The organism is Rosettibacter firmus, from assembly GCF_036860695.1.
Lineage (GTDB): Bacteria > Bacteroidota > Ignavibacteria > Ignavibacteriales > Melioribacteraceae > Rosettibacter > Rosettibacter firmus.
Map to the genome: position 1 here is coordinate 1 of NZ_JAYKGJ010000005.1, position 115,343 is coordinate 115,343.

Here is a 115,343-nt window from a genome sequence, read left to right on the forward strand (position 1 = left end):
AACACTTTTGGTAGTGGGAAGTTCTATCTTTCTGTTTCATTCACAAAGAACACTACAATTAAGAACTATCCAAATTGTGTATACTACTTGGATGGCAACGTTTGGGTAATAGGCGGAGCCACATTAACGATCGAAAGTGGGGTGCAGGTCAACCTGGGAAATTACAACTTCCATGTTGGTTACTGGAGTAGTGAATCTGGTGTCTTACAAGCTAATGGAGTCACGTTTACTGGGAGTGGTAACGGGATCCTTCAGTTCGAATACACTGCCACCGGGCAATTAATATACTGTGAATTTGCCTATCAACTGAAAGTGAATGCGCGTCAGCAAGCAAATGTTGTTATAAATCAATCAAATTTTGGAGTAATGTGCTCTGTGGAGAATACATCATCTATCGTCTTGAATGCAAAGAATAATTATTGGGGAGATCCCAGTGGGCCAAAACATTCAACAAATCCAAACGGCCAAGGTGCGAGGGTCAGTGATAAGGTAGACTTTATACCTTTTAAAACTTCACTTATACCTACTATACTTTATTGGCCAGTAACAGAGACATACACGGTAACTCAGGACTACGGTGCCTACAACGAGATTGGCAATTCCAAGTACCACACTGGAATTGATTTAGTTACAAGCAATCGATTGGTTGTTGCAACATTTTCTGGTACGGTTCATAGCATTAAGAACAACACGGATGGTTGGGGGAATGCAATAATTATAAATCACGGGGAAGGCATTTACAGTCTGTATGCCCACCTAGCCAGTTTTGCCCAGAATTTCTCCATTGGGCAATTAATCACGGTTGGGCAACTGATTGGAACGATGGGCAGTACAGGTAACGTAACGGGAGTACATCTCCACTTTGAAGTAAAAACGGATGGTTCGTGGGGTAATGGTTACACAGATGATATTCCGGATGGTTATGGATATAAAGATCCACGATTATATATCTTGCCTTTCTTTGAGGCTGATATTTCTCCGGTTGTTGTACGGGTTACATCAAATGATACTCTTGATGTGAGATCGGGTCCTTCCCCCGAGTACGCTCTTTTGACTAGACTAATTCCGAATCAACGATATGTAGCTTACAAAGCAAACAGCAATTGGTACAAAATCTATTTACCAAATGCAAGTGGACCCATCTCAGGTTGGTCGATTAGTACATCGTCACTTACTGAGGAACCTACTGCACGTTATTTGCAAATAATAAATACAGGCGGTACTGGTCTCTTTGTCAGAACAGAAGCAGGAACGAATTTTCCACCAGTAAAGACAAAGAACGGATTTACAAATCTCAAAGTCTGGGATGATCAACGTTTTCCAATCATTGACCAAACTACTGTGGGTGGTGTAACATGGTACAAGATAGATTTACCAACTTTGGCCAGTCAATCTCAAGGGTGGATTAGCGGTGACTTTGTAACTGGAATTGTCAATTCTGATCAAACTATCCCCGAATATTTTTTGCTTCGCCAGAATTATCCTAATCCATTTAATCTTTCAACCACTATATCATTTGATCTACCATCGAAATCTTTTGTATCATTAAAGGTTTTTGATGTTTTAGGAAAAGAGGTTTCTAATCTTGTTTCTGAAGAGCTGCCTGCTGGAACATATTCACGACAATGGAATGCGGTAGGTTTAGCAAGTGGAATATATTTCTACCGTTTGCAAGCTGGTTCATTTATAGAAACAAAGAAATTAATATTAATGAAATAAAATTTAGCTCTGCTTAAGTCCTGCGTGCATAAATTTTTTAAAATATCTGTGGATATTGAGTAAAGATTAATTGGAAATAGATGAAATTAATCTTTTTTATAGTCTAACCACATTTGGGGTAGGTATGAAAAGAAAAATATTATCAACGATTTTTTTCATTCTTTTAGCAATTAATCTTTCATTTTCTCAAATACAGAATCCCGAGTGGGTTAATTTTACTGCAAATAAAGATATTAGAGCACTATTAATTGAAGGTAATTACGTCTGGGTTGGGACAACTGGAGGTTTAGTTAAGGTAAATATGCTTACAGGTGAGAAAGTTAATTATAATAAAATAAACTCACGTCTGCCAGATAATTATGTTAATGCAATAGCCATAGATTCACATGGTAACAAATGGATTGGGACATGGGGAGGAGGCTTAGCAAAGTTTGATGGAGTAAACTGGACTGTTTATAACGCATCAAATTCAGATCTGCCAGCTAATCGGGTTTATGCTATAGCCATAGATTCACAGGGGAACAAATGGATTGGGACTTGGGGAGAAGGCTTAGCAAAGTTTGATGGAGTAAACTGGACTGTTTATAACGCATCAAATTCAGGTCTGCCATATGATTATGTTTATGCTATAGCCATAGATTTACAGGGGAACAAATGGATTGGGACTTGGGGAGGAGGTTTAACAAAGTTTGATGGAGTAAACTGGACTGTTTATAACACATCAAATTCAGGTCTGCCAGATAATGATGTTTTTGCAATAGCCATAGATTCACAAGGGAACAAATGGATTGGGACATATGGAGGCTTAGCAAAGTTTGATGGTGTAAACTGGATTGTTTATAAAACATGGAATTCAGGTCTGCCATCTAATCGGGTCAGTGCAATAGCCATAGATTCAGAGGGGAACAAATGGATTGGGACATATAGAGGCTTAGCAAAGTTTGATGGAACAAATTGGACTGTTTATAACACATCAAATTCAGATTTGCCAGATAATAGTGTTTATGCAATAACTATCGATTCACAAGGGAACAAATGGATTGGGACATATGGAGGCTTAGCAAAGTTTGATGGAACAAATTGGACTGTTTACAGCTCATCAAATTCAGGTCTACCAGATGATGAGGTTCTTGCAATAGCCATAGATTCAGAGGGGAACAAATGGATTGGGACAGAGTATGGAGGCTTAGCAAAGTTTGATGGAGTAAATTGGACTGTTTATGACGAATGGAATTCAGGTTTGCCATCTAATTATGTTAATGCAATAGCCATAGATTCAGAGGGGAACAAATGGATTGGGACATATGGAGGCTTAGCAAAGTTTGATGGTGTAAACTGGATTGTTTATAAAACATGGAATTCAGGTCTGCCAGATGATGTTGTTAATGCAATAGCCATAGATTCACAAGGGAACAAATGGATTGGGACTTGGGGTGGAGGCTTAGCAAAGTTTGATGGAGTAAACTGGACTGTTTATAACACATTAAATTCAGGTCTGCCAGATAATGATGTTAATGCAATAGTCATAGATTCGCAGGGGGACAAATGGATTGGGACAGATGGTGGAGGCTTAGCAGTGTATCGTGAGGGTGGAGTAATACTTGATGTTAATGAGAAAGAAGAAAATACTATGCCTAAGAAATTTTCACTATATCAAAATTATCCTAATCCATTTAATTCAAGTACAATAATTGAGTTTGAACTCGCAGATATTTCTAATGTTAAACTTGAGTTATATGATGTATTGGGGAGAAAGTTAAGAACAATTATTTCAAATGAACTTCAAGCTGGAAGACACCAGTTTAGATTTGATGCTGCTGATTTACCAAGTGGAATTTACTTTTATGTTTTATCAACTAATAAATTTATTGAATCAAAAAAGATGATGCTAATTAAATAATGAACAACAAATCATTTTTTTTATTATAAAACTCAATTGTATTTTAGCCTGATAATCACTTCAAACTTACGAAGTTAGTGAATTTTATAAATTAACTTATTTTTACTGCATATTATTAATAAAAAATTAAAGTTAGAAAATTTTTAGTACTTTGTTATTATAAGTATTATTAAGAAAAGCTTATTATAATAACTAGTTTTTGATTTATCTTTAGTTACATAACCTCATTACAGCAATCTTTTTTCTAAAATTTATAACAAGCCTGATTTAATAGCTGAATGTTTTTTAACAGCTCTTTTATTAGTAGCATTACATATCTAGTATGTTTTTCTAATTTGCATGTTTGAGGAATCCTGTGTATAAATTTTAGTAACTATCCCTGTTGGATTGATGACCTGTCCTGTTATTGTAAACTTATTCTATTAGATGACTTTTATATACTGTTAATTAACACGAAGTGTTTTATTGCTCTTATTTTAATAGCTATTTTAGTTTTCCATCAGGTGAGAATTTGTTTTTAATTATCTCGTTTAGCTATTTAAGTAATGCTTTTATTATTTTTATTTTGGCTCTGAAATTTTGATTAAAGTGGGGTAATATTTCTTAAGAATCTATAAATTAAATACAAAGAATGTTTAAAATACATTTTGAGAATATTTTGTTATCTAATTAGGAATATTACAGAATAAATTATCTTCATAATTATTAAATAAAAATATTCACTTAAATTAGTAATAGCTTTTTTTAAAAAAATTTATTGCCAATATTAAATACAATTAAACTCATTTCAAATAAAATCATTTATAGTTATTTTTATTATGTAATAAGATTGGTTCAACATGAAATATTTTGATCCTGTAACACAAGACCCGATTTATGTAAATAATCGATATTCCTCTTCGATGAGACCAGTAGTTTTTGAAAGCAATGGTTGTAAAGTGTTAGGGACTTTGCTTCTTGCTTCTGGCGAAGAATTACATCCTGTTATAATTCTATTACATGGATTTCCTGGAAATGAAACTAACATGGACTTAGCTCATGTATTTAGAAGGCAGGGATTTAATGTTCTGATTTTTCACTATCGCGGTTGCTGGGGTAGCGAAGGTGATTATTCATGGAAAAATTTAATAGAAGATTTGGATGCAGCAATAAAATTTTTGAGAACAGATGAATCAAAAGATTTATACAGAATAGATAGCAAGAAAATTATACTTATTGGTTATAGCATGGGTGGTTTTGCTGCAATGTATTATTCAGTATTCCATAAAGAGATAAAAAATGTTGCATCAATTGCTGGATTTAATCCAGGAGCTTTTGGTGAAATTTTGGAATTGAGTAAAGAAATTTATGAACATAGTTTAGATAAAATTAATTTTGCAACACAACTTGTTAAAAATACTACAGCAGAAAAATTACTGAATGAATTAATAGAATATAAAAATGAATGGAACTTATTAAATTATGTTAGCAAGTTATCACAAAAAAATCTTTTACTAATTGCTGCCGAATATGATTCAACAGCTCCACTTGAAATTCACCATATTCCATTAGTTGCAGCACTTAGTCTTATTAATGCTGAAAATTTTGTTCAATATGTTCTTGGTTGTGGTCATTCATTTATTGATAAAAGAATTGAACTTGCTAGAATAATTTCAAACTGGTTATCAAGAGTAGAGTTTTAAATGGAAAAGAAAAAAAATTTATGCGATATGCCTGCTGAAGAGTTTAAAGATGCAGGTTTTAAATTAATTGAATGGTCAGCAAATTATCTTAACAATATTGAAAAACTTCCTGTTCTGCCTGATATTAAACCTGGTGATATAAAACTAAAATTGCCAACTGAACCACCAGAAAATGGAGAAAAGTTTGATGAAATTATTTCTGATATCGATAAAATAATTTTACCAGGTATTACTCACTGGCAACATCCAAATTTTATGGCTTATTTTGCTTCAACTGCAAGTGGTCCGGGAATTCTGGCAGATATTGTTAGTTCAACTTTTAATTCGAATGGAATGGTCTGGAAATCTTCACCTGCATTAACAGAACTTGAACAAACTGTACTTGAATGGTATCGCAAAATTTTAAATCTTTCAGAAGAATTCAAAGGTATAATTTACGATACTGCTTCAGTAAGTTCATTACATGGAATTGCAGCTGCACGTGAAAATCTTAATCTTAATATAAGAAATAAAGGAATGACAGGAATACCTAAACTTAGACTTTATTGTTCGGAACAAGCACATTCTTCAATTGATAAAGCTGCAATTACACTGGGAATTGGTTTAGAAGGAATTAAAAAAATTCCAGTAGATTCTGATTTTCAATTAATTCCAGCCGAACTTGAAAAAGCAATTGAAGATGATATAAAAAATGGAATTCTTCCTTTTTGCGTAGTAGCTACGATTGGTACAACATCTACAACAAGTGTAGATCCAGTGGACAAAATCGCAGAGATTTGTAAAAAATATAATTTATGGTTACATGTTGATGCAGCTTATGCTGGAGTTACAGCCATGCTTCCAGAAATGAAAGATTATTTTATAGGAATAAATGAAGCAGATTCTATTGTTACTAATCCGCACAAATGGCTTTTTGTCCCGATTGACTTAAGTGTATTTTATACAAAAAAACCTGAAGTATTAAAACGAGCTTTTTCACTTGTACCTGAATATTTGAAAACAAACGAAGATTCACTGGTCGATAATTTAATGGATTATGGAATTCAACTTGGAAGAAGATTTCGTGCATTGAAGTTATGGTTTGTTATTAGATATTTTGGAGTAAATGGATTAAAAGAAAGAATTAGAGAACATATTCGTTTAGCAAAACTATTTGCAAGCTGGATTGATGAACATCCAATGTTCGAAAGACTTGCCCCAACTCATTTTAGCACTGTTTGTTTTAGAGCTAAGATTGATGGAATGAACGAAGATTCCTTAAATAATCTAAATGAAAAATTAATTAATGAGATTAATTCAACTGGAAAACTTTTTTTAACTCACACTAAACTTAATAATAAGTTTACTTTAAGACTTGTTGTATCTGGAATAAGACAGGAAGAAAGGCATGTAAAACAAGCATGGGATTTGATTAATAAGAAATTGCATGAATTAATTAATTTGAAGTAATTTTAAAACACAATATTTTTGTATAAGATAAATTCAAGAGGGCATTCATTGAAAAATGTTTTTTTGTTTCTACTAAGTTTATCATCTCTTCAAGCTCAGATAAATTTAGATAGTTTACTGAGAGTAAATCCATCACTGCCAGAAACATCTCAAGTCGATATTCTAATAAATAATTGTTGGTTAATGAGAAATAAAAATCCGCAACTGGCTAAAAAGTACGGCGAAGAAGCAATATCTAAGGCTAAGAAATCAAATAAAAAAAATTTACAGGCAAAAGCGATGAATATACTTGGTGTGGTTTATCGTAATCTCGGTGAACATGAAAAAGCATTAGATCTTTTTAATGATGCACTCAATATTGCTATAGAAACAAAAGATTCAATTCAAATGGCTTATTCATATAATAATGTTGGAGGTATATATCGACTACAGGGAAATAATTCACTTGCACTCGAGTATGTTTATAGAGGTCTTGAGATATTTGAAAAATTTAATCACGCAGAAGGGAAAGCATTTTGTTCTATAAATATTGGTTTGATTTATAAAAATCAAGAAAACTTTGATCAAGCACTTGAACATTTTATGAATGTTTTGCAATTGAGAAGAAAAACTAAAGATGAACCAGGAATTGCTTTGACATTAATTTTAATTGGTGAAACATATATTGCTAAAGAAGATATTAATAATGCACTTAAATTTTATTTACTGGCAGAAGCAAAATATAAAAAACTCAATGATCTTAGAGGACTTGCATCTGCATGGGGAGGAATTGGTAAAGTATATGAGTTAAAAGGTGAGTATGAAAAAGCAATAAATTATCATACACGAGCATTAAATTACTCGAGAGAATTGAATTATTTAGATGGTCAGGTAATGAATCTTAATAGACTTGCTATAATTCATGCAAAATTAAATAAATTAAAAGAAGCAGAAGAATTTTTAAAACAAGCTAAAAGTCTGGCAAAATACTTAAGTGCAGCCTACCTGGTTCTGGATTGCTATAATCAATGGATCAATTATTATGAAATTATTAATGATTATAAAAACGCATTTTATTATAGTAAAAAAATTGACACAGTGAAAGATTCATTAATTAGTAAACAAAATGTTTCTGTAATAAAAACTATGGAATCAATATATAAAGCTGAAAAATCTGAGAGAGAAAAAGCAATATTACAAAAAGATAAAGAGTTAGCAGAAAAACAACGAGATTATTTTATTCTAATTACACTTTTAATTCTTTTGATAGCAGTTATTACATATAGTCGTTACATTACAAAGAAAATTGCAAACGAAAAATTGAAGAAACTTAATTTGATGAAAGATACTCTTTTTAGAATTATAGCTCACGATTTAAGAAATCCTTTTAGTATAATGTTTGGTTATATAAATTTACTAAAAGATAATTATGACACATTAAACGATGAAGAAAAATTAACCTTCATAACAAACATGGGAAAAGCTGCTAAGCAAAATCTTCACTTGCTGGAAAATTTATTATTGTGGTCACGTTTGCAGACTGGCAAACTTGAAGTAAATATGAGAGTATTAGATTTATATGAAATAATTATTGAAAACTTTTTAGCACTGAGCGAATTAGCAAAAGATAAAAATATAAATCTCGAAACCTCAATCAATGATGAACTGAAAGTGAAAGCAGATGAAAACATGCTCAATTTTATATTAAAAAACTTAATTCATAATGGGATTAAATATACTCATAAAGGAGGCAAGGTCTATGTAAGTGCAGAGAAGATGGATAAGTTTGTAAAAATAAATATTGAAGATAATGGTACAGGATTAGATGAGTTAACAAAGAGTAAACTTTTTGAATATGATTTAAATAAAAGAAAAAATGGTACAGAAGGAGAAGGAGGTTCTGGACTGGGATTAATAATTTGTAAAGAGTTTATAGAAAAGCTTGGTGGAAATTTGTATGTGTTTAGTGAGCTTAATAAGGGAACAAAATTTTCATTTACATTACCATCTGCAAATTGAATTCTATAGCATCAAATAATAATACTTAATTTTCTGAAATATCATTTGTTTAAGAAATTATATAATTAATTACTGGTTCAAGAGAGCCAATACAACGAAATTGTTTTATAAAGTTTGCAACAAAGAAAAAATTATTATCACTATTTAATAAAGTAGCTACATCTATTAAAATATTTTTCCCTTAAGTATACTTCTAAATTATTAAGTTTTTTGTCTTGTAAAAAAAACAATATTGCTATTTAAACGTTCCCTTAAATATCTCTTCTAAAGTTGATTTAGTTGAGTTGTGACAATTATGAACTATTAATTTGATGGTTTATTTAATTTTCTTTTAAGTAATGACTTTAAAAATTGCATATAAGAAAATTTGTTTTCTAAACGAGTCGGCGAATGATCAATAATTTCTTTTGCTGGTTTATTTAATCAAAGCATTGTTAATATTAGCTGATTCTTTCCTTTGTGTTTGATTTTTTCTTTCATCTTTTACAGGAAAAAATTCAATCTATCCATAGGTTTGAATTTTCTTGAGTTATTTTCCTTAAATGAAATAGTTCAACTATTTCCAGTATCTTATCAGGATATATTAAATATTTTCACCTGCTTCGAATATGTAACCTAAACTTCTTATACTTTTTATATAAACGGGATTTGAAGGATCATCTTCAAAATATTTTCTTAATCTTGATATGAATATATCAACTGTTCTTGTTTCAGCTTCTGGATTCATATTCCAGACATTCTCTAATAATTCTTTCCTGCTAATTATTCTTCCTTTATTCTCTATAAGATATTTTAGAAGTATGGCTTCAAAGTATGTAAGATTAAATTCAGATTTCCCTTTTCTGAATCTCAGAGTGTCAAAATTAATTTCACAATCACCAAATTTGTAAACAGGATTTTGTTTAATTGATTTTATGTACCAGTTTTTTCTTTTGAGCATTCCTTTAATTCTCAATAACAATTCCTGCAGATGAAATGGCTTTGTAATGTAATCATCTGCACCAATTTCGAGACCTTTAACTTTATCATCAACAGTAGTGCGAGCTGTTAGCATTAAAATCGGAATCTGAGGATCTTTTTCTCTTACCTTAGCTGCAACTTCAAAACCATTTTGGTATGGAAGCATAATATCGAGAATGATTAAATCGTAATTGCCTTTATTGAATTTTTCGATTGCCTGTGTTCCGTCTTTAGCCCAATCGATTATGTAACCTTCTTCCGATAAATTATATTCAAGACCTGTTGCAAGGCTTTCTTCATCTTCAACTAAAAGGATTCTGGCATTAAAAATATTTTCTTCACTCATAGTTTCTTACTTTTTGTTGTTCTCTTTATTATAGGAAGTTCAATTATAAAAGTTGTACCTTTACCTTTGCCTTCACTTTTTACGGAAATTTTTCCTTTATGATTTCTTATAATTTCTTTAACCAGGTAAAGACCAAGTCCAGTGCCTTTTACATTAGGTATGTCTTTATCGTAAATTCTGTAAAACTTCTGAAAAATATTTTTTTGCTCGTTAGGTGGAATCCCGATTCCGTAATCTTTGAAATATATTTCAACTTTATTAAAAAATGTATTAACTGACACAATTATTTTTGGTTCACCTGTAGTGTATTTGATAGAGTTATCAATAAGATTATCAAATACCATTTTAAAGGCATTAACATCAATAAAAATTTTTGCTGAGTTAATACATTGGAAGTTAATAGCGTTATCCTTCAATCTGAATTGTTCTGCTGATTCTTTTATTAGACGATCAAGTATTTCACATGAATCATATACTTCAAAGTTTGCTTTATTTTTTCTGCTCTCAAGAGCAGATATTTCAAGTATAGTACTTATAAGTTTTTGCAATCTTGCTGTATCTCTTAACATCTGATCAATGAATTCTTTTTGCTTTTCTGCAGGAACATTTCGGGAATTCAGAGTTTCAAGATAAAGTTGAATTGAAGATAATGGGGATTTTAATTCGTGAGTTATGTTAGCAATAAAATTATCATATAGTCTTGTTAAATTTATCTGCACATTTAAATGTCTGAAAATCAGAACCATACTAAATGACAAACCAACAAGTAAAACTATTCCACCAACAAAAGGAAAAACGTTGGGGGTATTAATTACAATTTGAGGAGATACCTTTTCTCCAACCTTTTCAAATATCAGATAGTTTGATATATACCAGTAGATCCACAATCCAAGAAGTGCAAGCCAAACAATTTGTGCAAGAATAAAAATAGCAAGGTCATGAGCAAGCGAATTTCTTTTACGCATTTTTAAATAATTAAAATTTCTTTACGCATAATATCAATTATCTTAAAATCAAGTTCAATCTAAAACCAAATTTATTTACAGTTCTTTTACATTACTATATTAATATTTTTTACAAATTTTAGTAACAAATATATGAGAATAAAAAATGAAAGTTCTTTTAGTCTATCCCGAAACTCCGGCAACATACTGGAGTTTCAAAGATGCATTGAAGTTTATATCAAAGAAAGCTGCAGAACCACCGCTTGGTTTAATTACTGTAGCTGCAATGCTTCCAAGTGAATGGGAAAAAAAATTGATTGATATGAATGTGAGTAAACTTCAAGATGAAGATTTACTCTGGGCAGATTATGTTTTTATAAGCGGAATGAATGTACATCTAAATTCATTTAGAGAAATTGTAAGGCGGTGTAATAAACTTGGAATCAAAGTGGTTGCTGGAGGACCACTTGCTACTACTCAGTATAGTGATTTACTCGGAGTTGATCACTTTGTTCTGAATGAAGCAGAAATCACTTTACCAAAGTTTTTAGAGGATTTAAAGAAAGGAACTGCCAAACAAGTTTATTGTACTGATGAATTTCCAGATATTAGTATAACTCCAGTTCCATTGTTTGAATTACTTGATATGAAAAAGTATGCATCGATGAGTGTGCAGTATTCACGTGGCTGTCCTTATGATTGCGAATTTTGTAGCATTACCATGCTTAATGGTAGAAAACCAAGAACAAAATCACCTGAGCAATTTATCAAAGAATTAAATCGCTTGTGCGAACTTGGGTATAAAGGATCAATATCCGTTGTTGATGATAATTTTATTGGAAATAAAAGAAAACTAAAAGATGAATTTCTTCCGGCATTGATTCAATGGTCAAAAGAACATAATTATATTTTTAATTTCATAACTGAAGTTTCTGTTAATCTTGCTGATGACGATGAGTTAATGAATATGATGATTGAAGCTGGTTTTAGTAGTGTTTTTGTTGGTATTGAAACTCCGAACAGCGATAGTCTTGCTGAATGTGGAAAAACTCAAAACCTTAGAAGAAATCTTGTTGATTCTGTTAAAAAATTGCAACGGGCTGGATTTGTAGTTTCTGGGGGTTTTATTGTTGGTTTTGATAATGATACTGAAAAAGTGTTTGATGAACAGATTCAATTCATTCAACAGAGTGGAATTACTAACGCAATGGTTGGGTTGCTTAATGCACCAACTGGAACAAAACTTTATAAAAGAATGAAAGCTGAAGGAAGACTTATTGATATGTTCTCTGGAAATAATATGGATGCTTCAATCAATTTTGTCCCTAAAATGAATTATAAAACACTTATTCGTGGTTATAGTAATCTCCTTCATACAATTTATTCTCAGAAAGAATATTTCAGAAGATTGAATGAATTTCTTAAAGAATACCGAGTTCCTAAATGGCAGACAAGTAAAATTTCTTTACGCGAAATTAAGGCATTCTTTAGATTAATATGGATACTTGGAATTGTTGAGAAAGGGAAAAAATATTTCTGGAAACTTCTATTCCTGACATTATTCAAATATCCTAAAAAATTTACTACAGCAATGACTCTTGCAGTTTATGGATATCATTTTAGAAGAGTAATTAGAGCAGTATAATATTTTATGCAGATTGATTACATAATCTTGACTTCAAATAAAGGTATTTCTAAATGATTTGTAACAATCTGGTTGTTATTATCATCTGCAGGCATTTTTTTTACTCACTTAAAAATTGTTATAAAGAAAATATTTAAGCCAGAACCGAACATATTCTCTTCTAACGTAAGTCCATTTGGTCAAACCTATTCCGTATCGTTCGTTATAAATATTCTTCAATCATTTTTCTTAAGTGAAATTGTTCAGCTATTTCCAGCATTATTTTCTATTTATTACAGGATTGATTTTAAAATTTTTATAATATACTTCTTAAGGTCTTTCTCTCATGCAGAAGAATCTTTGTCTCTATCTTATCTACTTTTTCTCTCTTACATTTTCATTTTTAAATGACTTACTTACGAACTGTATATCCTGAGATAAGAGCCACTTGAAATCTTTTATTAGTACTTTCTTACTTCCAGATCGTTTTCTTATATTTGTGTTTAAAAATTCTTGGAGGTGTAAAATCGCAAAGTCAAATAATGATGTAGTAGATAAAATTGTATCGCTTGCCAAGCGAAGGGGATTTGTTTTTCAATCAAGTGAAATTTATGGTGGTTTGAATGGTTGCTGGGATTATGGTCCACTGGGGGTAGAATTATTGCGTAATATAAAAGAAGAGTGGTGGAAAGCAATGACTTATCGTGATGATATTGAAGGTTTGGATGCAGCTATTCTAATGCATCCACGTGTCTGGGAAGCAAGCGGTCATGTCGAAAATTTTACTGATCCAATGATTGATTGCAAACAATGTAAATCCAGATTTCGTCTCGATACTTTAACCGAGATGATTTCTGATAAGAATAAAGAAAAAGCAATTAAGGAACTCGATATCAATCTGTTTAATCAGGAAGGTTCAATAGACGACAAATTTACTTCTATATTAGAAAATCAAAATCTTGCTCCTAAATTGCTGGAATTAATTAATTGTCCACAATGCGGAAATAAAGGTACATTTACACAACCAAGAAAATTTAATTTAATGTTCAAAACTTTTTTGGGTCCCGTAGAAGATGAAAGTAATGTAATTTATTTACGACCAGAAACAGCTCAAGGAATCTATGTAAACTTTTTAAATGTGGCTAATTCAAGTAGACAGAAACTTCCATTTGGCATTGCTCAAATTGGTAAAGCTTTCCGCAATGAAATTAATACAAAAAATTTTCTTTTTAGAACTCGCGAATTTGAACAAATGGAAATGCAATATTTTGTTAAACCAGGCACCGATAAAAAATATTTTGATGAATGGAAAGAAATAAGAATCGAATGGTATAAATCACTTGGAATGACACCATCAAAACTACGCTTTCACGATCATCCCAAAGATAAATTAGCCCACTACGCAAAAGAAGCTACTGATATTGAATATGAATTTCCATTTGGCTGGGGAGAAATTGAAGGTATTCATAATAGAACTGATTATGATTTAAGTCGTCATCAGGAATATTCTGGTAAGTCACAACTTTATTTTGATGATGAAACAAAAGAAAAATATATTCCATATATCATTGAAACTTCAGCAGGAGCCAGTCGTTCTTTTATGGCATTTTTAATTGATGCTTACTATGAAGAAGAAGTTAATGGTGAGTTAAGGAGTGTTTTAAGATTTCATCCTAAGTTAGCTCCAATTAAAGCTGCTATTTTTCCACTTGTTAATAAAGATGGAATGCCAGAAGTTGCATTAAAAATTGAATCTCAATTAAGACCACACTTAAAAATATTTTATGATGATAAAGGTGCAATAGGTCGTCGTTATCGAAGAATGGACGAAGCTGGTACGCCATTCTGCATTACTGTTGATACTCAAACTTTGCAAGACGAAACAGTTACTGTTCGCGATAGAGATTCAATGAATCAAGTGCGTGTTTCTATTAGTAATTTATTGAATTATCTTCTCGAAAAATTAAGATAGACAACAAGAGCATAAACAAATTTACAAGTTTACTTCGGTTTTTGTTTATGCTCTTAATTTTATAAAATAAATACTTTACATTGATACTTCGAAGGGCATGAATTAATTTTAATAAATCCTAAAACAAAATTTCCTTTAATGCAACTAAATAATGTCACAAATTAAAGGAGTTAGATGAATGAAAAACAAATTGCTGTTTATTTTTCTATTTGCAAGTTTTATAATTACTTCAGCTCAATATAGAAAAATCCAGTTTGTTCAATATAAATTGGATAATGGGCTGAATGTTATTTTACATCAGGATAATTCCACTCCAATTGTTGTAGTTTCAGTTTTATATCATGTTGGAAGTAAAAATGAAGATCCCGAAAGAACTGGCTTTGCACATTTCTTTGAACATCTAATGTTCGAAGGCTCTCCAAATATTCCAAGAGGAGAATATTTTAAAATAATTGAAGCTGCTGGTGGAGAATTAAATGCAAATACATCTTTTGATCGAACATTTTATTATGAAATTCTTCCATCAAATCAATTGGAACTTGGTTTGTATATGGAATCAGAAAGAATGCTTCATCTAAAGATTGACAGCATAGGTGTGGAAACACAAAGGAAAGTTGTAAAAGAAGAGAGAAAACAACGCTACGAAAATCAACCTTATGGTTCATTGATTGAAAAATTATTTAGTAATGCTTACAAAGTTCATCCTTATCGATGGACTCCAATTGGTCAGGTACAATATATCGATCAAGCTAAATTAGAAGAATTTATTGCTTTCTACAAAAAATATTATGTACCACAAAATGCAACTTTAAGTATAGCAGGTGATATTGATATTGAAAAGACTAAAGAATTAGTTCAAAAATATTTTGGAGAAATACCACCTGGAAATGAAGAAATTGTTCGTCCAAAAATTGTTGAACCAGAAAAAACTGAAGAAGTAAGAGAGATTATTTACGATAATGTTCAACTTCCACTGGTTGTTTTTGGATATCATATGCCAGCGCAGGGGACTCCAGATTATTATGCATTGAGTATGTTAACAACATTATTATCTGGTGGCGAAAGTTCCAGATTACAAAAGGAAGTTAAAGATAAACAGCAAAAAGCATTAGCAATTGCTTCAATACCAATACCTATGGAAGATCCAGGATTATTTATTGTTTATGGATTGGCAAATGTTGGCGTTACAGCAGAAGATTTAGAAGCTTCTATTCAAAAAGAAATAGACAAAGTTAAAAATGAATTAATAAGTGAATATGAATTCAAAAAAATAAGAAATCAAATCGAAAGTGATTTTGTTAGAAGTAATTCAACAATGCGTGGAATAGCTGAAAGTTTAGCTAATTATTTTGTTTATTATGGTGATGCAAATTTAATTAATACTGAAATTCAAAGATATATGAAAGTAACACGAGAAGATATTAAAAGAGTTGCCAATAAATACTTACGAAATGAAAATAGAGTAGTTCTTTATTACTTACCAAAATCACTCGAAAAAAAATGAACAATGTCAAATCAATTTTGTAGGGCAAAATGAATTAAAGGAGTTTTAAAAATGGTAAAAAAATTACTTCTAATTATATCCTTAGTATTTATTTTCACATCATTAAATGCACAGGTTGATAGATCAAAAAGACCTCAAGCAGGTCCAGCCCCGGAAGTAAAAATTGGCGAATATGAATCTTTCGAACTCCCTAATGGATTGAAAGTTTTTGTAGTTGAAAATCATAAGTTACCGAGAGTGACTTTTAATTTATATATCGATATAGATCCAATACTGGAAGGAGAAAATGTAGGTTATGTTTCTGCTGCTGGTGAATTGTTAAAAACAGGTACTAAAACAAGAACAAAAGATCAAATTGATGAAGAAATAGATTTTATTGGTGCAGAACTTTCTACTTCTGCTAATGGCATTACTGCATCGGGATTAGAAAAACATAAAGAAAAAATTCTTGAGATAATGGCAGATATTGCTTTAAATGCAAATTTCAAACAGGAAGAACTTGATAAAATAAAAAAACAAATGCTTTCGGCAATTGCTGTATCTAAAGATGAACCAAATTCAATTGCAAGAAGAGTTAGTTCTGTTTTGATGTTCGGAAAAAATCATCCATATGGAGAACCAGAAACAGAAGAGTCTATTAATTCAATTACACTCGAAATGTGTAAGGAATATTATCAAACTTATTTTAGACCAAATGTGGCTTATCTTGCTGTTGTAGGTGATATAACAAAAGAAAAAGCAAAATCTTTAATTCAAAAATATTTTGGGAAATGGGAGAAAAAAGAAGTTCCCAAAAAAACATACGATACTCCAAAACCACCATTAATTAATAAAGTATGTTTAGTAGATAGACCTAATTCAGTTCAATCGGTAATTGCAATTTGTTATCCTGTAGAATTAAAAGTTGGGAGTGAAGATGAGATAAAAGCTTCTGTAACAAATCTTATACTTGGAGGTAGTGCTACTGGCAGATTGTTTATGAATCTTCGTGAAGCAAAAGGTTACACATACGGATCATATTCACAACTAAAATCTGATCCTTTAATTGGAAATTTTATTGCATTTGCTCAGGTGAGAAATAGTGTTACTGATAGCTCAATAACAGAAATTTTAAAAGAAATGAAAAGAATCAGAAATGAAAAAATTTCTCAAGAAGAACTTGATAAAGCAAAAAATTATTTAGCAGGTGAATTTATAAGGAGTCTGGAAAATCCAGCTACTATTGCTCAATTTGCAATAAACACAGCAAGATTTAATCTTCCCAAAGACTATTATAGAAATTATTTAAAAAATCTTGCAGCTGTTACAGTAGATGATGTAATGGAGATGGCAAAAAAATATATACTACCTTCTAATTCTTATTTACTTGTAGTTGGAAATGGTGCTGAGATATCAGAAAAATTGAAGAATTTTAGTATTACCGGGAAAATTGAATATTACGATGTATTCGGGAATTTGTATGATCCATCACAAAAAAAATTACCAGCTGGTTTAACCGTAGATCAAGTATTAAACAAATATATTGATGTTATTGGCGGGAAAGAAAAAATAAATAGTATTAAAGATAGAACAATTAAATTATCAGGCTCAACTCAAGGTATGAATATTACTGTTACCATTTCTCAAAAATATCCTGATAAGTTATTGCAGGTAATAGATGCTGGAGTTTTTCAACAAAAGACTGTTTTTGATGGTGAGAAAGGAAAAGTTGAAGTAATGGGACAGGTGCAGGATCTAAATAATGAACAAATTGAAAATTTGAAAGGACAGGCAATTGATGCAGTGCTTGATTATTCAAAATATGGAATAAAACCTGAACTCGTTGCTATTGAAACTATTAATGGGAAGGATGCTTATAAGGTGACTCTAACATCATCATCAGGAAATAAAACAATTCAGTATTATGATGTTGAAAGTGGATATTTAATTAGAATAGTCAGTAATGTTACAACTCCTCAAGGGACCTTTACTCAAACAATGGATATGAGTGATTATCGAGAAGTCAATGGAATAAAATATCCATTCAAGTATATTCAAAGTTTTGGACCACAATCAATTGAATTAACAGTTTTATCTGTTGAAATGAATACAGGATTACCTGATTCACTGTTCGAAGTTAAATAAAATTATTTTGTGGCCATTTCAATATTACTTTTGAAATGGCCTCTTTTTATTTTTGTAATTGATTTTTTAGAAAGTTTAAAATGAAAAATTATTCAGTAATAGTATTCGATCTGGGAAATGTACTAATCCCTTTTGATTATGGAAGAATCATTAATAAACTAAATTCAATTGAAGATGGACTTGGATTTAAGTTTGCCAATCTTTATAAAGAACATTATGAATTCCACAGAAATTTTGAGCGTGGATTAGTATCACGTGAAGAATTCTTAAATACAATGCTTGACTGGACAGATCATAAAATTAATCCTGATGAATTTTGTAAAATTTATTCAGATATTTTTTCGTTGAACGAAAATGTAATTTCTTTGATACCTGTATTAAAAAAGAATTATACTGTACTGCTACTTTCAAACACAAATGAAATTCATGAAGAATATGGATATAGGCATTACGAGTTTTTAAAGTATTTTGATAAAATCTTTCTTTCCTATAAAGTTGGTGCAGTTAAACCAGAAGAAAAAATTTATAAAGCAGTTGAAACTTTTTCTCAAAAACCTTCTTCAGAACATTTATTTATTGATGACATCCCTGATTATGTAGAAGGTGCAAAAAAATGTGGCTGGGATGGAATTGTTTTTCAAAACTATGAACAATTAGTAAATGATTTGAAATTAAGAAATATTATTCTTGATGGAATTAACTAAGCCAGTTTTTCCATATTTCAGGTTTATATCCCACTGTAACTTCTTTACCACAGCGAACAATTGGAGTTTTTAATAGCAATGAATCATTTAATAATTCTTCTTCAATATTAAAGACCATAAATTGCAGATTTCTTTTTTTAAATTGCTTCCCTTCTCTGTCAATTAATTCTTCGAGTGGGATTTTTACTTTTATATTCTCAAGTTCTCCTTTTGTTAATCCTTTTTCGTTCAAATCTCTAAAATGGTATTTAATTCCTCTTTCCTTAAAAAATCTTTCTGCTTTTCGTGTGTCATTGCAGCTTTTAGTTCCGATTATCTGGATATTTAATTGATTCATAATTTCTCCAATAAAATTGTATACCAAAATTCATAATCATATTTTTGAATACAAAAATAAAAATTATTAATTGGGTTTATTATGCATTTATTAAAAAAAATTATTTATATAATCATTGCAGGAATTATAGCTATGAGTTGTACTAAAAAAGAAGAAATAAAAGATGATTTCAAATATGTAACTGAACAATTTGCAGACTTAAGAATTCAGAGATATAAAGTTGAAGGTTTTGAAAATCTTACTCTTCAGCAGAAAAAATTAGTTTATTATCTATATCAGGCAGCACTATATGGAAGAGATATAATCTGGGATCAAAATTATAAACATAATTTGTTAATCAGAAAAACACTGGAAACTATTGTAAGAACTTATAATGGTGATAGAACAAATTTAGAGTTTGCAAAATTTTTAGAGTATACAAAACGTGTCTGGTTTTCAAATGGGATTCATCATCATTACTCGAATAAAAAATTTCTGCCAGAATTTTCGAAGGAGTATTTTGTTCACTTAATTAATAATTCTAATAAAGATGAACTTCCATTAGATAAGAATGAAACAGTAGAAGACTTAATTAGAAAATTAGAACCAATTTTATTTGATCCCACAGTTGATGCAATAAAAGTAAATCAAGATTCTAAATTTGATTTGATAAAAACATCAGCTGTAAATTTTTATGAGAACTTAAGTCAAAAAGAAGTTGAAGATTATTATAAAAAAATTATTGATCCAAAAGATATGCATCCAGTTTCTTATGGATTGAATTCAAAATTAATTAAACAAAATGGACGTATTTATGAACGCATCTGGAAATTAAATGGAATGTATGATGCTGCTATTCAAAAAATTATTTACTGGCTTAAAAAAGCTGTTGAAGTAGCTGAAAATGAACAACAGAAAAAAGCACTTAGTTTATTGATTGAATACTATGAAACTGGTGATTTAAAAAAGTGGGATGAATATAATATAGAATGGGTAAAAGATACTTCATCTGTAGTTGATGTTATTAATGGATTTATTGAAACTTATAATGATCCATTGGGATACAGAGCATCTTTTGAATCTGTAGTGTCTTTTAAGGATTTCGAAGCTACAAAAAGAATTCAAGCTATAAGTGAAAATGCACAATGGTTTGAAGATAATTCACCAATAATGACAGAGCATAAAAAAGAAAATGTTAAAGGAATATCTGCAAAAGTAATAACAGTTGTTGTTGAATCTGGCGATGCATCTCCTTCAACTCCGATTGGAATTAATTTACCAAATGCAGAATGGATAAGAAAAGAACATGGTTCAAAATCTGTAAATTTAGGTAATATAGTTCACTCGTATAATAAAGCAATGGAAAATAGTGGATTGATAGAAGAATTTGCTTATTCACAGGAAGAAATAGAACGTGCTAAAAAATATGGTGCACTTGCAAGCGATTTACATACAGATATGCATGAAGTTATTGGTCACGCATCTGGGAAATTAAAACCAGGTGTTGGTCAACCAAATGAAACATTAAAAAATTATGCATCAACACTTGAAGAAGCTCGTGCTGATTTAGTGGCTCTATATTTTATTATGGACAAAAAATTAGTAGATATTGGTGTAATGCCTTCACTTGAAGTTGGAAAAGCTGAATATGATTCATATATAAGAAATGGATTAATAGTTCAACTTGCAAGGATTAAACCTGGAGAAAATTTAGAAGAAGCTCATATGAGAAATAGGCAATTGATTTCAAAATGGGCTTATGAAAAAGGTTTATCGGATAATGTAATTGAGAAGAAAATTAGAGATGGAAAAACATTTTTTGTAATAAATGATTATGAGAAGCTGAGAAAATTATTTGGAGAACTGCTACGTGAAATTCAGAGAATTAAATCAGAAGGTGATTATGAAGCAGGAAAAAATCTTGTAGAAAAATATGGAGTAAAAGTCGATACTGAATTACATAAAGAAGTGCTTGAAAGATATAAAAAATTAAATATCGCACCTTATGCAGGTTTTATAAATCCAAAATTAACTCCAGTATTTAAGGATGGAGAAATAATAGATGTGCAGATTGAATATCCTGAAGATTTTACAGAACAAATGCTCTATTATGCAAAAGAATATTCAGTTTTACCTGTAAATAACTGAACGATTTTGTATTCTTAGATGTGAATAAACTAAAATTATATACTAAACAAATTTACGTGTTACTACTATTTTGTACTTATTAGTTTATGAAAATGTAAATCATGTTATTACACTAATTAATGTTGTTCCTTTACTTGCTTAAGGATAATTAATGATATCTGTATTAATAAAAGTTATTATCTAAAATTATAAGAATATATCTTCAATGGATTTATATCCAGAATGATAACTCGAAAGAAAAGAATAGATTTGCCAGAAATTTTTAATAATCTTGCTTGAACTCTTTAAGTATTTTAATAACTCGTTTTAATAATACAAGAATAATTATTATAATAATTGAAAGTACAATCCATTTAGTCATTTCTAAATGATTGCTTTTTTTATTGTAATTCTAAAACAATATCACTAAAAATATTGTGAGATTAATCATAGTAAATATAATATTTCAAAATATTTGGACTATAAAACTTCCATAAATAGAAATTCATAAGGGTATAATTTTTGCTGTTCACCTTGGTTTGTAAAATAATTTGTTTATAAAATTTTTTTTGATATTAATTAATAAAAAGTTATATTAATAGTGGCTAATGAGGGTTATATTCAAGTTTCGAGTTCCCTTAATTTAAATTACCTGCTAATTGATGCAGGCAAATAGATATGAAATGTATGCTAAAAAGGGTACTGATTATTTTACTTTTCCTGATATCTTCTGTTCTGGGCTCTAATAATCTTAAATTACAAATTACCAATTCTCTTGTTGAAAAAGGATTTGAAAATGTTTCTGTAACAATTAATTCTACCGATGTAGTAATAACTTTAGAAAATAGAAAATACCGTTATAATGTTGATGCTCTAACTGAGATTATGAAAGAGATATTAGAATTCAAGGAAGTAAAAATGATAACAATAGTTTTTTTAAAAAATCAGATACCTGTTGTATCCATTAAATATGATAATAATGATTTTAAAAATGTTATAACAGATGAACAAAAGATGAGAACCTTAAAAGAGAAAGTTATAATATCTTACAATGTAAGTGAAAACATGAGTGAAGTTAGCTATAGTAATAGTTCTAATAACAAATTTGATATTATCATTAATCCAGGATTTAAAGGACAATTTGGTGATTATGATAATCCTGTAAGAGCTCAGGTTAATATTATACCTGAAATAAGAACTTCTTTCTGGCAAGGGATGGATTTAGTAGCTCAATTATTAATACCTGTATATAATGAATTTCAAGGTGAGGAATCAATTCATCCAGGCATAATCTCATTTAATCAGAATTTTAGATTAAAGGAAAATTATTTCATTTCATCTTCTATTGGTTATTTTACTGAAAATAGATATGGATTTGATATATCAGCAGCAAAAATATTTTTTAATGGTGATCTGATTGCAGGATTTAATTTAGGTTATACAGGTTATCTTTCATTTATAAGTAACAAAATCTTTTATTCTGATTTATACTTATGGACAACTAATTTTAGTGTAGAATATAGAATTAATAAATATGATTTAACGTTAGGTATATTAGCTGGAAAGTTTTTATATGGTGATAATAGCATAAGATTGAATATTAATAGAGAATTTGGAGAAGTTGAAATAGGTTTTTTCATTGTTCATTCAGATAGAGGGAAATCAAATGGGGGTTTAAATTTTTCTATACCATTATTTCCTTCAACGTATGCACGTCCTTCTACAGTAAGATTAAGAACAGCAGAATCATTTAGATGGGAATATAAAGTGAAAGGAGAACTGGAATCGTTGATCGGTATAACTTATTACACAGGGAATACTTTTTTTAGAACACTAAAAAAGTACAATCCGAATTTAATTCTGAATAAAATAAGTAAATAAATTTTATTCTATAACATTTAAGGAGTATAGTATGTTAACAAAAAACAAACACTTATTAAATTATCTTGTAATAACAATGATAATTCTTTTTGGTACGATATTTATAAGTTGTGAAAGTACCAAAACTGCTCCAATTCTTCCCCCACCTCCTACGGAGGTTCAACCACCAGCACCCTTAATTCTCAATGGTTATGTAAGAGATGCAGTGAGTTTAGCATCTATACAGTCAGCCACTGTTATAATAGCTAATGAAGCTGGTGACATTTTAACAACTCTGGCTACAGATGCAAGCGGAAAATATGCATATGATATCTCGAATATCCCTGCAGCAAAATTGAATATTGGAATATCAGCTGCATCATACACTTCAAAAAAAGTTGTAGCATTAATCGATAGGTCAAATTATACTGCTTCAGTCCCGGTTGCTTATCTTACAAGAATAACCGGAACTACCCAGACGGTTGTAGCATCAAGTGGTGGACAAGTTACTAATTCTTCTTTAGAATCCGTAGGCGGTTTACCTGTAACTTTACAAATTCCACCTAATGCACTCTCTGAAAACAAAGCTATTACTGTTGCTTCATTAACAGTTAATAATACGTTATCATTACCACCGACTACAAATAAGGTAATAACTTCAGCTGCTAATTTTGAACCTACAGGATTAACATTTACTCAACCAGTAACAGTTTCATTTCCACTTCCATATACAACAACAGCTGGTAGAGAGTTAACTTTGTATAGACTTAATCCCATTACATTGGTATGGGAAAATAGAGGTACTGCTATAGTTGATGCTAATGGAAAATCAGCTTCAGCTCAAATAACAGGTTTTTCTACATGGTCTATAGGTGATAATGGAACTTTTACTCAAACAGGTTTTAGTGATACACAACCCGATGCATCAGAGCAGATTGTCCCTAATGGTCAAACTGTTCAACATTCTTATACTCCAATTATAAATATTACTCAAAAAACAGGTGATTTAAGTGATGCCTGGATTAGAAATGTTATAGGTAACATTGATTTATTTTCTGCATATGACTTAAGATTTAATACACAGGGATTAGTACAACCTGTTACAATTTCTTACAATGCATTCCCACAACCAGCTTTACCAACGGAATATCAAAAAGATATTAATAATGATGGTAAAATGGATCATTATAATCCTAATGCACCAAACGAAGTAGGAACATGGAATTGGTCTGCTGTAGTTCAGAGATTTATTGTAACTGTTTCTGGAAGTATCAATGTCGGAGGCAATTCGGCCAATGTTACTGTTGGTTTTAAAGTGTATAAGAAAATTAGAGATGTATGGACATGGGTTAAAAAGCATGATCAGGGCGTAGGAGGTTGATAAATCTATAATTGATATTGATAGTAAGTAGTAAGGTAGTATTTAATTAAACACAATAACTCTTGTTAATAATAGATTAATAATTTTAGGTATAGAAGAATTAATCATTATAAGTTTTATTGATGATAGAAGGAAGAATTTAAAATAAAGTTAACCTTATTTGCGAGCTTCAGCTTTAGAAGAAAATTCTTTGAAAAAGACTAAATCCCAGGGGATACCAGATTTAGTAGATTTGGTTTGACCGGAATTATGTTCGGCAAGACGACGAGAAAGGTCGTTAGTCGAGCCGACATAAAACTTGTTTTTTGATTTACTGAAAATAATGTAAGTAAAAAAAGTACTCATAGTCGGGGTGGAGAGATTTGAACTCTCGACCTCTTCGTCCCGAACGAAGCGCGCTAACCGGGCTGCGCTACACCCCGATCTACTTGTACAAAAATATTGTTTTTGATTTAGATATAAAAATAATTTAATAACTTAAAAGGGGGCAGTATGAAGAAATTTTTTTTAATTTTATTGATAATTAATGTAATAGTATCTCCAATATACGCACAGCTCGCAAAAAATAGCTGGCTGGCAAGTGCAGGTTTAACTTATCCTCGTTTTGTGAATGTTAATGTTACAATATCAAATACAAACTATGGTGGATTTCTATCTCTCCAGAGAAACTTTACAGAACATGTTGGATTAAGACTGACAGGTTCCTATTTACATTTTGAAGGTGAATGGGGTACCCCTGCAACAACATCAGAAACAAATTCTTTAAGCGGAAATTTAGATTTTATATTTTATCTTGTGCCTTGTGAATCTGTATCTCCATTTTTATTTGCTGGTGCTGGAGTTGATTATAGAATGCTCACAAATAAAGCTACCCCAACAATTGATGATAATGCTATAGCTGGACAATTTAATGCTGGATTTGGTTTGGAATGGGAATTAACCTCTAATTTAAGGTTACTTACAGAAGCTGCATATCATCTTGTTTCTAATTCCGAATTTGACGGTGCACTGGGTATAGGCGAAGTTAATGCTAAAGATTCTTACATGGCAATAAAGCTGGGTGTATCATATTATTTCGCAAAAGGAGAACCTTCTAAGTATTGTCAATTATATTCTGGCTTAGCAGCAGAAAAGATTTCTCAAGTCGACTATGAAAGAATTGAAGAAATTATTAAAAGATATATCCCACGAGAAGTTGTTAAAGAAGTAGTAGTTGAAAAACCTGTTAGTGTCGAAAAAGCTAAAGCAGAGAAATGGGTACTGGTAGGTGTTAATTTTGAATTTAATAGTGCTAAAATTACACCTGAATCATATCCAATTCTTTATGATGCAGCTAAAACATTGCTTCAGTATCCTGACCTGAAAGTAGAAATTCAAGGTTATACTGATAACATTGGCTCAGAAGAGTATAATAAAAAATTATCTCAAAGAAGAGCTGATGCTGTAAAAAATTATCTGGTTTCAAAAGGAATTAATCCTGCAAGATTGAAAGCAGTAGGTTATGGAGAATCAAATCCGATTGGAGATAACAATACTGCTAATGGTAGAGCTATGAATAGAAGGATTGAATTTAAAATTCAGTAATAAGTTAAATTAAAATGCCTCTTTACTTTAAAGAGGCATTCTTATAAGTTTGTTTTTAAAATTATCCTTTAATTTTATCCAGTGAGATAAAAAGGAATGCAAAATATTAAAATTAACCAACAATAAAACCTCGGCGACCTTTGGTCAACGAGGATTTTTTTTATATAGATGAGGTATTAATTATGGATACAAAAGATATCAAAGCTAAGATAATTGATGAAGAAGGATTAAATAGAACAATAACTCGTCTTACTCATGAAATACTTGAGAGAAATAAAGGTTCAAAGAATATAGTTTTAATAGGAATGCGGACTCGTGGAGAATTTATTGCTCAAAGAATTAAAGCGAAGATTAAAGAAATTGAAAATTACGAACCAAGTTTTGGTGTACTCGATGTAACTCTTTATCGAGATGATTTTAGAACTCGATTAAAACAGCCTGAAGTATCTGTAACTAATATTACTTTTGATATTAATGAAAAAGATGTAATATTAATAGATGATGTACTTTACACAGGCAGAACAGTTCGTGCTGCAATGGATGCTTTAATGGATCTTGGAAGACCCAGTACAATTCAGCTTTGTGTTCTGGTAGATAGAGGTCATCGAGAACTTCCAATAAAAGCAGATTTTGTTGGTAAAAATATTCCAACTTCAATTGATGAAGAAGTTCGTGTTCGATTAAAAGAAATTGATGGTGAAGATTCAATTTATTTAGTAAATGTTCCTAAAAATTAAGAGAGAGGAAAATGGCACTATCAAGCAGGCATTTATTGGGCTTATATGGAGTACCCAAAGAAGATATCCAATTAATTTTAGATACTGCAACAACCTTCCGAGAAGTATTAGAGAGACCAATCAAAAAAGTACCAACATTACAGGGAAAAACAATTGTAAATTTATTTTATGAAAATTCAACAAGAACAAGAATTTCATTCGAACTTGCACAGAAAAGATTATCAGCCGATACTATTAATTTTTCTACATCAACAAGTAGTACAAAAAAAGGAGAGACATTTAAAGATACAGTTCGAAACATTGAAGCAATGAAAGTTGATATGATTGTTGTTCGACATCAATCAGCTGGAGTACCACATTTCTTAACAAGAATTACTAAAGCAAATATAATAAATGCTGGAGATGGACTTCATGAACATCCAACACAGGCACTTCTTGATATGTATTCAATAAGAGAAAAATTTGGAACATTAAAAGGCTTGAACATTTGTATAGTTGGAGATATTGCACATAGTAGAGTTGCAATGTCAAATATTTTTGGACTTAAAACTATGGGAGCGAATGTATCTGTCTGTGGTCCATCAACTATGATACCTATGGGAATAGAATCTCTGGGAGTTAAAGTTTTAAACGATATCGATAAAGCAATTGCAAATAATGATGTTCTGAACGTTTTAAGAATTCAACTTGAACGAGATGCTGGTAGAAGAATTCCAACTACAAGAGAGTATCACAATTACTTTGGAATTACTACAGAGAGAATCGAAAGAAACAATAAAAATATTGTAATACTTCATCCTGGTCCAATTAATCGAGGTGTTGAAATATCATCCGAAGTTGCTGATGGACCTTATCAAATAATTTTAGATCAGGTTACAAATGGTGTTGCTATAAGAATGGCAGTTCTTTATTTACTTGGTACAATGGTAAATTAAAAGGTGAAAAATGAAAATTATTCTAAAACAGGTTATACTTTTTAATCCATATCAAAAATTAAATGAAAAAAATGATTTATTAATTGAAGATGGCATAATAAAAAAAATTGGTGGTTTGACAGACGAAGAATGGAAATCATCAAAAATTTTTGACTTTGAAAATAAATATTGTGTGCCAGGTTTATTTGATATGCATGTACATTTAAGAGAACCTGGAAGAGAAGATGAAGAAACAATTGAAACAGGTTGTAATGCTGCTGCAGCTGGCGGTTTTACAGAAATTGCTTGTATGCCTAATACTAATCCATGCATCGAAAATGCAGAAGTTGTAAGATTTATAAAGGATAAAGCACAACATCATCTCGTTGAAGTTTATCCAATAGGAGCAGCAACTGTTGAAAGAAAGGGAGAAGCTTTATCTCCAATGTATGAACTATTTGAAGCTGGAGCTGTTGCTTTTTCTGATGATGGGAATGCAATTAAAAATGCTGGAATATTAAGACATGCACTTGAATACTCAAAAATGTTTGATGCACCAATTATTGAACATTGTGAAGATGAATCGTTATCAAATGGGGCAATGAATGAAGGAGTTGTTTCTACTATTCTTGGATTACCAGCTATTCCTAACATTGCAGAAGATTTAATTGTTATTCGAGATATTTTAATGGCTGAATTTACTGGAGCTAAAGTTCATATTGCACATGTTAGTTCTAAAAATGCTGTTGAATTTATAAGACAGGCAAAGAAAAAAAATATAAAAGTAACTGCTGAAGTTACACCACATCATTTTACATTGACAGATGAATCTCTTAAAACATATGATACAAATTTTAAAATGAGTCCGCCACTTCGTACACAAGAAGATATTGATGCTATTATTGAAGGTCTTAAAGATGGTACAATTGATTGCATTGCAAGTGACCACGCTCCACATTCAATTGAAGAAAAAGAGATGGAATTTATATTTGCTCCTAATGGTATCATTGGACTTGAAACTCAACTTGGCTTAGCATTAAGTGAACTTGTACATAAAAAGCATTTGTCTTTTTCACAATTAATTGAAAAACTATCTATAAATCCCAGAAAGATTTTAAACTTACCAGTTCCACTTATCAAAACAGGAGAAAAAGCTAATCTCACTATTATTGATCCAGATTTGATATGGACTGTTGATGTTTCGAAGTTCAAGTCAAAATCTAAAAACTCACCTTTTGATAAACGTTTATTGACAGGGAAATCATTAGCAGTAATTAATAAAGGCAAAATGTTTTTCGAAGATAAATTCTTTGATATTTAGTTATTAATTCTGAAATATTAATCACAGTTGTATAAGAGAAGATACAGTAAGAATTTCTCTGTAAAGAATTTTTATGAAATTTCAAATAAATACTGGCATACTGATTGCTTAAAAATCTCCAAATTAATTTATGGAGATTAAATAATGAAAAAGTGGATCTATTTTAATATTGTTAGCTTATTATTAATTGTCTCTTGTGATGATATTCGTTTTGATGATGTCCCACCATCACCACCTACAAACATTAGAACAATCACTGGTGATGAAAGAGTTGATATATACTGGGATCACAGTCCAGAAAGCGATGTTGCTGGTTATAATGTATACTATAGTTATTCTTATGATGGAAGATATACTTTGATAGGTAGTACAGACGATAATTATTTTGTTGACACAGGTTGCGAGAACGGAGTAACATATTATTATGCAGTAACAGCATATGATTACAATAATAATGAAAGTGAACTTAGCAGAGATGTAGTTTATGATACTCCACGTCCCGAAGGCTTTAACCAGGCAGTATTTGATTATCATGTTTCTCCTAACAATTCTGGTTACGATTTTAGTAATTATCAAGTTGTTGCATATAATGACGAAAGTGCAGATTTTTTCTTTGAATATTATGATGGTAAATATTATATAACTGTCTGGGAAGATACAGATATTCAGGATATGGGATTAACTAATGATATTTATGATATAAGTTATGCTCCTGTTAATGGATGGGTTTCAATTAAACCTGGTGAAAACATAAAATATACAGAAGCTATTGTTGGACATACTTATGTTATATGGACATGGGATAATCACTATGCTAAGATACGAATTAAAAATATTACAAGAGAAAGAATGGTTTTTGATTGGGCATATCAGTTAGCAGAAGGAAACAGGGAATTAAAAAGAAACGCAACTAAATTTGATAGAAATAATATGCCTAAATCAATTTCACGCAATTAATGAACTATTAATATCAAATTATGAAAAGCATATTCCATCAGGGATATGCTTTTTTATTTCTTTTAATTTATTTTGTAAGTGATAATTAATGTGAAAAATATTCTAATTAATAAATTGAATAAAATTGTGAATAATGTTTTAATGATAATATTCGCATTCTTTTTTCTTAATTGTAATGTAAGTTATTCTCAGGATATAAAAATTAATGATGTAAGCAAGATATTTATTCATTTCGAAGATGGTTTGAATAACAATGCTATCGATAAATTTTCATCTTATTTTGCTGAGAAAAGTTTTATTAGTCTAAAAAATGGGAACTCGGGTTATTACAGTGCAAATCAATCTTACTATGTTATTAAAGATTTTTTGAGCATTTATAAACCAATTTCATTTAAATTAACTAACATTGTTACAGATTCCACTAATCCATTTGCATCAGGAGTTCTAAAATTTAATAATAATGGAATTAAAGGCACAGCAATTGTCTTTATATCGTTGCAATTAATCAGGAATCAATGGAAAATATCTCAAATTACTATTAATTAAGTTCCTATTAGCGTGATTATCATTAGTTCAAAAACAAAGAAAATTATTTTCTATTTATGTATTGTTCTCCTGGTGTTATCAGGATTTTTATCTCCTGTAGTTGTGAATTATTGTAGAAATAATTGGAAATCATTAATAGATTCACAAATTGAGAGTGATGAAAAAGCAATTAAAGAAAATTTCAAAAAGAAGATAAAGTTCTTATTTAGTGAATCGAGAAATATTAAAAATGATGTTCGGAGAAAGATTAACAAACTTCCTTTTGAACAATTATCTGAAATATTAAAAAACTATAAAACTTTAATTCAGATTTATGATAATCAAAAAAATATAATTTATTGGGATTCAAGGAATTATCTTAATCAAGAAATATATTTAAACCAGAATAATCTCAACAGGATATTTTTTTTCGATGATGATTTAAATGTTTATTTAACCACTATTGATACAATTACAACTCCAAATATTTTTTATGTTTCTGTTAATTTACCTATCGAAAAAAAATACAAATTAAGTAACAAAGATAAATTCGTAAGCTGGTCTGAGTTTCTTTCTAAATCTTTGAATACGAGTGTTGAAGTAAATTACACTTATGCTAAATTAATTAGAAATGGTAAATTTCATTCAACAGAGTTGATTAATAATAAAAGTGAAGTAATAGGAGAAGTTTTATTTGAAAAACCTTCTGTAGATTTCTTATTGAGCGATGTAATAAAAGTGATAAGAACCTTACAGTTATTTTTATTTTTACTGATATTTCTATACTTGATTAATCTCGTTATCTCATTCGTAAGAAAATCGCAGAAAAATTATGTTAAGTTTATTTGCTATTCTCTTATTGTTCTATCATTAAGAATTCTTTTATTCATTTTTAATTTTCCTTCATCATATATAAGAAACTCATTAACAGATGCATCAAACTTCTCATCGAAATTTGCATTTGGAATTGTAAAATCTCCGCTTGAATTCACTCTAACAATTATTACTTTATTCATAATAATTTCTACTGGATTTAAATATTTTATCAAATGGTATAATGAAGGGAAAACTCGAAATAATAATTGGGTAATCTTTATAGGTCTCATTCTTATTAATTACTTTTTAATTTTGTTGCTATGGCGGGGAATGGGGGCATCAATACGAAGTGTAATTTTTGATTCAACAATTCGTTATTTCAAAGAATTTAAATTAATTCCAGAAGCACCTGCTCTACTTATGGATTTCAACATTCTGATGTTTGGAATCTCGTTATTAATTTTTTCGATAATGTTACTGCTTGTTTTGTTTTATTATATTCCAGTAAAAAACAATAAGAACAAATTTTTCAAAGCATTGATAATTTTATTTTTCTGTTTGCAAATATTCGGTTTAGTATTTGATACATTACAAAAAAATCCACAAGGCACGCCAATAATTAGAGTAATATTTTTAAGTACTATTTTTTTATTAGCTTATGTTTTTAATAAGGAAAATTTCAAAAGCATCACTAAATATGTTTATATATCATTCGGGGCATCAATTGTAACAGTAAGTCTTTTAACTTATTATAATTCTGAAATTGAAAGAGAATCTCTTAAAACAACTGCATATGATTTAACTCGTGCTAATCAAAATATTTATCAGTTTATAGTTTACCAGACATTATACGATATTCAAAATAATAATAGTTTGAAAGATGCTTTTCTCGATAACAAAAATTTTTATTCCAGTGCATTTTTAGTCTGGTCAAAAAGTATGCTTTACAAAGAATCAATTCCATCTGCAATAGCTTTTTACAATGCTGAGAAAAAACAAGTAGGAACATTTTCTTCTTCAATAATAGATTTTGGAATTAACGAGAATTTAGAAGAGATAGATGTTAATGAAGATGATATTGTTATAAAAATAATTCCAAATATTTACGGAGATGATTTTTTAATCAAAGGAATAGTAGCAATTAAAAATAATAATAAAATTCTGGGCTATGCATTGATTTATGCTCTATATGAAGAAATTAATTTTAGATTTTTAAATGTTCCAAAATATTTTTTGGCTGAACAACAGGGAATATCATCTGCTATAGATTATGAAAGAGTAAAGATATTTTATTTCAATGATAAAGAATTAGTAAAATCATATGGAGCTTTATCACTTTCTAAAAACGATATTAAAACATTTATAAATGCATCTTTTAATAATACTAATGAAGCATGGTTAAATATTTCATTGAGCGATGAGAAATTTCTTTTTTATATTCTAAAATTAAATGATGATTCTTCTAAAATATTAGCAGTTGGTAAAGCCGAAAAAAGTTTTACATGGAATCTTTCGGATTTCTTCAAAGTCTTTTTTGTTCACTCGATCATAATTTTATTTACACTTATTCTAATTTCATTATGGAATTATAAAGAGTTGCTGAAGTTTTTACAAAGTTATCGAACAAAAATTGCAGTTGCTTTTTTATTTATAGCAATAATACCACTGATAATATTTGCTTTGTACATAAAAAATATTACTGAAGAAAATGCAAGAGAATTTAGAATAGAAGAATTATCAAAATATACTGAACAACTTAAAAATTATCTTAGTGTTTATGAAAATAGTACTATAAAAGATAGTAACTTAATTTTCTTAAAAGCATCGAAAGATCTGGGAATTGAGTTTTCTGTATTTGATAACAAGTATCTTAATTTTAGCACAGAACAAAATTTATATAAGGCAAATTTATTACCAGTAATTGTTCCTTTTAATGTTTATAACAATCTTATTTTGAAGGGATATGATAAAGCATATTTTATTAATGAACTTGAAAACAATCCTTATACTTCAGTTTATTTTAAAATTATTTTTAATGGGAAAAATTATTTAATTGAAGTTAATGATCTTTTAAACAAAATAAGAGTCTCAGTTACAGATAAGGATGTTAATGTATTCATGTTTGGTATAATTTCTCTTGCTGTTATTTTAATAATAATAGTTAGTACTTTACTGGCAAATCAAATTTATTTACCTGTAAAAAAACTTACACATGCAACTCGTTCAGTTGGAAGTGGTGATTTAACAGTAGAAATTAAAGGGAATTATACTGGAGAAATACTGGAGCTTACGGAAGGTTTTAATAAAATGGTTGAGCAGTTAAGGAAAAGTCAATTTGAAATGGTTAAGCTTGAAAGAGAAGCAGCATGGAGAGAAATGGCAAAACAGGTTGCTCACGAAATTAAAAATCCTTTAACACCGATGAAATTATCTGTACAACAATTAATAATAGCTTATAAAGATAAATCTCCTAAGTTTGGAGAAATATTTGATAAAGTTACTGCTACAATAATTAATCAAATTGAAGTATTAAAAAATATAGCAACTGAATTTTCTAATTTTGCAAGAATGCCTAAGTTAAATGTTAATAAAGTTAATCTTGGTAAAATTATAAATGAAACTATAAACTTATTTACAGATGAAAAGTTGTCTATAAAATTAATTTCAGAAAAAGAATTTGTAGTTAATGCAGACGAAGAACATTTGAATAGAACATTTATTAATCTCATTCGTAATTCGATTCAGGCAGAAGCAAAAAATATTTTGATAATAGTTAAAGAAGAACAAAATTATTGTGCTGTAAGAATTTCAGATGATGGTACTGGAATTCCTGAAGAATTTATAGAAAAAGTATTTGAAGAAAATTTTACTACAAAAAAACATGGAATGGGTCTGGGTTTAAGTATGACAAAGAAATTTCTTAACAGTATTGGTGGCACAATAGAAATTGAAAATACATCAGAAAAAGGGACAACATTTTTAATTAAAATTCCATTGGCAGAATAATGCTTACTCAGTATCAAAAAGAAGCTCTCGATTTTAATACACATATTTTATTATCTGCAAATGCTGGCTCTGGCAAGACATTTGTCCTTGCTAAAAGATTTGTAAATATTTTACTGAATGAAAATGTTGAATTAGAAAATCTTGTAGCAATAACTTTTACAGATAAAGCTGCTGGTGAATTAAACAAAAGAATTGCTCTTGAGATTGAAGAACGACTTTTAAATGAAACTGATGCCAACCTAAAAAGAAGATTAGAAAACATAAGAAGACAGCTTGTATTTGCCAATATCTCCACAATCCATTCTTTTTGTGTGAATGTTCTAAGAGAATTTGCTCCTGAAGCTGGAATTGATGCCAATTTTAATCCTGTTGATCAATTAACCGCAGATGAAATATTAGATCAATCCATAAATGAATCGATGAATAAACTCATTATTGATACTGCTTATGAAAAAAAATTAAAGTATCTGATACGATTTTTTGGCTCTCGTAGAATTCTGGAACGACATATTAAAAATGCTATTGGGTCAAGAAAAATTATTGAGCAAAATCTTAAAGAGATTTATTCTAAATCAGAACAGGAAATTGCTGAGTATTTTAAAAACCGTTTTGATGATTTGTTTAATTCTTTGTATAACGAAAGGATTAATAATGTTATAAAAATTATTCAAGTCATAAATAATTTTGTTCTTGATAATAACAAGAATAGCCAAACTGCCATTTCAATATTAGAGATATTGAAGGATTATTCAGATTCTCTTCCACTTAATCAAAAAATGAATATTATAAAATCGTTGGATAAAATATTATTAACTAATAATGATAGAACTGTTAGGACTCAAGGATATCTTAGGAAAAATAGAGAGTACTTCATTGATGAAATTAAAATTGTTGAAGAATTTTTTTCTGAGATTAAATATTTCTATGAACTCGATAAAATAGATGAGTTGCATTTAGAATTAGCTCACTTTGGAAAATGGTTTCTGGATGTTTATGATTATATCCTTAATGTTTATACTGAAAAAAAACACCAGAGAAGTTATGTCGATTTTGAAGATATTCTATTATTGACACAAAAAATTTTAGAACTTGATGAAGTTAAGGAATATTTAAGGGCGAAGTACAAATACATTATGATTGATGAATATCAGGATACAAATGAACTGCAATACAAAATCTTTATGCCAATTCTGGATTATTTGAAACAGGGAAATCTTTTTGTTGTAGGTGACGAAAAGCAAAGTATATATATGTTTAGAGATGCTGAACTTGAAATATTTAATAAAACAAAAGTTGATATTAAAGAAAGCGTGCCAGAAGGGAAATTACTGAATCTTCCCCATAGTTTTAGAATGGCTCCACAAATAGTTCTTTTTACAAATACACTTTTTTCAAAATTATTTTCTAATCCTTCCACAATCTATAATGATGTTGAATATAGTGAATTAATATGTACTAAAAATGAAAGTGAAGAAGGAGCTGTTGAAATATTATTTGCTGACGAAAATGGAATTTCTGAAGCCGAAATGGTTACTAATAAAATAATTGAAATTACATCGGGAGAAAATAAAAAAGTAGATTTAAGTGATATTGGAATATTGTGTAGAAAGAGAGATTTTTTTGAAGAACTTGAAAAAGAGTTTGTTAAAAAGAAAATTCCTTATATAATAATTGGTGGCAAAGGATTCTATCAAAATCAAATTGTTTATGATGTTTATAATTATATCACTTTCCTGCTTAACTTAAATGACGATGCTGCATTAATAGGAATATTACGATCTCCTTTCTATACAATTTCTGATAGAGAACTTTTTGCTATCTCACTTGAAAATGGAAATTCTTTTTTTGATAAATTAATTCAAAAGTCTAATGAAGAAGAGAAATACAAAAAAATAGTAGATACATTATTAAAACATCAAAAGTTAACAATAAGTACAGAACCATATTTCTTAATTAGACAAATTCTACTTGATACAAATTACTGGTCTATTATAGCAGCAAAAAGAAATTCAGAACAGGATGTTGCAAATCTTGAAAAGTTAATATCACTTGCAAGAGATTATTCAAGAAAGAGTTTCAAAAATCTTTATGATTTTGTGATTGCATTGAAAAATTCGATTAAAACTATTGAAGATGAAAGTCAAGCTCAAATTTTTAAAGATAAAGATGCAGTTAAATTATTGACAATTCATCAAGCAAAAGGTCTCGAATTCAAAGTAGTATTTTTATATGGATGTAATAATTATGCAAAGGAAGATACGGTTAAAACTAAAAGCTTGAATGTAGATAAAAATTTTGGTTTGCTTGTAAAAGTCCCACTAAATAAAAATATCTTTGGTGGATTTCATACACCACCAATAGTTTCGCTTTACAATCATATTAATTATAAAAAGAATATAGCAGAAATTAAGAGACTTCTATATGTTGCTGTTACAAGAGCTAAAAATTATCTTTATATAAGTTTATCGCACAAAAATTTTAAACCACAGCGAGATTCCTTTTTCTATTTCATCGATGAAGCTTTAAAACCAGATTACACAGTTGACTCAATTGATTTGCAAGGGAAAATCAAATATATGAAGCAGGAGAGTGATAACTATATTTTTTATGATAAAGACTATCATTTGGAAATTCCATTAATTAAAGAAGTAAAATCTGTTGAAATAAATAATCAAAAGGATGATGAAATTGAAGAGCCAAAAGAATTAATTATTGAAAAAATATCTGATAGACCAAAAGGTGAAATCTTTTCTGCAACCAAAATATCAATTTTTAATCAATGTCCCTGGAAGTATGAACTTATTTATGAACTTGGCTATACAACTATTTATGATATAATAAAGAAGTATTACAATGTTTATGAATTTAATTTTAAGGAAGAAGAAGAATTACAATATCATTCCGATGTGAAAGGTAGAGTAATTCATTCGGTATTAAAAGAAAATCCCGAAATTGAAAATCTTGAAGAGTTAATAGAAAGATATTTAAAAGAAGAATCGATTAATGATGAAAATGCGGTTAGTTTATTAAAACAAAAAATCTATAGCGAGCTCGAAAGATTTTGTTCATCAGAACTTTATAAAAATTTATTGCAGACTAAATCGAAAAACGAAATAGAAATATATTGTAAAGAAGGAGAACACTACTTATTTGGTATTATCGATAAATTAATTTTTGAAAATGACAAAATCATTATTGTTGATTATAAAACTGATAATATCAATGATAACCAGATAGAAGAAAGAGCAAATGAATATTTTATACAATTACAATTCTATGCTTATATTTTAAGTAAGTATTATAAAGAGTATAATTCGTTCTTAACAAGAATTATCTTTACAAAATATCCAGCTAATGTTATCGAAAAAGAAATTACAAGAAACGAATTAAGTTCTTTTAGCAAAGAATTGAATGATATTATAAGTAAAATTATTAATAATGAATTTAATCACAACTTAAATCATTGTAGCAAATGCAATTTTGCTTTAGATGGAGGCAAATGCGTAAAACAAATAGCTCGGAATTATTAATAATACATTTAATAACATTTGTTATTACTGTTTTTGTAATAAGCTCGTGTACTATCTGTAATTTCCCGCTTTATGAATATCCACCGAACTGGAAAGATATTTCTAAAAGAGATAGTGTAATAAATTTGTATTCAAAGTATTTAAAAGGGAAAAAAATATTTTTAGATCCTGGACACGGTGGCGAAGATAGAAAAAATAGAAGCAAGAATGGTGAAATAATTGAAGCAGATGTAAATTTAAAAGTGGCATTATATTTAAGAGAATATCTTGAAAAAGCTGGTGTAACAGTATTTATGTCTCGAGAAGAAGATAAAACTGTACCACTCTTACTAAGATCTGAATTAGCAAATAATTCTAATGCAGATTTATTTATAAGTATTCATCATAATGCACCTGCGAAATGGGAAGATGATTATACAAATTATACTTCTACTTATTATCACGCTAAAGAAGATGATTATGAATATGAACCATCTGAAAGAGATATTGCTCGATATATTCAACGAGATCTTTCTTATGTGATGGGTAATCCTGGTGGATTGGGTTCTTTTGATGGAACTTATTCTGATTACGACATTTATCCTGGAGAAGGATTTTCTGTTTTAAGAAGAACAAAAATTCCTGCTGTACTTGTTGAATGTGCATTTCATACAAGTAGACTCGAAATACTTAGATTGAATGATGAAACATTTAATCAGATTCAAGCCTGGGGTATTTTTTGTGGTATTGCTAAATATTATAGAGCAGGAATTCCTGTAATAGAAATAATAAATGATAGTTTGAAATATGAGAATAATTATTTAAAGATATGTTTTCAGTTGAAAGATTCTTACGGTATAAATCAAAAAGCTATAAAAGTATATTTTGATAAGAATGAAATAAGTTATTCATTTGATAAGCAAACAAATATTGTTTCTACTAAAATAGAAATTTCAGATGATGGAGAGCATCTTATTAGAGTTATATGTGCCAATAAAAATGGAAACCATTCATTGCCTTATCATAAAAAGATTGTAATAAACAAAAATGAAATAAAAATTTTTGATGCAGAATAATTATGAACTTATAAACTTAATAGGAGTTTAATATGAAAATTTATTCAAAGAATGATCTTAATAATTACTTTTTATCCTTAACCTATGATGATATCAGCTTGATACCAACACAAATTTCTAATGTAAAGACCAGAGCAAGCATAAATACAAAATCAAGATTTCTTGATTTAGAATTATCATTACCTATTATTTCAAGTCCAATGGATACAGTAACAGGTATTGAAATGGCAAAGGAATTATCAAATCTGGGTTGTCTTGGTATAGTAAATCGATTTGATTCATCATTAAACGAAATATTTAATAACAATAATGTTATAAATGGAATAAAAGCTGTTTCAATAAATTTAAATGCTGATGATAGATTAATTGAAAAGATTGCAGAAAATAATTTGATTATTTGTATTGATACAGCAAATGCAAGTAATGCATTTGTGCTTAAAAAGTGTGAAGAAATTAAGAAAAAATATAATGTGAAAGTAATTGTAGGGAATATTGCTTCTGGTTCTACATTAAAAGATATATCAAATGCAGGAGCTGATGCAGTTCGTATTGGAATTGGTGGTGGTAGTGTTTGTACAACATCAATTCAAACTGGAATTGGAATAGGTCAGATTTCTTCTATACTCGATGTTTATTTTACAAGAGAAGAACAAAAAATAAAAATTGAATTAATTGCAGATGGTGGTATAAAAAGTCCTGGTGATATTACAAAAGCATTGGCTTGTGGTGCAGATGCTGTTATGCTTGGTAGAATGCTTGCAGGCACAAAAGAAACACCTGGTGAAATAATTAAATACAATGATCAATTATGGAAAAAATATAGAGGTTCGGCATCTTTTGGTGTAAAGATGAAAAATGAATTTATAGAAGGAGAAGAAACATTAATTCCATACAAGGGTTCTGTAAGAAATGTAATTAATGCAATATCCGATGGTTTAAGAAGTGCAATGAGTTATTTGAATTGTAACAGCATTGATGAACTTAAGAAAATCGATTCTTTTGCAGTACTCAGTACAAGTTCGTACATTGAAAGATTGCCAAGAAAGTAGTTTTCTATAAATTATATTCCTTTTTTGAATTTATAATTTAATCTAAGTGAATTAGTAACAACAGATACAGAACTTAAAGACATTGCTAAAGCTGCAAACATTGGATTTAATGCTCCGATAGCAGCTAAAGGTATTAAAACTATATTGTAAATAAATGCCCAGAATAAATTTTGTTTTATAGTTTTTATTGTTAATCTCGAAAGTTTTATAAGTTTTACAATGTTAATTAAATTGCCTTTTAATAAAGTAATATCTGCTGTTTCGATGGCGATATCTGTGCCTGTTCCAATTGCAATTCCAACATCAGCTTGAGCTAATGCTGGTGCATCATTAATTCCATCACCAATCATTGCAACAATATTTTTATTTGATTGATATTGCTTAACAATCTCAGCTTTTTCATTAGGTAAAATTCTTCCTTTATATTCTTTTATACCAGCTTTTTTTGCTATTATTTCAGCTGTTTTTTCGCTGTCTCCAGTTATCATTACTGTACGTATATTCATTTCATTTAATTTAGAAATTGCTTCAATTGAACTACTTTTTAAATTATCTTCAATAACTATAAATCCAGTTAATTTTCTGTCAATAGCAATGCATACTACTGTTTTACCATCTTCGTGAAGTTTTTCATATTCATTTAATAAATGATCTATTTCAACAGAATGTTCTTTCATTAGATTTAAGTTTCCAATTAAAATTGATTTATTATTTACTACACCAGAAACTCCAAAACCAGAATGATTTGAAAAACTATCAGGAGAATTAAAATTAATATTAAGCGTTTTTGCTTTTTCTACAATTGATTTTGCTAAGGGATGTTCAGATTTAGATTCAAGCGATGCAGCGTACGAAAGCAATTCATTCTGGTTTATATCATAAGAATAAATTCCAGTAACAACAGGTTTTCCTTCGGTAAGAGTGCCAGTTTTATCGAAGATTACCGTAGATATTTTATGTGCTAATTCTATTGCTTCGCTATTCTTAAATAAAATTCCATTTGTAGCTCCTAAACCAGTTCCAACAATTATAGCTGTCGGTGTAGCTAAACCAAGTGCACATGGACAGGCAATAATTAACACTGTAACAAAATTTATCAATGCAGTAATAAAGGAAGAATTAGTGGGTATAACCAACCAGCCCAAAAAAGTAATAAGTGCTATTAAAATTACTACAGGTACAAAAATACTTGCAATTCTATCTGCTAATTTTTGAATTTGTGGTTTTGTTGATTGAGCATTTTGTACAAAATTTATTATTTGACCTAATATGGATTTATCACCTATTTGTGTAACTTTGAAATTAAATGTACCATTAATGTTTATTGTTCCACCAATTACCTTAGAATTTATTTCTTTATCTACAGGGATACTTTCACCAGTAATCATTGATTCATCTACTGTAGAAAAGCCCCAGGTAACAATTCCATCAGCAGGAATTTTTTCTCCTGGTCGTATTACAACAATATCACCAATTTGTAATTCTGATGTTGGTATTTGTATCTGTTCATTGTTTTTAATTACAGTAGTATATCTGGGTTTAAGCTCGATTAATTTTTTTATAGCTTCATTAGTTTTTCTTTTTGATTTATGCTCTAATAGTTTTCCCATTAATATCAGGGTTATGATTACTGCTGTGGTATCAAAATAAACATGATTTTGATTTGTACTTGCTAAAATTTCAGGGAAAAGAGTTATAGCTGCACTATAGATGTATGCACTTCCAGTTCCAATTGCAACTAAAGAATTCATATCTGCAGTAAAATGCTTTAGGTTTTTCCAGAATATGCTGAAAAATCTTTTTCCCGAAATGAATAAAATTGGGGTTGTTAGTATTAATAATATCTTTTTTGTTTGTTCATAATTTAATGGGAAATACTCATTAAAAAATTGGGAATCTATTAGCATGTTTATAATAAAAATAGGAATGGTAAGAAGTAGAGCAAAAGTAAATTCTTTTTTTAAAGTAATGTAATACTCATCTTTTTCATCAATTTTGATTTCTGACTTTTCTTTATTTTCTTCTTCATACTTAAGTATGTAGCCATATTCTTTTAAGGCATCAGAAATTAAAGATAAATTTAAAGCCTGATTTTCTGTTTCGAGTCTAACACGTTCGGTTGCAAGATTAACACTAACATTTTTAATATCATCGAATTGACTGATAATTTTTTCTACTCGTGTAACGCAACTTGCACACGTCATTCCTTCAATTTTTAAATCATAAGTTTTCACTGTTACTCCTTATGTACTTTATAACCTGCTTCTTCAATTGCTTTTTCTATTTCTTCGAATTTTATTTTTGATTCGTCGAAAGTAATAGTTGCAGTACCAATTTCAACTTTATGTTTTTCTATACCTATTTTTGTCAAAGCTTTTTCAATTGCCATTATGCAATGTTTACAACTCATACCATCAATTTTTATTTCTGTGGTTGTCATAGATTCTCCTATTTTTGTTGATGAAATATATATTAGCCTGATGAATTTTATTTATATATAATTTTGAAAATATTACAAAATTTTTGGATTTATAAGGATATAACCTTATCTATAGGTTTTCTTAAATTTAGAAGATTTTTTTTGAATTCGCTTGCAGAAAATCCCGTTACTTTTTTGAATTGGCTTGAAAGATGTTGAACACTTTTATAACCTAATTTGTAAGCAATTTCGCTTAGTGTTAGCTCATCATATTTTAATAATTCTTTTGCTCTTTCAATTTTTTGTAATATTATAAATTGCTCTATTGTGATACTCTCTAAAGAAGAAAAAATATAGCTTAAATAATTATAGTCCATACCTATTTTTTCTTCGATCAAACTTGAGAAATTTTTGTTTGATGTTAATAATTCATCATTCTGATAAATTATTGATATCACAGTGTTTTTAATTTTTTCAACAATTTTTGCTTTTCTATTTTCTAAAATTTCAAAGCCGTTTGCTTCGAGTGCTTTTTTAATTTCATTAAGCTTTTTCTGATCAATTGGCTTTGTTAATTCTACTTCGCCAAGTGTTATATTTTTAATTTCAATTCCTGCTTTTTCTAATTCTTCTTTTACAACTTTAATACATCTGTTGCAAACCATATTTTTTATATAAAGAATATTTGTTTTGTTCTTTGATTCCATAATATATTACAAAAATTAATTTCTTATTTTGAAATAGAATTAATAAGTCTAATAATATTACTGCGTAAGTAAATTTAAACATTTTAATTTACGTTTGCTTATAAACAAAACAATATTGCAATGAATTCATTTTAGATTGGATGGTAGATAGAATAATAGTAGAATGGTAAGGATAGACGTATTAATTATTTACATAATAAAATTGATTTAATGTTAATGAGAAACAGGCAAAACTTTAATACTTACTAATCTATTATTGTTTGATTCGTCGTAATAGTTGAGTAAATTGTATTTGTGAATATCTGTACTGGTTTTTAATTCTGTTCTATTATTGTTTTGATTAAAATTATTTTTCTTAAATTGAGGATGGTTGTTCATTATCTGAATTCTTGGTTTAGAAGCTTTAGTTTTATAATATGTAGTATTATTGTTAACTTTTTTATTAAATGATTGATTTGAATGATTTTGCTGATAGTTTTCTGAATAATTTGCAACTACTGGAATGGGTTCTGGTTTATAATGTACAATTACTTTCTCGGTATTATGATTAATAATTCTTTGTGGCATATATAGATTGTTGAGTTTTTTCTTCTCTTCTTCTATTACAGGATTTTTTTCAGCTTTAATTTTGTATGAAATATATGATATAATAATTACTATCATCATTATGCTGAAAAATAATATTAAACTTGTATATATAATTGGTAGTAGTGTCATTTTTTTAACCTTTATAATTTTTTACTTTATAGGACAAAACCTGTACCAATTAAAATGTTTGTTTTTATAAGTATTTAAGAGCATTCAAGTGTAGTACTTATCTAATAATTAGAAAGTGTTTTATAGTGAAACATTTATGGTAAACTTATAATCCAGTCTAAAATTGGATATAATTTTAAGATTTGATATTTTTTCAACTGTAATTTACATTTTAATTGAGGATATATTATGACAAAAGCAGATATTGTTGATCGAGTAGCTCTGGGAACAGGACTTACAAAGTTAGAGACTGAAGCTATTATCGAAGGATTTTTAAATACTGTGATTGAATATCTCAAAGAAGGGAAAGGAATAGAAATTAGAGGATTTGGAAGTTTTAAGGTGAAAAAGAAAAAAGCAAGATATGCAAGAAATCCCAGAACAGGCGAAACAGTTTTCGTAGAGGAACATTATGTTCCAGTCTTTAAATTTTCAAAAGATTTCAAAAATGCTGTTAATAATGGGATGAAAGAAAAAAATTTACAAAATAATACGTGATAGGTATGAGTAAACTAATAGAATGTACTGGTTGTGGAGAATTACTTGAACCGAATTTTAATTTCTGTCCATATTGTGGTACAAAAATTAAAAAAGAAAACACCAGAGTTAGTTCTTCAAGCAAAAAAGAATTTAAAAGCAACAAACAGGTAAAAGAATTTTCAGGCACAAAACTATTTACTGTGGTTGCTGTGCTATTAATATTCGGTTTAGTATTAATTTTTTCTTCTGGTATATTTGATAAACCAAAAGTAAGTGTTAATCCAAATACTTTACCAAATGATGAAATACATAGAGGAATTAATTTAGAAAATATTCAACAAATAAATAGTTTAGAAGAAGAATTAAAAGCAAATCCATCTGATAAATCAAAGTTATTGACATTAGCTCATTTGTTGAATGATTCGGGTTTCAAAGAAAAAGCGATAGAAAGATATAAAGAATATCTTAAGATTGATCCTAAAAGTCCTGATGTGTTAGTTGATATGGGAGTATGTTATTATGATTTGGGTAATTATGAAGAAGCATTAAAATATATGAAAGATGCTTTGAAATACGAACCAAAACATCAGATAGCTCATTTAAACATTGGAGTTGTTTTAATGGCTACTGGTAAAAAAAATGATGCAAAAGAATGGTGGAAAAAAGCTTTTGAAATAAATCCGAATAATGAGATTGGAAAAAGAGCACAAGAATTAATTAATTCACATTAAAAAGGAGAGAAATATGCCTTGCGGTAGAAAAAGAAAACGCCATAAAATGGCAACACACAAGCGTAAAAAACGCTTACGTAAGAACAGACATAAAAAGAAATTAAGATAATCTAAAGCCATCTTAGCTCAGCTGGTAGAGCAGCGCATTCGTAATGCGCGGGTCGGGGGTTCGAGTCCCCCAGATGGCTCAATATTTTTCCAACCTATTAATTCCCACATATTTTATTATCATCTAAAAATTATCTCCATTAAATATTAATTGTGTTTTTTTATTGTACATCTTCAGCTTATGATTTTAATAACATTGACGAAAGTTTTTTAAAAAAATTCTTGACAATCCGTAATAAAAACAGTTATTTTGCAGTCAAGTGGGAAAAAATGTTTAATTGTGGGGAAATGTAGAGGTAATATTTATGTTCATGGGAAGTTTTAGATATTCAATTGATTCAAAAGGTAGAATTAGTATTCCTTTTAGGTTTCGTAAATATATTAATCCAGAAGCTGATGGTACTTTTATAATGACAAGAGGATTATATCAAAATATAGATGTATATCCACTTGATTACTGGAAATCGGAAGTAATGGTTAGAATAGATCAACTTGATGATTACATACCAGAAGAAGCAACATTTAAGAGAATGTTATTCGAACTTTCGGCTGAAGATAAATTAGATTCTCAATCTCGCTTATTAATCCCGAAGAATCTTCTTGAATTTGCTGGTATAGAAAAGGAAGTTTTTATTTTAGGTCAGAATAAAAAATTTGAAATCTGGAATCCTGATATTTACGAAGAATTTAAAAAAGGAATTAATGTTCCATATGCTGAAATTTCAAAAAATATTATGCAACAAAAAAAGAAATGAATTATCATATTCCTGTTCTCCTGAAGGAGAGCATAGATTTACTGGTAACAAAAAAAGAAGGAATTTATTTTGAAGGCACAGCAGGTTTTGGTGGACATACAGAGGGAATTCTTAATAGTCTTAACAAAGAAGGAAAATTAATTGCTACAGATAAAGATGAGAATGCATTTAAGTATTGTAAGGAACGATTTCAGAACGATAAAAGATTTTCTATTTATAATACGACTTTTTTGAATATAGATATTATTTCAAAAATCGAGTTCATTGAAAAATTTGATGGCATCTTTTTAGATCTGGGGGTATCTTCTTATCAGCTCGATAGTCCCGATGCAGGTTTTACTTTTAGAGAAGATGCGCCCCTTGATCTTAGGATGAACAAAAATGAAAAAATAACTGCAGCAGATATATTAAATAATTTTTCTGAAGAAGAAATAGCAGATATTTTATTTAATTATGGTGAAGAAAGAAGAGCTAAATATATAGCTAAAAAAATTGTTGAAGAAAGAAGTAAGAAAAAATTCGAAACATCATTTCAACTCAGAAACATAATCGAAAAGATTGTACCACCTAATTATTTATCAAAAACTTTATCAAGAGTTTTTCAGGCATTGAGAATTTATGTAAATAATGAACTGGAAGAATTAAAAGCATTCCTTGATAAAGCAGTTAGTCTTTTAAATAAGAATGGTAGGATTGTGGTTATTTCTTATCATTCACTGGAAGATAGAATTGTTAAAGAAAAATTCAAATACGAAACACTGAAATGCGTTTGTCCAAGTGGAACTCCAATTTGTATATGTGGAAAAATACAGAGATTGAAATTGATTAATAATAAACCAATTGTTCCATCTGAAGAAGAGATAAGTAAAAATAAAAGAGCAAGAAGTGCAAAACTAAGAGCAGCAGAAAGAATTTAATTAATATGAAAGTAAGTTCACTAAAAAATTTTATTGTTATTGTTTTTATTATAGCTTGTTTTCTTTTTATCCACGTAGCAACAGTATCCGAAATTAGAAAATTGAAAAGAGAGAAAATAAATAAAATAGAACAGTTAAATGAAAGACAAAGTAGAATTGAACTAAAAATGGTTGAACAACAAAAGTTAATCTCAGAAGAAAGAATAGTAAAAATTGCTAAAGATTCACTGGGTATGATTCTACCATCAGATAATTTAGAAACAATAAAAATATCGAAAGAACAAATAAAAAGAATTGAGAAATTAGTAAAAGAAAAATATGATTAATTATCGAGCACTGATAATACTTGGATTTTCTTTTTTATTCTTTATTGCTTTATTGATAAGATTATATTCAATTCAAATAATTAATAATGAGTATTATTTATTGAAAGCTCAAGCTCAACAGATTAAGCCACGAATAGTAAAAGCAGAAAGAGGAATGATAAAAGATAGAAATGGAGAAATTCTTTGTTTTACACGCGATTTTTTTTCTTTTTATGTGGATACAAGAATGATGAACTCTAATAGAGTGGATACAATTGCTAAAGAATTTTCGAGAGTTTTTAGAAAGAGTGAAAGTTATTATAAAAAAATTATAGAAAATGGAATAAGAAATATTTGTATAGAAAAAAAAGTACCAGTTGAAAAAGCTTTACACTTGAAAAAACTTATTGTAGATGGATTCTTTTATGAGGAGGATTTTTCAAGAGTATATCCTTATGGTAAGTTAGCATCACATGTGCTTGGTTATGTTGATAGAGAATTTAAAGGTGTTTCAGGTTTAGAGAAAGTATTTGATAAAAAATTAGCTGGCATTGATGGTAATTTTGTTTTTCAAAGAGATGTACTTGGAAGAATAGTCTCTATTGATGAAAAAAAATCTAAAGCACCAAAACCAGGAAATAACTTGATACTAACAATTAATAAGACATATCAAAGTATTCTTGAAGATGAATTATCTAAAGGTCTACAAAAATATGAAGGAGAATCGGCTGTTGGTATTATAATGAATCCTAATACAGGAGAAATTTTAGCACTTGCTAATATTCCAGATTATGATCCAAATAATTATAAAGATTATCCAATTGATGCAATGAGAAATCGAGCAATTACAGATACTTATGAACCAGGGTCAACTATTAAGTCAATTGTATTTTCAATTTTATTTGACTTAAATCTTGTTAAAGAAAATGAAATTATTAATACCGAAAACGGAAAATATATTTTCAGAAATATTCGAATTTCTGATTCTCATCCTTATACAAGTTTAACTGTAAAAGAAATACTTGAACAATCAAGTAATATTGGCATGACTAAATTATCAACTAAAATTCCAGATGAAATTTTTTATAAATATTTAAGAGATTTTGGTTTTGGTAATTATACATCTATCGAATTACCTGGTGAAGCCGAAGGTACATTAAAAAGACCTATTAATTTTACTCCATATACAAAAGCATTTATGTCTTTTGGATACGAATTTTCTGTAACTCCATTACAAATAATTACCGCCTATTCAGCTTTAATAAATGGTGGAAAATTACTTAAACCATATATTGTAAAAGCAATAACTGATGAAAAAGATAGCTTGATTGAAGAATATAAACCACAAGTAATAAGAAATGTTATTCGTAAAGAGACTTCTGATTTAATGAGAAATTTACTTGTTGGTGTCGTTGAAAATGGGACAGGAAAAGAAGCACAACTCGATAATGTTTTAGTTGGAGGTAAGACAGGAACTTCACAAAAATTAGTTGATGGTAGTTATACTAGTAGTAAACATAACTCATCTTTTGTTGGATTTTTTCCAGCTGATAATCCCCAATTAATTTGTTTGATATTGGTTAATGCACCAAAAGTCGGGAAATATGGAGGTCTGGTTGCAGCTCCTATTTTTAAAAATGTTGCACAGAGAATTCTCGATGCTGATTTAAGTTTGGCGCCTTTGAGAAAAAAAATAAACAGAAAAAATATTTTAATAGATCGATTAATAACAAAAACTAATTCAGAAAATTATGATACAAAAAGTTTCATGAATATTTCTGAGAGTAAAACCAAACACAAGGAAAAAAGAAGAATTTTAATTGAAAATAAAAATGTTATGCCGAATTTAATTAATCATTCGTTACGAGATGCAATAGCTATCTTAAATGAACTTGGAGTTAAATACAAAATTACAGGTATTGGAAAAATTGTTTCTCAAAGCATTGAACCAGGAACTCCCATTAATCATAATTCAATTTGTTACTTACAATGTGCTATAAATAAAAAAGTAAATGTAATTAAATCTAATTGAAGGAATAAAATTGAAACTTAGCGAATTATTAAATCATGTAAGAGTAATTCAAGTAGTTGGTAATGCAGAATTAAAAGAGATAGAAGATATAACACATAACTCTAATTCTGTTAAAAAGAATTCGCTATTCTTTGCAATTGAAGGTTTTAAAACAGATGGACATAAATATATACCAGATGCAATTAATAATGGTGCTGCTGCAGTTGTGCTATCAAATGTAAATGCTGTCCCCGATGAATTATTTACTCATTCAAATTGCGTAAAAATTGTTGTTGAAGATACAAGAAAATCTTTAGCAGAGTTTTCAAATATCTTTTATGGAAGACCATCGGAAAAATTGACTTTAATTGGTATTACAGGAACAAAAGGAAAAACAACAACAGCTTTTTTTGTCAAAAATGTCTTTGAAACTGCTGGATTTAAATCTGGACTTATAGGAACAATTGCTAATTATATTGGAAGCAAAGAAATTAAAACAATGTTAACTACACCTCAATCGAATGAAATTAATTCATTATTATCCCAGATGATTGCCGAAGGTTGTTCTCATTGTGTTATGGAAGTTTCTTCCCATGCTCTTCATTTACATCGTGTTGATAAACTTAGTTTTAATTATGGGATCTTTACGAATATAACTTCTGATCATATGGACTATCATAAAACTTTTGATCATTACCTTAATTCCAAGAAGATATTGTTTGATATGTTGCCATCCGATGGTTATGCAATTGTTAATACTGATGATCCTAATATTGGAGAGTTGTTAAAAGATTGCAAAGCAAAAAAAGTAACTTATGGATTATCCTCTAATTCAGATTTTAAAATAAAAGATATTGAATATACACTTGAAGGCACAAGCTTTTCTATTGAATATAATAGGAAAGTATATAAACTGGAAACGAAACTCGTTGGACATTTTAATGCTTTTAATGCATCTGCTGCTTTTATTACTGGTGTGCTAAGTGGTCTTGATATTGAAAAAGTTATTTATGGAATCAAAACTACACCACAGGTACCAGGAAGATTTGAAGTGATTTCTAAGAATAATAAAAAAGTAATCATTGATTATTCACATACAGCAGATTCTCTTAAACAAGCTTTAATTGCTATACATCATATTGTTAAAGACGAAAGACCAATTTATACAGTATTTGGATGTGGTGGTGATAGAGATAGAACAAAGAGACCTGTAATGGGAAAAATTGCATCCGAAATGAGTAAAAAAGTTTATGTAACCTCAGATAATCCAAGAACAGAAGACCCGAATAAAATTATAGAACAAATTTTAAGTGGAATTAAACAAAATAATTATTGTGCTATTGAAAATAGAGAAGAAGCAATTCGCACTGCAATTTTTGATAGCGAAGATAATGCTGTTATCTTAATTGCTGGTAAAGGACACGAAAATTACCAGGAGATTAATGGCGTAAGAAAACATTTTTCAGATAAAGAAATTGCAACTAAATACTTAGAAGAATGGGCAAAATAAAAATTACATTGGAAGATTTATTTAATCTTACAGGTTCAGTTATTTATAATCCCGATAATTATGAACCTCTATCTATTGTTGAAATAGATTCAAGAAAGGTAAATAGTCCCTGTTTATTTTTTGCAATTAAAGGTGAAAAATTTGATGGTCACAATTTTATAGACGAAGCAATAAAAAAAGGTGCTAAAGCAGTAGTAATTAATAAAAATAAATTAAGAAAGTTTAATTCGCTGGATATTCCTTTTATTACAGTGCCAGATACAATTAAAGCTTATGGCGAGCTTGCAAATAAGTGGAGAAATAAACTAAACGCAAAAGTAATTTCAATTACTGGTAGTAATGGGAAGACAACAACAAAAGAAATGACTGCAACATTGCTCGAAGAAAAATTTAGTGTTGTAAAATCAGAAGCAAATAATAATAATCATATTGGAGTACCTCTTACAATTTTTAGTGCAGATGAAAAATGTGAAATGCTTGTACTGGAACATGGAACTAATCACATTGGTGAAATTCCTTACTCTGCAAAAATTGCTCAACCCGATTATGCTTTGATTACAAATATTGGAGATTCTCACATTGAATTCTTAAAAAATCGAGAAGAAGTTTATAAAGAAAAATCTGCTTTATTTGATGAAGCAAATCAAAAAGGAGGTTTTATTTTTATTAATCTGGATGATCCTTTTATTAAAAAGAATAAAAATAAATACACGAATGTTGTTACTTATGGTTTTAATAAAAAAGCCGATGTAAGAGGAAAAATTTTAAAGTACGATGATCTGGGAAGAGTTAATATGCTTATTGAACATGATAATAACAGTTTTGATATTACTCTACCTGTATATGGACAATCAAATGCAAAAAATTTTTTAGCAGCTGTATCAATAGCATTAAAGGCTGGATTGTCTGAAGAAGATATTATTAATGCATCAAAAAAATTAAAGCCAGTTCATGGAAGACTCGAAGTAAAAGAATTAAATGAAATAATTTTGATTGATGATACATATAATGCAAGTCCCGCTTCAGTAAATGCAGCTTATGATTTTTTGAAAAAAATTAAAAGATATAAAAAGAAGATTATAATCCTTGGAGATATGTTTGAACTTGGTAAACAAGCACCAAAATTTCATCGAGAACTTGCTAATGGGATTGAACAAAATAAAAATTTAATGGTGCTCACTATAGGAAATTTAATGAAGCATCTTTATAAAGAATTAAAAAAGAAAAAAATAAAAGCAATTCATTTTGAAACTCGTGAATCTTTGAAACTTTATCTTCAATATGAGGAAATCGAAAATTCTGTAATTTTAATCAAAGGTTCGCGAGGAATGAAAATGGAAGAATTTGTAAACATAATCGAAAAAAGGTTTGAATAATGTTTTACTATCTATTCAACTATATTAACGAAACATTCAATCCACCAGGATTTGATGTATTCAGATTCTTATCTTTTAGATCTGCACTTGCTGCTATTACAGCACTTATAATATCATTCATATTCGGTCCTAAAATAATTTCTAAGTTAAAAGAGAAACAGATAGATCAACCTATTAGAGACGATGGACCAGAAACACATAAGAAGAAAGCTGGTACTCCAACAATGGGAGGAATTATAATTTTAATTTCAATAATAATTCCAGTATTAATGTGGAGTAATTTGAAAAGTGTCTACATTCTTCTTGTATTATTTGCTACTGTTTTTTTAGGTGCTATTGGATTTCTTGATGATTACTTAAAAGTTATTAAAAAACTTCCTACAGGTTTAATAGCCAGATATAAATTGATGGGACAAATTTTTGTGGGTTTAATTATCGGTAGTGCTGTTTATTTTTTACCAGAGTTTTCACAATACAATACACAGACCACGTTACCATTTTTTAAAAATCTAAACTGGGATTTTTCTTATTTATACATTCCATGGGTTATATTTATTATAACAGCTACATCAAATGCAGTAAATTTAACTGATGGCCTGGATGGACTTGCAATTGGTACAATGATTATTGTAATGCTTGCTCTGGCTATAATTGTTTATGTAACTGGAAATGTAATCTATGCAGATTATTTGAATATTATTTACTTGTCTGGTAGCGGCGAACTTACAGTTTTCATTGCTGCATTGATTGGTGCTGGCTTGGGATTTCTCTGGTTTAACTTCTATCCTGCAGAAGTTTTTATGGGCGACACAGGTTCACTTTCATTAGGGGGTGCTTTTGGTGTAATTATGATTATTGTTAAAAAAGATTTGCTAATTCCAATACTTGGAGGAATCTATTTCATCGAAACTCTATCAGTTATTATTCAAAGATTATACTTTAAATACACAAAGAAAAAATATGGTGAGGGAAGAAGAGTATTTAAGATGGCACCAATTCATCATCATTTTGAGCAATTAAATTGGGCAGAACCAAAAATTGTAATTAGATTTTATATAGTAACAATAATTCTGGCAATTTTAAGTTTAACTTCATTTAAGATAAGATGATTGATATAAGAAATAAAAAAATAACAATATTGGGTGCAGTCAGAAGTGGCATTGGAGCTGCACGACTTGCAAAAAAATTAGGTGCAATTCCTTTTGTAAGTGATTGTGCTTCTAAGGATAGTTTATCTAAATCAATTGAAATATTCGAAAAAGAAGGGATCGATTTTGAATATGGTAAACATTCAGATAAAGTTTATGATTGTGATTTTATTGTTACAAGTCCAGGTATTCCATCAAATTCTGCTGTAATACTAAATGCTTTAAAAAGAGGTATAAAAATTATTAGTGAAGTTGAATTTGCTTCCTGGTTTTGTAAAGGAACTATTATTTCAATTACTGGAACAAATGGGAAAACAACAACTACTTCTTTAATGAATTACACATTGAGTGAATGTGGATTAAAATCATATCCAGCTGGAAATATTGGTAATGCATTTTCTGAATTAGTACTGGATGTAAAAGAAAATGAATTTGTATCACTTGAAACTTCCAGTTTTCAACTTGACTTTGTTGATAAATTTAAACCGAAGTTTGCGATGATTTTAAATATTACTCCCGATCATCTTGATCGATATAATAATAATTTTAATGAGTACATTGATTCTAAATTTTTAATAACAAAAAATCAAAATGAAGACGACTTTTTTATTTACAATGCAGATGATATCACAATCAACACAAAATTAGAAAAAGTATCTGCTCATAAAATTGGGTTTTCTACAAAGAAAGAATTAAATGTTGGAACTTATTATAAAGATGGTAAAATGTTTTTTGCATGGTATGGAAAACAAGAAGAGATATGCAAAGCTTCAGATTTATTTATTAAAGGCGAACATAATATTGCTAATGCACTTGCAGTTTTATCAGTGGCTAAAATTTTAAATCTTCCAAATAAAAAAATAAGAAGTGCTTTTACTTCATTTAAAGGAGTAGAACATAGAATTGAATTTGTAAGAGAAATTAATGGTGTTGAATATTATAACGATTCAAAAGCTACAAATGTTGATTCTGTTTGGTATGCTTTGAGAAGTTTTGATAAACCAATTTATTTGATTCTTGGTGGAAAAGATAAAGGAAATAATTATGATCAGATAAAAGACTTAGTAGTAAGCAAAGTAAAAAAGATTTATGCTATTGGTTCTTCTGCAAATAAAATTTATGAGTATTTCAAAGATTATGTTCCAACAGAATATAAACAGACTATTGAAGATTGTGTGGAATCTGCAAGGAAAGAAGCAGAATCAGGTTCAGTTGTTCTTCTATCTCCAGCCTGTGCAAGTTTTGATATGTTTGATAATTACGAACATCGTGGTAAAGTATTTAAAACAGCAGTGAATAAATTAAAATGATGAAGTTAATGATAAAATTGGTGATTGTTATTGTCATTGCTTTAATGCTTTTAGGAGCAATAATGGTATTTACTGCAAGCGGTACATATAGCTTAAATAAGTTCAATAATTTTTATTTCTTATTTAAGTCTCATCTCTGGAAAGTAATATTTGCAAACATATTAATTTTTGTCTTTGCAACAATACCTTATGATTATTATAGAAAATTGAGTAAATGGTTAATGATAGGAACTATTATCGTTTTGATTCTTACATTATTTGTTGCTACTAAAACCAAAGGAGCAGGTAGATGGATTAACGTTTTTGGATTATTCAATTTTCAACCTTCTGAAATCGCAAAGATTTTATTAATAATTCATTTATCAGCTTTAATAGAAAGGAAAAAACATTTAATAAAAGATTTCAAGAAAGGTTTTTTGTATGCATTAATCTGGATAGGTGCTACAGTTGGACTTATTATTATCCAACCTCATGTTAGTGCTTCAGTAATTATGATTATTACATCATTTGCAATTTTATATGTAGGTGGTGCTCAGCTTAAACATATCCTTGGAGTATTCTCAGTTATTGGTACTCTTTTTATTCCTGTGATTTTATTATTTAGTCACGCAAGAGAGAGGATGACTGATTACATAAATAGTTTATTAACAGGTAATGATATAAATATTCAGGTGGTTCAAGCTAAGATTGCATTGGGAAGTGGAGGATTCAAAGGACTGGGCTTAGGTAATAGTCGTCAAAGTGATTTGTTTTTACCTGAATCTTATGGAGATTTTATCTTTTCTGTAATAGGAGAAGAAACTGGTTTTATAGGGACATTTTTAATATTGTTTTCATATCTAATCTTGTTTTTAGCTTGTCTTGTTATAGCAAAAAAATCACAGGATAAATTTGGTCAACTTTTAGTGTTTGGATTAAGTTTTCATATTCTTATTAATGCCTTTATTAATGTTGGAGTTGTAACTGGTTTACTTCCAACAACTGGTATTCCTCTTCCATTTATAAGTTTTGGAGGAACATCAATTATATTACTTGCAATATCAATTGGTATTATATTGAATGTTGCACAACAATCTTTAAGAACAGAAGAATTAAAATTGGCACAGGTAGGATGAAAACAATTTATCGTTTCATATTTGCTGGTGGTGGAACAGGTGGTCATTTGTATCCAGCTCTGGCTGTTGCTCAGAAAGTTCGTCAATTAAAACCAGAGGCAGAAATTTTATTTGTAGGAACTAAAAATAAGATTGAAGCTAAAGTTGTTCCTCAATCTAATTTCAACTTTAAAACAATTTTAATCAGTGGATTTTCAAGAAAATTTAATTTTAATAATCTTTTGTTTCCATTTAAACTCACTGCAGGATTAATTCAGTCGTTAATCATAAATATGAATTTCAAACCTCGTGTTGCGATAGGAACAGGTGCTTATGTATCGGGGCCTGTAATCTGGGCAGCTTCTGTTCTTGGAGCGAAAATTATACTTCTTGAGCAAAATTCATATCCTGGAATTACAAACAGATTGCTCGAAAAAAAAGCTGATGAAATTCATTTAACATATGAAGAATCAAAAAAATATTTCAGATATAAAGAAAAATTATTTGTTACTGGAAATCCTGTAAGAGTTGAATTAAAATTGATAAATAAAGAAGAGGCTTTAAAAAGATTTTCGCTACAAACTACTAAAAAGACTTTACTGGTACTTGGAGGAAGTCTTGGTGCAAAATCAATTAATAATGCTGTTGCTTATGCGATAGATGAATTGGTAAAAAATGATATTCAAATTTTGTGGCAAACAGGTAAGTTGTACTTTGATGAATATAAAAAATATGAGAGAAACGAAGTAAGAATTTTGCCATTTATAGATGATATGCAGGCTGCTTATAGTGCATGTGATTTGGTTTTGGCAAGAGCAGGAGCAACAACAATTGCAGAAGTTTCTTTTCTGGGATTGCCTGTGATTTTTGTACCATCAACAAATGTTGCAGCAAATCATCAGATTTTAAATGCAAAAGTATTGGTTGAAAATAATGCTGCTCTGATGATCGAAGATAATAACTTGCAGAATGAATTCTTAGATAAAATTATAGAATTAATTAATAATGAAGATAAATTAAATAGCTTAAGAAGTAACATAAAAAAGTTTTCAAAACCAGATGCAGCTGATGTTATTGCAGAAAGAATTATAAAACTGGCGGAAAAATTCTGAAGAATTTTTAGTGTATTAAAAAAGTAAAGGAAATTTATTTTATGATGACAAGAACAATTAAAAATATTCATTTTGTTGGAATTGGTGGTATTGGAATGAGTGGTATTGCAGAAATACTTTTAAATCAAGGTTTTAAAATTACAGGTTCAGATTTACATAAAACAGAAATTACAAAGCGACTTGAAGATCTTGGAATTAAAATTTATGAAGGTCATTCACCAGAAAATTTGGGAAATGCAGATTTAGTTGTTTATTCATCAGCTGTAACACTGGATAATCCTGAAGTTAAAGCTGCAATAGAAAGAAAAATTCCTGTGATTAAAAGAGCTGAAATGCTTGCTGAATGTATGCGAATGAAGTATGGAATTGGTATTGCAGGTACACATGGAAAGACAACTACAACTTCGATGGTAGGTTTAGTTTTAACAGAAGCTGGAATTGATCCAACTATAATTGTTGGGGGAAGACTTTACAGTCTTGGAGGTACTAATGCAAGATTAGGAAAAGGTGATTTTATTGTTGTCGAAGCTGATGAATTTGATAGAACATTCTTAAAACTAACACCTGTAATTGCAGCTATAACAACACTCGAAAGAGAACATCTTGATACATATAAAGATCTTGATGATTTAAAATCAGCATTTACTGAATTCGCAAATAAAGTTCCTTTCTTTGGATTTGTAGTTTTATGCCTAGACGAACCAGCATTACAGGATATAATTCCATTAATTAATAAAAAGATTTTTACTTATGGACTTTCTCCACAGGCTGATATTAGAGCTATTGATATTACTCATGAGAAAAATTTTTCTAAGTATACAGTGGTTTATAAAGGGGAAGTTTTAGGTGAAATTAAATTAAATGTGCCTGGAATTCATAATGTAAAAAATTCTCTTGTGGCTGTTACAATTGCAAAAGAGATGGGAGTGGAATTCTCTATTATTAAAAAAGCTCTTGAATCATTTACTGGTGTATATCGCCGATTCGAAAAAAAATACGATGAAGATGTTATGGTTGTTGATGATTATGCACATCATCCTACAGAAATAGATGTAACGTTAGATGGAATTCGTCGTGGATGGAATAGAAGATTAGTTGCAGTTTTTCAACCACATCTTTATTCAAGAACAAGAGATTTTTATGCAGAATTTGGTCGATCATTTTTGAACTCGGATGTTTTTATATGTACAGATGTTTATCCAGCACGAGAAGCTCCTATTGAAGGTGTAAGCGGAGAATTAATTGCTAATGCAGCAAAAAATTATGGTCATAAAAAAGTTTATTATGAACCAGATAAAACAAAGATTCCAGAACTTTTAAAAGAAATTTATAAAGAAAATGATATAATCATTACAATGGGTGCAGGTGATATCTGGAAATATGGAGAACAATTTGTAGAATTTCTTAAATCAAGAAAAAAGAATAACAAATAAAATGATTGGTAGAGTATTGAGTATATTATTACTTGTTATATTATCTGGATTAATATTTTACATAGGAATTACATATAACAACAATAACATTATAATTAATACAATAACTATAAATGGTAATTATCATCTTACAAAAGAAGATTATATGAATTTTGCAAACTTAATTGATAAGACAGGTTATAAATATTTATCACTGCAAATAATAAAAGATAGAATAGAAAAACATCCATATGTTGATAAAGCAGATGTAAGATATGAAGGAAGCGGTAAAGTGACTATAAAAATTTATGAGAAAACTTTTGAAGCTATTCTTCTTGATAATCAAAAACAATATCTGGTAACAGACAAATTAGAAATACTTCCATTTCTTTCAGGTACAAAGAATGTTGATTATCCAATTATTTCAAATATATATAAAAAAGATTCCATCAAGGTTATGACTTTTTATAAACAAAATTATGATTTGCTTACTGCATCAAAAATTTTAAGCGGAATTAAATTCATTAGCGAAGAGTTGTATGGTGAATTATCATTAATCGATATGAATTATGGTAATGATGTGATGATTTATGTTTCTTTATATGATTATCCAGTTATAATTGGAAGAGGCAACGAAATTAAAAAAATTGTTTACTTATATAATTTATGGAATTACTTAAAGGGCAAAGAAATAAATAACTTTATGAATTATGTAGACCTTAGATATAATGGTCATATTTATTTAGGTATTCAAGATAGTTTATTTGTAGGAGAACAGAAATTATGAAAAAAAATATTATTGCAGGACTTGATTTAGGAACAACAAAAGTTTGTGCAGTTATAGCAGAGCAAGCAGAAAATAGTATTAATATACTTGGATTTGGTGTAGCACCATCAGAAGGATTAAATCGCGGTCTTGTTGCAAATATTTCAAAAACCGCAGAAGCTATTAATCAAGCAATGAATGTAGCTTCCAATAGAGCAGGTATTAGTATTAAAGAATTAAATGTTGGAGTTGCTGGCGAACATATTACAAGCTTGCGTCATAGAAATTATGTAACAATTAATAATCCAGACCATGAAATAACAAGAGAAGATCTTGAGAGACTTGAATCTGATGTTAAAACAATAAGAATTCCATCGGATAGACAAATACTTCATATTATTCCAGAAGAATATTTTGTTGATTATCAAGGTGGTATTGATGATCCCATTGGTTTATGTGGTTCACGTCTCGAAGCTGTAAATCATGTTGTTCTTGCATCAATTCCTGCAATGGAAAATATTAGAAAATCTGTTGAACGTGCTGGATATTCTGTTAAAAATTATATCCTTCAACCAATAGCATCTTCAATATCTGTACTTGAAGAAAATGAAAAAGATCTCGGTGTACTTCTTATTGATATTGGTGGTGGTACAACTGATCTTGCAATTTTTCATCGTAAAGCAATTAAACATACAAAAGTTATTGGTGTGGCTGGTAATCAGGTAACAAATGACATACGAGAGACTCTTGGAATTGTAACTGCAGATGCAGAAAAAATTAAGAAAGAATATGGTTATGCAATTGAAAGTGCAATTATAAAAGATGAAGATATTTACTTAAAAGGTGTTGGTGCAAGAGGCAATATCAAAATTCCTATTTCATTGTTAACTCAAATTATTAGTGTTAGAATGAGAGAGCTATTTACTTTAATAGATAATGAACTTAGAGTTTCTGGTTTTAAAAATAAAATTAAAGCTGGTGTGGTTTTAACTGGTGGAGGTTCTCTATTGAGAGGTTGTGTTGAACTTGCTGAAGATGTCTTTGGATTACCTGCGAGAATTGGTGTACCACTGGAATTAGGTGAAGGTTTATCTCATGAAATTGAAAGTCCAGAATTTGCAACTGTAGCTGGATTGGTAAAAGGACTTCCTGGAATGATGCAGGAAGAAAGTAAAGTTGAAGTAAAGAAACTAAAGAAAGAAAAAAAGTTTAAGCCAGGAAAATATTTTAAAAAGATTCAAGAATTCTTTGAAAATTTATAAATGTACCACAACAAGGAGGTATTATGACAGAATACAATAAGCACAAATTGAGATTTGTCACTCTCGATAGAGAAGAAACTCAAAAGCTTTCTGCCGTATTGAAAGTTGTTGGAGTAGGTGGCGGAGGCTGTAATGCTATTGATAGTATGATACATCGAGGATTAAGTGGAGTTGAATTTATAGCTGTTAATACAGATGCTCAGGCACTGGCAAAATCTATTGCACCAGTTAAAGTCCAGATTGGTGCAAACATAACTCGAGGTCTGGGAACAGGAGCTATTCCAAATATTGGTAAGAAAGCAGCAGAGGAAGACCGCGATAAATTAACACGAATTCTTGATGGTAGCGATATGGTTTTTGTTACCTGTGGTATGGGTGGGGGAACAGGAACTGGTGCTGCACCAATTGTTGCTTCAATAGCTAAGAGTCTGGGAGCTCTTGTAGTTGGTATTGTTACAAAACCATTCTCCTGGGAAGGAAAACAAAGAATGAAAAATGCAGAGGAAGGGATAAAAGAATTAAAACAGTATGTAGATAGTTTAATTGTAGTCCCTAACAGTCGGATTTTGAGTATTATTGATTCGGCGACAGCTGCAGTAGCAGCTTTCGATAAACCAAACGAAATTCTATACGAAGCAACAAGAGGTATAGCTGATATTATTACAATGACGGGAGTAATCAATGTAGATTTTGCAGATGTAAGAACAGTCATGAAAGAAAGTGGTCAGGCACTTATGGGATGTGGTATTGCAAGTGGAGAAAACCGTGCTGTAGAAGCAGCTCAAAAAGCAATATCATCACCTTTGCTCGAAGGTGTTTCAATAAAAGGTGCAAAAAATATCCTTCTTAATGTATCTGGTTCTTCCAATATGACCATGCAGGAAGTTGAAGCTGGTAACAATATTATATTCGAAGCTGCAGGTGAAGAAGCTAATGTAATATTTGGAGCAGTGATAAAAGAAGAATTAAATGACTACATTTCTTATACAGTTATAGCAACTGGCTTTGGCTCTAATGGTCAATCAAGTAGTTTGAATAATTTGAAGCAAGATCAAGAAAATAAAAATGCAACGAAAAAATCATTTGGTGGTATAGGTGGATTTACGAGAAGTAAAAATGAAATAGAAAATACAGATGATTTAAATATTCCTACTATTCTTCGTATGAGAGGAAAAGATCCAGAACTTTTTCCAGATGATAATATAACAACAGGTTTTAAAGCAAATTCTGGTTCATTAAATCAAGATGAGGATCTAAATCCCAGAAAGAAAAAAGATGATAATGATGAAGAAGACAGCTCTTCATTTTTAAGAAAAATTATGGACTAACAGTTTCAGGCTGATGTTGATTTTCCCTTGTTGTGGTAACGAGTGACAAACTTTGAAAATCAACTCAGCCTTTTTATTATCTACACTAAACCTGATAATTCAGAAAATCTTTTAAAATAAAAATAATATGTTAATCCAGTTTTTAAATTTTCGTTTTACTTAAAGAATTGCTAATTTGAAAAAGAAAAAAAAGAATGATAAACCATGAAGAAATATTTTTTATTAATAACATTAATTCTTTGCTTTAATAAAATAAATGCACAGGAAGAAGATATAGGTTGGGTTTCACGCTTTGGTATTGCTGTTGGGTTTAATCCAGCTTATGTATTTCCAGATTTGAGTGATATTAATACGCAGATAAAAAAAATGGGAATTGATGAGTTAAGTAATTCAGGTCTTATTTTGTGGGGTGGAAGTGGTTATGCTTACATTATGATGATTGAAGATTTTAGAATTGGAGCAATTGGATTAAGTGGTTCGACTTCGACAAGTGGAACAGTTGGTGAATTCGAAAAAGAAGTTAAATATAATTTTGGTCTTGGTGGATTAACTTTTGAATATACTCTACCTTTTATAAAAAATGTTGCAGTTTCTTTAGGTGCAATAGTTGGTTATGGTTCTTCTTCAATTGAAATTTATCAATCAAGCTCAGATTATTCATGGGAAAATGTCTGGTCTAAAGTTAATGATGGTATTGTTATGACACGAGATGTGAGTGATATTCTAAAACAATCATATTTATTATTTACACCAACAATTAATTGCGATATTCCACTTACACGATTTTTTTCATTTAGAATTGGAGGCGGATACAATTTAACATTTAATAGAAGTTGGAAAGTTAACAACAATAAAAGTATATCAGGAATGCCTTCGGGCTTAAACTCAAACTCATTTTTTATACAAACAGGAATTTATTTTGGCTTCTTTGCATACTGATATGAAAAATGTACTTATAACTGGCGGAGCTGGTTTTATTGGTAGTAACTTCATTAATTATATTTTATCCCGCAAAGATGACTGGCAAATTGTTAATTTGGATAAATTAACATACGCTGGTAATCTTGAAAATTTAAAATCTGTTGAAAGAAATAAAAACTATCACTTCTTTAAAGGTGATATTACCAATCGTGAACTTATTGATTATCTATTCAAAAAATATTCTATAAAATATGTTATTAATTTTGCTGCTGAATCGCATGTAGATAGAAGCATTCTTGGTTCTGAAATTTTTTATAGAACAAATGTTATTGGAACTAATGTATTACTCGAAGCATCGAGAAGATATAACATCGAAAAATTTATTCAGATCTCTACAGATGAAGTTTATGGTAGTTTAAGCGAAGAAGGATATTTTACAGAAGAAACTCCGCTCTCTCCTAATAGTCCATATTCATCAAGTAAAGCTGCAGCAGATTTAATGGCTCTTGCATTTCATCATACTTATAATTTGCCAGTAGTTATTACGAGATGCTCGAATAACTATGGACCTTATCAATTCCCAGAGAAATTAATTCCTCTTATGATTATTAATTGCTTGAATAATAAAAAACTTCCAGTATATGGTGATGGGCTGAATGTTCGAGACTGGATTTATGTAATTGATCACTGCAAAGCTATTGAATTAGTTTTTGAAAAAGGAAAAGCTGGTGAAGTCTATAATATAGGTGCAAGCTGTGAAATGAAAAATATTGATATCGTAAAATTGATTTTAAAAAAGTTAAACAAATCAGATGACCTGATTGAATTTGTAAAAGATAGACCGGGGCATGATCGTCGTTATGCAATTGATTCTACAAAAATTCAGAATGAGCTGGGCTGGAAGCCAGAGTTTAATTTTGAATCTGCATTAGATTATACGATTGAATGGTATATAAAAAATAAAGACTGGTGGGAAAGAATAATTTCAGGAGAATATCTTAACTACTATAAAAAGCAATACGGAGATTTGTAGAATTTTTACACATCTCATCATACTTACAAGTAATATATTTGTTATCGCTACAAAAAAATTATAATTTTAGAATTAATGTTATAATAATTAATTAACTCAGAATAATCTAAAGATGAAAATGAGATTCATAAAATTTTTTATTTATTTCTTTGTGTATCTAATAAGTTATAATTTGTTTGCTCAGGATATTGAACAAACAACTTCAAAAACTCTTCAAACATCTGTAATGCAACCAATTACTGTTACTGTTGGGGGAAATTTTGTAGTAACTGGTTCATTTACAGCTTTTAGAACACAGAGATTAGATCATTTCATAACCAGTTTATATAACCAAGCTCAAGAAATATCATTAGGAGCTGTAAATAAACCTGAAATTATAAAACAAATAAAAAAAGAATTACAAAAATATCCATTAAGAGATATTTTACTTAAGCGAGCAGATGGGACACAAATAAAAATTGATTTACTTAAGTTCAGACTCACAGGAGATTTTAAATATAATCCATATCTAATGAATGATGATGTTATAATATTTCCATCATATGATGAAAAGAAAAATATAGTTGAAATATCTGGAGCTGTTAATAAACCAACACAATTTCAATTTGTAGAAGGTGATAAACTTTCTGATGCAATTTTATTTGCTGGTGGAATTAATAAAGCATATGATAATGTCACAGAAGCTGAAATATCAAGAATAAAAGAGAATGGCAAAGCAGAAGAAATAATTCGCGTAAAAATTAGTGATGATGTACCTTTACAAAGAGGTGATAGAATTACAATACTTTTTAATGAAAATAATAAAACCATCTTTAAGGTTTTAGTACTTGGAGAAGTAAATAGACCAGGATATGTTTATATCACAAAGAATAATACAACAATTAGAGAAGTAATAGAGAAAGCAGGAGGTTTTACATACGATGCAGATTTAAAAAGAGCTGAGATATTAAAAGGAACAGATGAATCCCAAATAATGAAAATGAAAGCAATAAGAGATGCTTACGAAGCCGATACATCATTTACTACTTTACCTTTAGTTCTTAAAACTGTTGACGAACTAAAAAGTGAAGAAATAAAAATGTTACGTAGTGCAAATGTTACTACTGAAGAATTTCAATATTCTTTTGTATATGATAATTCATTAAGATTTATTGAAAACAAGAGTATTATCGATTTTACAAAAATATTTTCAGATTCTGCTAAGGATGGAAATTATATAGTAAATGATGGTGATATAATAATTATTCCTAAAAAACAGAATTTAGTTTATGTATTTGGTCAGGTTGTTAATCCAGGTTTTTATTTATATGATTCTACAAAAACATGGAAAGATTATATTAATGAAGCTGGCGGCGTTACACAGACTGCAAAAAATGGTAAACAAACTCAAATTATAAAAGGGACAAATAGAACATGGTTTAATGCAGAAGATACAATAAAAATAGAACCAGGTGATTTTATTTATGTTCCGAAAGATTTACCTCGAGATCTTTCGTATTATATTCAAAACATAGGAGCTGTATCGGGAATTGTTACAGCTTTAATTTCTATTACATTTTTAATAATTCAAGCAACAAAATAGAAAATAATTATGGATCAAAAACAAGAAACTTATGTTGGCAGAACATTTATAGAGTTTTTAACTGTTGTTATTAAGTATAGGTGGTTTTTATTCTGGTTTGTGTTTACAATAACAGCTGGAGCAACTTTATACGCGCTTTTAGCGCCTAAATGGTATAAAGCAACTGCTTCTGTTTTCCCAGCAGAAAAAACAGATTTACTATCAACACTTTCTGGATTATCAAGTTTAGCTAAAGGATTTTCTGCAAGTAAAGGATTAGCAGCTTTGACTGGTGCAAACACTGAAGCAGATAGATATATTGCTATTTTAAAAAGTGCAACAATTACAGATGACGTAATTAAGAAATTTGATTTACGTAAAGAATATGAAATGGAAGATGATTACTATGAAAAGGTTGTTAAAAAATGGCAATCAAATTTAGAATTAGAAATCCAGGATGAAGGAAATTTAACAATTACTGTTTATGATAAGAATCCACAAAAAGCTGCTGATATTGCTAATTATCTTGTTGAAAGACTAAATGAAATCAATACAAAACTAAGTGTGACCAATGCGAAGGCTAATAGAGAATTTGTTGAAAAGAGATATTTACAAAACATAGCTGATATAAATAATCTTGAAAGTGCAATGAAACAATTTCAGGAAAAATATGGAGTAATAGCAATCCCAGAACAAATAGAAGCAACAGTAAAATCTATGTCAAGCATATACTTGGATTTATATAAAAAAGAAATAGAATTTAATGTAATGCAACAAACTTATGGAAAAGATCATCCACTTGTTGCAAATACTAAAATAGAAATGAATGAATTGAGGAAAAAAATTAATCAACTTAATGCAGGTACAGATATATCTCAAAAGGATGTTAAATTACTTATTCCATTTAAAGAAGCTCCTCAATTAGCAAATGAATATTTAAAGATTTATCGTAATCTGGAAATTCAATATAAGATTCTTGAATTTATACAGCCATTATATGAACAGGCAAAAGTAGAAGAAGCAAGGAATACCCCATCTGTTATAGTACTGGATAAAGCAGGACCAGCTGAAAGAAAGGCAAAACCAAAAATTTCAATTTATGCTAGCATTGCATTCATTATTTCATTATTCCTAGGTCTTGTAATTGTTTTTACATTAGAACTTTTGAATAGATTAAAGGTTGCAGATAATAGTAAGTACAACTTCATCGTAAATGAATTTAAAAAAGATCTTAAGAAGTTCAGTAAGAAATAGTTTAAAATCCCTCTTAATTAAGAACTTGATTGTAATTTATGACCGTAATCAAAAAGTTAAGGAATAATTCTTTCCTATCATTTTTATCAATTCTTTCAAGGCTTATTCCTAATTTTTTAATCTTTTTATTTGTAGCTAGAATTTATCGTCCGTACGAATTTGGAATGTTCTCGTATGCACATACTTTATCTAATACATTTCTTCTTATTGCTGATTTTGGTTTTGATGTGTTACTTACTACTGAAATTGCCAAAAACAAAAATCGTGTTTCTGAAATTGTCTCTGAATATTTAATATCGAAAATTGTATTTGTTATTGTTGCAATAATCTCAATGTCTACGTTTATATTTTTGAAAAGTGATAGTATAAGTGAAATTATACTTGGCTTTGTGTTTTTAATTTATATGGTATTCAATTCATTTTCGAACTTTATGATTTCAATAATTAAGGGACTCGAGAAATTTCATTATGAAACTACGATTTCAGTGATAATGAACCTTTCTTTGTTGTTACTTTCTTTTATTTTTATTTATACAACTAAAAATATTTTTTTAGTTGGATTGGCTTATGGAATATCAAGATTATTTGCAATTATATCGAGTAAAAAATTTATAAGAAAAGAAGTTGCTATAAAATTTGTAAAATTCAATAAGAATGATTTTATAGTAGCCATAAAAAAAAATATTGTATTTGGAAGTTTAGTTATATTAAATAATTTACTTTATCAGCTTGATACTTTATTTCTTGGAGTATTAAAAGACAATTATAATGTTGGGATTTATCAATCTGTTAAAAATTTGATGTTTATTCCTTTTATAATTCCGGGAATAATATACAATTCATTTTTACCTACAATGTCAAGGTTGTTTAAAGAAAATAATTACGAATGGTTTTCATCAACAAAGTTATTTTTCAAACTTACAATAATTTTAAGTATGATTATTTCTGTTATCAGCTTTTCTTATCCAGAAGAAATAATTCACTTTTTTTATAGCAATAAAAATTATAACGAATCAATAATTGTTCTTAAAGTTGCTGCTTTTGTGATGTTTCTAAGAATAATTTCAGATTTTTTTGGAGTAATGTTAATTACAACTGAAAAATTTAAAAAACATATTTTCACTTCATCTTTGGGAATTTTAATAAGTATAATTTTATTTTACGTATTGATACCAAAATACAATGCACTTGGAACAATGTTATCTTATTTGATAATGATAATTGTTGTACTGATTATGTTTATTAAACCAAATTATAATATCTTTCTAAAAAAAATACTTGACGCAAGATTTCTATTTGTTGTACTTTATTATTTGACGATTATATTATTATTCAATTTTCATAAAATGGATTTTGTTATAGGCATTACATTCATATTAATTTCATTTTCACTGATTTTAATGTTTATTTTTTATGATAAAGTTGAATTTAATTTATTCAAAAGAAATATATTGTTTTTAGGAAAAAGTAAATGAGTGTGGTATCTATAATATGTTTTGTATTATTTTTTCTGATCTTATTGTTAGCAAGAAAAAAAGATTTCTTTTCTCCAGCTAAAGTATTTACATTAGTTTGGTTTTTAGCAATTGGCTTAACTGATTTAAAACTTAGTCGATTACAAATAACTTGGAGTGGATTAGCATGGTTTTCTCTCCTTCTGGCAGTATTTTCATTTTTATTGGGTGTTTATATTGTATATGTTTTATTTTTTAACAAAAATATATTAAAAATTAATGATGTGAGATTAATATTTACAAAATCAGAAATTAATGAAAATTTATTATACATAATAATTATTACGCTTTTTATTTTTTATTCCATATCATACATTATTACTTATCTAATTAGAGGTTTCGTTCCCATATTTACTAGAATGCCAGAAATAGCAAGAACAAAATGGGGCATTTTTGGGATTGGTTCTTTTGTTTATACCATACCTGCTATATTGTACTTATCATTAATACATGTTTTCATTTCAAAAACTAATATTATGAGAAAGTTTATTATATTCTCAATAATGCTAATTTCATTTATTACTTATGTTTTTCTTTTGAATCGATTTTATTTATTACTGCCAATTGCTCTATTTGTAATTTTACTTTATTACAAAACTAACCGACTGCGTCCAAGAAATATTTTAATTGTTCTTATAATTTTTTCAATAATCTTTTTTGAAATTTCGAATTTAAGATTAAGCCGATATGCAATTAACATTCTTTATTATTTAAGTGAAATGAAGTTTGGAAAAGAATATGCAATTTTAACAGAACCTTATATGTATATATCAATGAACTTAGAGAATTTTGCAAATGCTATTGGTAAGTTAGATTTTCATACTTATGGTTATTTTGTTTTTGACTTTTTATTGAAACCAATTGGTTTGAAGGATTTAATTTCTGAATATGTTCATATAGAAGAATTTCCACACATTATAAATCGTGCTTACAACACATATACAATGTTTTTTATTTATTATCGTGATTTTGGTTTTGTTGGACTTTTTGTCATCCCTTTGTTATTTGGAGCTTTAGTTTCATACATATACTATAAAATGCGATTGAATCCAACAATTTATAACATTTCGTTTTATGGAATGTTAATTTTTGTTGTAGCTTTTTCTTTCTTTGTACCAATTCTTCATTGGATTCATTATGTCTTTAATTTAATACTAATTTATATAACGACTTATTTCATAACCAATAAGAAATTTATTATAAAGGGGGATAATTGAACGTATTACATATTCATGAATTTGACATTGGAGGTGGAGCCGAAACAGTATTTAATATTACTAGAAAAAATATTTTTATTGAAAACAATTATTCAGGTTTCATAAGTAAAAATAATTTAAATAAATCCGATATTGATTTTAAATCTTACGAAAAATATAACTTTATGCTTAAACCATTTTTATATGTATTTTCAATTAATAATTTTATTAAATTAAATAAATTTTTAAGAAATAATAACATTGATATAATTCATATACATGGATTTATTGGGTCACTCTCATCTTCTATTTTACTTGCCATAAGATTACATAAAAAAAGAAAAAAAATTAAAATTGTTCAAACATTACATGATTTTCATATATCTTGCCCAAACTCATTATTATTTAATTTTAAAAAAGAAGTTATCTGCGAAAAATGTTTAGGGAAAAAAATTAAGTTAAAAATGTTAACAACTTCATGCGAAAGGAGAGGTTATTTTTATACTTTACTTAAAGCTATTAGAAGTTTTGTCGCAAATAATATATTAAATCATAAAAAAATAATTGATAAGTTTATTGCTCCAAGCAATTTAATGAAGCAAAAATTAATAGAAGATAACATAGATGAAGAAAAAATATTTTTATTAAGAAATCCTATTAAATTAAATGAAATTAAATATGAAAAAAAATCTGATATAATTACTTATTATGGAAGAATTTCCAAAGAAAAAAATATCTATTTTATTTTAGATGCTTTTAATGAATGGAAAATAAAATCTAATAATAATTTTAAATTGTTCATAATTGGTGATGGTGATGAAAAAGTTAATATTCAAAAGTATGCGAACAATTTAAAGTCTAATAAAGATATTATTTTTTATGATTTCAAAGGAGAAAAAGAATTGTTTGATATATTAAAAGATGTAAAGTATTTGTTTATGGCTTCAAAACTTTATGAAAATGCACCGATGACTTTGCTTGAAGCAATATCATTAAATATTTTACCGATTGTTCCAGACCTTGGTGGTATGAAGGAGACCGTTAAGGATGTTTTTCAATTTGGTAAAATTTATGAGAAGAATAATATTGAATCATTCATTAAAAAAATTGAAGAATTGGAATCTGAATACTCATTAGAATTAGATAAATTGATTAAAAGAAAAGCTTTTCTTTTAGAAAATTTTGGTATTGAAGCATATTACAAAAATTTATTTAATCTTTATAACGAGTTATCGAATTAAAATCAAGATATATATAATGATTGAAGTATCAATAGTTATTATTACATGGAATGCAAAAAAATTTTTAAAGAGACTCTTAGAATCCATTAAGAAATATTCATCGGGTTTTACATATGAAATTATTATTGTTGATAATAATTCAACTGATGGGACAATTGAATATCTAAATGAGAATCACTCCGATATAAAACTAATAAGAAATAAAAAAAATCTTGGTGTTGCTAAGGCAAGAAATATTGGTATGAAAGAAACTATTGGTAAGTATGTTCTTATTTTAGATGTTGATATGGAGTTAATTGAAAATTCTATTAAAAAGATGCTTGACTTTATGAATTCTAATCTGGATATAGGTTTGGTTGGCTCAAAACTTGTTTACTCAAATGGAGAACTTCAGTATTCTTGTAAAAATTTCCCAAATATTTTATCTCTGCTTGCAAGACGACTGGATTCAATAGAGCTTATTAAAAATTCTAAAGTATTGAAAAATCATTTAATGTCAGATTGGGATCATAATGAAATAAGAGAAGTTGATTATTTAATTGGTGCGTGTCAATTTATTCGTAGAGAAGTTATTGAAGAAATAGGTTTTTATGATGATACTATATTTTATGGCCCTGAAGATATTGATTATTGTATTCGTGTTTGGAGAGCAAATTGGAAAGTAGTTTATTTCCCATTAACAACAATTATTCACTTTGAACAAAGAATAACTAAAACAACATTTTTTTCTAAAATTACCATGAAACATTTTCTTGGAATTTTGTATTTATTTAGAAAATATAGATGGAAATTATCAAGATATGTGTAGAAAAAAATAGATGGGTTTAATTATTGGGAAAAATCAATAATTTTTTTTGTTTTAATATGATCAGGTTAATTTTATTATAATTATTTTGCAATAAGAAAATTAGGTGTAAAAATTATGATGTGTTTTTATATTCATTAAATGAATCATTTCTAGAAAGAGCTTTACCATCTTCATTAAAGAGTTATTGTAAAGAAATAAAAGTTCAAAAAATTGGTTTTAATAAAATTTTTAAAAACTTATTGAAAAATTTATTTTATAAAAAACCTTTTCAGGTCAGTTATTATTATTTCAATAGAATTCAAAAGGATGTTTTATTAGAAATAAATAGATTTCAGCCGGATGTCATAATATGCCAAATGATTAGAACTTCTGAATACCTGAAAAATTATAATATGGCTCCCAAAATTTTAGATTATGTTGATTTACTTTCTGAAGGTTTAAAGAGAAGAATTCCTAATTCGAATTTCTTTTTTAAATGGTTATTAAAGATTGAATATAAACGAGTACTTAATTACGAAAAGGAGATAAGAAATTATTTTGATAAATTAGTCATTATTTCTGAAGAAGATAAAAAATATTTCTGTAAATCTGATGATCCTAAAATAAACGTAATTGAGAATGGGGTTGATATAGATTATTTTCATCCTAAAACAGCAGAAAAAGAATTCGATATTTTTTTTAATGGTAACCTGAGTTATCCTCCAAATATTGATGCCACTCAATTTATAGTAAATAAAATTTATCCAGAATTAAAAAAAATTAAGCCCGATATTAGAATTTTAATTGCAGGAGCGAATCCTAAAAAGAAATTATTTAAACTATCCAATAAGAATATTGTAATAAAGGGATGGATTGAGGATGTACGTGAGTATTACTGGAAATCAAAAATTTTTATTGCCCCAATGCAAATAGGAACAGGATTACAAAATAAATTACTTCAAGCAATGGCTATGCGTATTCCATGTGTTGCGTCAGAACTTACAGTAAAAGGTTTATCTTATGGTGCTGAAAATGTTGTCTTAGTTGCAAAAACTCCTTCTGATTATGCTAATTTAATAATTAAGTTATTAGATGATGATAATTTTAGAGAGGATGTAGCAAGAAGGGGATATGAGTTTATTCAAAAGAACTATAAGTGGGAAAATGTAATTCAAAAACTCGAAAATATAATTCAAGAAACAATAAACAATAAAAAATAAATTTATGTTTGATATTATCATTATCGGCGCGGGAATTGTTGGACTTGCTTCTGCATTAAAAATTCTTGAAAAAAATCCTCACCTTAAATTATTAATTCTTGAAAAAGAAAATGACATTTCTAAACATCAAACAGGAAATAATAGCGGTGTAATTCATTCAGGTATTTATTATAAACCAGGAAGCTTAAAAGCGATCAACTGTACTCTTGGTTATAAAATGTTAATAGATTTTTGTGACAAATACGAAATCAATTATAAAATTACTGGAAAGATTATTGTTGCAAAAAATGAAAACGAACTTCCTATTTTGAATTCAATTTATGACCGTGGAATTAAAAATGGTCTTACCGGTTTACAAAAACTAAATAAAAACCAGATAAAAAATTATGAACCTTATGCTGATGGCATCGAAGCTATTTATGTGCCTCAAACTGGTATTGTAGATTTTTTCCAGGTAGCAAAAAAATATCTTGAAATAATTCTTAAACACAATGCTCAAATTAAATTTAATAATGAAGTTAAAGAGATAAAAATAAAAAATGATATTTGTGAAGTAATTACTAATAACGATACTTTTCAATCAAAATTTGTTGTTACCTGTGCAGGATTATATTCAGATAGAATTGCAAAATTAACTCATAAAAATCTTCCTTTGAGAATAATTCCATTTCGTGGTGAGTATTATAAAATTAAAGAAGAGAAAAAATATCTTGTCAATTCTTTAATTTATCCTGTACCAAATCCCGAGTTTCCATTTTTAGGAGTTCATTTTACCAGAATGATTAATGGTGATGTTGAAGCTGGTCCAAATGCAGTCCTGGCTTTTAAGAGAGAAGGTTATAAAAAAACGAGTTTTAATTTTCGAGATACAATTGATACTTTTACATGGAAAGGATTTTATAGTATTGTAAAAAAATACTGGAAAGTTGGTTTGTACGAATATTATCGCTCATATAGTAAAAATGCATTTACTAAAGCATTACAAAATCTAATACCAGAGATTAATGAAAATGATTTGATTGAATCTGGAGCAGGTGTTAGAGCCCAGGCTTGTGATATAAATGGAAACTTGCTTGATGATTTTTATTTTGTCGAAGATAAAAAAGTTATTCATGTTTGTAATGCTCCCTCGCCAGCTGCAACTGCTTCTTTATCAATTGGTGATAATATTGCGAATAAAGTACTACAGCATTTCTAATTTTTCTTTGAGGTGAAATTGAGTAAAAAAACAGAAAAAATATTCTTACTTATTACAGATTTTGTAACAATTAATTTTTCCTGGTTTTTGTTTTTTTATCTACGTGTTAATACAGGCTGGTTCGAATTAATTTCTCAACCCGATTTCTTTCTTCCAATGTTAGCAATTTACTTTTACTGGTTGATAATTTTTACTCTCGTTGGAATGTATAGAACATGGTTTGCTCAATCTCGATTTGATGAAATCTCCACTCTTTTTAAAACAACATTTGTAGGTATTTTTATTCTTTTGTTTTTAATTCTTTATGATGATTATAGAACTGGTATTGCAACTCCTTTTCGATTTTTCATTTTTGTTTACTGGATTATCTTTTTTGTTATAGTAAGTGCTGGAAGAATTCTTATTAGAAGTATTCAGCGAAATCTACTCATAAAAGGTTTTGGAAGAAGAAAAGCTGTTATTGTAGGATTTAATTCTAGAGCACAGGAAATTTATGAGATGCTCGAAAATCATAAAGGATTGGGACTTGATGTGGTTGGCTTTGTTTCTGTAATGAATAAAAATGTTGATAAAGATTACAATGGTGTTAAAGTTCTTGATACAGCAGACAATCTCGAGAAAGTAATTGATACTTATGAAATCAAAGATGTTATAATATCAGTTGAAAGACATCATGAAGATCTTATACTTGATTTGATATCAAAATGTGATGGAAAAAATGTTGAAATAAAAATTGTTCCAGACCTTTATGATATTATTAGTGGTCAGGTTAAAACTTCTCAAATTTATGGAATCCCTCTCATCGATATTATGCCAGAATTAATGCCTGAGTGGGAAAAGAAATTAAAAAGATTGATGGATATAGTTCTTTCTCTTATTATGTTGATTGTAACTTCTCCAATAATATTACTTGCTGCTTTAGCAATTAAACTTGATAGTGAAGGACCGGTATTTTATAAGCAAGAACGAATGGGAATGAATGGGAAAATTTTTAAGATAATTAAGTTCCGTACAATGATAAAAGATGCTGAAAAACATACAGGACCCGTCTGGTCTTCTAAAGATGACCCGAGAGTAACAAGAGTCGGAAAAATTTTACGTAAAATAAGATTCGATGAAATTCCGCAGGCAATTAATATTCTTAAAGGTGATATGAGTTTTGTAGGTCCGCGTCCAGAAAGACCATATTTTGTTGAACAACTTTCAAAAGAGATTCCACTTTATAAAAGAAGATTGAAAGTTCGTCCAGGATTAACGGGCTGGGCTCAAGTCAAACATAAATATGACGAAACTATTGACGATGTAAAAATAAAATTACGCTATGATTTATTTTATATTGAAAACATGAGTCTTCGACTGGATTTTAAAATAATTTTTAGAACAATTTTTGTTGTATTATTCGGGAAGGGACATTATGACTAATTCATTAAAAACACTAATCATAATTCCAACTTATAACGAACTGGATAATATTCAGGAACTAATTCCTAACATACTCGAAAAGTATCCAGATGTAAATATTTTGATTGTTGATGATAACTCTCCAGATGGCACAGCAAATTATGTTGATGAATTAAGTAAAAAAGATTCTCGTGTAAAACTGATAAAACGCGAAAAGAAACTTGGACTTGGAACAGCATATGTCGAAGGATTTAAATATATGCTAAACAATGGATACGATGTGGCAATTCAAATGGATGCAGATTATTCTCACGATCCAAAAGAAATAAAAAATTTTTTAAAAAAGATTAAAGATTATGATGTTGTTATAGGAAGTAGATACATTAATGGTGTTCGTGTAATTAACTGGCCAATCAGGAGATTATTACTAAGTTATTTTGCTAACCTTTACACAAGAATTATTACAGGAATGCCTATTAAAGATGCTACAGGAGGATTTAAATGCTTTAGAAGAAAAGTTCTCGAATCTATAAATCTGGATAATATTCATTCGAATGGTTACTCATTTCAAATAGAAATGAATTTTATTGCATGGAAGAAAAAATTTAAGATAACAGAAATTCCAATTGTTTTTGTTGAAAGAACTCAGGGTTCATCGAAAATGTCAAAAAAAATTGTTTATGAAGCAATCTTTATGGTATGGAAATTACGTTTAAGAGGTTTATTAGGATTTTATAAATAATATGATTGACCTTTCAATTATCATAGTAAATTATAATGTAAAAGAATTTTTATTGAATCTGCTGGATTCAATAAAGAAAGCTATTGATAAAATTACGGTAGAAATAATTGTGGTAGATAATGCTTCTGACGATGGAAGTGTTGATGTATTAAAAGAAAAATTTCCAGAAGTTAAATTAATTATAAACGAAAAAAATATTGGATTTGGAGCCGCTAATAATCTTGCTCTTAAAGAAGCTAAAGGCAAATATTTTTTACTCCTTAATCCAGATACAATTATTCGTGAAGATACATTAACAAAGATGATAGAATTTTTTGAAACTCATCCCGATTGTGGAATTGCTGGTTGCAAAGTTTTAAATCCTGATGGAACACTTCAACTTGCCTGTAGAAGAGGTTTCCCTGGTCCCTGGACTTCTTTTACTAAAGTTATGGGATTAAGTAAGTTGTTTCCTAAAAGCCGACTTTTTGCTAAATATAATTTAACATATCTCGACGAAAATCAAACTTATGAAGTTGATGCTGTAAGTGGTGCATTTTTGATGATGCGAAGAGAAGTATATGAAAAAATTGGTGGATTTGATTCTCAGTTTTTTATGTATGGTGAAGATCTCGATTTGTGCTATCGTGCTCAGAAGGCAAATTATAAAGTTTATTATGTTCATTCCACAGAAATAATTCACTATAAAGGAGAGAGTACAAAAAGAAGTAAAATAGATGAAACAAAACTTTTTTACGATGCAATGCATCTTTTTGTGAAAAAACATTTTTCATCTTCATTCATAGTAGAAGGAATTTTGCAGCTGGCAATTCTATTTCGCAAATTAATAGCTTTTGCTTATGTATATAAGCTTGCAATTGTTAGTATTTTATTGGATTTTATTTTCTTTAGTAGCTCAGTATTACTTGCAGAAAGATTATATGCAAATGAACACTGGAGAGGATTTCCTTCTTTTGTAATTCCCTGGGTTTATTTTTTGCCAGCACTTTTACAAATATTTATATCAATATTATCAGGTACCTATCAAAAAAATGCAATTTCTGTTTTACGCAGTTTAATTTCACTTTTTTATGGTTTTATTGTTTTATCTGCATTAACATATTTTCTTAAGCAATTTGCATTCAGTCGTGCCGTTGTATTGATTACATATATTTTAGCTGTGATATTGTTTTCTATGTGGAGAATTTTTGTGAAAGTAGTTTTTAGACTTGGTTTGATAAGTGAATCTCGAAAAGCTAAGACATTAATTGTAGGTAATAACATAAAAGCCAATGAACTTGCAGTAAAATTAAAATCAAATATTACTTCACTATATCAGGTTATTGGATTTGTTGGATTAAGTCGAAAGGAAATAGGCGAAAAAATAGGTAATTATAAAATATTAGGCTCTTTAGAAAATATTAAAAAACTAATAACTGATGAAAAAGTTGAAAGAGTAATATTCTTTTCTAATGATATATCTTTCGAGCAAATTTTTGCTGTTGTATCTGAATGTCAGGGTTTAAATGTTGAATTTATGGTAGCAGGAAAAGAGCTTGATTATCTTGTTGGTAAATCTGCAATTACAATGCTTGATGATATACCACTATTAAAAGTTCAATATAATATTTCTTCTTTTGGTCATAAAATTACAAAATTAATTTTTGATTACAGTTTGAGTTTAATCTTAATTTTACTTTTGGTTTATCCTTTAATATTTTTACTTCATAAGTTCAGTCATAAAAAGAATGATTTTGTTAATTTTATTTTACAGATACCAGAAATATTAAATGGTAAAAAAAGTTTTGTTGGTCCACTCAAAAATTCTTATTATGGTGAATTATTTGTAGGTAAAATTGGGCTTACTGGTTTATGGTATGTAGAAAATATTTTATCTAATGACGAAGAAGAAATTAAAGCACTTGATATTTTTTATGCCAAGAATCAAAACATCTGGCTGGATTTAGAAATTCTCGGAAGAACATTTGCAAAAATGATACTTAAAATGGAGTAAAAATGGCTAAAAACACACTGGATTTTGAAAAACCAATTATTGAACTGGAAAATAAAATCGAAGAAATGCGTAAATATGAGGGTCATCTTGATATTTCAAATGAAATAAAAACACTTGAGGAGAAAGTCATTCAACTTAAAAAAAGTATTTATGAAAATCTTACACGCTGGCAGCGTGTACAACTTGCACGCCATCCCGAAAGACCATATACACTTGATTATATTTATATGATGACCGAAGATTTTATTGAACTTCATGGCGATCGTCTTTTTAGAGACGATCATGCAATTGTAGGTGGCTTTGCAAAATTAGATGAATATAAAGTAATGATTATTGGTCATCAAAAAGGGAGAGATACAAAATCTAATCTATACAGAAATTTTGGAATGCCAAATCCAGAGGGATATAGAAAAGCATTGAGATTAATGAAACTTGCTGAAAAATTTAATAAACCTGTTATCACAATGCTCGATACACCTGGTGCTTATCCTGGTCTCGAAGCAGAACAACGTGGACAGGCAGAAGCTATTGCAAGAAATCTTCTGGAAATGAGTAGATTAAAAGTTCCAATTATCGTAGTTATTATTGGTGAAGGTGCAAGCGGTGGAGCACTCGGTATTGGTGTGGGCGATAGAATATTAATGCTTCAAAATACATGGTATTCTGTAATTAGTCCCGAATCATGTTCGAGCATTTTATGGAGAAGCTGGGATTATAAAGAACAGGCAGCCGAAGCTCTTAAACTTACTGCAGATGATTTACTTCAACAGGGAATAATTGATAGAATAGTTCCTGAACCACTTGGTGGAGCTCACAAAGATCATCAGGGCATGGCTAATACATTAAAAGCAATCCTGAAAGAAGAATTGGCAGCATTAATTAAAATTAAACCAGAAAAACTTGTTCAAAATCGTCTTGAGAAATTTGGTAAAATGGGTGTTTATATTGAGTAAGTAGAAATTCAAATCATCATTCAAAGTGATTAAATAATGCTAAATCTTTTCAGATGAATTTAATTATAAATCGTTACTGATAAATGCTCACTCACAAAACTGAAATTCGTGTTAGATATGCTGACACAGATAAAATGCAATTTGTATACAATGGAAAATATCTTGAATATTTTGAAGTAGGGAGAACAGAACTTTTAAGATTTACTGGTTTATCGTATGCAGAACTGGAACGTAATGGATATCAATTGCCTTTAATCGAAGCGAATGTAAAATATAAAAGTCCAGCATTTTATGACGATATTCTTGAAATCGAAGCAATAGTTAAAGAATTATATTCACCAAAAGTACATATCGAATATGTAATTAGAAGAAAATCTACAAATGAGCTTATAGCAGAAGGATTTACAACTCATATTTTTATTAAATCCGATACTAAAAAGGCTGTTCGTCCACCACAGATTTATATTGATGCACTAAAAAAATATTTTGTGTGAATTATAAGTTTAATGTTCAATAAGCATAATAAATTAATTCTATTTATTACATCGAAATCTTAAAGCATAAATTTCCATACAATGTTTGATAAGATAAAAGAACTAACAAAAGATACGATTATATATGGAGTAAGCACCATAATTGGCAGGTTTCTAAATTTTCTTCTTGTTCCATTTTATACAAATGTATTTACACCAGCCGAAGTTGGTATTTATTCGAATATATATGCCTATATAGCATTTCTTAATATTATTTTTATTTATGGAATGGATGCAGCTTTTATGAAATATAGTTCAGTTGCTCCAGCCGATAAAAAGAAAGTTGCATATTCTACTGCTTTTTTGTGTGTTACATTTTCTTCTTTGATACTTTCAATTATCTTATTTTTTCTGAGAAAATTTTTTGTTGAATTAATAGAAATCCCCCAGCATTATTTTTATTTATATTATTATCTGATACTAATCATTCTTATTGATACACTTGCAATTGTTCCCTATGCAAATCTTCGTTTACAAAGAAAATCACTCAAGTTTACTTTTATTAGACTTAGTAACATATTCTTAAATATTCTATTGAATTTTATTCTTGTCCTGAAATTCAAAATGGGGATAGAGGCTATTTTAATTGCAAATCTTTCTGCATCTTTATTTTCACTGGTAATTTTATCATTTGATATAATTAAAAATTTTGTACTTAAAATCGATAAAGAATTTTTAAAACCAATGTTGAAATTTGCTATACCATATTTACCTGCAAGTTTAGCAGCAACTGTAGTTCAGGTTATCGATAGACCAATTGTACTTGCACTTACTAACGAAGAGACTCTTGGGATTTATCAGGCAAATTATAAACTTGGAATATTTATGATGTTAATAGTTCAGATGTTTCAATTTGCCTGGCAACCATTTTTACTTACAACTGCTAAAGAAGAAAATGCAAAGGAGATTTTTTCTAAAGTTCTTACACTTTTTTTGATTGCAACTTCGGTTGTCTGGATAATTCTTTCTTTGTTTATTGATGATGTGGCTAAAATAAAATTTTTTGGAAATGTAAGTCTAATTGGCTACAAATTCTGGGATGGTTTATCAATTGTTCCAATAATTTTATTAGCTTATTTGTTTAATGGATTATATGTGAATTTTCAGGCAGGATTATATATTGAAGAGAAGACAAAATATTTTCCTGTTGTTACTGGAACAGCTGCATTAGTAAATGTAGTTTTTAACTTATTGTTGATTCCATCACTTGGAATTATGGGAGCTGCACTTGCAACACTGGCAAGTTATTTAGTTATGGCTACTACTTTATTTTTATTCTCTCAAAAAGTTTATAAAATTAATTATGAATACGAAAGAATATTAAAAATATTATCACTCATTTTAGTAACTTGTATCGTATATTATATATTTTATTATAATGGTTTGCTTACCATAGCAATAAAATTAGTTTTATTAATAACATTTTTTATGCTTCTATTTATATTAAAAATTATTGACAGGAAATTTTTAAATAAGATTATAAAAGTGTTTTAAAAGATGATTAAAGGAATTAAACCACAAAATATTATTTCATTACTTAAAGAGTATGATAGAATAAATAAAACTATCAAAGACAAATGGATTATTATTGGTACCTGGTTATCGATAATTTCACTTGTTATTATTATTTCTTTTGTATTGTTCGAAATTTCAAAATTGGGAAGTTTCGGAAAAATTTTACTTCCATTACTTTTAGTAATTCTTATCTGGGAAATTAATTTGTTATCAAAAAATTATTTTGATAAAAAACTTTTTATAATTTTATCTGCATTGCTCGATAAAGATGAAAATTTAGACAGGAAAGAATTTAATCTTACAAAAATTGATTTAAAGGTTAAAAGAATATCTGATAACTTTAAAGATATTCCTTTACCAGAATATGCAACCGATGGTAGCAGTGGTCTGGATATAAGAGCAGCTATCGATAATGAACTTATAATTCAAAGTGGAAGTTTTGCATTAATACCAACGAATTTAAAAGTTGAGATCCCAGAAGGATATGAAATTCAGGTTAGGCCCCGTAGTGGACTGGCAGCAAAACACGGGATTGGTTTATTGAATTCACCTGGTACAATTGATTCAGATTATCGTGGTGAAATAAAAATTATATTATTCAATTTTGGTAATGAAGATTTTGTTGTAAGACGTGGTGATAGAATTGCTCAACTTGTTCTTTCAAAGATTTATAAAGCAGAATTAATTGAGTCAGAGGAAATTAACGAAAGCAAACGTAACGAAGGGGGTTTTGGTCATACAGGATTAAATTAAGGAAATAGAACACAGATGACACAGATTGGACAGATGACTACAAGATTATTATCAGTGAAAATCGAGTCTCATCAGTGTCATCAGTGTTCAAAAAATAATTTAATGATTGCACGCAGATAACACAGATTTGGACAGATGACCACAAGATTATCAGTGAGAATCGAGTCTTATCAGTGTCATCGGTGTTTAAAAAATAATTTAATGATTGCACACAGATGACACAGATTGTACAGATGACCACAAGATTATTATCAGCGAGAATCGAGTCTTATCAGTGTCATCAGTGTTCAAAAAGTAATTTAATGATTGCACACAGATGACACAGATTGTACAGATGACCACAAGATTATTATCAGCGAGAATCGAGTCTTATCAGTGTCATCAGTGTTCAAAAAATAATTTAATGATTGCACGCAGATAACACAGATTGGACAGATGACCACAGATGAAAAATCAGTGAGAATCGAGTCTCATCAGTGTCATCAGTGTTCAAAAATAATTTAATGATTGCACACAGATGACACAGATTAGACAGATGACCACAGGATTATCAGTGAGAATCGAGTCTCATCAGTGTCATCAGTGTTCAATCAATTTTTTATATTTTTTCATTCAAAGTGGAAAAAAGAGTTAAACAAAAATGTCAGATTTTATTCATTTACATAATCATTCTCACTATAGTTTACAGGATGCAGCATGCACGGTTGAAGATTTAGTTTTAGCTGCTAAAAAAAATGATATGCATGCTGTTGCTCTAACTGATCATGGTGTAATGTTTGGTGTGTTACAATTTTATAAAAAAGCTAAAGCTGAAGGTATTAAACCAATAATTGGAATGGAAGCTTATGTAGACTTTGAGAAAAGTAGATTTGATAAAGTTACTGATACAGAAAATGGAAAACGTAAATCGAAACATTATAGTCATCTTCTTCTACTTGCAAAAAATGAAATTGGATATAAAAATTTAATGAAGATCTCGACTATTGGGCACACAGAAGGTTTTTATTATAAGCCCAGAATTGATCTTGAAGTATTAACGAAATATAAAGAAGGTTTAATCTGTACTTCAGCATGTCCTGCAGGACCAATTTCAACTTATTTAATTAATGATAATTGGGCAAAGGCAAAAGAAATAGCGATTAGTTTAAAAGAATTATTTGGTGATGATTTTTATCTTGAAATTCAGGACCATGGAATGGATATAGAAAAACCAATTTTAGCAGGAATGCCAAAACTTGCAAAAGAACTTAATATTAAACTTGTTGCAACCAATGATATTCATTATATAGAAAAAGATCATTCAATTGCTCATAATATTCTGTTATTGCTTGGCGATAAATCTGGAACTGCTGATTATCATGAACTGAGATATGGAACTGATCAGATTTATTTTAAATCTGCAGAAGAGATGAAAAAAATTTTCAAGAATTATAAAGGAGCAATTGAAAACACATTAGAAATAGAAGAGAAAATTAATTTAACACTCGATCTTAAAGGTCATCATTTCCCTATCTTTCCATTACCAGATAATACTAAATCACTTGAAGAATACCTGATTCAATTAACATATGAAAGATTGGAAAAGCGATTCAAAAAAATTACACCTGAAATTGAAGAGCGTTTAAAATATGAATTAGATGTAATTAATAAGATGGGATATGCTGGCTACTTTCTCATAGTTCAGGATTTTATCAATGCATCAAAGAAAAAAGGAATTCCTGTTGGACCAGGAAGAGGGAGTGCTGCAGGAAGTTTAGTGGCTTATGTTCTCGGGATTACAAATGTAAATCCACTCGAATACAATCTTTTGTTCGAAAGATTTTTAAATCCTGCTAGAAAATCGATGCCAGATATTGATGTTGACTTTGCAGATGATAAACGAGAAGAAGTTATTAATTATGTTAAAGAAAAATATGGTGAAAATTCTGTTGCACAAATTATTACATTTAATAGATTATCATCCCGTCAGGTAATTCGTGATGTAGCTCGTGTTCTGAAGATTCCTATTCCACAGGTCGATAATATTACAAAATGGATACCTTCAAAATTTGGTCGTGTCTATACAATTGATCAGGCACTCGAAGAAGTTCCAGAGTTGCAATGGGTTAAAAAATCTGAAGATCCGCTTATTAAAGATCTTATAAAGTATGCTCGATTACTGGAAGGTTTAAATCGAAATGCATCGAAACATGCAGCAGGAGTTGTAATAACACCAGGTGATGTTAGCGATTTTGTCCCGCTTGCTATTTATGGTGATCAGGGAGAAACTGCTACTGTTACACAGTTTAATATGAAAGATCTTGAAGAGGTAGGAATTCTTAAAATGGATTTTCTTGGACTGGATACTCTATCAATAATTCGAGATACAATTGAACTGGTAAAAGAAACAAGAGGCGAAATAATTGATATAGAAAATATTCCAGTCGATGATCCCAAAACTTATGAGCTTTTTGCTAAAGGACAGACTACAGCAGTATTTCAGTTTGAATCTGCTCCAATGAAAGAATATTTAAAAAGATTGAAACCTACAAGTATTAAAGATCTTGCTGCAATGAATGCTCTTTATCGTCCTGGTCCAATGGAATTTATTGATGATTTCATAGCACGCAAGCATGGTAAAAAAGAAATTACATATTTACATCCTGTACTCGAACCAATACTAAAAGAAACATATGGAATAATTGTTTATCAGGAACAGGTTATTCAAATTGCTAATAAAGTTGCAGGAATGAGTTTAGCAGAAGCAGATCTTTTAAGAAGAGCAATGGGCAAAAAAGATCTGAAAGCAATGCAAGAACAAAGAGAAAAATTTATTAAAGGTGCACAACAAAATAATATTGATCCACAAATTGCAGGTGAAATTTTTGATGCTATAGATAAATTTGCTAATTATGGATTTAATAAAAGTCATGCTGTTGCTTATAGTATTCTTGCATATCAAACAGCATATCTCAAAGCTCATTATCTCGAAGAATTTTTAGCAGCAAATCTTAGTAATAAATATGATAATACAGATAAAGTTACTGTATTACTCGAAGAATGTAGAAAAATGGGCGTAAAAGTAATGCCCCCAGATATCAATAATCCAACCGTTAAATTTCAGGTCAAAGATAAAAAAATAATTTTTGGTATGGCAGCAATTAAAAATGTAGGCATTCAGGCTGTTGAAGAGATTAAAAGAGCACATAAAGAGTTAGGAAGAGATTTTAAGAGTATATATGACTTTTGTGCAAATGTCGATACACGAATTGTTAACAAACGTGCACTCGAAGGTTTAGTCTTGGCAGGTGCTCTGGATTCTTGTGGTGGAACAAGAGCACAAAATTTTGCTGCAATTGAAGAAGCACTCGAAATTGGAAGTAAGATAAAGCTTGCTAAAGAATCTCACGCTAATAGTTTATTTGCAACATATTCAGATGATTTTCAATATGAAGAACCTTCTCTTCCAGAAGTTAGACAGTGGGATACACGAGAAAGACTCGCTAAGGAAAGAGAAGTTTTAGGATTTTATCTGAGTGATCATCCACTAAGAAAATATGAAATTGAATATAATTCTTTCGCAACTGTTCATCTCGGAGAATCTGAAACTTATAAATATGATGAAATGGTGAGAGCCTGCGGTGTTATTACAGATGTTAGTCTTAAAATTGATAAGTCTGGTAAACAAATGGCATTTTTTAAACTGGATGATTTTACAGGTTCATGTGAATGTTTGATGTTCTCTAAAATATTTAAAGATTATGGTCATCTTATAACACTTGAATCAACAGTTATGGTAAAAGGCAGACTTGAAAGTAGTGGCGATGCAGTTAAACTTCATGTAGAAGAAGCTTATCCTTTGAATGAAACCAGAAATAAATTCACAAAAAGATTGGGACTGATTTTAGATCCAGCATTACACAATTCAGAATTGGTTGAAGAACTCCAGAAGTTATTGCAGATGTATGAAGGAAATATTCCTGTTTTATTGTGTGTTAAAGAAAATGGTACAGTAAGAGAATTTACTGTTGATTATCGTGTCAAGCTGGATGATGATTTTATTGAAAGATTGAAAAATCTTCTTGGTTATGAAAACATTCTCTTTTTTACAACATAAGCATTTGTATAATTTGATGTATTATTGAATTTTATGATAAGTAGTTTTTGATGACTTTTGTTAATAATAATCAGAAAAAATATTTTAATAATTTGTTGTGTAGAAAAATTATTAAGCAGATTTATGTGCTTATAGCAAATTTAGTGATGAAATAATTATAAGAACATCGATGGTTATAAGATGTAAAAGAATTTAAAAATCCAATTCAATCTAATCTAACCGTTTGATTTGTTTTTTCTATTTCTTAAGTTTGCACCACACTTAATTAAAAAGGGGAATATTAATGGAAAAAAAATGGGCATTAATTTTAGGAGCTTCAAGCGGTTTTGGAGGAGCATCAGCAATTGAACTTTCAAAACATGGTTATAGCATTTTTGGAGTTCATCTTGACCGTCAAGCTACCATGCCTCAGGTTAATCAAATTATAAAAAAAATCGAAAAAAATGGTCAGCAAGCAATTTATTTCAATATAAATGCTGCAGATCAAATTAAAATAAATGATACACTTGATGAAATAAAAGAAAGATTTGCTGCAGCCAAAGATAATTCAAAAGTAAATGTACTTATTCATTCTTTAGCGTTTGGTACATTAAAACCATTCATATCAAAAAATCCAGAAGAATGTGTTACTCCAGCACAAATGACGATGACACTTGATGTGATGGCACATTCGTTAGTTTATTGGACACAGGGCTTATTTTTTAGAAATTTACTTGCAGAAGGTGGAAGAATATTTGCACTCACAAGTGCAGGTTCTCATACAGTAATTCCTAATTATGGTGCAGTTTCTGCAGCTAAAGCAGCACTCGAAGCTCATATAAGACAATTAGCAGTAGAACTTGGTCCAATGCGAGTTACATGTAATGCTATAATGGCTGGAGTTACAGATACACCTGCAGGCAGAAAAATTCCAATGTTTGATAAGATGTTACATGCAGCACAATTCAAAAATCCACAGGGAAGACTAACAACTCCAGAAGATATCGCAAAAGCTATTGTGGCTCTTTGCGACGAAAAGTGTGACTGGATATCTGGAAATGTTATTGGAGTGGATGGAGGCGAATACATTGTTAATTTTATAGGAGAGAAAGCTCACCTCGCATTCAAATAAATCGGGAATAAATTAATGCATGAATTTACCTTTACTGAAGAACAAAAAATGTTACGCGAAACAGTTCGCGATTTTGTCAACAATGAAATTAAACCTATCGCATCTAAAATTGATGCCGAAGAAAAAATTCCAGATGATTTAATTAAAAAATTAGCAGAACTTGGATTTCTTGGAGTTGCTTTTCCAGAAGAATATGGTGGTGGTGGTTTCGGTGAAATTGGTTATTGTATAATGCAGGAAGAAATTGCAAGAGGATGTTTATCAACTGCAACTTTCATAGGTGCACATCAATCAATCGGTGCTAATGCAATTTATATTGGAGGTAATGAAGAACAAAAAAAGAAATATCTGACACCCCTTGCTAAAGGAGAAAAAATTGGAGCTTTCTGCTTAACAGAAGCACAAGCAGGCTCAGATTCATTTAATGTTAAAACCAGAGCAGAACTTGATGGTGATTATTGGGTAATTAATGGCGAAAAATTATGGATAACTAATGGTGGAATTGCAGATATCCTTACAGTCTTTGCAAGAACTTCTAAAGGAATAAGTGCTTTTATTGTAGAATCAAATACACCTGGTTTTCATGCCGGACCTCCAGAAAAGAAAATGGGTATTAAAGGAAGTACTACTAATGCATTGACATTTGAAAATGTTCGAGTTCCAAAAGAAAATTTACTTGGAAAAGAAGGACGGGGTTTTTTACTCGCAATGAAAACTCTTGATGCAGGTAGGTTAGGTCTTGGTGCTGCCTGTCTTGGAGCTTCTAAAGAACTTTTAGAGCTTTCAACACGTTATGCTAAACAAAGAAAACAATTTGATCAAACTATATCAAGTTTTCAGGCAATTCAATTTATGCTTGCAGAAATGGCAACGATGATTTATACTATGGAATCAATTGTTTATAGAACTGCTGTTGATTATGATCTGGGTAAAGATATTTCATATCAATCTGCTATTGTAAAATTATATTGTTCAGAAGCACTTGATAAAATTGTAGATTATGCAGTTCAAATACACGGTGGAATGGGTTATTCACGAGAATTACCAATTGAAAGATTTTATCGCGATTCGAGAATTAATAGAATATTTGAAGGTACAAACGAAATTCAAAAAGGTATCATTGCTAGAGAAGTGATAAAAAAGAATGGTGTATTGATTTAATACTTTATTTAAGTAAAATAATTTGTCATTTTAGAAATTTTATGAAATAATTTATTAAATTAATTTGTAAATTAGATAGGAGATAAGAATAGATATGAAGCCATTTACGTTTACTGATAGCAATTTTGATACAGAAGCACTTCAATCAGATATTCCAGTTATTGTAGATTTTTGGGCTGCATGGTGTGGACCATGTAGAATGATTGCACCGATTATAGAAGACCTATCAGAAGAATATGAAGGAAAAATAAAAGTAGGGAAACTTGATGTTGATGAAAATCAGCAGACAGCCATTCGGTATGGAGTAAGAAGTATTCCCACAGTTTTATTTATTAAAAATGGAGAAGTAAAAGATACTATAATTGGAGCTGTTCCTAAAAGTGTATTTATAGAAAAAATTCAAAAACTGTTGTAATATCTTTTATCAAAAAAGAATTTGAGTGTTTTTTTCTTTTTTCTACTTGACAAAGCGAATTAGTGATATTATTTTTTTATTGAAAATGAAAAGATTTTGAATAATGTTAATAAACATAAAAATTATAATGTTATATTTTCTGAAGCTAACAAATAGAGAGATTGAGTGGCTGTATGAAGGGCATTTATGTTAAAGAATTATTTTTTTATTCTATGTTTATCCCAACAACAGAATTTAATAATAATTCAAAAAAAAATAATTAATTACAATATCTCACAAAGATAGGAGGTAATTATTGTACTTTATTTACAATTTTTTTCCTTTCATTAACCCTTTCTTAATTAAAATAACAAGCTAAGGAGTAAAGTATGCATCGAAGAATTTTTTACTTTTTGCTATTACTTGCTCTTTTTCCTGCATTGTTAACAGCAGGAACAAAGGGTAGAATCAAAGGTAAAGTAGTAGATTTGCAGACAGGCGAACCATTGATTGGTGCCAACGTTATTGTTATGGGTACCACAACTGGTGCAGCCACTGACGCAAATGGAGAATATGTACTACAAAACCTTGACCCGGGTGTTTATACTGTTAGAGCATCATACCTGGGATATCAATCAATAACTATTTCAAATGTGCGTGTAAATGCAGACCTCACAACTTCATTAGATTTTCAGTTACCAAGTGAGGAAATACAGGTTGGCACTGTAGAAATTGTAGCACAGAAACCACTTATACAAAAAGATAATACAAACGCAGTAAGAATTACAACAAGTGAAGATATACAGGCATTGCCTGTTCGTGGAGTAAATAATATAATAAGTTTAACAGCTGGTGTTACACTTCAAAATGGAAATATATATATCCGTGGTGGTAGAAATGATGAAGTCGGATATTATCTTGAAGGTGTATCAATTAAAAATCCAATTACAGGAAATCGTGGTGTAACAATTTCACAGGATGCTCTTGAAGAAATTCAAGTTCAAGCAGGTGGTTATACTGCAGAATTTGGTGGTGCCAATGCTGGTATTATTCGTCAATCATTTAAATCTGGTGGCACTCAACTTAAAGCTAGTTATGAATATATTACTGATAATATAACATTCAAAAGCAAAGATAATGCTTTTGATGGTAAAAAACGTCTTGGTGCATACTGGTGGGGATATCACGAAGAAAGTGGAGTATTAAGTGGTCCTCTATTTGATAATAGAGTTAAGTTTTTTGCTAATATTAATTATGTATATCAGCGAGATCCCGAACCCCAGCCATATCCAGGAATGAATTTAGGAATTTTAACAGATAATATATCAGGTGATACAATTAATTTCGTTTATCCAGCTGGACCTCGAAAAGGGGTACAGGAACAATATTATACTTATACAGGAACATTGAATTTTGATTTAAAACCAGTTTTAATAAGATTAGCTGGTACATATACAACATATAATAGTGATGTTTGGGCAGATAATCCTATTAGAAATATTCTTCAAACTCGTCGTGGTAGAAATGAACAAGCAAATGGAGCATTAAATCTTAAAGTAACACACGTATTAAGTGGCTCAATGTTTTATGAATTATCAGCTGGATATTTCTTCTCAAATAGCGAAACTTATACTCCTGGCTTGGGTTCTAATTACTGGGCATACGGAGATAGCGTAGCTAATGCAGAAGTTGGATGGACTATTCCAAGAACTGCAGCTGATATTGCAAATGGGGTTTATGGAAGATATGTTAGCCCAACACAAGCAAGTATCATGGGCTTCTATTTTAATAGAGATGGATCAATACCAACAGGATATGGAAAAAATAAAAGAGAAGGGATTTCACTTAATGGTGCTTTATCATTTTTGTTAGGTAAACATCATTCTTTCAAAGTTGGTGGTGAATATCAACAATATGTATTGAGAAATTGGGGTTTACGTAGTCAGGTTAGTTTAGCTGCGTCACTTAATAACTGGTTGGTAGCTCATCCAAATGCTACAGAGGATGAAATCACAGCAGCAAAGCGTCAGTTCATTTTAACCAGAGGTGTCAATAACTATGGTTATGATGTTTTTGGTAATGAAACAGATGAAGGATTCTTTGATGCTCCACATAAACCAGTTTTTGCTGCTGCATACATCCAGGATAAAATTGAGTATGAAGATTTAGTAATAAACGCAGGCTTAAGATTTGATTATATTGATATTGATAATCTTACATTTGTAGATCCAAGTCAACCAGATTTAGCAATCAATCCTCAAACTGGAGAATTGTACGAAGCTGGTTGGAAGAAGGTACCAACATTTAGTGCAGTAAGTCCTCGTTTAGGATTTTCATTTCCTGTTACAGATAAAACAGTATTCCATGCTCAGTTTGGTAAATTTGTACAACAACCAGCACTTAATACTGCTTATTTAGGTTACTATGAATTAGCTTGGGAAATTAAAGGTGGCTTTTTTATTTCAAGACCAGCTGGTTCTAATATTAGACCAACAAGAACAACTCAATATGAATTAGGATTTACTCAACAATTAACAGATTTTATGTCATTGGATATTACTGGTTACTATAAAGATATAAAGGATCAGGTTCAATTTGTAAATCAACCAGTTGTTAGAACATCTGCATTCCAGAATTATAATATTTTAGCAAATGGTGATTATGCTACTACAAAAGGAGTAGAAATAACTCTTAATATGAGAAGATATCAGAGATTAGCAGTTAATGCTACACTTTCATTCCAGGATGCCAGAGGTACAGGTTCGAATCCATATTCAAATAGTGGTGTTGTTGGTGCTCCACTTGATGGTGTTACAATATTTGTTCCTAAATATATTTCACCACTTCAATTCAATCAAGCAATTAAAGGAAATGTTAATATAGATTATCGTTTTGGACCTAAAGATGGACCTTCTTTACTGCAAAATTTTGGTATATCCTTGCTTGCAATGTTTAATAGTGGACATCCATACACAAGAGGATTTGGTGCACTGAATGCGGAATCAGATGCTCGTTTCCGTCAACCACTTGAAGCTTTGAATGCATCAACTACTCCTGGTGAATTTCAGGTTGATTTACGTGTAGATAAAACATTTAGATTATTTGATAGACTTTCTCTCAATGTTTATGTATATGTAATCAACCTGTTTGATAGAAAGAATGTAAGAAATGTATTCTTGAGAACAGGTTCGGCTGACGATGATGGTGTCATTTATAATCCAGAATTAGCACAACAGTTACTTTCCACCTATGGTGATCAATATATAAATCTCTATAAAGCAATCAATATTGATTACCAGCAAGGATACGGTGGTGTTCCTGGTGCAACAACTAACTTATTATATGGACCACCTCGTCAGATTCGACTTGGTATCAGATTAGAATACTAATTTAGTTTTGAAAAAATAACAGGAGTAAAAAATGAAAATAAAGTTAATTAGATATTTAAGTTTTGCGCTAATACTAATAGCGTTTACTTCATTGGCACTTGCAAAAGGTGGTGGCGATAAAAAATCCACCAGACTTAACAAGAGTCTCGGAACGCCAGTTTATACCAAAATTAATATAAATAATATTTCTACCTGGATTAAAAATGATGGTGAAACTGACATAAATCAAAATGGTAATTCCGGTTTTGTATTTCCAAAAGGAAGTAATAAAACAGCGGTTTTCCAATCTGGTTTCTTGTGGGGTGGTAGAGTAGATGGACAGTGGAGAGTTGGAGGTTCAACATATAGACAGGGAACAGTTCCAGGACGTATTTTACCAAATGGACAACCTGCAAATCCAGATGATCCGGATGTAAGAATTTATAGAGTTAGAAGAGATTATAAAGATGGCGATTTAAGTGCTGAATTGGCTGATGGTGATGGACCTTCTATTGAAGCTATTAGACAACAATATGAAAAGGACTGGAATGAATGGCCAGCTGATCAGGGAGCACCTTTCGAAGATGTCGATGGCGATGGTAAATATAATCCTCAGATAGATATACCTGGAGTACCAGGAGCCGATCAGACAGTTTGGTTTGTTTGCAATGATTTAGATCCAGCTCAAACTGATTATATGTATGGTTCTCTTCCAATGGGCATAGAGGAACAGGTGACTGTTTGGGGTTACAAAGCTACAGGTGCATTAGGCAATATGATATTTAGAAAATTCATTATTATAAATAAAAATCCAGAACAAAAACCATTTACAGAAATGTATGTTTCTATGTGGAGTGATATTGATGATGGAGACGCAGGTGATGATTTTGCAGGTTGCGATACAACTCTAAGTTTAGGATATTGTTACAATGCAAATGCTACAGATGCAGTTTATAACCCGCTTCCACCTCCTGCTGTTGGTTTTGATTTCTTCCAGGGTCCTATTGTTGCCGGAAGTGCTGAAGATAAAGCCATTTATAAAGGTAAATATGTTGAAGGAAAGAAAAATCTTCCAATGACAGCTTTTTATTTCTTTATTAATGGTGACCCAATATATAGCGACCCTGATTTAGGATTGTATGAAACAGGTGCATTACAATGGTATAATTTGTTTAGAGGAAGAATTTCTACAAGTGGTGATCCATTTGTAGATCCTACTACAGGTCAACCAACCAAATTTACACTATCTGGTGATCCAATTACAGGCACTGGCTGGATTGATGGAATGCTTCACCCACCGGGAGATAGAAGAATTGGTATGGTTTCCGGTCCTTTTGAAATGGCTTATGGTGATACACAGGAAGTTGTAGTTGCTGAAATTGCAGCAGGTGCTATTCCTGGTGTTGATAGACTTAGTGCTATTCAATTATTAAAGTTCTATGACTTACAAGCACAATTAGCTTATGATAATTTCTTTAATGTTCCGAAAGCTCCACCTGCCCCTGCTGTATCAGTTGCGGAAATGGATAGGGAAGTTATACTTTCTTGGGGAAGTGATTTAGCAAAGGTAAATGCTACAGAGTCCTACTCACAAAGTGGTTTTGAATTTGAAGGTTATTGTATATATCAACTACCATCAAGAACAGCCCAAGCAAATGAAGCTAAGTTAATAGCAACTTATGATAAAGTAAATGGTGTTCTTAAAATTAGTGATTTAGAATTTGATGCTACATCTGGAGTAGTACAGAGTAGAGTTGTAAAATTTGGTACAGATTCAGGAATTAAACGTTATATAAGTATTAAATCGGATGCTTTTAAAGGTGGAATGCCATTAAACAATGGAAGTAAATATTATTTTGCAGTAACAGCATATGCATATAATCCAGATCCAAATGCAGTTCCTAAAGTACTAGAAAATTCGATTGAAGTTATTGAAGTAACACCTCAACCACCCAAACCCGGTGTAAGATACGAAGCTTCATTGGGTAAAGAAATTGTTGCTACACATAAATCAGGGTTTAGTGATGGTAAGGTTACAGCATTTGTTGTTGATCCAACAAAAGTTACCGGACACAAGTATGAAGTTAGTTTTGATGTAGATGGATGGATTTTAAAAGACCTAACAACCTCCACTACAATATTAACAAAACAAACCAACCAAAAAGCTGATGACTTATCTCCAATGGTTGATGGTATGTTAATAAAAGTTTCCGGTGCGCCAAATGATTTCAAAGATTTTCTTGTAACTGCAAATGCAAATGGACCACTCGATCCACCTGAATATGGTGCTTTTGCATTCAATAATAGTGGATTCCCGCATCCATCTACAGGTGATAGACCGACACCAAGGCAACAGGTTCGTGGTGGTTTGTGGGGTATTCATACTGGAAATATAGATGATGCCTCTTTTGACTTTGATTTCTTTAAAACAAGAGTAACTCAGGGAGGCGCACGCTGGCCAAGAATAATACCAAATGATTTTGAAATAAGATTTATACCAGGTAAAGCTTTCTTATATCCAGGAAGTGATTATGGTGGACATGGTAAATTAGTAGATGTTCCATTCCAGTTATGGAATATTGGAACAAAATCTGATGCAAGTGATGATGTTCGTTATTTCCCGTATATACTTGATGCTAATGAAAATGGAGTATTTGATTTATCAGGTATTGATCATCCAATTTCGGGTAGGGATGATGATCCAGAAACAGATTGGATTTATTGGGTAATTCCAAAAGATATGACGCCTGGCGAGAGTGGTTATAATGCAATTGTTAATAAAATACAAACAGAAGGTGATGCTAATCACGAGTATATGGATGGAGCAATAATGAGCGGTGATGCAATGCGTCGTATGGTACTGGTAAACTGGAACGGTGGAAGTGTCTCTGATGCAAACTGGCCTAATAATGTTAATAGTCCAATGCCAGAAGAAGGAACAGTATTTAAGATAATTACTACTAAACCAAATCTACCAGGTTCTGATGTATTTGAATTCACAGCTCCTTCAGTTACTGTAAGTACTGAACTTGCTAAAGAAGATGTAGAAAAGATTAATGTTTTCCCAAATCCATATTATGGCGTTAATCCTCAAGAAATAAATAAATATCAACGTTTTGTAACATTTACTCATCTACCGCAAAAGGCAACAATTAGAATATTTAACCTTGCAGGTCAACTTGTTAGAACAATTAGAAAAGATTCACCTGAACAATTCCAGAGATGGGATTTAAATAATGAGAGTAGTTTGCCTGTTGCAAGCGGTATCTATATTGTTCACGTTGATATGCCAGATTTGGGTAAAACAAAGATTTTAAAAGTAGCTATCATTCAAGAACAACAAGTTCTTGATAGATTCTAAAAAATTGAAGGAGACTGAAAATGAAAAAAATAAATTTATTTGCAGTTATACTTTTAACACTACTTACTGTCAGCAGTCTTTTTGCTGGTGGAGGAAGTCGTAATGGTACTGCTGGTGCTACAGAATTACTGGTTCCGGTTGGTGCTCGCGGTATCTCGATGTCAGGTGCAACTATAGTTGGTGCAACTGGTGTTGAAGCTTTATATTGGAATCCAGCTAATCTTGTTCGCGGAGAGTATAATACTTATGCAATGTTCTCTCATATGAATTACATTGCAGATATTAGTGTTGATTATGGTGCAGTTTCAACTAACATTGAAGGATTTGGTGCTTTAGGATTTACTATAAAATCTATTGGAATAGGTGATATCCCTGTTACTACCGTAATTAATCCAGATGGAACAGGTCAAACCTTTAGACCATCATTTGTTACATTGGGTGTTACTTATTCAAGAATGTTAAGTGATAGAATTTCTGTTGGTGTTACAGCTAATCTTATAACCGAAAGAATTGAATTGGTTTCTTCTACTGGTATAGCATTTAATATGGGTATTGCTTATAAGAATTTAGCAAATGTTGATGGATTAAGCTTTGCAGTAGTACTGAAAAATATTGGTCCTCAAATGAAATATGATGGAAGTGGTCTAAACGTAAAAGCAATTTCAACAGATTTAGCACGTCCAACTCAGTACTATAAGATTGATGCTGCTTCGTTCGAATTACCATCAACATTAGAATTGGGTTTGGGTTATAATTTACAAATTAATGAATCAAATGCCTTAATGGTTAATGGTGTATTTCAAAATAGTAACTTTTATGGTGATGAGTATAAATTGGGTGCTGAGTATGGATTTAATAATACCTTATTCTTAAGAGGTGGATATATGTTTATGCCAGAACTAGATAGTGATAGCAATGTATTTGGTTTAACAGCTGGTTTTGGTATAAACTATGATTTAGGAGGCGTTGGTTTAAAATTAGATTATGCTTATCGCCAGGCTAAATTCTTTGATGCTAACCATGTATTTACTATTACATTAGGTCTATAATTCAGTTCTAACTTAAAAAAGAAGCCCTCTGAAAAAAGAGGGCTTCTTTTTTTTTAAAATTCCTTTTCTTTTTTATAATAATATTAACATACTTCAGCAACTATATTGTAGAATTGATTATATTTTCCTAAATGATTAAATATAGTACCTAAAATTCTATTAATATCGAGGAGATAAATGAAAAAAATTGTTTCATTTATAATAATATTATATTCCCAGCTTTTTGCTCAATCCGAATTGGGATTTGAATTTGATTATGCCCGATTTAAATATGATTCAAGTTCAGTGTATATGGAATTTTATTACGAATTAAATACTACTAATATGAAAGTTAGAGAAACTGATGCAGGACAGGTCAAAGAAGCAATCGTTCATATTGAAATGAAAAATTTAGAAGCCGATACTTTTTTTATAAATAAAGACTGGAAAATTACACATCAGATTAATGAGCAGAGCGATAATCAGGACAGAAATTATACAGGAGTAATTGGTTTTATAATATCAAAGGGAAATTATTCCTTGTTGATTAAAGCTTATGATGTTGCAAATCCTTCTTTCAATAAAGTTATTAATGAGAAAATTATAGTAAATCCATTTAAAGATAATAAATATTCAATAAGTGATATACAAATTGCTACAAATATTAAAAAAGATGGAGCTGATCCAAATTCAATTTTCTATAAAAATACTCTCGAAGTTATTCCAAATCCATCTATGACTTACACCGATAAAATGCCAATGTTATTTTATTATGCTGAACTTTATAATTTATTATTAGAAGATGCCGATAATGAATTTAAGCTATTCAAAGTACTTTATAATAGTATTGGAGAGAAAGTTTTTGAACAATCTAAAAAGATTAAACAAAGTCAAAATTCATTTGTAGAAATTGGAACAATAAATTTATCTAAATTACCAACCGATTCTTATAATCTTGTTTTCAGTCTTGTTGATAACAAAACAAATCAAGCATATATATCAACTAAACGATTTTATTACTATAACGCAAAATATATTGATACTTCAAAAGCAAAAATTGTAGATAAAGGTGTACTTGGGAGCGAATTTGCAATATTAGATAAAAATGAATGTGATAAAATGTTTTCTCAGATAAAGTACATTGCAACTCAACAAGAAATTGATCAATATAAAAAGTTAGATTCTTTAGCTGCAAAAAGAGAATTTTTATATAATTTCTGGAAACAACGCGATCCCGACCCTTCTACCTCAATAAATGAATTTAAAGAAGACTATATGAAACGTGTTGAATATGCAAATAGAAATTTTAGTATTTATTCTAAAGAAGGATATTTAACCGATAGAGGAAGAGTTTACTTAATTTATGGTGAACCAGATCAAAGAGATTATTACCCAAGCGAAGCAAATATGAAACCTTATGAAGTATGGTTTTATAATCAAATAGAAGGAGGAGTAAGTTTTATTTTTGGTGATGTTACAGGATTTGGAAATTATGAATTACTCCATTCTACTAAGAGAGGAGAAGTTAGAGATGATAACTGGCAACGACGATTAAGTACTCAATAAAGAAATATGTTCAACAAAAATAAAATTGAATATTTTTTCTTTCGTCTTTTTAATAAAATTCTTCGATTTATTGGATTACAAAAAGCAAGAAAACTTGCTAAGTTTTTAGGTACTTTTCTTTATTATTTTATTCCTATCAGAAAAAAAACAGTAATAAGTAATCTTAAAATTGCTTTTCCAGAAAAGTCACTAAAGGAGATAAAAAAAATTGCAAAAAAAAATTTCCAGAATATCTTCATCACATTTGTTGAATTGATGCTCATTCCTTTCTTAAAACTGGATGAAATAAAATCTCAAGTATGGTTTGATAACCTGGATTTAATTAGTAATAAAATTAAAAATGGTAAAGGTCTTATTATTTTAACAGGACACTTTGGTAACTGGGAAATATTAATATCATCTATAGTTGCTTATATCAATGCTAATTATCATGTTTTGGTAAAACCTCAAAGAAATCAATATATAACAGAGTGGCTTAAAAGAACTCGTAGCATAGGAAATACTAATGTTATACCAGTAGGTGTTTCAGTCAAAGAAATAATTAAAGCATTAAAATCAGGTGAAGTTGTTTTAATTGCTGGCGACCAGCGAGGTCCAATCGATGGTGCGAGATTTAATTTTTTTAACCATCAAACTGCTCTATATACTGGTACTGCTTCAATTGCTCTTAAAACTAATTGCAATATTATTCTGGTTGCTTGTGTTAGACAACCAGATTATAAATATATAATTCATGTTGAAGAATTAAACTTTGAAAATTTACCAGACGAAATAGAGAAAAGACCAATCGAATTAACCCAGCGATATATATCATTTCTTGAAAAATATATTAGATTAAATCCCGAGCAGTATTTCTGGATGCATAAGATATGGAAATATTGAACTCTAAAAAGAGAATTTTAATTATACAAACAGCATTTCTGGGTGATGCAATTTTAACATTGCCAATGATTCAAAAATTGAAAGAATATTATCCTCAATATTATATCGATGTTTTATGTATACCTTCGACTTCAGAAATTTATAAAAACTCTCCTTTTGTTGACGATGTTATTATATATGATAAAAAAAAGAATCAAAAATCTTTGATTGATTTATTTTATTTAATAAAAACCATTCGAAAAAAAGAATATTCAAAAGTCTATTCTCCACATCGTTCATTTCGTTCTGCAATTATATCAAAATTTTCTAATGCCAGCGAGACTTTTGGTTTTGATAATGCCTCTTTTAATTTTTTATATAAGTATAAAATGCATTATGAAAAAAATAAGCACGAAGTAGAGAGAAATTTAAAATTAATTGGATATGATACATCAAAGAATAACTGGAGAATTTTACCATCAATAAAATATTCTGAAGAAAGTGAACATAAAATTAATGAGTTATTAAAATTTATAACCAAAAAAATTGTTGCTATTGCACCTGGCTCTGTCTGGAAAACAAAAATTTATCCAAAAGAATATTATGAAGTAATTGTCAAATATCTTACAGGTCTTAATTATTTTGTTTGCTTAATTGGTAGTAGCGATGACAAATTAATCTGTGAATATTTGAATGAAAAATTTCCTGATGATACTTATTCACTAGCAGGTAAATTAACTGTAATCGATACAATAACTCTTCTAAAAAAATGTACACTGCTTATTTGTAATGATAGCGCACCTACTCATATGGCAATGGCGGCTAATATTCCAACATTAACAATTTATTGTTCAACAATTCCAGATTTTGGTTTTTATCCGTATAATTCTAAAAGTGATTTTATTTCATATAATGATTTGAAATGTAAACCATGTGGTATTCACGGATATAATCAATGTCCACTAAAAACTTTTGATTGTGGCTATTTACTTACTCCTCAAATGGTTATAAATAGAATAAACCAGTTAATAAATATCGAGAAAAAAAACTCATAATTTCATATATTTGATACAACATCAATAAATAAAAATGAAATTTTTAAACTTAGATAAGCTAAAAAGGATATTTTTTGTAATAACACCAAACCTGCCAGATTCAAGTACAAAAACTTATAAGTTCAGTATATTTAGAAGTATTTTGTATATATCGATTTATACTTTGATTTCATGGATGATATTAATCTTTATACTTTCTATTACACCATTAAAAGATTTCCTTTTTGTTCTTGATAATCAGGAATTAATTGCTCAACGAAAAAAAATAAATGAACTTCAGGAAAAAGTTAAACTACTCACAGGTGAATTAGAAAGTATCTCTTCTACAAATGAAAAGATAAAATATTCATTAAGACTTGCAACAAGAGATTCTTCTGACACATCAAAAGCAATTTACGATACATTAAAGAAGAAAATCACAAAAAAGATTAATTTAGGTGGAAATATTTTACTTGCATTTAAGGAATTGTTTAGTAAATTAAAAAATGAAAATTACGAATTGGTTGATTCCATAGTATTCATAGCACCTGCAATAGGTATTTTAACAAAGGGCTTTGATCCTAAAATTGGCCATTTAGGTGTAGATTATGGACTTAAAATTGGTACGCCAATTTATGCTTCTGCAGGTGGTCTGGTTATTTTTGCAGATTATACTATAGATTATGGATACACAATTATAATTCAGCATGACTCTGATTACATTACAATGTATAAACATTGCTCAATCCTACTTAAAAGGCCACAAGATTTTGTTAGACAGGGCGAATTAATTGCTCTTAGTGGAAACTCTGGAAGGAAGAGTACAGGTCCACATCTTCACTTCGAATTATGGCATAAAGGAAAACCTTTAAATCCGGAAAGGATAATTATAAAGTAAAGGAGGAACCATGGCTTCTAAAAAAGATTTACATGAAGAAGAAATAAGTATTATTAGTAGTGGAGTTAAAATTGAAGGCAATCTAACAAGTGAAGGAAATGTAAGAATTGATGGTATTGTTGTTGGAAATTTATCGATTAATGGTAATTTAACAATTGGTGATACATCTGAAATTTATGGAGAAATTAAAGCTCGAAATATTACAACAAATGGTAAAGTTGAAGGAAAAATTTATGCTTCAGAAAAATTAAAATTAGAACCTAAATCTATAATTAAAGGTGATTTAATTACGAAAACATTAATAATCGAAGAAGGGGCAATTTTTGAAGGTCATAGTTCGATGAATGGAACACAACCTTTAAATCAGAAAGGAAATGATTAATTTTGAAAAATATCCCAATAAAATTGCAGAAACTTATAGAAACCTTGGTCCTTATTTAGGATTAGGCACTCAATTAGCTGCTACAATAATATTAATGTTTTTTATTGGAAGATGGCTTGATAATATTTTTAATACCAGTCCAATTCTAATGTTAATATTTTCTTTTTTAGGTTGCTTTGCGGCAGTATATAATTTTATTAAGACAGTTCTAAAATTAAATAAAAAATAGTTTGGCAAAAAAAATAAAAATATCTGCTGCATTTATTACTTTTTTATTCTTTTTGCTTCTATATTTATATTACTCAAATATCATAACAGAATTGCAATTCAGATCTATTCTTTTTGCAATGATAATTGCTGTCATCAATTATATTTTATTTTTAATATTATTTAAAATTTCAATTAGAGATAACTCAAGCTTTTTTTTAATTAATCTTGGAGGAATGGTAATCAGGATAATTATCATGCTTGTTTTGATTTTTATAGTAGTAAAATTCTTGAAAGTTGATGAATATAGATTTATATTTGCTTTTTTTATAATGTATTTTTTGTTATTAATTAATGAATTGTATATAGTAATAAGCACTTTATCAAGGAAATCTTACGGTAAACATAAAGATGTTATCCGATAGCACAACTGTAGTTGATACTTTGCAAACCTCGCATACTGGTAGCCAGGATACTGGCTGGATAATGCATCATATTCTTGATTCAAAAGAATTAGATTTAACACCATTTGGTATAATTCATCTTCCGGAAATTCATTTATTTGGGTTTGATATTTCAATTACCAAGCACGTTGTTTTTATGTGGATTGCTGCTCTAATTTTGATAATTACTTTTATCAAAGTATCAAACTCTTATAAAAAATCTTTGGTCCCAAAGGGAATTACAAATTTGGTAGAAGTATTAATCATTTTCGTGCGAGACGAAATTGCTAAACCTACAATAGGTTCAGGTTACGATAAATTCTTACCATATTTACTAACAGTTTTCTTTTTCATTTTAACCTGCAACTTTTTAGGATTATTACCTTATGCAGCTACATCCACAAGTAATATTGCAGTAACTGCAACACTGGCAGGGATATCATTTTTAGTAATCCAGATTGGCGGTATAATGAAAAATGGATTGATAGGTTACTTCAAAGGTTTAATTCCACATGGAATACCATGGTGGCTTACCCCCATTATGTTTTTGGTTGAAATACTTGGTTTGTTTACTAAACCATTTGCTCTGGCTATCCGTCTTTTTGCTAATATGACTGCAGGTCATATTGTGATTTTAGCATTATTAGGTTTGATTTTTATTTTAAGAACTTATTTTGTAGTTCCTGTTTCAATAGCATTTGCTTTGTTTATTTATTTACTCGAAGTTTTAGTAGCTTTAATTCAAGCATATATATTTACAATGCTATCTTCTTTGTTTATTGGGATGGCATATCATCAAGAACATTAAAATAAAAAGGAGGATATCAATGGAATTTGTTTATTTAGCAGCTGGTATTGGTGCAGCACTTACTGTTATTGGCGGTGCATTTGGAATTGGTAAATTAGCTAGTGCAGCTATGGAAGCAAGTGGCCGTCAACCAGAAGCTGCAGGAGAAATTAGAACCTCAATGATTATAGCTGCTGCTTTAATTGAAGGTATTTCTTTGTTCGCTCTGGTTATTTGTATTCTTTTAGCATTGAAATAATGAGTTAATTATTCTCTTTCAAAATAGGGAGTAGATTTATGAATTTCGGCAATTTGCTTTTTGTTATTTTACTTAGTAGTGGTGAATCATCAGGGAGTCCACTTGATGTTAATCCTGGATTGATATTATGGACTATAGTTACTGTGTTTTTTCTGATACTGATTCTATCGAAATTGGCATGGAAACCAATATTAAAATCCCTTAATGAAAGAGAAAATTTAATTAGAGAATCACTTGAAAAAGCTGAAAATGCTAGAAAAGAAGCAGAAAGATTAATTGCAGAAAATAAAGCTAATCTTCAAAAAGCAGAAGCAGAAGCACAGAAAATTATTGATCAGGGAAGAGAATATGCAGAAAAATTAAAATCGCAAATTCTCGAAGAAAGTAAAAATCAGGCTAAGAAAATGATTGCAGATGCTCAGAAAGAAATAGAAAGAAAAAATGCCGAAGCATTCCAGAAATTAAAAGAGCAAATTGCTGATATTGCAATTAGTGCTTCCGAAAAAATATTGAGAGAAAATCTTGATAAAGAAAAGCAATTGAAAATAGTTTCAAGATATTTAGAAGATCTTTCTAAAAATTAATTATGAGTGTTTTTAGAATATCATATCGTTACGCTAATTCATTATTTCAACTTGCTGAAGAAAAAAATATTTTAGATACTTTGGCTGAAGATGCAGAGTTGATTTATTCAACATTGTATAATTCGAAAGAATTACGTTCTTTACTCAAAAATCCTGTTCTTAAAACCGATAAGAAAAAAGAAATTTTATTTGCTGTATTTAATAATATTAGTTCTGCAATGAAGGACTTTTTAAACTTCATTGTTGATAAGAACAGAGAAGATATATTGATGGAAATTATGAATGAATTCTTGAACCTTATCGATAATAAAAAAGGAATTTTAAGAGCAGAAGTTGTTTCTTCAGTTGAATTAGATGATAATCTAAAAAATGAAATAATTTCTAAATTAGAAAAAAGAGAAAATAAAAAAGTTGTTGCTAAATTTAGTGTCAATCCAGATATAGTAGGTGGTTATATTATAAAATTTCGCGATACAATAATTGATGCTTCCCTTATTCATCAATTAGAAAGATTAAGAATAAAGTTTTCTGAAGATATAAGTATTACGAACAATTAGGATGAAAAAAATGATAGAAATTAGACCTGACGAAGTTTCTGCAATATTAAGAAAACAGCTTGCTGGTTTTGATAACGAAGTGGATGTTTATGATGTTGGTACAGTATTACAGGTTGGTGATGGAATTGCTCGTGTATATGGTTTAACGAAAGTAATGGCTAGCGAGCTTGTAGAGTTTCCTAATGGTGTAATGGGAATGGTTCTTAACCTGGAAGAAGATAACGTAGGTTGCGTGTTGTTTGGTGAAAGTACTTTGATTAAAGAAGGTGATATTGTAAAAAGAACAAAACGAGTTGCATCTTTCCCTGTAGGAGAAGGATTGCTGGGAAGAGTTGTAGATCCACTCGGTCAACCGCTGGATGGAAAAGGGAATATACAATTTGAAAAGTACTCTCCTATTGAAAGAAAAGCACTTGGTGTTATTCAACGTCAACCTGTTAAAGAACCACTGCAAACTGGTATTACAGCAATTGATGCAATGATTCCTATAGGAAGAGGACAGAGAGAATTAATAATTGGAGATAGACAAACAGGTAAGACTGCAATTGCAATAGATACAATTATTAATCAAAAATATACACATACAGAAGAAGCTAAAAAATATGGAATTAAACCTGTATATTGTATTTATGTTGCAATAGGCCAAAAGAATTCAACAGTTGCTCAGGTTGTTGCTAAGCTCGAAGAATATGGAGCCATGGAATATACAACAGTTATCTCTGCTCCTGCTTCTTCCCCAGCTCCACTTCAATACATTGCACCTTATGCTGGAGCAACATTAGGTGAATATTTTAGAGATAATGGAAAACATGCTCTTGTAGTTTATGATGATTTATCAAAGCAGGCAGCTGCATATCGCGAATTATCATTACTTTTGAGAAGACCACCAGGAAGAGAGGCATATCCTGGCGATGTTTTCTATTTGCACTCACGCTTGCTGGAACGTGCATCAAAATTGAGTGACGAAGAAGGCGGCGGAAGTTTAACTGCACTTCCTATTATAGAAACACAGCAGGGAGATGTTTCAGCTTATATTCCAACAAATGTTATTTCTATTACAGATGGTCAAATTTATCTTGAACCGAACTTATTTAATGCAGGCGTTCGTCCCGCTATTAATGTTGGTATATCTGTTTCTCGTGTAGGAGGCAATGCACAAATTAAAGCAATGAAGAAAGTTGCTGGTTCATTAAAATTAGATTTAGCTCAATACCGAGAACTTGAAGCTTTTGCCAAATTTGGTTCTGATCTTGATAAAGCAACTCAAAGAACTCTTGCCAAAGGAGCTCGACTTGTTGAATTGTTAAAACAGGGACAGTATTCACCAATTCCTGTTGAGAAACAAATTGTTAGTGTTTTTATTGGTACAAATGATTATCTCGAAACAATTGATATTAAAGATGTTAAGAGATTTGAAAAAGAATTTCATGAATATGTTGAATTAAAATATCCTGAAATTTATGAAAATATAAGATCGACAAAAGAATTACGTGATGATACAATTCAACTTCTTAAAAAAGCTGCTAGTGAATTTTTAGAAAAGTTTAAGAAAAGTTAATAAAATTAATGGCAACCTTAAGAGATATTAAAAGAAGAATCGTTGGTGTTAAAAGCACTCAGAAAATTACTAAAGCCATGAAAATGGTGGCTGCAGCAAGATTGCGTCGTGCACAGGATAATATTATAAATGCAAGACCCTATTCTCGAAAAATTGCCGAAGTTTTATCTCATTTGCTAAATGTTGAAAAGAATATTAATAACCCTTTAATTAAAGAACGAGAGATTAATAATGTAATAATTGTTGTTGTTACGTCAGATAGAGGTCTATGTGGTAGTTTTAATGTAAATGTTATAAGACAGGTAGAAGAATTAATTCAAAAAGACTATAAAGAATTATATGATAATGGAAAAATTTTTCTTTATTGTGTTGGTAAGAAAGGTTATGACTACTTCTCAAGAAAAAAATATATTATAACTGGAACCCACCAGGGAATCTTCTCCCACTTAAAATTTGAATTCGCTTCCGGTATAGTCAAAGAGTTAATGCATAAATTTTTAAATGGAAAAGTTGATAAAGTTTTGCTGGTTTACAATGAATTTCGTTCAATTATACAACAGAAAACTGTAGTAGAGCAATTTTTACCAATTAAATCTTTTGCTAAAGAAGATTATGATGAAAGAATAGTGCCTGAATTTATATATGAACCTAATAAAACTGAGATTATTAATTTTCTATTACCAAAACATCTGAATGCTCAAATGTGGAAAGTTTTACTTGAATCTTATGCTGCTGAACTTGGTGCTAGAATGACTGCAATGGATATGGCAACAGAAAATGCAAAAGAACTTATTCGCATACTACAGTTAAATTATAATAAAGTAAGACAGGCTACCATTACCAAAGAAATAATTGAAATTGTAACCGGAGCGAATGCACTGAAAGAAAGCTAATCTATAGATTTTTGAAATGAATTTCCTTTTTATTATCTTTTCATAGGATATTATGCTTGAAGATTTAACAGAGAAATTAGAAAGAACTCTAAAAAAAATTACAGGTCAGGGTAAACTAACCGAAGAAAATATTTCTGATACCCTGCGAGAGATAAGGCGTGTTCTTTTAGATGCTGACGTTAATTATAAAGTAGCTAAACAATTTATTGAAGATGTAAAAGCTAAAGCTCTGGGAAAAGAAGTATTACTTTCTGTAACTCCTGGACAGCTTATAACTAAAATAATTTATGATGAATTAACAAAGCTACTTGGCGGAAGTGGTGCTGAACTTAAACTAAATCCTTCTGGCATAACAGTAATAATGTTAATCGGATTACAGGGATGTGGAAAAACAACTTTCAGTGCTAAATTAGCCAAGTACTTAAAAGAGCGAAAAAGAAATGTTCTTTTAGTAGCTGCAGATGTTTATCGGCCTGCTGCAATTAATCAATTGAAAGTTTTAGGTTCTCAAATAAACGTACCTGTTTTTTCAATTGATGATAGCACAGATCCGATAAAGATAGCCTGCGAATCACTGAACTATGCTAAAATAAATAAACTTGATACAATAATTATTGATACTGCTGGAAGACTTCATGTTGATGACGAAATGATGGAAGAAGCCGCTGCAATTAAAGCAAAAGTGAACCCAACGGAAACATTATTTGTTGTTGATTCAATGACAGGGCAGGATGCTGTTAACTCGGCTAAAGCATTTCATGAAAAAGTAGATTTCGATGGTATCGTTGTTACAAAACTCGATGGTGATGCAAAAGGTGGATGTGTACTTTCAATTAAAGCAGTAGTTGACAGACCGATTAAATTTATAAGCGTTGGTGAAAAACTTGATTCGATTGAAATTTTTTATCCTGATAGATTGGCTTCCAGAATTCTGGGTAAAGGTGATATTGTTACATTGGTTGAAAAAGCTCAACAGCAGGTAGATGAAAAAGAAGCAGAAGAACTGGAAAAAAAATTATTAGCCAATAAATTTGACTTTGAAGATTTCTTAAAGCAGATTAAAATGATAAAAAAAATGGGTTCTTTAAAATCACTTTTATCTTTAATACCGGGTGTGGGTTCTGCTCTTAAAAATGCAGATATAGACGACAAACAATTGGTAAAAGTAGAAGCCATAATTCAATCTATGACAAAAGAAGAAAGAAGAAATCCTAAAATATTAAATGGTAGCAGGAGAAAAAGAATTGCTCGAGGTAGCGGGAATTCAATTCAGGATGTAAATAGATTAATAAAACAATTTAATCAAATGCAACAAATGATAAAAATGTTAAATTCAAAATCGGGTAAAGCTGGAATAATGAATCTGAAAAATTTTAAAATGAATTAATATTTTAAAAACTATAAAGGAGGAATAAATAAATTGGCAGTTAAGTTAAGACTGAAAAGAATGGGAAAGAAAAAACAGCCTGTATACAAAGTAGTAGCTGCAGATGCTCGTTCGCCAAGAGATGGTAAGTTTATTGAAGCAATTGGATTATATAATCCTAAAACAGAACCAGCTACTATCGAAATAAAAGAAGATAGAGCATTATACTGGTTAGGTGTTGGAGCTCAACCAACACAAACCGTAAGAAGTTTACTTTCTCAAAAAGGAATTTTATTGAAAAGAGATTTAATGAAACGCGGACTTTCTGAAGAACAGATAGCTATTAGAATGGAAGAATGGAAAAAGTTAAAAGAAGCACAAATTGCTGAAAAATTAAAGAAAGCAGAAAAAACAAAGTCAAAAAAACAATCTGAAAAAGCAGAAGATAAGTCAACAGAAGAAAACAGTGCAGCGGAAGTATAGGGTACTGCTTCCGAAGAAGCTAATTATAGCAAAGCATTAAATAGGTACCCTTAGTCATTTAATTATAGGTATTCTCATGAAGGAATTTATTGAATTTATTGCAAAACACCTTGTTGATAATCCGGGGAATGTTTCAATTGAGGAAGCAAAACCCGATGAAAAAACAATCGAACTTACACTTAAAGTAGGTGCGGAAGATGTTGGTAAAGTTATTGGAAAACAAGGTAAAACAGCTCAAGCAATGAGAACTCTTCTTACTGCTATTGCAGCTAAAGAAGGGAAAAGAGCTATACTAAAAATTCTGGATTGATTTTTTGTCAAGTGAAAGATTTAATATTAATTGCTGTTGTAAGATCAGTCTTTAATAATGAAGGATTTGTTTTAGTAGATTCGTATAGTGATTTCAATGACAGGTTTTTTAATTTGAAAACTGTCTATATAGAGTTTTTTGGAAACTCAAAAGAATTTATTGTTGAAAAAGCAGATATAATCGATAATAATGTTGTGCTCAAAATAAAAGGTTTTGATAATTACGAAGATGCTGCACTGTTGATAAATAAAAATATTTATGTTGATATTGAAAATGCTGTTAAATTAGATAACGATACCTATTTTATACATGATTTGATTGATAGCGAAGTTTATAGAAATGGTAAGTTACTTGGTTATTTAAAAGATGTTATTGTTCTTAAATCAAATGATGTTTATGTGATCAAAGATTTAGAAGGTAGAGAAATTTTAATACCTGCAGTAAAAGATTACATAAAGAGTTTTGATCCTAAAGAAAAAAGATTAGAATTAGTAGAAGATTGCGATTTGCTTTATGATGAGGATTGATGTTATATCTGCTGTGCCAGATTTTTTTAATAGTCCTTTAAATACTAGTATAATTAAACGAGCACAGGATAAGAAGAAAGTTGAAATTTATGTGCATAATTTAAGAGATTATGCTTATGATAAACATAAACAAATAGATGATAAACCTTTTGGTGGTGGACCGGGAATGTTATTAAAACCCGAACCGTTCTTTGAATGTATTGAAAAACTTTTGAATGAACGTAAGTATGACCATATAATTTTTCTTACACCTGGTGGTAAGTTTTATGACCAGGAAATGGCTAAAAGATATTCTCTTGCTCAGAATATAATGATTCTAGCAGGACATTATAAAGGTATTGATGATAGAGTTCGGCAAAAATTTGCAACTGATGAAATATCAATTGGAAATTATATATTAACAGGAGGAGAAATTCCTGCTCTGGTGATTATTGACTCTGTTGTTAGATTAATACCTGGAGTTCTTAACGATAGTGAATCTGCTTTAAATGATTCTTTAATTGATGGAAATTATATTGAAGCACCATATTTTACTCGTCCTGCTGAATATAAAGGTTTAAAAGTACCTGAAGTTTTGCTTTCAGGTCATCAAAAAAAAATTAAAGAATGGAAAGAAGAACAATCAAAAATTTTAACAGAAAAATGGAAGAAGATAAATAATCTGGAGTAACAATGGATAAAATCAAAGAAATAACAGAATCTCAACTACGAACCGACTTACCTTCATTTAAACCTGGAGATCATATTCGTGTACATGTTAGAGTTATTGAAGGGGATAAAGAAAGAATTCAACCTTTTGAAGGTGATGTTATAAACATCAGAGGTACTGGTTTAAGCAAAACTTTTACAGTCAGAAAAATATCCAGTGGTGTTGGTGTTGAAAGAATTTTCCCTTATCATTCCCCTAAGATTGCTAAAATAGAAGTATTACGAGAAGGTAAAGTTCGAAGAGCAAAATTGTTTTATTTGCGTAAGCTTTCTGGAAAAGCTGCTAAGATTAAAGATAAAAACCAAACATAATGGAGTAAAGCCGCTAAATACTGGCGGCTTTTTTTATTTGTATTATGAATATTTATTTACCAAATAATATCTATTCTTCAATTTTTGAATCTATTATTCCGAAAAGCGAAGAGATTAATATATTAAAAAAAGAAACAGCTCTTTTAGCTAATCAACTTCTTAGAGATGAATCTTCCATTGCACTTATTCCCTCGCTCGAACTTATTAATCACAATGAATTTTTTATTTCTTCAAAATTCAGTTTTTCTTTCGATGGTCTTTTATCTTATGCATATTTATATTTTACAGAAAATGAAAAAAGCATTAATAAAATTTTTATTAGAGCTGATGTATCTATCAATGAAATTATATTGACTAAAATTTTATTTGCAGAAAGATATTCAATCTATCCAGAGATAACCCTTGATACATCAAATAAAATCAGTCCAGGAAATGATTATGTTGTAAGTGGCGATGAAAATTTTACTTTGTGGGATGTTCATCACGGAATAAGTTTTGCTGATGAAATTTCTGACCTTATCAGTTTGCCTTATGTTAACTTTTTATTTGCTTCTCAGAATAGAAATTCTCTGGAATATTTTAATAATCTTTTCACAGAAGTTGATGCAAAAATTGAAGATAATATTGATAATATTCTTCAACCTCTAAATTATTCTGATAATGTAAAATCATTTATCAAGGAAAATTTAGGTTCAATTTATTTTGAATTGACTGATAATGAAATTGAAGCATTAAAAGAATTAATTAAACTTGTCTATTATCATGAAATTATTGATGATATATTCGATCTGAATTTAGTTTAGAATTATCAACAATATACTAATGAGTATAGCATGACCGAGACAATTCTAAATATCTATTTAATTATCGAGAATAATAATGTTGTGGCTTTTAAGGCTATATCATATGACATAGAAGGAAACGATGAATATAAAATTAAATTCCTGAAGCAAAATGCAATAAATGATTTTACAAAAGCATATTATTTTGAAGCCCCAAGAAATCGAAAAGGGGAATTTATGTCTTATCGAAAGTTCTCAAAACTTGAATCGCAAGGAATGCAATTTCAACTATTTGAAGAGATATTTGAAAGATTTAATGTCCCCCAAAATCCTTTAATTTGTGTAACTCCAGTTGTAGATGGTAAAATATTAGCACAGTTAGATTAAATATTTTATTACAGCAAATCCACCAATTAATAATGCTGTAAAAGCAAAAGCAAGCCAGTTAAAGTATTTATCTATGAAGGTTTTAATTTGTTCTCCATATTTCCATATTAAAGCAGCTACAATAAAAAATCTCCCGGCTCGACTAATAATTGAAGCTATTACAAACATTAATATATTTATTTCGAATGCACCTCCGGTTACTGTAAAAACTTTGTATGGAATAGGAGTAAAACCTGCGGTAAATATTATCCAGAAATTCCATTCATCATAAAGCTTCTTTACATCATAAAATAATTTATGAGTAAAACCTGGAACATTTGAAAAGAAAAAATCTGCTACAGGAGAAAATTGATGATCAATTGTCCACCACAAAAAATGACCTATTCCATAACCAGCAAGTGCACCTGTAACTGATGCTACTGTACATATGAATGCAAATTTAAAAGCTTTTTTTTGTGAACCAAGAACAAGTGCAATTAATAATGCATCAGGTGGTATAGGGAAAAAAGAGGCTTCTGCAAAAGAAAGTACAAACAATGCTGTAGGTCCATATGGTGTATTAGCCCAGTGCAGGACCCAATCATATAATTTTCTTAATATTTTCATAAAATGATTATAATTTTGAAATGTAAGTATAGTAAAAATAAAGCAAATCAATTAGTCTAATTGTAAAATTTGTTGTTGCTTTTTGAAAATACTAAAATTATCTTGTTCTAAAATTTAGGAGGTAATAATGCCAGTACTGAAAGATTTTAAGACAATTCCAGAACTTTTTAATTTTATTACAACCGAATTTGGCAAAGGAAAAGAAAGACCTGTTCTTAAACATAAAGTAGATGATAAGTGGGTTGGTATAACATATGATCAGCTATACGATGAAACAGTTAATTTTGCATGTGGTCTTGCATCTATAGGTGTGAAAAGAGATCATAAGGTTGCTATTATTTCAGAAAATCGTCCTGAATGGGTTTACTCTGATATGGCAATTTTAGGATTGGGTGCTGTCGATGTTCCAATTTATCCAATATCTACTTCAGAAACTATCGAATACATACTAAATAATTCAGAATCAATAGGTGTAATTGTTTCAAATAAATTTCATCTGAATAAAATTCTTAAAGTCAGAAGTAATTGTAAATATCTAAAATTTATTATTGTAATGAATAATAATGATAAGACTAATGATAAGGATGTATATGCTTTTAGTGAAATCCAAGCTAAAGGAAGAGAATTTAGAAAAGAGAATCCAAATTATTTTAAAGAACAAAGTGAGATATGCAGAGAAACAGATTTATGCACAATTATTTATACTTCCGGTACTACTGGCGAACCGAAAGGTGTAATGCTTACTCATCGAAATATAGTATCTAATATAAAAGCTGCTCACGAAGTATTTTATATTGACGAAAATGATATATTCCTTTCATTCTTACCTTTGTGTCATATTTTCGAAAGAATGGCCGGATATTATACTGCTTTTTCTTGTGGGGGTACAATTGCATATGCAGAATCAATTGAAAAAATAGCAAATAATTTATTGGAAATAAAACCTACAATTGTAACAGCAGTGCCAAGATTATTTGAAAGAATGTATTCTAAAATAAAAAGAAGTGTTGAAAGCCAATCTGAAAGAAAACAAAAAATTTTTAACTGGGCTATTGAAACAGGTAAAGAATATCAATTAGCAAAAAAATCCAGTCAACCGATTCCTATTTCTCTTTTACTAAAACATAAATTAGCCGATAAATTAGTTCTATCGAAATTAAGAGAAAGAACTGGTGGAAGAATAAGATTTTTTATATCTGGCGGAGCTGCTTTATCTCGCGAACTGGGACTATTTTTTGAAGCTGCCGGTATACTCATTATAGAAGGTTATGGATTAACAGAATCATCTCCTGTTATTGCTGTTAATCGTCTCAATGATTATAAGTTTGGAACAGTTGGAAAACCTTTGCCTGGAGTAGAAATAAAAATTGCTAAAGATGGAGAAATTCTGGCATCGGGTCCTAACATTATGTTAGGCTATTATAAAAATAAAAAAGAAACCGAAGAAACAATTAAAGATGGATGGCTTCATACTGGTGATATTGGTGTATTTGATGCAGAAGGATTTTTAATTATAACAGATCGGAAGAAACATTTATTTAAAACTTCTCAAGGTAAATATGTTGCTCCTACACCAATTGAAAATATGTTCCTTGCAAGTAAGTATATTGATCAATTTGTTATCATTGGTGATAGACGTATGTTTATAACTGCTCTTATTGTGCCAGACTTCGAAGCATTAAAAGAATATGCCGATGCAAATAGAATTCAATATAGTAGTGTTGAAGAACTGGTGAAAATGAAACAAATCTATGAATTACTTGATAAAGAACTTGATCAATTTCAGAAAAAACTCGCCAACTTTGAAAGAATTAGAAAATTTGCAATACTTGATAAACCATTTAGTATTGAAACTGGTGAACTTACACCATCACTAAAAGTTAGAAGAAAAGTAATTGAAGAAAGATATAAAGATTTGATTGAAGAAATGTATAAAGGTTTGGAAGGATAAATTTTTTAATACTCTGAATCTCAAGAAATTCTGGAATTAAGAAACGATAACTTTTTCTAAATTGAATTAATAATTTGCAAGGTTGGTTGGGAATAAATAAAGTTGATTATTAAAGCCTGAGAGGACTCGAAGCACCAACCAACCCCGTCTTTAGACGGACAGCTATCCATTATAAATTAGAATTGATTTAGTACCCCCGAGAGGACTCGAACCTCCGACCAACCTCGTCTTTAGACGGGCTGCTCTATCCATGATAAATTGGATTGATTTAGTACCCCCGAGAGGACTCGAACCTCCGACCAAGAGTTTAGGAAACTCCTGCTCTATCCATACTGAGCTACGGGGGCACAAATAAATTCAGCAATGCAAATATAAAAAAAATTATTCTCTTACTTTACTCGCTATAACATCGTCGTGAAAGAAGCAAAATAAATTTAGTTATAAGATTGATAATACTTCAATCTTTTAATTATTTTTGCATTTGACATTTAATAATTAATAGGAGTTAAGAAATGACTACAATAGTAGATGTTTGGGGAAGAGAAATCCTTGACTCAAGAGGGAATCCCACAATTGAAGTAGAAGTTACTTTAGAATGCGGAGTGGTAGGAAGAGCTGCTGTTCCAAGTGGTGCTTCTACAGGAGAGAACGAAGCTGTAGAATTAAGAGATGGCGACAAATCTCGTTATCTCGGAAAAGGTGTAAAAAAAGCTGTTGAAAATGTTAACAATAGGATTGCAGATGAAATAATTGATTTTGATGCAACTGAACAAGTTGCTATTGATAATTTGTTATGTGAATTAGATGGGACACCAAATAAATCTGAACTTGGTGCCAATGCAATTCTGGGTGTTTCATTAGCATGTGCAAAAGCAGCTGCCGAAGCTCTTGGTTTACCTTTATATCGTTACATCGGTGGTACAAATGCAAGAACTTTACCAGTACCAATGATGAATATTCTTAATGGCGGTAAGCATGCTGATAATAATGTTGACTTTCAAGAATTTATGGTGATGCCTGCAGGTGCTACAAGTTTTTCAGAAGCTTTAAGAATGGGTGTTGAAACTTTTCATAGTCTTAAATCAGTCCTTCACAAAAAAGGTTATAACACAGCCGTTGGTGATGAAGGTGGATTTGCTCCAAACTTAAAATCAAATGAAGAAGCTATTGAAGTAATCTTAGAAGCTATTGAAAAAGCTGGCTATAAAGCTGGTAAAGATATATTTATTGCTTTAGATCCTGCAGCAAGTGAAATGTGGGATAATGATAAAAAAGCATATTATTTCTTCAAATCAGATAAATCTTATATGTCACCAGAAAAGATGGTTGATTTCTGGGTTAACTGGGTAAACAAATATCCAATTATTTCGCTTGAAGATGGAATGGCAGAATTTGATTGGGATGGCTGGAAATTATTAACAGATAAAATTGGAGATAAAATTCAACTTGTTGGAGATGATTTATTTGTGACCAACACAGAATTTCTTGCAAAAGGAATTGAGAAAGGTGTTGCTAATTCAATATTAATCAAAGTAAATCAAATTGGAACTCTTACAGAAACTCTTGAAGCAATCGAAATGGCAAAAAGAGCTGGCTATACATCTATAATCAGTCATCGCTCTGGTGAAACCGAAGATACTACAATAGCTGATATCGCAGTAGCAACAAATGCTGGACAGATTAAAACCGGTTCTGCAAGTAGAACAGATAGAATTGCAAAGTATAATCAATTACTAAGAATTGAAGAAGAATTGGATACAACCGCAATTTTTCCTGGTTTAGCTGCAATTAATTATAATCCTGAAATTTAATTTAAATTGCTGCCTCAATTAATTTTATTTGATTGGGGCAGCTTTTTTAATTTACTTAAATATTTATTTCTAATTGTAATTAATTAGGAGTAAAAATTGGAACTCAATATTAGTGGTAAAAATGTT

Annotated in this window: 95 protein-coding genes and 3 tRNA genes (1 of these 98 running past the window's edge); 87 read left to right on the forward strand and 11 right to left on the reverse strand. The window is 29.6% G+C overall.

Annotation, left to right across the window (positions count from 1 at the left end; translation table 11 throughout):
• From VJY38_RS13120 to VJY38_RS13140, 5 genes are all read left to right on the forward strand, one after another.
• Positions 1 to 1,719: peptidoglycan DD-metalloendopeptidase family protein (locus VJY38_RS13120; RefSeq protein ID WP_353681179.1), on the forward strand; the 1,719-nt coding region annotated here is incomplete at its 5' end.
• Positions 1,720 to 1,843: 124 nt separating this feature from the next.
• Complete coding sequence (locus VJY38_RS13125; RefSeq protein WP_353681180.1) at positions 1,844 to 3,619, forward strand: two-component regulator propeller domain-containing protein; 1,776 nt, start codon at positions 1,844 to 1,846, stop codon at positions 3,617 to 3,619.
• A gap of 839 nt (positions 3,620 to 4,458) precedes the next feature.
• On the forward strand, positions 4,459 to 5,301 hold the full coding sequence (locus VJY38_RS13130; protein WP_353681181.1) for an alpha/beta hydrolase: 843 nt from the start codon (positions 4,459 to 4,461) through the stop codon (positions 5,299 to 5,301).
• A complete protein-coding gene (locus tag VJY38_RS13135) occupies positions 5,302 to 6,750 on the forward strand; it encodes a pyridoxal phosphate-dependent decarboxylase family protein (RefSeq protein WP_353681182.1) in 1,449 nt (482 codons plus the stop codon). It abuts the gene before it with no gap.
• Positions 6,751 to 6,798: 48 nt separating this feature from the next.
• A complete protein-coding gene (locus tag VJY38_RS13140) occupies positions 6,799 to 8,748 on the forward strand; it encodes a tetratricopeptide repeat-containing sensor histidine kinase (RefSeq protein ID WP_353681183.1) in 1,950 nt (649 codons plus the stop codon).
• A gap of 583 nt (positions 8,749 to 9,331) precedes the next feature.
• Here the strand turns inward: VJY38_RS13140 and VJY38_RS13145 are convergent.
• Positions 9,332 to 10,054 (reverse strand): response regulator transcription factor, encoded by a 723-nt coding sequence (locus VJY38_RS13145; protein ID WP_353681184.1) that lies wholly within the window; start codon positions 10,052 to 10,054, stop codon positions 9,332 to 9,334.
• Complete coding sequence (locus VJY38_RS13150) at positions 10,051 to 11,019, reverse strand: sensor histidine kinase (RefSeq protein ID WP_353681185.1); 969 nt, start codon at positions 11,017 to 11,019, stop codon at positions 10,051 to 10,053. Before VJY38_RS13150 ends, VJY38_RS13145 begins: the two co-directional genes overlap by 4 nt.
• Before the next feature lie 145 nt (positions 11,020 to 11,164).
• On the opposite strand from VJY38_RS13150, the gene VJY38_RS13155 reads away from it, so the two are divergent.
• The 5 genes from VJY38_RS13155 to VJY38_RS13175 all read left to right on the forward strand — a co-directional run bounded on the left by VJY38_RS13155 (position 11,165) and on the right by VJY38_RS13175 (position 18,926).
• Entirely contained in the window at positions 11,165 to 12,643 is a 1,479-nt protein-coding gene (locus tag VJY38_RS13155) for a B12-binding domain-containing radical SAM protein (RefSeq protein ID WP_353681186.1), read from the forward strand.
• Between the two features lie 505 nt (positions 12,644 to 13,148).
• Positions 13,149 to 14,594, forward strand: a complete 1,446-nt coding sequence (locus VJY38_RS13160; RefSeq protein WP_434968594.1) for a glycine--tRNA ligase — start codon at positions 13,149 to 13,151, stop codon at positions 14,592 to 14,594.
• A 178-nt stretch (positions 14,595 to 14,772) separates the two neighbouring features.
• Entirely contained in the window at positions 14,773 to 16,098 is a 1,326-nt protein-coding gene (locus tag VJY38_RS13165) for a M16 family metallopeptidase (RefSeq protein WP_353681187.1), read from the forward strand.
• A gap of 51 nt (positions 16,099 to 16,149) precedes the next feature.
• Positions 16,150 to 18,222, forward strand: coding sequence for an insulinase family protein (locus tag VJY38_RS13170; protein WP_353681188.1), 2,073 nt, complete (start codon positions 16,150 to 16,152; stop codon positions 18,220 to 18,222).
• Positions 18,223 to 18,302: 80 nt separating this feature from the next.
• A complete protein-coding gene (locus tag VJY38_RS13175) occupies positions 18,303 to 18,926 on the forward strand; it encodes an HAD family hydrolase (RefSeq protein ID WP_353681189.1) in 624 nt (207 codons plus the stop codon).
• Here VJY38_RS13175 and VJY38_RS13180 read toward each other — a convergent pair.
• Entirely contained in the window at positions 18,919 to 19,263 is a 345-nt protein-coding gene (locus VJY38_RS13180) for an arsenate reductase family protein (RefSeq protein ID WP_353681190.1), read from the reverse strand. The genes VJY38_RS13175 and VJY38_RS13180 overlap by 8 nt on opposite strands.
• A gap of 81 nt (positions 19,264 to 19,344) precedes the next feature.
• Here VJY38_RS13180 and VJY38_RS13185 point away from each other — a divergent pair, with 81 nt between their 5' ends.
• The 3 genes from VJY38_RS13185 to VJY38_RS13195 all read left to right on the forward strand — a co-directional run bounded on the left by VJY38_RS13185 (position 19,345) and on the right by VJY38_RS13195 (position 24,610).
• Positions 19,345 to 21,390: a dipeptidyl-peptidase 3 family protein gene (locus VJY38_RS13185; RefSeq protein ID WP_353681191.1), complete on the forward strand. Its 2,046-nt coding sequence runs from the start codon at positions 19,345 to 19,347 to the stop codon at positions 21,388 to 21,390.
• A gap of 666 nt (positions 21,391 to 22,056) precedes the next feature.
• Positions 22,057 to 23,250, forward strand: a complete 1,194-nt coding sequence (locus tag VJY38_RS13190) for a YjbH domain-containing protein (protein ID WP_353681192.1) — start codon at positions 22,057 to 22,059, stop codon at positions 23,248 to 23,250.
• A 31-nt stretch (positions 23,251 to 23,281) separates the two neighbouring features.
• Positions 23,282 to 24,610 carry a hypothetical protein gene (locus VJY38_RS13195; RefSeq protein ID WP_353681193.1) on the forward strand — a complete coding sequence of 443 codons (1,329 nt, stop codon included), beginning with the start codon at positions 23,282 to 23,284 and terminating at the stop codon, positions 24,608 to 24,610.
• 156 nt (positions 24,611 to 24,766) lie between these two features.
• Here the strand turns inward: VJY38_RS13195 and VJY38_RS13200 are convergent, their stop codons facing one another.
• Positions 24,767 to 24,955 (reverse strand): GIY-YIG nuclease family protein, encoded by a 189-nt coding sequence (locus VJY38_RS13200; RefSeq protein WP_353681194.1) that lies wholly within the window; start codon positions 24,953 to 24,955, stop codon positions 24,767 to 24,769.
• 2 nt (positions 24,956 to 24,957) lie between these two features.
• Positions 24,958 to 25,032: transfer RNA gene (locus tag VJY38_RS13205), tRNA-Pro, on the reverse strand.
• A gap of 70 nt (positions 25,033 to 25,102) precedes the next feature.
• Between VJY38_RS13205 and VJY38_RS13210 the strand changes: the two genes are divergently transcribed.
• The 10 genes from VJY38_RS13210 (at position 25,103) to VJY38_RS13255 (ending at position 40,104) form a co-directional block, all read left to right on the forward strand.
• Entirely contained in the window at positions 25,103 to 26,194 is a 1,092-nt protein-coding gene (locus VJY38_RS13210) for an OmpA family protein (RefSeq protein WP_353681195.1), read from the forward strand.
• A 182-nt stretch (positions 26,195 to 26,376) separates the two neighbouring features.
• Positions 26,377 to 26,931, forward strand: a complete 555-nt coding sequence (gene pyrR / locus VJY38_RS13215; RefSeq protein ID WP_353681196.1) for a bifunctional pyr operon transcriptional regulator/uracil phosphoribosyltransferase PyrR — start codon at positions 26,377 to 26,379, stop codon at positions 26,929 to 26,931.
• An 11-nt stretch (positions 26,932 to 26,942) separates the two neighbouring features.
• Positions 26,943 to 27,866, forward strand: coding sequence for an aspartate carbamoyltransferase catalytic subunit (locus VJY38_RS13220; protein ID WP_353681197.1), 924 nt, complete (start codon positions 26,943 to 26,945; stop codon positions 27,864 to 27,866).
• A gap of 10 nt (positions 27,867 to 27,876) precedes the next feature.
• Positions 27,877 to 29,166 carry a dihydroorotase gene (locus VJY38_RS13225; protein WP_353681198.1) on the forward strand — a complete coding sequence of 430 codons (1,290 nt, stop codon included), beginning with the start codon at positions 27,877 to 27,879 and terminating at the stop codon, positions 29,164 to 29,166.
• A gap of 144 nt (positions 29,167 to 29,310) precedes the next feature.
• A complete protein-coding gene (locus VJY38_RS13230) occupies positions 29,311 to 30,123 on the forward strand; it encodes a fibronectin type III domain-containing protein (RefSeq protein WP_353681199.1) in 813 nt (270 codons plus the stop codon).
• A 141-nt stretch (positions 30,124 to 30,264) separates the two neighbouring features.
• The gene (locus VJY38_RS13235; protein WP_353681200.1) at positions 30,265 to 30,669 is read left to right on the forward strand and encodes a DUF4783 domain-containing protein; all 405 of its coding nucleotides are present in this window, start codon (positions 30,265 to 30,267) and stop codon (positions 30,667 to 30,669) included.
• A gap of 72 nt (positions 30,670 to 30,741) precedes the next feature.
• Complete coding sequence (locus tag VJY38_RS13240; RefSeq protein WP_353681201.1) at positions 30,742 to 34,470, forward strand: sensor histidine kinase; 3,729 nt, start codon at positions 30,742 to 30,744, stop codon at positions 34,468 to 34,470.
• The gene (locus VJY38_RS13245; RefSeq protein WP_353681202.1) at positions 34,470 to 38,000 is read left to right on the forward strand and encodes a UvrD-helicase domain-containing protein; all 3,531 of its coding nucleotides are present in this window, start codon (positions 34,470 to 34,472) and stop codon (positions 37,998 to 38,000) included. Before VJY38_RS13240 ends, VJY38_RS13245 begins: the two co-directional genes overlap by 1 nt.
• The gene (locus VJY38_RS13250; protein ID WP_353681203.1) at positions 37,970 to 39,055 is read left to right on the forward strand and encodes an N-acetylmuramoyl-L-alanine amidase family protein; all 1,086 of its coding nucleotides are present in this window, start codon (positions 37,970 to 37,972) and stop codon (positions 39,053 to 39,055) included. Before VJY38_RS13245 ends, VJY38_RS13250 begins: the two co-directional genes overlap by 31 nt.
• A gap of 32 nt (positions 39,056 to 39,087) precedes the next feature.
• Positions 39,088 to 40,104, forward strand: a complete 1,017-nt coding sequence (locus VJY38_RS13255; protein WP_353681204.1) for a guanosine monophosphate reductase — start codon at positions 39,088 to 39,090, stop codon at positions 40,102 to 40,104.
• A gap of 11 nt (positions 40,105 to 40,115) precedes the next feature.
• On the opposite strand, the gene VJY38_RS13260 is transcribed toward VJY38_RS13255, so the two are convergent.
• From VJY38_RS13260 to VJY38_RS13275, 4 genes are all read right to left on the reverse strand, one after another.
• Positions 40,116 to 42,338, reverse strand: a complete 2,223-nt coding sequence (locus tag VJY38_RS13260; protein WP_353681205.1) for a heavy metal translocating P-type ATPase — start codon at positions 42,336 to 42,338, stop codon at positions 40,116 to 40,118.
• Positions 42,339 to 42,340: 2 nt separating this feature from the next.
• Positions 42,341 to 42,544, reverse strand: coding sequence for a heavy-metal-associated domain-containing protein (locus VJY38_RS13265; RefSeq protein WP_353681206.1), 204 nt, complete (start codon positions 42,542 to 42,544; stop codon positions 42,341 to 42,343).
• A gap of 89 nt (positions 42,545 to 42,633) precedes the next feature.
• A complete protein-coding gene (locus VJY38_RS13270; protein WP_353681207.1) occupies positions 42,634 to 43,230 on the reverse strand; it encodes a helix-turn-helix domain-containing protein in 597 nt (198 codons plus the stop codon).
• Between the two features lie 213 nt (positions 43,231 to 43,443).
• Positions 43,444 to 43,947 (reverse strand): hypothetical protein, encoded by a 504-nt coding sequence (locus tag VJY38_RS13275; RefSeq protein ID WP_353681208.1) that lies wholly within the window; start codon positions 43,945 to 43,947, stop codon positions 43,444 to 43,446.
• A gap of 228 nt (positions 43,948 to 44,175) precedes the next feature.
• Here VJY38_RS13275 and VJY38_RS13280 point away from each other — a divergent pair, with 228 nt between their 5' ends.
• The 61 genes from VJY38_RS13280 to VJY38_RS13580 all read left to right on the forward strand — a co-directional run bounded on the left by VJY38_RS13280 (position 44,176) and on the right by VJY38_RS13580 (position 110,849).
• Entirely contained in the window at positions 44,176 to 44,484 is a 309-nt protein-coding gene (locus VJY38_RS13280) for an HU family DNA-binding protein (protein WP_353681209.1), read from the forward strand.
• A 5-nt stretch (positions 44,485 to 44,489) separates the two neighbouring features.
• On the forward strand, positions 44,490 to 45,197 hold the full coding sequence (locus tag VJY38_RS13285; protein WP_353681210.1) for a tetratricopeptide repeat protein: 708 nt from the start codon (positions 44,490 to 44,492) through the stop codon (positions 45,195 to 45,197).
• Between the two features lie 115 nt (positions 45,198 to 45,312).
• Positions 45,313 to 45,385 (forward strand) — tRNA-Thr (locus VJY38_RS13290).
• A gap of 231 nt (positions 45,386 to 45,616) precedes the next feature.
• Positions 45,617 to 46,060 carry a division/cell wall cluster transcriptional repressor MraZ gene (locus tag VJY38_RS13295; protein WP_353681211.1) on the forward strand — a complete coding sequence of 148 codons (444 nt, stop codon included), beginning with the start codon at positions 45,617 to 45,619 and terminating at the stop codon, positions 46,058 to 46,060.
• Positions 46,057 to 46,977, forward strand: coding sequence for a 16S rRNA (cytosine(1402)-N(4))-methyltransferase RsmH (gene rsmH / locus VJY38_RS13300; protein ID WP_353681212.1), 921 nt, complete (start codon positions 46,057 to 46,059; stop codon positions 46,975 to 46,977). The genes VJY38_RS13295 and rsmH overlap by 4 nt, the downstream gene beginning before the upstream one ends.
• 5 nt (positions 46,978 to 46,982) lie before the next feature.
• Entirely contained in the window at positions 46,983 to 47,303 is a 321-nt protein-coding gene (locus VJY38_RS13305) for a hypothetical protein (protein ID WP_353681213.1), read from the forward strand.
• Entirely contained in the window at positions 47,296 to 49,314 is a 2,019-nt protein-coding gene (locus VJY38_RS13310) for a penicillin-binding protein (protein ID WP_353681214.1), read from the forward strand. Before VJY38_RS13305 ends, VJY38_RS13310 begins: the two co-directional genes overlap by 8 nt.
• Positions 49,315 to 49,324: 10 nt before the next feature.
• Positions 49,325 to 50,803 (forward strand): UDP-N-acetylmuramoyl-L-alanyl-D-glutamate--2,6-diaminopimelate ligase, encoded by a 1,479-nt coding sequence (locus VJY38_RS13315; protein ID WP_353681215.1) that lies wholly within the window; start codon positions 49,325 to 49,327, stop codon positions 50,801 to 50,803.
• Positions 50,791 to 52,179: a UDP-N-acetylmuramoyl-tripeptide--D-alanyl-D-alanine ligase gene (locus VJY38_RS13320; protein ID WP_353681216.1), complete on the forward strand. Its 1,389-nt coding sequence runs from the start codon at positions 50,791 to 50,793 to the stop codon at positions 52,177 to 52,179. Before VJY38_RS13315 ends, VJY38_RS13320 begins: the two co-directional genes overlap by 13 nt.
• Positions 52,179 to 53,288 (forward strand): phospho-N-acetylmuramoyl-pentapeptide-transferase, encoded by a 1,110-nt coding sequence (gene mraY / locus VJY38_RS13325; RefSeq protein WP_353681217.1) that lies wholly within the window; start codon positions 52,179 to 52,181, stop codon positions 53,286 to 53,288. Before VJY38_RS13320 ends, mraY begins: the two co-directional genes overlap by 1 nt.
• Positions 53,285 to 54,637, forward strand: coding sequence for a UDP-N-acetylmuramoyl-L-alanine--D-glutamate ligase (gene murD, locus VJY38_RS13330; protein WP_353681218.1), 1,353 nt, complete (start codon positions 53,285 to 53,287; stop codon positions 54,635 to 54,637). The genes mraY and murD overlap by 4 nt, the downstream gene beginning before the upstream one ends.
• Positions 54,638 to 54,645: 8 nt before the next feature.
• Positions 54,646 to 55,752, forward strand: a complete 1,107-nt coding sequence (locus VJY38_RS13335; RefSeq protein WP_353681219.1) for an FtsW/RodA/SpoVE family cell cycle protein — start codon at positions 54,646 to 54,648, stop codon at positions 55,750 to 55,752.
• Positions 55,749 to 56,843 (forward strand): undecaprenyldiphospho-muramoylpentapeptide beta-N-acetylglucosaminyltransferase, encoded by a 1,095-nt coding sequence (murG, locus tag VJY38_RS13340; protein ID WP_353681220.1) that lies wholly within the window; start codon positions 55,749 to 55,751, stop codon positions 56,841 to 56,843. The genes VJY38_RS13335 and murG overlap by 4 nt, the downstream gene beginning before the upstream one ends.
• Before the next feature lie 41 nt (positions 56,844 to 56,884).
• Positions 56,885 to 58,276 carry a UDP-N-acetylmuramate--L-alanine ligase gene (gene murC, locus VJY38_RS13345; protein WP_353681221.1) on the forward strand — a complete coding sequence of 464 codons (1,392 nt, stop codon included), beginning with the start codon at positions 56,885 to 56,887 and terminating at the stop codon, positions 58,274 to 58,276.
• A 1-nt stretch (position 58,277) separates the two neighbouring features.
• Positions 58,278 to 59,042 (forward strand): cell division protein FtsQ/DivIB, encoded by a 765-nt coding sequence (locus VJY38_RS13350; RefSeq protein ID WP_353681222.1) that lies wholly within the window; start codon positions 58,278 to 58,280, stop codon positions 59,040 to 59,042.
• A complete protein-coding gene (ftsA, locus tag VJY38_RS13355; RefSeq protein ID WP_353681223.1) occupies positions 59,039 to 60,283 on the forward strand; it encodes a cell division protein FtsA in 1,245 nt (414 codons plus the stop codon). The genes VJY38_RS13350 and ftsA overlap by 4 nt, the downstream gene beginning before the upstream one ends.
• Positions 60,284 to 60,306: 23 nt before the next feature.
• Positions 60,307 to 61,611 carry a cell division protein FtsZ gene (ftsZ, locus tag VJY38_RS13360; protein WP_353681224.1) on the forward strand — a complete coding sequence of 435 codons (1,305 nt, stop codon included), beginning with the start codon at positions 60,307 to 60,309 and terminating at the stop codon, positions 61,609 to 61,611.
• 204 nt (positions 61,612 to 61,815) lie between these two features.
• Positions 61,816 to 62,550: a hypothetical protein gene (locus VJY38_RS13365; RefSeq protein WP_353681225.1), complete on the forward strand. Its 735-nt coding sequence runs from the start codon at positions 61,816 to 61,818 to the stop codon at positions 62,548 to 62,550.
• Between the two features lies 1 nt (position 62,551).
• On the forward strand, positions 62,552 to 63,565 hold the full coding sequence (gene rfbB / locus VJY38_RS13370) for a dTDP-glucose 4,6-dehydratase (protein WP_353681226.1): 1,014 nt from the start codon (positions 62,552 to 62,554) through the stop codon (positions 63,563 to 63,565).
• A gap of 118 nt (positions 63,566 to 63,683) precedes the next feature.
• Complete coding sequence (locus tag VJY38_RS13375) at positions 63,684 to 65,147, forward strand: SLBB domain-containing protein (protein WP_353681227.1); 1,464 nt, start codon at positions 63,684 to 63,686, stop codon at positions 65,145 to 65,147.
• A 9-nt stretch (positions 65,148 to 65,156) separates the two neighbouring features.
• Positions 65,157 to 66,380 (forward strand): GumC family protein, encoded by a 1,224-nt coding sequence (locus tag VJY38_RS13380; RefSeq protein ID WP_353681228.1) that lies wholly within the window; start codon positions 65,157 to 65,159, stop codon positions 66,378 to 66,380.
• Positions 66,381 to 66,418: 38 nt separating this feature from the next.
• Complete coding sequence (locus VJY38_RS13385) at positions 66,419 to 67,855, forward strand: oligosaccharide flippase family protein (RefSeq protein WP_353681229.1); 1,437 nt, start codon at positions 66,419 to 66,421, stop codon at positions 67,853 to 67,855.
• The gene (locus VJY38_RS13390; RefSeq protein WP_353681230.1) at positions 67,852 to 69,111 is read left to right on the forward strand and encodes an O-antigen polymerase; all 1,260 of its coding nucleotides are present in this window, start codon (positions 67,852 to 67,854) and stop codon (positions 69,109 to 69,111) included. The genes VJY38_RS13385 and VJY38_RS13390 overlap by 4 nt, the downstream gene beginning before the upstream one ends.
• The gene (locus VJY38_RS13395) at positions 69,108 to 70,331 is read left to right on the forward strand and encodes a glycosyltransferase family 4 protein (protein WP_353681231.1); all 1,224 of its coding nucleotides are present in this window, start codon (positions 69,108 to 69,110) and stop codon (positions 70,329 to 70,331) included. The genes VJY38_RS13390 and VJY38_RS13395 overlap by 4 nt, the downstream gene beginning before the upstream one ends.
• A 16-nt stretch (positions 70,332 to 70,347) precedes the next feature.
• Entirely contained in the window at positions 70,348 to 71,139 is a 792-nt protein-coding gene (locus VJY38_RS13400) for a glycosyltransferase family 2 protein (protein ID WP_353681232.1), read from the forward strand.
• Between the two features lie 356 nt (positions 71,140 to 71,495).
• Positions 71,496 to 72,338 (forward strand): glycosyltransferase, encoded by an 843-nt coding sequence (locus VJY38_RS13405; protein WP_353681233.1) that lies wholly within the window; start codon positions 71,496 to 71,498, stop codon positions 72,336 to 72,338.
• A 4-nt stretch (positions 72,339 to 72,342) separates the two neighbouring features.
• The gene (lhgO, locus tag VJY38_RS13410; protein WP_353681234.1) at positions 72,343 to 73,536 is read left to right on the forward strand and encodes an L-2-hydroxyglutarate oxidase; all 1,194 of its coding nucleotides are present in this window, start codon (positions 72,343 to 72,345) and stop codon (positions 73,534 to 73,536) included.
• Between the two features lie 12 nt (positions 73,537 to 73,548).
• The gene (locus VJY38_RS13415; protein WP_353681235.1) at positions 73,549 to 74,958 is read left to right on the forward strand and encodes a sugar transferase; all 1,410 of its coding nucleotides are present in this window, start codon (positions 73,549 to 73,551) and stop codon (positions 74,956 to 74,958) included.
• Positions 74,951 to 75,679 carry a polyprenol monophosphomannose synthase gene (locus tag VJY38_RS13420; protein ID WP_353681236.1) on the forward strand — a complete coding sequence of 243 codons (729 nt, stop codon included), beginning with the start codon at positions 74,951 to 74,953 and terminating at the stop codon, positions 75,677 to 75,679. The genes VJY38_RS13415 and VJY38_RS13420 overlap by 8 nt, the downstream gene beginning before the upstream one ends.
• A 1-nt stretch (position 75,680) precedes the next feature.
• Positions 75,681 to 77,672 carry a glycosyltransferase gene (locus VJY38_RS13425; RefSeq protein ID WP_353681237.1) on the forward strand — a complete coding sequence of 664 codons (1,992 nt, stop codon included), beginning with the start codon at positions 75,681 to 75,683 and terminating at the stop codon, positions 77,670 to 77,672.
• A 2-nt stretch (positions 77,673 to 77,674) separates the two neighbouring features.
• Complete coding sequence (locus tag VJY38_RS13430; protein WP_353681238.1) at positions 77,675 to 78,625, forward strand: acetyl-CoA carboxylase carboxyltransferase subunit alpha; 951 nt, start codon at positions 77,675 to 77,677, stop codon at positions 78,623 to 78,625.
• Between the two features lie 83 nt (positions 78,626 to 78,708).
• Positions 78,709 to 79,119, forward strand: coding sequence for an acyl-CoA thioesterase (locus VJY38_RS13435; RefSeq protein WP_353681239.1), 411 nt, complete (start codon positions 78,709 to 78,711; stop codon positions 79,117 to 79,119).
• Between the two features lie 81 nt (positions 79,120 to 79,200).
• On the forward strand, positions 79,201 to 80,652 hold the full coding sequence (locus tag VJY38_RS13440) for a lipopolysaccharide biosynthesis protein (protein ID WP_353681240.1): 1,452 nt from the start codon (positions 79,201 to 79,203) through the stop codon (positions 80,650 to 80,652).
• A gap of 3 nt (positions 80,653 to 80,655) precedes the next feature.
• Positions 80,656 to 81,426: a dUTP diphosphatase gene (gene dut / locus VJY38_RS13445; RefSeq protein ID WP_353681241.1), complete on the forward strand. Its 771-nt coding sequence runs from the start codon at positions 80,656 to 80,658 to the stop codon at positions 81,424 to 81,426.
• A gap of 640 nt (positions 81,427 to 82,066) precedes the next feature.
• Positions 82,067 to 85,522, forward strand: a complete 3,456-nt coding sequence (gene dnaE, locus VJY38_RS13450) for a DNA polymerase III subunit alpha (RefSeq protein ID WP_353681242.1) — start codon at positions 82,067 to 82,069, stop codon at positions 85,520 to 85,522.
• 283 nt (positions 85,523 to 85,805) lie between these two features.
• Complete coding sequence (locus VJY38_RS13455) at positions 85,806 to 86,633, forward strand: enoyl-ACP reductase FabI (protein ID WP_353681243.1); 828 nt, start codon at positions 85,806 to 85,808, stop codon at positions 86,631 to 86,633.
• 15 nt (positions 86,634 to 86,648) lie between these two features.
• Complete coding sequence (locus tag VJY38_RS13460) at positions 86,649 to 87,794, forward strand: acyl-CoA dehydrogenase family protein (protein WP_353681244.1); 1,146 nt, start codon at positions 86,649 to 86,651, stop codon at positions 87,792 to 87,794.
• Between the two features lie 94 nt (positions 87,795 to 87,888).
• Positions 87,889 to 88,209, forward strand: a complete 321-nt coding sequence (gene trxA / locus VJY38_RS13465) for a thioredoxin (RefSeq protein ID WP_353681245.1) — start codon at positions 87,889 to 87,891, stop codon at positions 88,207 to 88,209.
• A 368-nt stretch (positions 88,210 to 88,577) separates the two neighbouring features.
• Positions 88,578 to 91,577 (forward strand): TonB-dependent receptor, encoded by a 3,000-nt coding sequence (locus tag VJY38_RS13470; protein ID WP_353681246.1) that lies wholly within the window; start codon positions 88,578 to 88,580, stop codon positions 91,575 to 91,577.
• Between the two features lie 31 nt (positions 91,578 to 91,608).
• Entirely contained in the window at positions 91,609 to 94,917 is a 3,309-nt protein-coding gene (locus VJY38_RS13475; RefSeq protein WP_353681247.1) for a T9SS type A sorting domain-containing protein, read from the forward strand.
• A gap of 20 nt (positions 94,918 to 94,937) precedes the next feature.
• Positions 94,938 to 95,966 carry a PorV/PorQ family protein gene (locus VJY38_RS13480; RefSeq protein WP_353681248.1) on the forward strand — a complete coding sequence of 343 codons (1,029 nt, stop codon included), beginning with the start codon at positions 94,938 to 94,940 and terminating at the stop codon, positions 95,964 to 95,966.
• Between the two features lie 177 nt (positions 95,967 to 96,143).
• Positions 96,144 to 97,511, forward strand: coding sequence for a GWxTD domain-containing protein (locus tag VJY38_RS13485; RefSeq protein WP_353681249.1), 1,368 nt, complete (start codon positions 96,144 to 96,146; stop codon positions 97,509 to 97,511).
• 6 nt (positions 97,512 to 97,517) lie between these two features.
• Positions 97,518 to 98,393: a lysophospholipid acyltransferase family protein gene (locus tag VJY38_RS13490; protein WP_353681250.1), complete on the forward strand. Its 876-nt coding sequence runs from the start codon at positions 97,518 to 97,520 to the stop codon at positions 98,391 to 98,393.
• Positions 98,381 to 99,427 carry a glycosyltransferase family 9 protein gene (locus VJY38_RS13495; RefSeq protein WP_353681251.1) on the forward strand — a complete coding sequence of 349 codons (1,047 nt, stop codon included), beginning with the start codon at positions 98,381 to 98,383 and terminating at the stop codon, positions 99,425 to 99,427. Before VJY38_RS13490 ends, VJY38_RS13495 begins: the two co-directional genes overlap by 13 nt.
• Positions 99,428 to 99,461: 34 nt before the next feature.
• The gene (locus tag VJY38_RS13500; RefSeq protein ID WP_353681252.1) at positions 99,462 to 100,304 is read left to right on the forward strand and encodes a M23 family metallopeptidase; all 843 of its coding nucleotides are present in this window, start codon (positions 99,462 to 99,464) and stop codon (positions 100,302 to 100,304) included.
• 10 nt (positions 100,305 to 100,314) lie between these two features.
• Positions 100,315 to 100,686, forward strand: a complete 372-nt coding sequence (locus VJY38_RS13505) for a bactofilin family protein (protein ID WP_353681253.1) — start codon at positions 100,315 to 100,317, stop codon at positions 100,684 to 100,686.
• Positions 100,679 to 100,915 (forward strand): AtpZ/AtpI family protein, encoded by a 237-nt coding sequence (locus VJY38_RS13510; protein ID WP_353681254.1) that lies wholly within the window; start codon positions 100,679 to 100,681, stop codon positions 100,913 to 100,915. The genes VJY38_RS13505 and VJY38_RS13510 overlap by 8 nt, the downstream gene beginning before the upstream one ends.
• A gap of 389 nt (positions 100,916 to 101,304) precedes the next feature.
• Positions 101,305 to 102,144, forward strand: a complete 840-nt coding sequence (gene atpB, locus VJY38_RS13515; protein WP_353681255.1) for a F0F1 ATP synthase subunit A — start codon at positions 101,305 to 101,307, stop codon at positions 102,142 to 102,144.
• Positions 102,145 to 102,163: 19 nt separating this feature from the next.
• Positions 102,164 to 102,382, forward strand: a complete 219-nt coding sequence (gene atpE, locus VJY38_RS13520; protein ID WP_353681256.1) for an ATP synthase F0 subunit C — start codon at positions 102,164 to 102,166, stop codon at positions 102,380 to 102,382.
• 38 nt (positions 102,383 to 102,420) lie between these two features.
• Positions 102,421 to 102,966, forward strand: coding sequence for a F0F1 ATP synthase subunit B (gene atpF, locus VJY38_RS13525; protein WP_353681257.1), 546 nt, complete (start codon positions 102,421 to 102,423; stop codon positions 102,964 to 102,966).
• 2 nt (positions 102,967 to 102,968) lie between these two features.
• The gene (gene atpH / locus VJY38_RS13530; protein ID WP_353681258.1) at positions 102,969 to 103,523 is read left to right on the forward strand and encodes an ATP synthase F1 subunit delta; all 555 of its coding nucleotides are present in this window, start codon (positions 102,969 to 102,971) and stop codon (positions 103,521 to 103,523) included.
• A 1-nt stretch (position 103,524) separates the two neighbouring features.
• On the forward strand, positions 103,525 to 105,081 hold the full coding sequence (gene atpA / locus VJY38_RS13535; RefSeq protein WP_434968577.1) for a F0F1 ATP synthase subunit alpha: 1,557 nt from the start codon (positions 103,525 to 103,527) through the stop codon (positions 105,079 to 105,081).
• 8 nt (positions 105,082 to 105,089) lie between these two features.
• Positions 105,090 to 105,974 carry an ATP synthase F1 subunit gamma gene (gene atpG / locus VJY38_RS13540; protein ID WP_353681260.1) on the forward strand — a complete coding sequence of 295 codons (885 nt, stop codon included), beginning with the start codon at positions 105,090 to 105,092 and terminating at the stop codon, positions 105,972 to 105,974.
• Positions 105,975 to 106,026: 52 nt separating this feature from the next.
• Positions 106,027 to 107,361: a signal recognition particle protein gene (gene ffh / locus VJY38_RS13545; RefSeq protein ID WP_353681261.1), complete on the forward strand. Its 1,335-nt coding sequence runs from the start codon at positions 106,027 to 106,029 to the stop codon at positions 107,359 to 107,361.
• A 33-nt stretch (positions 107,362 to 107,394) separates the two neighbouring features.
• The gene (gene rpsP, locus VJY38_RS13550; RefSeq protein WP_353681262.1) at positions 107,395 to 107,823 is read left to right on the forward strand and encodes a 30S ribosomal protein S16; all 429 of its coding nucleotides are present in this window, start codon (positions 107,395 to 107,397) and stop codon (positions 107,821 to 107,823) included.
• Between the two features lie 76 nt (positions 107,824 to 107,899).
• Positions 107,900 to 108,133 (forward strand): KH domain-containing protein, encoded by a 234-nt coding sequence (locus tag VJY38_RS13555; protein ID WP_353681263.1) that lies wholly within the window; start codon positions 107,900 to 107,902, stop codon positions 108,131 to 108,133.
• Positions 108,134 to 108,144: 11 nt separating this feature from the next.
• A complete protein-coding gene (gene rimM / locus VJY38_RS13560; protein WP_353681264.1) occupies positions 108,145 to 108,660 on the forward strand; it encodes a ribosome maturation factor RimM in 516 nt (171 codons plus the stop codon).
• Positions 108,647 to 109,330 carry a tRNA (guanosine(37)-N1)-methyltransferase TrmD gene (gene trmD / locus VJY38_RS13565; protein ID WP_353681265.1) on the forward strand — a complete coding sequence of 228 codons (684 nt, stop codon included), beginning with the start codon at positions 108,647 to 108,649 and terminating at the stop codon, positions 109,328 to 109,330. The genes rimM and trmD overlap by 14 nt, the downstream gene beginning before the upstream one ends.
• A gap of 2 nt (positions 109,331 to 109,332) precedes the next feature.
• Positions 109,333 to 109,680 carry a 50S ribosomal protein L19 gene (rplS, locus tag VJY38_RS13570; RefSeq protein WP_353681266.1) on the forward strand — a complete coding sequence of 116 codons (348 nt, stop codon included), beginning with the start codon at positions 109,333 to 109,335 and terminating at the stop codon, positions 109,678 to 109,680.
• A gap of 44 nt (positions 109,681 to 109,724) precedes the next feature.
• On the forward strand, positions 109,725 to 110,483 hold the full coding sequence (locus VJY38_RS13575) for a hypothetical protein (protein WP_353681267.1): 759 nt from the start codon (positions 109,725 to 109,727) through the stop codon (positions 110,481 to 110,483).
• A gap of 30 nt (positions 110,484 to 110,513) precedes the next feature.
• Entirely contained in the window at positions 110,514 to 110,849 is a 336-nt protein-coding gene (locus VJY38_RS13580) for a hypothetical protein (protein WP_353681268.1), read from the forward strand.
• On the opposite strand, the gene VJY38_RS13585 is transcribed toward VJY38_RS13580, so the two are convergent.
• Complete coding sequence (locus VJY38_RS13585) at positions 110,841 to 111,455, reverse strand: YqaA family protein (protein ID WP_353681269.1); 615 nt, start codon at positions 111,453 to 111,455, stop codon at positions 110,841 to 110,843. The genes VJY38_RS13580 and VJY38_RS13585 overlap by 9 nt on opposite strands.
• A 127-nt stretch (positions 111,456 to 111,582) precedes the next feature.
• Between VJY38_RS13585 and VJY38_RS13590 the strand changes: the two genes are divergently transcribed.
• The gene (locus VJY38_RS13590; RefSeq protein ID WP_353681270.1) at positions 111,583 to 113,406 is read left to right on the forward strand and encodes an AMP-dependent synthetase/ligase; all 1,824 of its coding nucleotides are present in this window, start codon (positions 111,583 to 111,585) and stop codon (positions 113,404 to 113,406) included.
• Positions 113,407 to 113,678: 272 nt separating this feature from the next.
• Here VJY38_RS13590 and VJY38_RS13595 read toward each other — a convergent pair.
• A tRNA-Arg gene (locus VJY38_RS13595) sits at positions 113,679 to 113,753 on the reverse strand.
• A gap of 165 nt (positions 113,754 to 113,918) precedes the next feature.
• Here VJY38_RS13595 and eno point away from each other — a divergent pair.
• Complete coding sequence (eno, locus tag VJY38_RS13600) at positions 113,919 to 115,217, forward strand: phosphopyruvate hydratase (protein WP_353681271.1); 1,299 nt, start codon at positions 113,919 to 113,921, stop codon at positions 115,215 to 115,217.
• 96 nt (positions 115,218 to 115,313) lie between these two features.
• A protein-coding gene (locus VJY38_RS13605; RefSeq protein ID WP_353681272.1) for an SDR family oxidoreductase crosses the window boundary here: on the forward strand, positions 115,314 to 115,343 show its beginning. 762 nt of this gene lie beyond the right edge of the window; only the first 30 of its 792 coding nucleotides appear in the window; the start codon lies at positions 115,314 to 115,316; its stop codon lies beyond the right edge, outside the window.

Excerpts from the sequence above, each read along its gene's own strand:
- VJY38_RS13225 (WP_353681198.1), top strand. The coding sequence starts at position 27,877 with ATGAAAATTATTCTAAAACAGGTTATACTTTTTAATCCATATCAAAAA.
- VJY38_RS13505 (WP_353681253.1), top strand. The coding sequence starts at position 100,315 with ATGGCTTCTAAAAAAGATTTACATGAAGAAGAAATAAGTATTATTAGT.
- VJY38_RS13195 (WP_353681193.1), top strand. The coding sequence starts at position 23,282 with ATGTTAACAAAAAACAAACACTTATTAAATTATCTTGTAATAACAATG.
- eno (WP_353681271.1), top strand. The coding sequence starts at position 113,919 with ATGACTACAATAGTAGATGTTTGGGGAAGAGAAATCCTTGACTCAAGA.
- VJY38_RS13585 (WP_353681269.1), bottom strand. The coding sequence starts at position 111,455 with ATGAAAATATTAAGAAAATTATATGATTGGGTCCTGCACTGGGCTAAT.
- VJY38_RS13305 (WP_353681213.1), top strand. The coding sequence starts at position 46,983 with ATGAAAGTAAGTTCACTAAAAAATTTTATTGTTATTGTTTTTATTATA.
- VJY38_RS13580 (WP_353681268.1), top strand. The coding sequence starts at position 110,514 with ATGACCGAGACAATTCTAAATATCTATTTAATTATCGAGAATAATAAT.
- VJY38_RS13245 (WP_353681202.1), top strand. The coding sequence starts at position 34,470 with ATGCTTACTCAGTATCAAAAAGAAGCTCTCGATTTTAATACACATATT.
- VJY38_RS13235 (WP_353681200.1), top strand. The coding sequence starts at position 30,265 with ATGATAATATTCGCATTCTTTTTTCTTAATTGTAATGTAAGTTATTCT.
- VJY38_RS13180 (WP_353681190.1), bottom strand. The coding sequence starts at position 19,263 with ATGAATCAATTAAATATCCAGATAATCGGAACTAAAAGCTGCAATGAC.
- VJY38_RS13250 (WP_353681203.1), top strand. The coding sequence starts at position 37,970 with ATGCGTAAAACAAATAGCTCGGAATTATTAATAATACATTTAATAACA.
- VJY38_RS13480 (WP_353681248.1), top strand. The coding sequence starts at position 94,938 with ATGAAAAAAATAAATTTATTTGCAGTTATACTTTTAACACTACTTACT.
- VJY38_RS13435 (WP_353681239.1), top strand. The coding sequence starts at position 78,709 with ATGCTCACTCACAAAACTGAAATTCGTGTTAGATATGCTGACACAGAT.
- ffh (WP_353681261.1), top strand. The coding sequence starts at position 106,027 with ATGCTTGAAGATTTAACAGAGAAATTAGAAAGAACTCTAAAAAAAATT.
- VJY38_RS13380 (WP_353681228.1), top strand. The coding sequence starts at position 65,157 with ATGGATCAAAAACAAGAAACTTATGTTGGCAGAACATTTATAGAGTTT.
- VJY38_RS13275 (WP_353681208.1), bottom strand. The coding sequence starts at position 43,947 with ATGACACTACTACCAATTATATATACAAGTTTAATATTATTTTTCAGC.
- atpF (WP_353681257.1), top strand. The coding sequence starts at position 102,421 with ATGAATTTCGGCAATTTGCTTTTTGTTATTTTACTTAGTAGTGGTGAA.
- VJY38_RS13265 (WP_353681206.1), bottom strand. The coding sequence starts at position 42,544 with ATGACAACCACAGAAATAAAAATTGATGGTATGAGTTGTAAACATTGC.
- rplS (WP_353681266.1), top strand. The coding sequence starts at position 109,333 with ATGGATAAAATCAAAGAAATAACAGAATCTCAACTACGAACCGACTTA.
- VJY38_RS13175 (WP_353681189.1), top strand. The coding sequence starts at position 18,303 with ATGAAAAATTATTCAGTAATAGTATTCGATCTGGGAAATGTACTAATC.
- VJY38_RS13335 (WP_353681219.1), top strand. The coding sequence starts at position 54,646 with ATGATAAAATTGGTGATTGTTATTGTCATTGCTTTAATGCTTTTAGGA.
- VJY38_RS13150 (WP_353681185.1), bottom strand. The coding sequence starts at position 11,019 with ATGCGTAAAAGAAATTCGCTTGCTCATGACCTTGCTATTTTTATTCTT.
- VJY38_RS13170 (WP_353681188.1), top strand. The coding sequence starts at position 16,150 with ATGGTAAAAAAATTACTTCTAATTATATCCTTAGTATTTATTTTCACA.
- VJY38_RS13185 (WP_353681191.1), top strand. The coding sequence starts at position 19,345 with ATGCATTTATTAAAAAAAATTATTTATATAATCATTGCAGGAATTATA.
- VJY38_RS13145 (WP_353681184.1), bottom strand. The coding sequence starts at position 10,054 with ATGAGTGAAGAAAATATTTTTAATGCCAGAATCCTTTTAGTTGAAGAT.
- VJY38_RS13555 (WP_353681263.1), top strand. The coding sequence starts at position 107,900 with ATGAAGGAATTTATTGAATTTATTGCAAAACACCTTGTTGATAATCCG.
- VJY38_RS13510 (WP_353681254.1), top strand. The coding sequence starts at position 100,679 with ATGATTAATTTTGAAAAATATCCCAATAAAATTGCAGAAACTTATAGA.
- dut (WP_353681241.1), top strand. The coding sequence starts at position 80,656 with ATGATTAAAGGAATTAAACCACAAAATATTATTTCATTACTTAAAGAG.
- VJY38_RS13485 (WP_353681249.1), top strand. The coding sequence starts at position 96,144 with ATGAAAAAAATTGTTTCATTTATAATAATATTATATTCCCAGCTTTTT.
- VJY38_RS13455 (WP_353681243.1), top strand. The coding sequence starts at position 85,806 with ATGGAAAAAAAATGGGCATTAATTTTAGGAGCTTCAAGCGGTTTTGGA.
- VJY38_RS13270 (WP_353681207.1), bottom strand. The coding sequence starts at position 43,230 with ATGGAATCAAAGAACAAAACAAATATTCTTTATATAAAAAATATGGTT.
- VJY38_RS13460 (WP_353681244.1), top strand. The coding sequence starts at position 86,649 with ATGCATGAATTTACCTTTACTGAAGAACAAAAAATGTTACGCGAAACA.
- VJY38_RS13125 (WP_353681180.1), top strand. The coding sequence starts at position 1,844 with ATGAAAAGAAAAATATTATCAACGATTTTTTTCATTCTTTTAGCAATT.
- ftsA (WP_353681223.1), top strand. The coding sequence starts at position 59,039 with ATGAAAAAAAATATTATTGCAGGACTTGATTTAGGAACAACAAAAGTT.
- VJY38_RS13130 (WP_353681181.1), top strand. The coding sequence starts at position 4,459 with ATGAAATATTTTGATCCTGTAACACAAGACCCGATTTATGTAAATAAT.
- atpB (WP_353681255.1), top strand. The coding sequence starts at position 101,305 with ATGTTATCCGATAGCACAACTGTAGTTGATACTTTGCAAACCTCGCAT.
- VJY38_RS13295 (WP_353681211.1), top strand. The coding sequence starts at position 45,617 with ATGGGAAGTTTTAGATATTCAATTGATTCAAAAGGTAGAATTAGTATT.
- VJY38_RS13430 (WP_353681238.1), top strand. The coding sequence starts at position 77,675 with ATGGCTAAAAACACACTGGATTTTGAAAAACCAATTATTGAACTGGAA.
- VJY38_RS13310 (WP_353681214.1), top strand. The coding sequence starts at position 47,296 with ATGATTAATTATCGAGCACTGATAATACTTGGATTTTCTTTTTTATTC.
- VJY38_RS13210 (WP_353681195.1), top strand. The coding sequence starts at position 25,103 with ATGAAGAAATTTTTTTTAATTTTATTGATAATTAATGTAATAGTATCT.
- VJY38_RS13255 (WP_353681204.1), top strand. The coding sequence starts at position 39,088 with ATGAAAATTTATTCAAAGAATGATCTTAATAATTACTTTTTATCCTTA.
- VJY38_RS13470 (WP_353681246.1), top strand. The coding sequence starts at position 88,578 with ATGCATCGAAGAATTTTTTACTTTTTGCTATTACTTGCTCTTTTTCCT.
- VJY38_RS13230 (WP_353681199.1), top strand. The coding sequence starts at position 29,311 with ATGAAAAAGTGGATCTATTTTAATATTGTTAGCTTATTATTAATTGTC.
- VJY38_RS13135 (WP_353681182.1), top strand. The coding sequence starts at position 5,302 with ATGGAAAAGAAAAAAAATTTATGCGATATGCCTGCTGAAGAGTTTAAA.
- mraY (WP_353681217.1), top strand. The coding sequence starts at position 52,179 with ATGTTTTACTATCTATTCAACTATATTAACGAAACATTCAATCCACCA.
- pyrR (WP_353681196.1), top strand. The coding sequence starts at position 26,377 with ATGGATACAAAAGATATCAAAGCTAAGATAATTGATGAAGAAGGATTA.
- murG (WP_353681220.1), top strand. The coding sequence starts at position 55,749 with ATGAAAACAATTTATCGTTTCATATTTGCTGGTGGTGGAACAGGTGGT.
- VJY38_RS13500 (WP_353681252.1), top strand. The coding sequence starts at position 99,462 with ATGAAATTTTTAAACTTAGATAAGCTAAAAAGGATATTTTTTGTAATA.
- VJY38_RS13190 (WP_353681192.1), top strand. The coding sequence starts at position 22,057 with ATGCTAAAAAGGGTACTGATTATTTTACTTTTCCTGATATCTTCTGTT.
- VJY38_RS13495 (WP_353681251.1), top strand. The coding sequence starts at position 98,381 with ATGGAAATATTGAACTCTAAAAAGAGAATTTTAATTATACAAACAGCA.
- VJY38_RS13350 (WP_353681222.1), top strand. The coding sequence starts at position 58,278 with ATGATTGGTAGAGTATTGAGTATATTATTACTTGTTATATTATCTGGA.
- VJY38_RS13155 (WP_353681186.1), top strand. The coding sequence starts at position 11,165 with ATGAAAGTTCTTTTAGTCTATCCCGAAACTCCGGCAACATACTGGAGT.
- VJY38_RS13220 (WP_353681197.1), top strand. The coding sequence starts at position 26,943 with ATGGCACTATCAAGCAGGCATTTATTGGGCTTATATGGAGTACCCAAA.
- dnaE (WP_353681242.1), top strand. The coding sequence starts at position 82,067 with ATGTCAGATTTTATTCATTTACATAATCATTCTCACTATAGTTTACAG.
- VJY38_RS13425 (WP_353681237.1), top strand. The coding sequence starts at position 75,681 with ATGATTGACCTTTCAATTATCATAGTAAATTATAATGTAAAAGAATTT.
- VJY38_RS13405 (WP_353681233.1), top strand. The coding sequence starts at position 71,496 with ATGATTAGAACTTCTGAATACCTGAAAAATTATAATATGGCTCCCAAA.
- rsmH (WP_353681212.1), top strand. The coding sequence starts at position 46,057 with ATGAATTATCATATTCCTGTTCTCCTGAAGGAGAGCATAGATTTACTG.
- VJY38_RS13590 (WP_353681270.1), top strand. The coding sequence starts at position 111,583 with ATGCCAGTACTGAAAGATTTTAAGACAATTCCAGAACTTTTTAATTTT.
- atpA (WP_434968577.1), top strand. The coding sequence starts at position 103,525 with ATGAAAAAAATGATAGAAATTAGACCTGACGAAGTTTCTGCAATATTA.
- VJY38_RS13165 (WP_353681187.1), top strand. The coding sequence starts at position 14,773 with ATGAAAAACAAATTGCTGTTTATTTTTCTATTTGCAAGTTTTATAATT.
- VJY38_RS13390 (WP_353681230.1), top strand. The coding sequence starts at position 67,852 with ATGAGTGTGGTATCTATAATATGTTTTGTATTATTTTTTCTGATCTTA.
- lhgO (WP_353681234.1), top strand. The coding sequence starts at position 72,343 with ATGTTTGATATTATCATTATCGGCGCGGGAATTGTTGGACTTGCTTCT.
- VJY38_RS13420 (WP_353681236.1), top strand. The coding sequence starts at position 74,951 with ATGACTAATTCATTAAAAACACTAATCATAATTCCAACTTATAACGAA.
- VJY38_RS13280 (WP_353681209.1), top strand. The coding sequence starts at position 44,176 with ATGACAAAAGCAGATATTGTTGATCGAGTAGCTCTGGGAACAGGACTT.
- VJY38_RS13200 (WP_353681194.1), bottom strand. The coding sequence starts at position 24,955 with ATGAGTACTTTTTTTACTTACATTATTTTCAGTAAATCAAAAAACAAG.
- VJY38_RS13285 (WP_353681210.1), top strand. The coding sequence starts at position 44,490 with ATGAGTAAACTAATAGAATGTACTGGTTGTGGAGAATTACTTGAACCG.
- VJY38_RS13490 (WP_353681250.1), top strand. The coding sequence starts at position 97,518 with ATGTTCAACAAAAATAAAATTGAATATTTTTTCTTTCGTCTTTTTAAT.
- VJY38_RS13375 (WP_353681227.1), top strand. The coding sequence starts at position 63,684 with ATGAGATTCATAAAATTTTTTATTTATTTCTTTGTGTATCTAATAAGT.
- VJY38_RS13365 (WP_353681225.1), top strand. The coding sequence starts at position 61,816 with ATGAAGAAATATTTTTTATTAATAACATTAATTCTTTGCTTTAATAAA.
- VJY38_RS13400 (WP_353681232.1), top strand. The coding sequence starts at position 70,348 with ATGATTGAAGTATCAATAGTTATTATTACATGGAATGCAAAAAAATTT.
- VJY38_RS13575 (WP_353681267.1), top strand. The coding sequence starts at position 109,725 with ATGAATATTTATTTACCAAATAATATCTATTCTTCAATTTTTGAATCT.
- murD (WP_353681218.1), top strand. The coding sequence starts at position 53,285 with ATGATTGATATAAGAAATAAAAAAATAACAATATTGGGTGCAGTCAGA.
- VJY38_RS13475 (WP_353681247.1), top strand. The coding sequence starts at position 91,609 with ATGAAAATAAAGTTAATTAGATATTTAAGTTTTGCGCTAATACTAATA.
- atpG (WP_353681260.1), top strand. The coding sequence starts at position 105,090 with ATGGCAACCTTAAGAGATATTAAAAGAAGAATCGTTGGTGTTAAAAGC.
- ftsZ (WP_353681224.1), top strand. The coding sequence starts at position 60,307 with ATGACAGAATACAATAAGCACAAATTGAGATTTGTCACTCTCGATAGA.
- rfbB (WP_353681226.1), top strand. The coding sequence starts at position 62,552 with ATGAAAAATGTACTTATAACTGGCGGAGCTGGTTTTATTGGTAGTAAC.
- murC (WP_353681221.1), top strand. The coding sequence starts at position 56,885 with ATGATGACAAGAACAATTAAAAATATTCATTTTGTTGGAATTGGTGGT.
- VJY38_RS13385 (WP_353681229.1), top strand. The coding sequence starts at position 66,419 with ATGACCGTAATCAAAAAGTTAAGGAATAATTCTTTCCTATCATTTTTA.
- atpE (WP_353681256.1), top strand. The coding sequence starts at position 102,164 with ATGGAATTTGTTTATTTAGCAGCTGGTATTGGTGCAGCACTTACTGTT.
- VJY38_RS13440 (WP_353681240.1), top strand. The coding sequence starts at position 79,201 with ATGTTTGATAAGATAAAAGAACTAACAAAAGATACGATTATATATGGA.
- VJY38_RS13320 (WP_353681216.1), top strand. The coding sequence starts at position 50,791 with ATGGGCAAAATAAAAATTACATTGGAAGATTTATTTAATCTTACAGGT.
- trxA (WP_353681245.1), top strand. The coding sequence starts at position 87,889 with ATGAAGCCATTTACGTTTACTGATAGCAATTTTGATACAGAAGCACTT.
- atpH (WP_353681258.1), top strand. The coding sequence starts at position 102,969 with ATGAGTGTTTTTAGAATATCATATCGTTACGCTAATTCATTATTTCAA.
- trmD (WP_353681265.1), top strand. The coding sequence starts at position 108,647 with ATGATGAGGATTGATGTTATATCTGCTGTGCCAGATTTTTTTAATAGT.